At 32.8% G+C, this 115,343-nt stretch carries 102 protein-coding genes (1 of these 102 cut by a window edge); 81 read left to right on the top strand and 21 right to left on the bottom strand.

From position 1 onward, the window contains the following. From A4F88_RS04570 to A4F88_RS04555, 4 genes are all read right to left on the bottom strand, one after another. A protein-coding gene (locus A4F88_RS04570; RefSeq protein ID WP_068841320.1) for a hypothetical protein crosses the window boundary here: on the bottom strand, positions 1–288 show its 5' portion. 276 nt of this gene lie to the left of the window's left edge; the window shows 288 of its 564 coding nt (coding positions 1–288); it begins with the start codon at positions 286–288; the stop codon falls past the left edge of the window. A 102-nt stretch (positions 289–390) separates the two neighbouring features. After that, the gene (locus tag A4F88_RS04565; protein WP_068841319.1) at positions 391–1,341 is read right to left on the bottom strand and encodes a D-2-hydroxyacid dehydrogenase; all 951 of its coding nucleotides are present in this window, start codon (positions 1,339–1,341) and stop codon (positions 391–393) included. Between the two features lie 165 nt (positions 1,342–1,506). Then, on the bottom strand, positions 1,507–2,577 hold the full coding sequence (serC, locus tag A4F88_RS04560; RefSeq protein WP_068841318.1) for a 3-phosphoserine/phosphohydroxythreonine transaminase: 1,071 nt from the start codon (positions 2,575–2,577) through the stop codon (positions 1,507–1,509). A 93-nt stretch (positions 2,578–2,670) separates the two neighbouring features. After that, entirely contained in the window at positions 2,671–3,735 is a 1,065-nt protein-coding gene (locus A4F88_RS04555; protein ID WP_068841317.1) for an acyl-CoA reductase, read from the bottom strand. A 136-nt stretch (positions 3,736–3,871) separates the two neighbouring features. Here A4F88_RS04555 and A4F88_RS04550 point away from each other — a divergent pair, with 136 nt between their 5' ends. Together A4F88_RS04550 and A4F88_RS04545 are read left to right on the top strand one after the other, a co-directional pair. Continuing rightward, complete coding sequence (locus A4F88_RS04550; RefSeq protein ID WP_068841316.1) at positions 3,872–4,222, top strand: 4Fe-4S dicluster domain-containing protein; 351 nt, start codon at positions 3,872–3,874, stop codon at positions 4,220–4,222. A gap of 166 nt (positions 4,223–4,388) precedes the next feature. Continuing rightward, the gene (locus tag A4F88_RS04545; RefSeq protein ID WP_068841315.1) at positions 4,389–5,552 is read left to right on the top strand and encodes a hypothetical protein; all 1,164 of its coding nucleotides are present in this window, start codon (positions 4,389–4,391) and stop codon (positions 5,550–5,552) included. A gap of 116 nt (positions 5,553–5,668) precedes the next feature. Here the strand turns inward: A4F88_RS04545 and A4F88_RS04540 are convergent, their stop codons facing one another. After that, positions 5,669–8,335: a TonB-dependent receptor gene (locus A4F88_RS04540; protein ID WP_068841314.1), complete on the bottom strand. Its 2,667-nt coding sequence runs from the start codon at positions 8,333–8,335 to the stop codon at positions 5,669–5,671. 317 nt (positions 8,336–8,652) lie between these two features. Between A4F88_RS04540 and ychF the strand changes: the two genes are divergently transcribed. The 8 genes from ychF (at position 8,653) to A4F88_RS04500 (ending at position 19,869) form a co-directional block, all read left to right on the top strand. Continuing rightward, the gene (gene ychF, locus A4F88_RS04535) at positions 8,653–9,747 is read left to right on the top strand and encodes a redox-regulated ATPase YchF (RefSeq protein ID WP_068841313.1); all 1,095 of its coding nucleotides are present in this window, start codon (positions 8,653–8,655) and stop codon (positions 9,745–9,747) included. Between the two features lie 406 nt (positions 9,748–10,153). Beyond that, positions 10,154–11,071: a YihY/virulence factor BrkB family protein gene (locus A4F88_RS04530; protein WP_068841312.1), complete on the top strand. Its 918-nt coding sequence runs from the start codon at positions 10,154–10,156 to the stop codon at positions 11,069–11,071. Between the two features lie 153 nt (positions 11,072–11,224). After that, positions 11,225–11,749: an NADPH-dependent FMN reductase gene (locus tag A4F88_RS04525; RefSeq protein WP_068841311.1), complete on the top strand. Its 525-nt coding sequence runs from the start codon at positions 11,225–11,227 to the stop codon at positions 11,747–11,749. A gap of 4 nt (positions 11,750–11,753) precedes the next feature. Further along, positions 11,754–12,734 (top strand): transglutaminase domain-containing protein, encoded by a 981-nt coding sequence (locus A4F88_RS04520; protein ID WP_068841310.1) that lies wholly within the window; start codon positions 11,754–11,756, stop codon positions 12,732–12,734. 89 nt (positions 12,735–12,823) lie between these two features. Further along, positions 12,824–13,999, top strand: coding sequence for a nicotinate phosphoribosyltransferase (gene pncB, locus A4F88_RS04515; RefSeq protein WP_068841309.1), 1,176 nt, complete (start codon positions 12,824–12,826; stop codon positions 13,997–13,999). A 163-nt stretch (positions 14,000–14,162) separates the two neighbouring features. Next, on the top strand, positions 14,163–16,031 hold the full coding sequence (locus A4F88_RS04510) for a DNA topoisomerase IV subunit B (RefSeq protein WP_068841308.1): 1,869 nt from the start codon (positions 14,163–14,165) through the stop codon (positions 16,029–16,031). Between the two features lie 19 nt (positions 16,032–16,050). Continuing rightward, positions 16,051–17,118: a PDDEXK nuclease domain-containing protein gene (locus tag A4F88_RS04505; protein WP_068841307.1), complete on the top strand. Its 1,068-nt coding sequence runs from the start codon at positions 16,051–16,053 to the stop codon at positions 17,116–17,118. A 30-nt stretch (positions 17,119–17,148) separates the two neighbouring features. Then, positions 17,149–19,869 (top strand): DNA gyrase/topoisomerase IV subunit A, encoded by a 2,721-nt coding sequence (locus A4F88_RS04500; RefSeq protein WP_068841306.1) that lies wholly within the window; start codon positions 17,149–17,151, stop codon positions 19,867–19,869. 146 nt (positions 19,870–20,015) lie between these two features. Here A4F88_RS04500 and A4F88_RS04495 read toward each other — a convergent pair whose 3' ends face one another. Both A4F88_RS04495 and A4F88_RS04490 read right to left on the bottom strand, forming a co-directional pair. Beyond that, positions 20,016–21,383 carry a DUF5458 family protein gene (locus tag A4F88_RS04495; protein WP_068841305.1) on the bottom strand — a complete coding sequence of 456 codons (1,368 nt, stop codon included), beginning with the start codon at positions 21,381–21,383 and terminating at the stop codon, positions 20,016–20,018. 2 nt (positions 21,384–21,385) lie between these two features. After that, entirely contained in the window at positions 21,386–21,838 is a 453-nt protein-coding gene (locus tag A4F88_RS04490) for a type VI secretion system contractile sheath small subunit (protein ID WP_068841304.1), read from the bottom strand. Between the two features lie 157 nt (positions 21,839–21,995). On the opposite strand from A4F88_RS04490, the gene A4F88_RS04485 reads away from it, so the two are divergent. From A4F88_RS04485 to A4F88_RS04320, 38 genes are all read left to right on the top strand, one after another. Next, positions 21,996–22,415 (top strand): GPW/gp25 family protein, encoded by a 420-nt coding sequence (locus A4F88_RS04485; RefSeq protein ID WP_068841303.1) that lies wholly within the window; start codon positions 21,996–21,998, stop codon positions 22,413–22,415. Positions 22,416–22,423: 8 nt separating this feature from the next. Continuing rightward, the gene (locus tag A4F88_RS04480; protein ID WP_068841302.1) at positions 22,424–24,181 is read left to right on the top strand and encodes a hypothetical protein; all 1,758 of its coding nucleotides are present in this window, start codon (positions 22,424–22,426) and stop codon (positions 24,179–24,181) included. A 4-nt stretch (positions 24,182–24,185) separates the two neighbouring features. Then, positions 24,186–26,618 (top strand): AAA family ATPase, encoded by a 2,433-nt coding sequence (locus A4F88_RS04475; RefSeq protein WP_068841301.1) that lies wholly within the window; start codon positions 24,186–24,188, stop codon positions 26,616–26,618. Positions 26,619–26,621: 3 nt separating this feature from the next. After that, positions 26,622–27,527: a hypothetical protein gene (locus tag A4F88_RS04470; protein ID WP_068841300.1), complete on the top strand. Its 906-nt coding sequence runs from the start codon at positions 26,622–26,624 to the stop codon at positions 27,525–27,527. A 33-nt stretch (positions 27,528–27,560) separates the two neighbouring features. Beyond that, a complete protein-coding gene (locus tag A4F88_RS04465) occupies positions 27,561–28,445 on the top strand; it encodes a TssN family type VI secretion system protein (RefSeq protein WP_068841299.1) in 885 nt (294 codons plus the stop codon). A gap of 79 nt (positions 28,446–28,524) precedes the next feature. Further along, a complete protein-coding gene (locus A4F88_RS04460) occupies positions 28,525–29,661 on the top strand; it encodes a hypothetical protein (RefSeq protein WP_068841298.1) in 1,137 nt (378 codons plus the stop codon). A gap of 10 nt (positions 29,662–29,671) precedes the next feature. Further along, positions 29,672–30,163, top strand: coding sequence for a hypothetical protein (locus A4F88_RS04455; protein WP_068841297.1), 492 nt, complete (start codon positions 29,672–29,674; stop codon positions 30,161–30,163). A 10-nt stretch (positions 30,164–30,173) separates the two neighbouring features. Beyond that, complete coding sequence (gene tssO / locus A4F88_RS04450; protein WP_068841477.1) at positions 30,174–30,644, top strand: type VI secretion system TssO; 471 nt, start codon at positions 30,174–30,176, stop codon at positions 30,642–30,644. Then, positions 30,634–31,569, top strand: coding sequence for a PKD domain-containing protein (locus tag A4F88_RS04445; RefSeq protein ID WP_068841296.1), 936 nt, complete (start codon positions 30,634–30,636; stop codon positions 31,567–31,569). Before tssO ends, A4F88_RS04445 begins: the two co-directional genes overlap by 11 nt. 3 nt (positions 31,570–31,572) lie before the next feature. Further along, positions 31,573–33,897 (top strand): type VI secretion system protein TssR domain-containing protein, encoded by a 2,325-nt coding sequence (gene tssR, locus A4F88_RS04440; RefSeq protein WP_143154979.1) that lies wholly within the window; start codon positions 31,573–31,575, stop codon positions 33,895–33,897. A gap of 10 nt (positions 33,898–33,907) precedes the next feature. Then, positions 33,908–34,684, top strand: coding sequence for a DUF5457 domain-containing protein (locus A4F88_RS04435; RefSeq protein ID WP_073075407.1), 777 nt, complete (start codon positions 33,908–33,910; stop codon positions 34,682–34,684). Between the two features lie 212 nt (positions 34,685–34,896). Beyond that, a complete protein-coding gene (tssD, locus tag A4F88_RS04430) occupies positions 34,897–35,292 on the top strand; it encodes a type VI secretion system tube protein TssD (RefSeq protein WP_068841293.1) in 396 nt (131 codons plus the stop codon). Between the two features lie 183 nt (positions 35,293–35,475). Further along, entirely contained in the window at positions 35,476–37,353 is a 1,878-nt protein-coding gene (locus tag A4F88_RS04425) for a type VI secretion system Vgr family protein (protein WP_068841292.1), read from the top strand. A gap of 136 nt (positions 37,354–37,489) precedes the next feature. Next, positions 37,490–37,696, top strand: coding sequence for a hypothetical protein (locus tag A4F88_RS25350; protein WP_143154980.1), 207 nt, complete (start codon positions 37,490–37,492; stop codon positions 37,694–37,696). 143 nt (positions 37,697–37,839) lie between these two features. Then, positions 37,840–39,372 carry a DUF2931 family protein gene (locus tag A4F88_RS04420; protein ID WP_068841291.1) on the top strand — a complete coding sequence of 511 codons (1,533 nt, stop codon included), beginning with the start codon at positions 37,840–37,842 and terminating at the stop codon, positions 39,370–39,372. Between the two features lie 34 nt (positions 39,373–39,406). Beyond that, positions 39,407–41,491, top strand: a complete 2,085-nt coding sequence (locus A4F88_RS04415; RefSeq protein WP_068841290.1) for a phospholipase effector Tle1 domain-containing protein — start codon at positions 39,407–39,409, stop codon at positions 41,489–41,491. Positions 41,492–41,494: 3 nt separating this feature from the next. Next, entirely contained in the window at positions 41,495–42,241 is a 747-nt protein-coding gene (locus A4F88_RS04410; protein ID WP_068841289.1) for a hypothetical protein, read from the top strand. Then, positions 42,241–44,346, top strand: a complete 2,106-nt coding sequence (locus A4F88_RS04405; RefSeq protein ID WP_068841288.1) for a DUF4280 domain-containing protein — start codon at positions 42,241–42,243, stop codon at positions 44,344–44,346. Before A4F88_RS04410 ends, A4F88_RS04405 begins: the two co-directional genes overlap by 1 nt. Beyond that, a complete protein-coding gene (locus A4F88_RS04400; RefSeq protein ID WP_143154981.1) occupies positions 44,321–45,307 on the top strand; it encodes a toxin-antitoxin system YwqK family antitoxin in 987 nt (328 codons plus the stop codon). The genes A4F88_RS04405 and A4F88_RS04400 overlap by 26 nt, the downstream gene beginning before the upstream one ends. 53 nt (positions 45,308–45,360) lie before the next feature. Next, positions 45,361–45,762 carry a hypothetical protein gene (locus A4F88_RS04395; RefSeq protein WP_143154982.1) on the top strand — a complete coding sequence of 134 codons (402 nt, stop codon included), beginning with the start codon at positions 45,361–45,363 and terminating at the stop codon, positions 45,760–45,762. A gap of 370 nt (positions 45,763–46,132) precedes the next feature. After that, entirely contained in the window at positions 46,133–46,528 is a 396-nt protein-coding gene (gene tssD / locus A4F88_RS04390; protein ID WP_068841285.1) for a type VI secretion system tube protein TssD, read from the top strand. 112 nt (positions 46,529–46,640) lie between these two features. After that, entirely contained in the window at positions 46,641–47,558 is a 918-nt protein-coding gene (locus A4F88_RS04385; RefSeq protein ID WP_068841284.1) for a hypothetical protein, read from the top strand. Between the two features lie 2 nt (positions 47,559–47,560). After that, positions 47,561–47,929, top strand: coding sequence for a hypothetical protein (locus tag A4F88_RS25600; protein ID WP_068841283.1), 369 nt, complete (start codon positions 47,561–47,563; stop codon positions 47,927–47,929). Positions 47,930–48,065: 136 nt separating this feature from the next. After that, positions 48,066–48,422 (top strand): hypothetical protein, encoded by a 357-nt coding sequence (locus A4F88_RS04375; RefSeq protein ID WP_068841282.1) that lies wholly within the window; start codon positions 48,066–48,068, stop codon positions 48,420–48,422. A 110-nt stretch (positions 48,423–48,532) separates the two neighbouring features. After that, the gene (locus tag A4F88_RS04370; RefSeq protein WP_068841281.1) at positions 48,533–48,892 is read left to right on the top strand and encodes a hypothetical protein; all 360 of its coding nucleotides are present in this window, start codon (positions 48,533–48,535) and stop codon (positions 48,890–48,892) included. 109 nt (positions 48,893–49,001) lie between these two features. Then, positions 49,002–49,586, top strand: a complete 585-nt coding sequence (locus A4F88_RS04365; RefSeq protein ID WP_068841280.1) for a hypothetical protein — start codon at positions 49,002–49,004, stop codon at positions 49,584–49,586. A 227-nt stretch (positions 49,587–49,813) separates the two neighbouring features. Continuing rightward, on the top strand, positions 49,814–50,173 hold the full coding sequence (locus A4F88_RS25715) for a hypothetical protein (protein ID WP_245179026.1): 360 nt from the start codon (positions 49,814–49,816) through the stop codon (positions 50,171–50,173). An 8-nt stretch (positions 50,174–50,181) separates the two neighbouring features. Next, a complete protein-coding gene (locus A4F88_RS04360; protein WP_245179025.1) occupies positions 50,182–51,582 on the top strand; it encodes a phage baseplate assembly protein V in 1,401 nt (466 codons plus the stop codon). 8 nt (positions 51,583–51,590) lie between these two features. Continuing rightward, the gene (locus A4F88_RS04355; protein ID WP_068841279.1) at positions 51,591–52,940 is read left to right on the top strand and encodes a hypothetical protein; all 1,350 of its coding nucleotides are present in this window, start codon (positions 51,591–51,593) and stop codon (positions 52,938–52,940) included. A gap of 3 nt (positions 52,941–52,943) precedes the next feature. After that, positions 52,944–57,134, top strand: a complete 4,191-nt coding sequence (locus A4F88_RS04350) for an RHS repeat-associated core domain-containing protein (protein ID WP_245179024.1) — start codon at positions 52,944–52,946, stop codon at positions 57,132–57,134. A gap of 3 nt (positions 57,135–57,137) precedes the next feature. After that, positions 57,138–57,623, top strand: a complete 486-nt coding sequence (locus A4F88_RS04345; RefSeq protein ID WP_068841278.1) for an Imm26 family immunity protein — start codon at positions 57,138–57,140, stop codon at positions 57,621–57,623. Between the two features lie 278 nt (positions 57,624–57,901). After that, positions 57,902–58,471: an RHS repeat-associated core domain-containing protein gene (locus A4F88_RS25830; protein WP_342446797.1), complete on the top strand. Its 570-nt coding sequence runs from the start codon at positions 57,902–57,904 to the stop codon at positions 58,469–58,471. A gap of 15 nt (positions 58,472–58,486) precedes the next feature. Continuing rightward, entirely contained in the window at positions 58,487–58,963 is a 477-nt protein-coding gene (locus A4F88_RS04335; RefSeq protein ID WP_068841276.1) for an SMI1/KNR4 family protein, read from the top strand. Positions 58,964–59,306: 343 nt separating this feature from the next. After that, positions 59,307–60,050: a hypothetical protein gene (locus A4F88_RS04330; protein WP_082815693.1), complete on the top strand. Its 744-nt coding sequence runs from the start codon at positions 59,307–59,309 to the stop codon at positions 60,048–60,050. Positions 60,051–60,257: 207 nt separating this feature from the next. Continuing rightward, complete coding sequence (locus A4F88_RS04325) at positions 60,258–60,614, top strand: hypothetical protein (RefSeq protein WP_068841475.1); 357 nt, start codon at positions 60,258–60,260, stop codon at positions 60,612–60,614. Positions 60,615–60,749: 135 nt separating this feature from the next. Continuing rightward, positions 60,750–60,902 carry a hypothetical protein gene (locus tag A4F88_RS25340; RefSeq protein WP_156062652.1) on the top strand — a complete coding sequence of 51 codons (153 nt, stop codon included), beginning with the start codon at positions 60,750–60,752 and terminating at the stop codon, positions 60,900–60,902. A gap of 130 nt (positions 60,903–61,032) precedes the next feature. Next, positions 61,033–61,203: a hypothetical protein gene (locus A4F88_RS25335; protein ID WP_156062651.1), complete on the top strand. Its 171-nt coding sequence runs from the start codon at positions 61,033–61,035 to the stop codon at positions 61,201–61,203. 55 nt (positions 61,204–61,258) lie between these two features. Beyond that, positions 61,259–61,813: a DUF6939 family protein gene (locus A4F88_RS04320; RefSeq protein WP_068841275.1), complete on the top strand. Its 555-nt coding sequence runs from the start codon at positions 61,259–61,261 to the stop codon at positions 61,811–61,813. Between the two features lie 117 nt (positions 61,814–61,930). On the opposite strand, the gene A4F88_RS04315 is transcribed toward A4F88_RS04320, so the two are convergent. Beyond that, positions 61,931–63,199 carry an OmpA family protein gene (locus tag A4F88_RS04315; RefSeq protein WP_068841274.1) on the bottom strand — a complete coding sequence of 423 codons (1,269 nt, stop codon included), beginning with the start codon at positions 63,197–63,199 and terminating at the stop codon, positions 61,931–61,933. A gap of 219 nt (positions 63,200–63,418) precedes the next feature. Continuing rightward, positions 63,419–64,939 (bottom strand): choice-of-anchor I family protein, encoded by a 1,521-nt coding sequence (locus A4F88_RS04310; protein WP_068841273.1) that lies wholly within the window; start codon positions 64,937–64,939, stop codon positions 63,419–63,421. A gap of 186 nt (positions 64,940–65,125) precedes the next feature. On the opposite strand from A4F88_RS04310, the gene A4F88_RS04305 reads away from it, so the two are divergent. Together A4F88_RS04305 and A4F88_RS04300 are read left to right on the top strand one after the other, a co-directional pair. After that, positions 65,126–66,166: an agmatine deiminase family protein gene (locus A4F88_RS04305; RefSeq protein ID WP_068841272.1), complete on the top strand. Its 1,041-nt coding sequence runs from the start codon at positions 65,126–65,128 to the stop codon at positions 66,164–66,166. A gap of 258 nt (positions 66,167–66,424) precedes the next feature. Then, positions 66,425–67,609, top strand: a complete 1,185-nt coding sequence (locus A4F88_RS04300; protein ID WP_068841271.1) for an endonuclease/exonuclease/phosphatase family protein — start codon at positions 66,425–66,427, stop codon at positions 67,607–67,609. Positions 67,610–67,796: 187 nt separating this feature from the next. Here the strand turns inward: A4F88_RS04300 and fahA are convergent, their stop codons facing one another. After that, entirely contained in the window at positions 67,797–69,080 is a 1,284-nt protein-coding gene (gene fahA / locus A4F88_RS04295) for a fumarylacetoacetase (RefSeq protein WP_068841270.1), read from the bottom strand. 109 nt (positions 69,081–69,189) lie between these two features. On the opposite strand from fahA, the gene glyA reads away from it, so the two are divergent. The 6 genes from glyA (at position 69,190) to A4F88_RS04265 (ending at position 75,051) form a co-directional block, all read left to right on the top strand. Then, positions 69,190–70,464, top strand: coding sequence for a serine hydroxymethyltransferase (gene glyA, locus A4F88_RS04290; protein WP_068841269.1), 1,275 nt, complete (start codon positions 69,190–69,192; stop codon positions 70,462–70,464). 111 nt (positions 70,465–70,575) lie between these two features. Continuing rightward, positions 70,576–71,169, top strand: coding sequence for a MiaE family protein (locus A4F88_RS04285; protein ID WP_068841268.1), 594 nt, complete (start codon positions 70,576–70,578; stop codon positions 71,167–71,169). Between the two features lie 170 nt (positions 71,170–71,339). Then, positions 71,340–72,380 carry a GMP reductase gene (locus tag A4F88_RS04280; RefSeq protein WP_068841267.1) on the top strand — a complete coding sequence of 347 codons (1,041 nt, stop codon included), beginning with the start codon at positions 71,340–71,342 and terminating at the stop codon, positions 72,378–72,380. 20 nt (positions 72,381–72,400) lie between these two features. Further along, positions 72,401–72,898 (top strand): GNAT family N-acetyltransferase, encoded by a 498-nt coding sequence (locus tag A4F88_RS04275; protein ID WP_068841266.1) that lies wholly within the window; start codon positions 72,401–72,403, stop codon positions 72,896–72,898. 133 nt (positions 72,899–73,031) lie between these two features. Continuing rightward, a complete protein-coding gene (locus A4F88_RS04270) occupies positions 73,032–73,598 on the top strand; it encodes a TetR/AcrR family transcriptional regulator (RefSeq protein ID WP_068841265.1) in 567 nt (188 codons plus the stop codon). Between the two features lie 40 nt (positions 73,599–73,638). Further along, a complete protein-coding gene (locus A4F88_RS04265; RefSeq protein WP_068841264.1) occupies positions 73,639–75,051 on the top strand; it encodes an MFS transporter in 1,413 nt (470 codons plus the stop codon). A gap of 3 nt (positions 75,052–75,054) precedes the next feature. Here A4F88_RS04265 and A4F88_RS04260 read toward each other — a convergent pair whose 3' ends face one another. Continuing rightward, positions 75,055–75,633, bottom strand: coding sequence for a pentapeptide repeat-containing protein (locus A4F88_RS04260; RefSeq protein WP_068841263.1), 579 nt, complete (start codon positions 75,631–75,633; stop codon positions 75,055–75,057). Between the two features lie 332 nt (positions 75,634–75,965). Here A4F88_RS04260 and aspA point away from each other — a divergent pair, with 332 nt between their 5' ends. The 7 genes from aspA to A4F88_RS04225 all read left to right on the top strand — a co-directional run bounded on the left by aspA (position 75,966) and on the right by A4F88_RS04225 (position 83,554). Next, a complete protein-coding gene (gene aspA / locus A4F88_RS04255) occupies positions 75,966–77,375 on the top strand; it encodes an aspartate ammonia-lyase (RefSeq protein ID WP_068841262.1) in 1,410 nt (469 codons plus the stop codon). A 157-nt stretch (positions 77,376–77,532) separates the two neighbouring features. After that, positions 77,533–78,801 carry a BamA/TamA family outer membrane protein gene (locus A4F88_RS04250; RefSeq protein ID WP_068841261.1) on the top strand — a complete coding sequence of 423 codons (1,269 nt, stop codon included), beginning with the start codon at positions 77,533–77,535 and terminating at the stop codon, positions 78,799–78,801. A gap of 89 nt (positions 78,802–78,890) precedes the next feature. Continuing rightward, positions 78,891–79,508 carry an outer membrane beta-barrel protein gene (locus tag A4F88_RS04245; protein WP_068841260.1) on the top strand — a complete coding sequence of 206 codons (618 nt, stop codon included), beginning with the start codon at positions 78,891–78,893 and terminating at the stop codon, positions 79,506–79,508. 169 nt (positions 79,509–79,677) lie between these two features. Further along, complete coding sequence (locus A4F88_RS04240) at positions 79,678–80,352, top strand: response regulator transcription factor (protein ID WP_068841259.1); 675 nt, start codon at positions 79,678–79,680, stop codon at positions 80,350–80,352. Position 80,353: 1 nt separating this feature from the next. Further along, positions 80,354–81,757, top strand: coding sequence for a sensor histidine kinase (locus A4F88_RS04235; protein WP_068841258.1), 1,404 nt, complete (start codon positions 80,354–80,356; stop codon positions 81,755–81,757). Positions 81,758–81,834: 77 nt separating this feature from the next. After that, positions 81,835–82,557 carry an adenine nucleotide alpha hydrolase family protein gene (locus A4F88_RS04230; protein WP_068841257.1) on the top strand — a complete coding sequence of 241 codons (723 nt, stop codon included), beginning with the start codon at positions 81,835–81,837 and terminating at the stop codon, positions 82,555–82,557. Positions 82,558–82,606: 49 nt separating this feature from the next. Continuing rightward, on the top strand, positions 82,607–83,554 hold the full coding sequence (locus tag A4F88_RS04225; RefSeq protein WP_068841256.1) for a bestrophin family protein: 948 nt from the start codon (positions 82,607–82,609) through the stop codon (positions 83,552–83,554). Positions 83,555–83,644: 90 nt separating this feature from the next. Here the strand turns inward: A4F88_RS04225 and A4F88_RS04220 are convergent, their stop codons facing one another. After that, positions 83,645–85,063, bottom strand: coding sequence for an aminotransferase-like domain-containing protein (locus tag A4F88_RS04220; protein WP_068841255.1), 1,419 nt, complete (start codon positions 85,061–85,063; stop codon positions 83,645–83,647). A gap of 187 nt (positions 85,064–85,250) precedes the next feature. Between A4F88_RS04220 and A4F88_RS04215 the strand changes: the two genes are divergently transcribed. The 4 genes from A4F88_RS04215 to A4F88_RS04200 all read left to right on the top strand — a co-directional run bounded on the left by A4F88_RS04215 (position 85,251) and on the right by A4F88_RS04200 (position 90,207). After that, positions 85,251–86,168, top strand: coding sequence for an EamA family transporter (locus tag A4F88_RS04215; RefSeq protein ID WP_068841254.1), 918 nt, complete (start codon positions 85,251–85,253; stop codon positions 86,166–86,168). A gap of 240 nt (positions 86,169–86,408) precedes the next feature. Further along, complete coding sequence (locus tag A4F88_RS04210) at positions 86,409–86,981, top strand: Crp/Fnr family transcriptional regulator (protein WP_068841253.1); 573 nt, start codon at positions 86,409–86,411, stop codon at positions 86,979–86,981. Positions 86,982–87,041: 60 nt separating this feature from the next. Further along, on the top strand, positions 87,042–87,830 hold the full coding sequence (locus A4F88_RS04205; protein WP_068841252.1) for an SDR family NAD(P)-dependent oxidoreductase: 789 nt from the start codon (positions 87,042–87,044) through the stop codon (positions 87,828–87,830). A gap of 115 nt (positions 87,831–87,945) precedes the next feature. Further along, entirely contained in the window at positions 87,946–90,207 is a 2,262-nt protein-coding gene (locus A4F88_RS04200; RefSeq protein WP_068841251.1) for an acyl-CoA dehydrogenase family protein, read from the top strand. A gap of 335 nt (positions 90,208–90,542) precedes the next feature. Here the strand turns inward: A4F88_RS04200 and A4F88_RS04195 are convergent, their stop codons facing one another. Continuing rightward, the gene (locus A4F88_RS04195; protein ID WP_068841250.1) at positions 90,543–90,887 is read right to left on the bottom strand and encodes a 5-carboxymethyl-2-hydroxymuconate Delta-isomerase; all 345 of its coding nucleotides are present in this window, start codon (positions 90,885–90,887) and stop codon (positions 90,543–90,545) included. Between the two features lie 169 nt (positions 90,888–91,056). Here A4F88_RS04195 and A4F88_RS04190 point away from each other — a divergent pair, with 169 nt between their 5' ends. The 4 genes from A4F88_RS04190 to A4F88_RS04175 all read left to right on the top strand — a co-directional run bounded on the left by A4F88_RS04190 (position 91,057) and on the right by A4F88_RS04175 (position 97,194). Beyond that, a complete protein-coding gene (locus A4F88_RS04190; RefSeq protein WP_068841249.1) occupies positions 91,057–92,700 on the top strand; it encodes a DUF6377 domain-containing protein in 1,644 nt (547 codons plus the stop codon). A 209-nt stretch (positions 92,701–92,909) separates the two neighbouring features. Next, complete coding sequence (locus A4F88_RS04185) at positions 92,910–95,126, top strand: glycoside hydrolase family 3 C-terminal domain-containing protein (RefSeq protein ID WP_068841248.1); 2,217 nt, start codon at positions 92,910–92,912, stop codon at positions 95,124–95,126. Between the two features lie 174 nt (positions 95,127–95,300). Next, entirely contained in the window at positions 95,301–95,948 is a 648-nt protein-coding gene (locus A4F88_RS04180; protein WP_068841247.1) for a DUF1349 domain-containing protein, read from the top strand. Between the two features lie 109 nt (positions 95,949–96,057). Next, on the top strand, positions 96,058–97,194 hold the full coding sequence (locus A4F88_RS04175) for an acyltransferase family protein (protein WP_068841246.1): 1,137 nt from the start codon (positions 96,058–96,060) through the stop codon (positions 97,192–97,194). Between the two features lie 162 nt (positions 97,195–97,356). Here the strand turns inward: A4F88_RS04175 and tyrS are convergent, their stop codons facing one another. From tyrS to A4F88_RS04160, 3 genes are all read right to left on the bottom strand, one after another. After that, positions 97,357–98,559, bottom strand: a complete 1,203-nt coding sequence (tyrS, locus tag A4F88_RS04170) for a tyrosine--tRNA ligase (protein WP_068841245.1) — start codon at positions 98,557–98,559, stop codon at positions 97,357–97,359. Between the two features lie 266 nt (positions 98,560–98,825). Further along, complete coding sequence (locus A4F88_RS04165) at positions 98,826–99,932, bottom strand: NADH:flavin oxidoreductase (protein ID WP_068841244.1); 1,107 nt, start codon at positions 99,930–99,932, stop codon at positions 98,826–98,828. 6 nt (positions 99,933–99,938) lie between these two features. Beyond that, the gene (locus tag A4F88_RS04160; RefSeq protein ID WP_068841243.1) at positions 99,939–100,241 is read right to left on the bottom strand and encodes an ArsR/SmtB family transcription factor; all 303 of its coding nucleotides are present in this window, start codon (positions 100,239–100,241) and stop codon (positions 99,939–99,941) included. A gap of 174 nt (positions 100,242–100,415) precedes the next feature. On the opposite strand from A4F88_RS04160, the gene A4F88_RS04155 reads away from it, so the two are divergent. From A4F88_RS04155 to A4F88_RS04145, 3 genes are all read left to right on the top strand, one after another. Continuing rightward, entirely contained in the window at positions 100,416–100,910 is a 495-nt protein-coding gene (locus A4F88_RS04155; protein WP_068841242.1) for a TlpA family protein disulfide reductase, read from the top strand. Positions 100,911–101,113: 203 nt separating this feature from the next. After that, entirely contained in the window at positions 101,114–101,395 is a 282-nt protein-coding gene (locus A4F88_RS04150) for a lysozyme inhibitor LprI family protein (RefSeq protein WP_162268781.1), read from the top strand. A 10-nt stretch (positions 101,396–101,405) separates the two neighbouring features. Further along, on the top strand, positions 101,406–101,876 hold the full coding sequence (locus A4F88_RS04145) for a hypothetical protein (RefSeq protein WP_068841240.1): 471 nt from the start codon (positions 101,406–101,408) through the stop codon (positions 101,874–101,876). A 62-nt stretch (positions 101,877–101,938) separates the two neighbouring features. Here the strand turns inward: A4F88_RS04145 and A4F88_RS04140 are convergent, their stop codons facing one another. Continuing rightward, positions 101,939–102,322 (bottom strand): hypothetical protein, encoded by a 384-nt coding sequence (locus A4F88_RS04140; protein ID WP_068841239.1) that lies wholly within the window; start codon positions 102,320–102,322, stop codon positions 101,939–101,941. A 296-nt stretch (positions 102,323–102,618) separates the two neighbouring features. Here A4F88_RS04140 and galA point away from each other — a divergent pair, with 296 nt between their 5' ends. After that, a complete protein-coding gene (gene galA / locus A4F88_RS04135) occupies positions 102,619–105,453 on the top strand; it encodes a beta-galactosidase GalA (RefSeq protein ID WP_068841238.1) in 2,835 nt (944 codons plus the stop codon). Between the two features lie 131 nt (positions 105,454–105,584). On the opposite strand, the gene A4F88_RS04130 is transcribed toward galA, so the two are convergent. From A4F88_RS04130 to A4F88_RS04120, 3 genes are all read right to left on the bottom strand, one after another. After that, positions 105,585–107,135 carry a DHA2 family efflux MFS transporter permease subunit gene (locus tag A4F88_RS04130; RefSeq protein WP_068841237.1) on the bottom strand — a complete coding sequence of 517 codons (1,551 nt, stop codon included), beginning with the start codon at positions 107,133–107,135 and terminating at the stop codon, positions 105,585–105,587. Positions 107,136–107,298: 163 nt separating this feature from the next. Continuing rightward, the gene (locus A4F88_RS04125; RefSeq protein WP_068841236.1) at positions 107,299–107,748 is read right to left on the bottom strand and encodes a PaaI family thioesterase; all 450 of its coding nucleotides are present in this window, start codon (positions 107,746–107,748) and stop codon (positions 107,299–107,301) included. A 60-nt stretch (positions 107,749–107,808) separates the two neighbouring features. Continuing rightward, positions 107,809–108,399 carry a TetR/AcrR family transcriptional regulator gene (locus tag A4F88_RS04120; protein ID WP_068841235.1) on the bottom strand — a complete coding sequence of 197 codons (591 nt, stop codon included), beginning with the start codon at positions 108,397–108,399 and terminating at the stop codon, positions 107,809–107,811. A gap of 362 nt (positions 108,400–108,761) precedes the next feature. Between A4F88_RS04120 and A4F88_RS04115 the strand changes: the two genes are divergently transcribed. The 6 genes from A4F88_RS04115 to A4F88_RS04090 all read left to right on the top strand — a co-directional run bounded on the left by A4F88_RS04115 (position 108,762) and on the right by A4F88_RS04090 (position 114,462). Next, positions 108,762–109,634 (top strand): helix-turn-helix domain-containing protein, encoded by an 873-nt coding sequence (locus A4F88_RS04115; protein ID WP_068841234.1) that lies wholly within the window; start codon positions 108,762–108,764, stop codon positions 109,632–109,634. Between the two features lie 188 nt (positions 109,635–109,822). Then, entirely contained in the window at positions 109,823–110,239 is a 417-nt protein-coding gene (locus A4F88_RS04110; RefSeq protein WP_068841233.1) for a (R)-mandelonitrile lyase, read from the top strand. A 96-nt stretch (positions 110,240–110,335) separates the two neighbouring features. Next, a complete protein-coding gene (locus A4F88_RS04105; protein WP_068841232.1) occupies positions 110,336–110,740 on the top strand; it encodes a cupin domain-containing protein in 405 nt (134 codons plus the stop codon). 136 nt (positions 110,741–110,876) lie between these two features. Next, on the top strand, positions 110,877–111,929 hold the full coding sequence (locus A4F88_RS04100) for an NAD(P)-dependent alcohol dehydrogenase (protein ID WP_068841231.1): 1,053 nt from the start codon (positions 110,877–110,879) through the stop codon (positions 111,927–111,929). A gap of 182 nt (positions 111,930–112,111) precedes the next feature. Further along, the gene (locus tag A4F88_RS04095) at positions 112,112–112,984 is read left to right on the top strand and encodes a helix-turn-helix domain-containing protein (RefSeq protein ID WP_068841230.1); all 873 of its coding nucleotides are present in this window, start codon (positions 112,112–112,114) and stop codon (positions 112,982–112,984) included. Positions 112,985–113,100: 116 nt separating this feature from the next. Further along, positions 113,101–114,462: an amidohydrolase gene (locus A4F88_RS04090; RefSeq protein ID WP_178368476.1), complete on the top strand. Its 1,362-nt coding sequence runs from the start codon at positions 113,101–113,103 to the stop codon at positions 114,460–114,462. 201 nt (positions 114,463–114,663) lie between these two features. On the opposite strand, the gene A4F88_RS04085 is transcribed toward A4F88_RS04090, so the two are convergent. After that, positions 114,664–115,254: a DUF4142 domain-containing protein gene (locus A4F88_RS04085; protein ID WP_068841228.1), complete on the bottom strand. Its 591-nt coding sequence runs from the start codon at positions 115,252–115,254 to the stop codon at positions 114,664–114,666. Between the last annotated feature and the right edge of the window lie 89 nt (positions 115,255–115,343).

Genomic DNA, 115,343 nt, shown 5'->3' with positions numbered 1-115,343 from the left:
ACCAGAAGAATCCGAGCTGCTCAGACCAAATTTTTCACCAAGATTTCCTGATAATTGCTGCGTTAGCTGTTGCACAACAGGATTAGAGCTGTCAATAGGAGTATTTCCGTTAAATAAACCCGCCAATTGTTCTCCTTTGCCCTCTGAAACTAATTTTTGCAACCCTGAAAAGATAGTGCTGCTAGCTTCGTTAATCACGCCCTCATTATGCTCATTCGGTACGGCACTATTATTTACAACAGCGTCTCCTCCGTATTGCTTTACTAATTGTGTTAATTGTTCAAACATAATTTAAAGAATTTAGATTAGAACTCAAATTTAGTCAAAAAAAGAAAGGGATTTATTAAACAATGTTAATAAATCCCTTTTAAATGATTTAGTTATAATTAATTAGCTCAGCAAAGTAATAATTTGTGAGGCTAATTCAGTACCAATTCTGTCTTGTGCTTCTCCGGTTGCAGCTCCAATATGCGGAGTTAACGAGATTTTAGAGTGCATTAAAATAGCCATTTCCGGTTTTGGTTCGCTTTCAAAAACATCTAAACCGGCAAAAGCAACTTTACCTGAATCTAAAGCTTTTACTAAAGCTACTTCATCAATAACACCACCACGGGCACAGTTTACGATTCCAACACCATCTTTCATAATTGCAAGTTCTTTTTCTCCAATGATGTAACCATCCTGAGCGGGAACGTGCAGCGTAATGAAATCAGCTTCTTTAAACAATGATTCTAATGATTGAGAAACAATTGTAGTTGTAATAGATTGTCCGTCGAAAAATTCAACTTTTACATCTACCTGCGGAATAAAACTATCAGCAGCGATAACTTTCATACCTAAACCAAGCGCCATTTTTGCAGTAGCTTGTCCAATACGTCCAATACCTACAATTCCAAGAGTTTTTCCTCTCAATTCAACTCCGTTTGCATAAGCTTTTTTCAAACCATCAAAGTTTGAATCTCCTTCAAGAGGCATATTTCTGTTTGAATCATGTAAAAAACGAACACCAGAAAATAAGTGTCCAAATACCAATTCAGCAACAGATTCTGATGATGAAGCAGGAGTGTTAATTACGTGAATCCCTTTACTTTTTGCATAATCAACATCGATATTATCCATACCAACACCACCACGACCAATAATTTTAAGTCCAGGGCAAGCATCAATAATATCTTTACGTACTTTAGTTGCAGAACGAACTAAAACTACATCTACATTATTTTCGTTTACAAAATTAGCAACTTGTTCCTGAGCTACTTTTGTAGTTATAACTTCAAATCCGCCTTTTTCTAAGGCTAGAATTCCACTTTTAGAAATTCCGTCATTGGCTAATACTTTCATTGTGTGTTTATTGTTTATTTGGTTAATCGTGTAAACGTTTAACTGTGTATTCGTTTAATTGTTTAATCGATCAACCAACTATTTGATTTTTCTTTTTTGATATTTTAAAGGAAACATTTTTGCGATTAAACAGTTAAACAAATTAACGATTAAACGCATTAACGATTAAACTTTCGACTCAAGCGCTTTCATTACATCAACTAAAACCTGAACACTTTCGATAGGCATAGCGTTGTAAATAGAAGCTCTGTAACCACCTACAGAACGGTGTCCCGGCAATCCAGAAATTCCTGCAGCTTTCCATAAAGCATCAAAAGTTTCTGTATGATCAGCGTTGTTTAATAAGAAAGTAACATTCATTTTAGAACGATCTTCAACTGCTGCAGCACCTTTGAATAATGGGTTTCTGTCGATTTCAGCATAAAGTAATTCAGCTTTTGCGTTGTTTAGTTTTTCAACAGCAGCAATTCCGCCTTTTTCTTTAATCCATTGTAAAGTTAACAACGAAACGTAAACAGCAAAAACAGGAGGAGTATTATACATACTTTCTGCTTTAATATGTTTAGCATAGTCTAACATACTTGGTATAGTTCTTCCGCTTTTCTCTAAGATTTCTTCTTTAACCACTACCAAAGTAGTTCCGGCAGGTCCCATGTTTTTTTGAGCTCCGGCATAGATCAAATCAAATTTAGAGAAATCCAATTCGCGTGAAAAAATATCAGAACTCATATCACAAACAACTGGTATGTTAGTTGATGGAAAATCTTTCATTTGAGTTCCAAAAATGGTATTGTTGCTGGTACAGTGAAAATAATCAGCATCACTTGGTATAGTGTATCCTTTTGGAATATGGTTGTAATTTTCTTCTTTTGAAGAAGCTACCACAACAGTTTCTCCAAAATATTTTGCTTCTTTTATTGCGGCAGTAGCCCAGGTTCCTGAGTCTAAATAAGCTGCTTTTCCGTTTTCTTTCATCAGGTTGTACGGAGCCATTAAGAAAGCTGTACTTGCACCACCTTGTAAAAATAAGGCTTGATATCCTTTTCCCTGAAGTCCTAATAATTCTAAAGCAAGGGATCGTGCTTCTTCCATAACAGCAACGAAATCTTTGCTTCGGTGCGAAATTTCAAGAATCGAAAGTCCTGAATCATTAAAATTTAAAATTGCTTTTGATGCCTTCTCAAAAACTTCCTGAGGTAAAATACTTGGTCCTGCGCTGTAGTTGTGTTTTTTCATGGTTGTTGTTAATAGTCGAAAATTTTAAAGACGCAAATTTCGGCAATAGGAGCTGAAAAAGCGATAAATAATTCGAAATAATTAAACATATTTTTACTTTGTTGTTAACAAAAACGTTATAGTATCAACGTTATCTGCGTAATCCCACAATTGCGGATTTTGGGTTTGCCCGAACGGGATGCTATTTGGGATCAAATCATTGCTAACAATACATTGAATTTGTTCAGCATCAGCTTCAAGACGGCTTTGTAAATCTTCAATATTTTCGTAAAATTCATAAAAAACACTCGAAATAGGAGAGGCGTAGCTTGGATCTTCTTTTAAAGTCAAAAATCCATTATCCAGTAATTTGAAATTACTCATTAAAAATACCGCTTTGTTGTAATCGTAATTGTTTGCGTATTTTTCATAATGAATAACATCCTGATATTTAAAAATGGCCTGAAAAAAAGCATCAAACGAATAACCTTTCGGAACAAAAAGCTTCGAAACATTACGGCATCCCAAACCAAAATATCTAAAAATATCTTCACCCAAAGCCTCTAATTCTTCATGGGTTTCTTTTCCGTTTAAAACGGCTACCGAATTTCTGTTTTTGCGGATTATTGAAGGTTTGTCTTTAAAGTAATATTCAAAATAGCGGGAAGTGTTATTACTTCCGGTAGCAATTACAGTATCAAAATTCTCCAGTTTACCTTCTGCAAAAGTGATTTTTTCCTGCAGGCTTTCCTCAACAGCTACTAAATATTTAGCTAAAAACGGAAGTAAATGCTGATCATTAGATGACGTTTTAATCAAAGCTTTGTTTCCGGTAATTAAAACTGATAAAAAATCATGAAAACCAACTAACGGAATATTTCCGGCCAAAATTAAGGCAACTGTTTTTTCATTTTGGGCGTCATCAAAATTATATTGAGAAATCCATTGAGCAATGTTTTCTTCTGTTAAGGCTTCTGCCCAGGATTGTATGGCAAAACGAACCTGATCTGGTGTATACCAGCCATTATGAGATTGTGATAAATGGATTAGTTTTTCAAAATCTTCAAAAAAGATTTCATTGTGTAAAACGTTAGATTTTTTTACAGATTCCTCTTGAGAAAACTGACTTAAAAATTTTCCTAATTCAACAAAAACACTTTTTTTTGTTTCTAATGTCATAATGTTTGCTTATGAATTGTTTTGATTGTAATTTTGCACAAAAATAAGCTATATTAAGTTATAAGGCAAAGCAGATTAAAATCTTTGATATTTTAAACTCAGATCCTGTAACTTTTAACACGTAACTAAGAACAAAATGGCAATAATTATAACTGACGAATGCATAAACTGTGGGGCTTGTGAACCAGAGTGCCCAAATACAGCAATTTATGAAGGAGCTGATGACTGGAGATATAAAGACGGAACTAGTCTTTCCGGAAAAATAATTTTACCTGACGGAACAGAAGTTGATGCAGATGATGCTCAAACTCCAATTTCTGATGAAGTATATTATATTGTTCCTGGAAAATGTACAGAATGTAAAGGTTTCCACGATGAGCCTCAATGTGCTGCAGTTTGTCCTGTTGATTGTTGTGTGCCAGACGACAATCACGTAGAAGATGAAGAAACCTTGTTGAACAGACAAGCATTTTTGCACGGTGAATAATAAAATTTATTTAAATGATATAAAAAATCCTGAGTTAGTGCTCAGGATTTTTTTTTGAAAGGCTTTTTAGATAAAGCTTAGTTTGTTGATTTTTAATGTTTTGTTTTGTAGGAGTTTTATTTATTAACAAAAATTTAATACTTTAGTTGAAAATTTAACAACGCCTATGAAGAAATTACTACTTTTATTTGTCGTTTTATTCACTATAAATGTTTTTGCACAAAAAGAGGAATACTCTATAGTTGTAAAAGATATAGAAACTCAACTGCCAGTAGAAGATGCTATGGTTGTTATTTTAAAAACAAAACAAATTCTATCCAGTAATAAAGATGGCAAAGTTACCTTTTTGTTAACCGGAGCTTCGAATGTTCAGGTTTCTGAGGCAAATTATGAAAGTTTAACCATAAGATGGGCTTCTTTAAAAGAGAATAATTTTGTTGTTTACCTGAGTAATAAAAATACCAAACTCGACGAAATTGTGTTGTCAAAACAATCTCCGCAAAAAGTACTTCAAAAAGTGGTTTCCAATTCAGTACATAAATTAGCATCGTCACACAGGTTAAAGGTATATGTGAGAGAATTTTTTATGCTCGACAATAAGTATTCTTATTATAATGACGGTCTTGTAAATTTTCAGTTTACCGGCAATGACAGAAAAACGTCTACAACACTTCTGGTTGAACAAAACAGATCCTATGGATTATTAGAAACAGATGTAAGTACAGATTTAAGAGGATATAATTTGAATAATATCATGCAAAATTATTATGATTTGAAGTATTTTGATCCCGTTTTAAATCCAAAAGCCAAAAAAGAATATGACTTTATTATACGAGGACATCCTAATAACAAGAATTATTATGTAATGTATATTACACCTTTGGATAAAGCCAAAGAAGCATTTGATAATTTTGAAATTGTATATGATCCGGAAAATAAACTTATAATTGAATTCAAAATCGATATAACACCAGCAAATCTGGACAAGATTGTCGAAAAAACAAAGGTTAATTCTAAAAACATTACAAAGTCATTTGTAGATGTAAATTACAGGAAAGACGGACAAGATTATTATTTGCTGAGTTCAAACGAAGAAATAGCGTATAATCTTATCTTAAAAGAACAGGTGAAAAATATTCATGTTCGCAACAGTTTTATCACAACAAATTTTAACCGACAAAACTTTACGTATAAAGAAGCAGATGTTTTTAAAGAGAAATCTCTTTTTAATAAAAAGAACAAAATCCTGACTCATTACTGGGATATTTCGGGATTTACCGCAACAGATGAAGAAAAAGCAATTGTAAGTTCCTTAGAATTTAAAATGTAATCGGCGTTTATAAAACATAAAAAAATCCTGAATTCAGATTCAGGATTTTTTTTATTTGTCAAACTGAACGAAGTCGAAGTTTAAACTCTATATTTTCTATTTTTCCTAAACAAGAATTAAAAGTTAAATCCAAGTCTGGCATAATAATAAGCTCCGCTGAAACCCATTTGTACAGCATCCCAATATCCACCGGCTTCTGTGTTACCTTGTTCGTCTTGTTTGGTTGGGTAAACATTAAATAAGTTGTTGCTTCCAATACTTAATTTAAAATTCTTGCTTAGTTTATAACCTAATGTTAAATCTGTAATTAATCGGGCATTGTAAACATCATCTTCATCTGCATAATCTACCAGAACTACTTTGCTGAAACGGGTAAAAGCCAAACCAGCGTCGAATTTATTTTTGGAATAATTTAAATTTAAACCAAATTTGTTCTTTGGTGCAGATGCCAGTAAAAAGGCTTTTTCACGTTTTCCGAAAAAAGTATCAGCATCCAAAGATCCGTTTTTTACCTGATCTATTTTCATATCATTAATATTACCTACTAAAGTAGCGCCAAGTTGTCCGAAGTCAAATGTTTTTTTCCATGAAAAAACCAGATCTAAACCATGAGTGCTGGTATCAACACCATTAGCAAAAAACTGAGCTTCAGAAACGCCAAGATTTAAAGCACTGGCATCAAAATATCCTGTTAAAACAATACGATCTTTTACCTTAATATAATAACCATCAACGGTTGCAGTAAAATCTCCAAACGTTGCCGTGAATCCCAATGAAGCATTTACTGCTTTCTCTTCGTTTAATTTATCAATTCCAAAAGCCTTTGTAACCGGACTATCGTTTGGAGCCAGTAAAACCTCAGTTGCACCACTTGCATTGAAATTGGTGAAACGTAAGTTATAGTAAATTTGAGCCAATGATGGCGCACGGAACCCTGTGCTTATCGATCCTCTTAAGTTGATATGGTCTGTAAGTTTTAATCTTGAAGCTAATTTACCGTTTACTGTACTGCCAAAATCACTGTAATTTTCAAAACGAACCGCTCCACTAATCATTAAAGCTTCTGTAACATCAAGTTCTGCATCTGTATACAGAGAGAAATTGGTACGGCTCTTATTTACTTCGTTTGCCGGGCTATATCCGGGAAAACCCTGAGAACTTCCAGGTCTTGCAATAGTTGGAGAAGAATTAGGATCTGACGGATCATAATCAGGATTAGGAATCGTAGGTGCACTTTGAGTTGTTGGATCTGTGATTGGTTTTCCGTTAGTGTCATAAGTAGTGTAAGAGCCTTCTTCACCAGCGAAAATTTGAAATTTTTCGACTCTAAATTCAGTTCCAAAAGCAATATTTAAGCCTTTTAAAACTTCGCCATAGTTTTTAGAAACATCAAAATTAGTTGTGTTTTGCAATAAACTATGTCCGCCCGCATCAAATTCTCTTGGCGATTTATCTACCAAAGAGGCGTTTAGTGTTCCTTTAATATTGTAATGGAATTTATTTTTTCCAAAAGTATTGCTTAAATCCATTTTCCAGCCGCCAGAAGTTTCAGTTCTAATTCCGGCAACAATCGAGTTGTCATTAATTTTAGAAGTAATTCTTGGTGTGTATCCGCCGGGATAAATAGATTCAACAACTCTTTCGCCGTCATTTCTGGTAAAAGCATAAGCATCAGTATTTCTGTAGCTGCTTCCTCCAAAAGCATAAAATTCTGTTTTATCAGCGATTGGAATGGCAAGGTTTCCAAAGAAATTTAAGCCTTTAATTTGAGCATCGCCAAAACCTTTTCTAAAATCATAAGCAGGTCTCAATGTTTTATCTTTATTAATAAATTCACCCGTAAAATTGGCAAAACCACCTTTTGAACCCAATGCAACTCCGTAATTGGCAGCCACTTTTACAGATTGTCCATCAAGAGATTTATCTTTACCATAAGAATTTCCATTGCCCTTTTGATCCAGTCTGAAGCCCTTTGTGTTAGGAGTCCCCGGTAAAAAATCCCCTTTTGCATCCGTATTGTAAGCGCCATAAGTTACAGCTCCGGTAAGTTCATTAACATTGTCGTTTGTTACAATATTAATAACTCCAGCAATTGCATCAGAACCGTATTGAGCCGCAGCACCATCACGCAAAATTTCGATTCTTTTGATAGATGCAGCAGGAATTGCGTTTAGGTCAGTTCCGGTATTTCCGCGTCCGCGAGTTCCAAATAAATTAATAAGTGACGACTGATGTCTTCTTTTTCCGTTAATTAAAACCAACGTCTGGTCAGGTCCCATACCTCTTAAAGAAGCAGGATCGACGTGGTCAGCACCATCAGATCCGGACTGTTTGTTGGCATTAAAAGATGGCGCAACATATTGCAGTAACTGATTGATTTCTATTTTTCCGCTTTGAGTCGTAACATCTTTTACATTGATGACATCAATAGGAACTGCCGAATTTACAACGGTTCTTTTTGCATTTCTTGAACCTACTACGACAACATCATTTAAAACCTGACCGCCACTTTCGTCTAAAATTACTTCGATTTTATCGCCTGTAACCTTTCTTTCGATGTTGGAAAAACCAACATAACTAAAAATTAATGTAGCACCTTCTTTAACTTTTATGCGATAACTTCCTTCAAAATCAGTTGATACGCCATTATTAGTTCCTTTTTCCAGAACGTTGACTCCCGGTAAAGGCGCACCCGATTTGTCTTTTACAACCCCTGAAGTTTCTTTTTGAGCAAAAAGAAACATCGTATTTAATAGAAATAAAAATAATGCAATTTTCTTCATGGTTAATTAAGTTTTGGTTTGTTATTTTGTTTTGATGTTTGATAAAAGTACTGTTTTTTAACAAAATCATAACAAAAAGTTTAAATTTTTTAAAGAAGGTGTTTTAAAATGCATTAATCGTCATTTTTACTTCGGTTAAGAGCTATTAAATCTTATATTTGCAAAATTTTAAAGCCAAAAAATATCATTTTGGCAGAAATAAAATTGCAAGACATAATATTACATATCATTAAGCCAGGCTTTTAATAGTTAAAGCAGTAGTATTAATGAAGACCTGAAAAGAATCAGGATCAAATAAAAACAAACAGAAACAACAGATGAAAGCAGGAATTGTAGGATTACCAAATGTTGGAAAATCAACATTATTTAATTGTTTATCTAATGCAAAAGCGCAAAGTGCCAACTTTCCATTTTGTACAATTGAGCCTAATATTGGAGTTGTAAACGTTCCGGACCCAAGAATCAATAAGTTAGAAGAATTGGTAAAACCAGAGCGTGTACAAATGGCAACCGTTGATATTGTTGATATCGCAGGTTTAGTAAAAGGTGCAAGCAAGGGTGAAGGTCTTGGAAACCAGTTTTTAGGAAACATTAGAGAGTGTAATGCTATTATTCACGTTTTACGTTGTTTTGATAACGATAACATTGTTCACGTTGACGGAAACGTAAACCCAATTCGTGATAAAGAAACGATTGATATCGAGTTACAATTGAAAGACTTAGAAACTGTTGAAAAACGTTTAGAAAAAGTAAACCGTGCCGCTAAAACCGGAAACAAAGAAGCGCAAACTGAAAAAGCACTTTTAGACAGAATCAGAGAATCATTATTACAGGCTAAATCAGCTCGTACTATTTTTCCTCAAGGTAATGATGAAGAAGTTTTAATGGAATCTTTTCAGTTAATTACGGCAAAACCAGTGTTATACGTTTGTAATGTTGACGAAAATTCAGCGGTAAACGGAAATAAATATGTTGATCAGGTTCGTGAATTAGTAAAAGATGAAGATGCTGAGGTAATTATTCTTTCAGTAGGGGCAGAGGCAGATATTACTGAATTAGAAAGCTACGAAGAGCGTCAGGTTTTCCTTGAAGATATGGGATTAACTGAGCCGGGAGCATCAGTTTTAATTCGTGCAGCTTACAAATTATTAAAACAACAAACTTACTTTACTGCTGGTGTAAAAGAAGTGCGTGCCTGGACCATCAATATTGGGGCAACAGCACCACAAGCAGCAGGAGTTATCCATACTGATTTTGAAAAAGGATTTATTCGTGCAGAGGTAATTTCATACGAAGATTACGTTCAGTACGGTTCTGAAGCAAAAGCTAAAGAAGCAGGAAAATTTAAAGTCGAAGGAAAAGAATATGTTGTAAAGGATGGTGATGTAATGCACTTCCGTTTCAACGTTTAATCTTTTTTAGAAAATAGAATTAAGAACAAAGAAAATAGAGAGAACTGCTGGAGGAATCCAGCAGTTTTTTTTATCTAAATCTTAAGTTATGGATTGTTAGGCTAAGTAGAAACATTGTCAGGCTGAGCAGAGTCGAAGCCTTCTGAATATTATTTTTTAGTACCTAATCCAGCTTTACACTCCAGGATTTTTCCTGAATTTATTTTTTTGCAGGGCATAAAAAGAGCTTCTTTCAGTCGCTTTTTTATCGCCACAAAAAATATAAATTCATAAAAAATGCTTTCCGTTTCAATCTGGGGTATTTAGGGCAAACATGGTAAAAATGTAAAATTTGACAAAAAAACGAGAATTCTAAATTTTTCATAAATTCTTAAATTTGAGAGAATATCTAAAAATCAGAACTATCGTGAAAATAAAAAATATACTCTCCAAAACATGGTTTCTGCTCAAGAATACCTTTTTAGAATTTAATGATGACAATGCCATTAAACTCAGTGCTGCATTATCCTATTATACCATATTTGCCTTGCCGCCTTTATTGATTATTATTATAACCATTTGTGGGGTCTTTTTTGGGGAAGATGCTGTAACAGGACAATTGTACGGACAAATTAACGGATTAGTGGGTAACGGAGCTGCAAGTCAGATTCAGGAAGCGATAAAAAATGTACAATTATCAGGAGATAATGTCTTTGCTACTGTATTTGGAATCGCGATGTTGTTAATTGGAGCATCGGGAGTTTTTGCTGAAATTCAAAGTTCAATTAACTTTATTTGGGGTTTGAGAGCAAAGCCGGATAAAGGAATTAAGAAATTCATTCAAAACCGGTTAATGTCGTTTTCTATGATTGCTTCAGTTGGTTTTTTAATGCTCGTCAGTCTTTTTATAAGTACTACATTAGATTTACTAAGTGCCCGTTTAAAAGTTTATTTTCCTGAAAGTACCGTTTATTTATTTTACGTAGTCAATATTGTTATTGTACTGGCTAGTATTACACTTCTTTTTGCTATCATTTTCAGAACATTACCCGATGGAAAAATAAGATGGAAAGATGCTTTTATCGGATCAACAGTAACGGCGATATTATTTATGATTGGTAAGTTTGCCATAGGTTTTTATTTAGGAAGTTCAACAGTTGCCTCAGTATACGGTGCAGCGGGTTCTGTAATTATTATTCTGGTTTGGGTATATTATTCAGCTATAATTCTGTATTTTGGAGCAGAATTTACCAAAGTATATGCTAAATCTTATGGAGGTAAAATTTATCCGAATGAATACTCGGTAGAAATACAAAAAGAAATTTTTGAAATCGAAACGAAATAAAATTTTAACCCTATAAGTAATTTAAGGTAATAAAAGTTTTACCTGAATAAAGGAACAGAATTGTATCTTTGTAATGAAATAAGGAAGTTTAAAAAAGTATTTTTAAATGAACTTATATAGCTTACATAGTTTGAAATATTAAAAAGCACCTTTATGAAAATTATAGCCTTTGGAGGAAGTAATAGTACACAATCTATCAACAAACATTTAGCAACTTATGCCGCCAGTTTATTCGAAAATGCAGAAGTTGAGGTTTTGGATCTAAATGATTTTGCGATGCCTTTGTTTAGTGTTGACTTAGAAAAAGAAATCGGTCAGCATGAACTTGCAAAAGCATTTCTGGCTAAAATTGCAAGTGCAGATATTTTGGTCATTTCTCTGGCTGAAAATAACGGAAACTATTCAGCTGCCTTCAAGAATCTTTTTGATTGGAGTTCAAGGATCATGAAAGAAGTATTTCAGCAAAAACCGACCTTATTATTAGCTACTTCACCAGGAGCAAGAGGCGGGGCATCAGTTTTAGAAATTGCCAATAATGCTTTACCAAGATATGGTGCTCAAATCAAAGCTACTTTCTCACTACCGGTTTTTAATGCAAATTTTAATTTAGAAGAAAATAAAATTTCAAATAAAGAGTTAGATAAAGAATTGCAAGACATTATTAAAGCTTCTTTCTAATTCAATGAAAAGACAAAATTTCGTAATCCTATTTCTTTTCCTAAATACCGTTTTCCTGTCTTCATCTTATGCTCAAAAATACAATGAAGTTGACAGGACTGTTGCCAAATATCCAAAAAGTTTTAGCAGTCCGGAAAAATTAGCAGACAAAATCAAAAGTGACTTTTCTTCTGATTATGACAGAGCAAGAGCGATTTATGACTGGATTGCTTTTAATATAAAATATGATTATGCTACTTTTTTAAATCCGCCAAGAACACAAGGTTTTAGTTATTCGACAGAGGCAGAAAAACAAAGAAAGATTCAGCAGCTTAATAATAAACTTATTCAAAAAACATTCAATTCTCAAAAAGCAGTTTGTGAAGGTTTTACAGCTTTATATCAGTATTTAGCAGAATTAACAGGCTTGAAATCAGAAATAATTCGTGGAGACTCTAAAATAAGATTAGCTGATATTGGCAGAAAAAACACCTATTCTAATCATGCCTGGAATATAGTTTTGATTGATAAAAAGTGGATATTAATAGATGTTACCTGGGGACAAGGATATTATGATAGCAGTAAAGGCAGAATGGTAAATGACTTTACACCGGTTTATTTTGATACTGATCCGGATTATTTTTTTGCCAAACATTTTCCTGATTCCGGTTCTTATTTAGGTAACAGATTAAGCAAAGAAGATTTTCTCAACGGACCTTTAATTTATAATAAAACAATTGAAGGCGATTACAAGATAAAATCTCCTGATAGCGGAATTGTTGAAGCAAAATACGGAGATAAAATAAACGTTGAAATTAAAAATGTTTCAAAGTCAGATGTGATTTTCTATCTCAATAGAAAAAATCAGGCTGTCAAAATTCAAAATGCAAAAGAAAAACGCGGAGGTCTTGAGTTTCAGATTACTTATGATAAGAGTATAGGCGATTATGTCACTATTTATCTGGATACGGCTAGTATTGTTTCTTTTAAAATTGTTTCAAAATAAATTAATCAGGATCTTTATTTAAAAGCTTTTTCTTCTTTTACTGATTTGCCGTATCTTTAACCATTAAGAATATTATAGGAAACCTGAATATGGAAACAACTTTTCTGAAATCAATTTTAGATAATGATTTCTATAAATTTACGATGCAACATGCCGTAATAAAGCTTTTTCCAAAAGCAAAAGTGCATTACGGTTTTATAAATAGAGGAAAACATATTTTCCCTCCCGGTTTTGCTGATTTGCTTCGACAAGCAGTAGACGCTATGGCTGATTTACGACTCACCAAAAACGAAAAACAATATTTGGCGAAATATTGTCCTTATCTTGATCCTACCTATTTAGATTTTTTACAAGGATATAATTTTGATCCGTCTGAAGTTGAAATTACACAGCAAGGTTCAGAAATAAAAGTTACCATCGAAGGTTTCTGGTATAGAACAATTTTGTGGGAAGTGCCGTTAATGGCTTTAATCTCGGAGCTTTTTTATAAGTCAAATCATTTAATTCGTTTAAACGATGAGGCGATAAAAACGTTGACCAAAAATAAAATCGACAATTATAATACATTAGGAGTTTCGATTCTGGAATTTGGCACAAGACGTCGTCATTCTTACGATGTGCATGTTCTGATAAACGAAACATTGCACACTTTTGGTTCAGAAAGTTTTATAGGAACCAGTAATGTGCATTTTGCAATGGTCAATAATATTCGTCCGTTAGGTACACATGCGCATGAATGGTTTATGTTTCATGCTGCGCAATACGGGTTTAAAATGGCAAACCTAATTAGCCTGGAACACTGGACACAGGTTTATGGCGGCGATCTCGGAATTGCCTTGACAGATACTTATACAACAGATGTTTTTTTCGAACAATTCGATAAAAAATACTCCAAACTTTTTGATGGTGTTCGTCATGACAGCGGTGATCCAATTGAGTTTGCACAAAAAGTAATTTCGCATTACACCAAAATGGGAATCGACCCAAAATCGAAAGTTATTGTTTTTTCTGATTCATTAAATTACGATAAGGTAAAAGCGATAACAGATTTTTGTAAAGACAAGATCAAAATGTCATTTGGTATTGGTACTAATTTTACCAATGATGTAGGGTTGCCTTCAATGAATATGGTTATAAAACTAACAGAAGTCAAACTTGATAACACACATTGGCAGGGAGTTGTGAAGCTTTCAGACGAAAAAAATAAAAATACAGGAACACCTGAAATGATTGCTTTAGCAAAAGAGGTATTGGGAATTCAATAGTATTTTTTTGTTTCAAGACTGATTTTTTATATTTTTAGCACCCGTATTATTTTAAAATCAATTTAAATAGAATTTAAACCTGTTATTATTCATAACAAAAGAAATAATACGCTTTCATTTTTTACCGATAAATGGTACATTAGCCAAAAATCCAATTTACTTTATGCTAGAGCAAAATCAATATACCGAAGATAATATTCGATCACTCGATTGGAAAGAACATATCCGTATGCGTCCCGGAATGTATATCGGGAAATTGGGAGACGGATCTTCGCCGGATGACGGTATCTATATCCTTTTAAAAGAGGTTTTAGACAACTGTATCGATGAGTTTGTAATGGGCTCAGGAAAAACTATTGAAGTAACGATAAAAGATAAAACGGTTTCTGTTCGTGATTACGGACGTGGAATTCCGTTAGGAAAAGTAGTTGATGTAGTTTCGAAAATGAATACCGGAGGAAAGTATGATTCTAAAGCTTTCCAGAAATCAGTAGGTCTGAACGGTGTCGGAACAAAAGCAGTAAATGCACTTTCAAATTATTTCAGAGTAGAATCTGTTCGTGATGAGAAACAGAAAGCAGCTGAATTTTCTGCGGGAAATTTAGTTTTAGAAGAAGATATAATCGAAACCACAAAACGTAAAGGAACAAAAGTAACTTTTACGCCGGATGAATCGATCTTTAAAAATTACAAATTCCGTTTAGAATATGTAATCAAAATGGTTAAAAACTATTGTTACCTAAACAATGGTTTGACGATTATTTTTAACGGTGAAAAATACTATTCAGAAAATGGACTTCGTGATTTATTAGAAGAAACCATTAACGAAGATGATTTAGAATATCCAATTATCCATTTAAAAGAGCATGATATCGAAGTAGCGTTAACACACAGTAAAACGCAATACAGCGAAGAATATCACTCTTTTGTAAACGGTCAGAATACTACACAGGGAGGAACGCACTTAGCTGCTTACAGAGAAGCAATTGTAAAAACGATCCGTGAGTTTTACAATAAAAACTTTGAAGCCTCTGATGTTCGTAAATCCATTGTAAGTGCGATTAGCATTAAGGTAATGGAACCGGTTTTTGAATCGCAAACCAAAACCAAATTAGGATCGACAGATATGGGGTCTGATGACGGAACACCACCAGTTTCAGTACGTACCTTTGTAAACGACTTTATCAAAACCAAACTAGATAATTATTTACACAAGAATCCTACAACAGCAGAAGCGTTATTGCGTAAAATTTTGCAGGCTGAACGTGAGCGTAAAGAGTTATCAGGAATTAGAAAATTAGCAACAGATCGTGCTAAAAAGGCCAATCTGCACAATAAGAAATTAAGGGATTGCCGTGCGCACCTTCCAGATACTAAAAATCCCAGAAACTTAGAAAGTACCCTTTTTATTACCGAGGGAGATTCGGCTTCCGGGTCGATTACCAAATCGCGTGATGTAAATACACAAGCGGTTTTTAGTTTACGTGGTAAGCCTTTGAATTCATACGGAATGACAAAGAAAATTGTGTATGAAAATGAAGAATTCAATTTATTACAAGCGGCTTTGGATATCGAAGACGGATTGGAAAAATTGCGTTACAATAACATTGTAATTGCAACCGATGCCGATGTCGACGGAATGCACATTCGTTTGTTGTTAATTACATTTTTCCTTCAGTTTTTCCCGGAATTAATCAAAGAAGGACATTTGTACATTTTGCAGACACCACTTTTCAGGGTTCGAAACAAAAAAGAAACCATTTATTGTTATTCTGAAGAAGAAAGAAAAGATGCTATCGAAAAACTAAAACCAAAACCGGAAATCACCCGATTTAAAGGTTTAGGAGAGATTTCGCCAGATGAGTTTAAAAACTTTATTGGAGAGACCATTCGTCTGGACCCGATTATGATGGACAAAAATACTTCGATAGAGCAGTTATTATCTTTCTATATGGGTAAAAATACTCCGGACAGACAAGAGTTTATTATCAAGAACCTGAAAGTTGAGATTGATGAGCTTGAGGAGGTTTAGAATTTAAAAGTAGAATATATTGTCAGACGGTCTTCAAAATAAAGTTATTTTTCAACAAGTTGCCGAGTTATTACAAAATGCCCGACAACAGGTTTTACGTACCGTAAATTCAACAATGACAATTACTTATTTTGAAATTGGAAGAATAATCGTTGAAGAAGAACAAAACGGAAAAAATAGAGCTGAATATGGAAAACAACTTTTAAAAGGGCTTTCTAAGCAGTTAACAGAAGAATTTGGGAAGGGGTTTTCGATTCGGAATTTGGAACAAATAAGACAATTCTATATGACTTATTCAAGATCCGAGTCATTGACTAGGATTTTACAAATTCAAAAAGCGCAGTCACTGACTGCGGAATTTAATAAAGTAGATTATCATACATTATCGTCATTTTTTAAATTGACTTTTACCCATTATGTTTTTTTAATGAAAATTGATGATGAAAAAGAAAGACGTTTTTACAAAATAGAATCTGAAAAAAACAATTGGAGTGTTCGGGAATTAAAACGCCAATATGACACAGCGCTTTATACACGATTAGCTTTAAGCAGAGATAAAGAAGGAATCTTAAAGCTCTCAGAGCAAGGTCAGATCATCGAGAAACCGAAAGATATTATCAAAGATCCTTATATTCTTGAGTTTTTAGGATTACCTGAATTAAATCAATATTCAGAATCTCAATTAGAAGAAGAAATCATTAATAAACTGGAGCAATTTTTATTAGAATTAGGTCACGGTTTTACCTTTGTTGCCAGACAGGAAAGAATTACTTTTGATGATAAACATTTTAGAATTGATTTAGTTTTTTACAATAGAATCCTGAGATGTTTTGTTCTTATTGATTTGAAAATTGGAGAATTAAAACATCAGGATTTAGGGCAGATGCAAATGTATGTCAATTATTATGACAGAGAAATGCGACTGGAAGATGAAAACAAAACTATTGGGATTGTACTTTGCCAAAATAAAAGCGAATCTGTAGTAAAATATACTTTGCCAGAAAACAATGAGCAAATTTTTGCCAGTAAATATAAAACCGTTTTACCAAGTGTAGAAGTTTTGAAAAAACTTCTTGAAAACAAATAAGATTAAAATTATAATTTCGAATATAATTAAATGAAAGACGAAGAAGACGATAACATAATTCCAAACGACGACGAGAATAATTCAGATGAAAACCTGATGGATGACAATCTGGATGGCGATGATGAGGATATTATCAATGTAGATGCGAAGAATTTCGAAGGACAGCATTTTTACGAAAATCAGGAAGAAGAAGGAGAAGACGTTATTACAAAAGTAACGGGAATGTACAAAGACTGGTTTCTGGATTATGCTTCGTACGTAATTCTGGAACGTGCAGTTCCTGCTATCGAGGACGGATTTAAACCAGTTCAGCGTCGTATTATGCACTCTCTAAAAGAGTTGGATGATGGTCGTTATAATAAAGTTGCCAATGTAGTAGGGCACACCATGCAGTATCACCCACACGGAGATGCGAGTATTGGTGATGCTATGGTACAAATTGGTCAAAAAGATTTATTGATTGACTGCCAGGGAAACTGGGGTAACATTTTGACCGGAGACGGAGCAGCAGCTTCGCGTTATATTGAGGCACGTTTATCTAAATTTGCTTTGGAGGTTTTATATTCTCCAAAAATTACCGATTGGGGAGTTTCGTATGATGGTCGTCGTGCAGAGCCAAACAATCTTCCGGTAAAGTTTCCGTTGCTTTTGGCACAGGGTGCAGAAGGTATTGCGGTTGGACTTTCGACAAAAGTATTACCTCATAACTTCAATGAGTTAATTGATGCGTCAATCAAAATCTTAAAAGGAAAAGCTTTTACATTATATCCTGATTTCATGACACAAGGTATTGCCGATGTGTCAAATTATAATGATGGTCTTCGTGGTGGACGTGTGCGTGTACGTGCTAAAATTGCTCAATTAGACAAAAATACATTGGTGATAACGCAAATACCGTTTTCGACCAATACTACGACCTTGATTGACAGTATTTTGAAAGCCAATGAAAAAGGTAAAATCAAAATCAAAAAAATTGAAGACAATACAGCAGCAGATGTTGAGATTTTAATTCACCTTTTCCCGGGCGTTTCTCCAGATAAAACAATTGATGCTTTATTTGCATTTACAGCCTGCGAAACTTCTGTAGCGCCTTTAGGTTGTGTTATTGAAGACAACAAACCATTATTTATTGGTGTTTCTGAAATGTTGAAAATTTCAACACACAGAACAGTTGATTTATTACGTCAGGAATTAGAAATTCAGTTAGAAGAGTTAAAAAACAAATGGCATTTCTCTACTTTAGAAAAAATATTCATTCGTGAAGAAATGTATATTGACTTCAAATTATACGGAGACAGAGAATCACTTTACAAATATTTATACGATCGTTTTGAGCCTTTCAAAAAATCATTCGTTAGAGAAATCAATGATGACGATTTACAGAGATTGACTCAGATTCCGATGATTCGTATTACGCGCTTCGATTCTGATAAAGCTGATGACTTGATTTCAAGGTTAGAAGAAGAAATGAAAGAGGTGGAGCATAATTTGGAGCATCTTACTGATTTTGCCATTTTGTATTTTACTAAATTAAAAGAGAAATACGGAAAAGGCCGTGAGCGTCAGACTGAACTTCGTGTCTTTGATAATGTTGAAGCTACAAAAGTAGTTTTACGTAACACAAAACTTTATGTAAACCGCGAGGAAGGTTTTGTTGGAACGAGTTTAAAGAAAGACGAATACGTAGGTGATTGTTCTGATATTGATGATGTTATTGTGTTCTTAAGAGACGGAACATTAATGATAACAAAAGTAGACGCCAAAACTTTTATTGGAAAAGACATTATACACGCTGCAGTTTTTGATAAAAACGATAAACGTACCATTTATAATATGATGTACCGTGATGGTAAATCAGGCCCATCTTATATAAAACGTTTTAATGTTACCGGTGTAACAAGGGATAAAGCCTATGATTTAACGAATGGTACAAACGGCTCTCAGGTGGTTTATTTTTCACACAATCCAAATGGAGAAGCTGAGGTAGTGACTATTTTACTTCGTCAGGTTGGAACTATCAAGAAATTGAAATTCGATATTGATTTTGCTAAGTTAGCGATTAAAGGACGTGGTTCTAAAGGGAATCTGGTTACTAAATACCCAATTAAGAAAATCGAATTAAAAGAGAAAGGAATTTCGACTTTATTACCAAGAAAAGTCTGGTTTGATGATACTGTAAAACGTTTAAATGTTGATGCCAGAGGAGAATTGTTAGGAGAATTTAAACCAAGTGATAAAATCCTGATAATTAGTCAGGCAGGTAAATTGAAAGTGATTATTCCTGAATTATCTACTCACTTTGAGGAAGATATGATTGTTTTGGAAAAATGGAAACCTAAGAAACCAATTTCTGCTATTTATTATGATGGTGAAAAAGAGCGTTATTTCCTGAAACGTTTCCTTGTCGAAAATGAAGGTAAAGAAGAAAGCTTCATTACAGATCATCCAAATTCGCAATTAGAAATTGTATCAACAGATTATCGTCCGGTGGCGCAATTGGTTTTTGCTAAAGTAAAAGGAGTGCAAAAAGAAGATTTGCATATTGATGTAGAAGATTTTATAGCCGTAAAAGGTTTTAAAGCCTTAGGTAATCAATTAACAACAGATAAATTAAAACAGGTTAATTTATTAGATCCGTTGCCATACGAAGAACCTGTGGAAGAAGTTCCGGAAAAACCAGAATTATCAGAAGATGATTCGGTTGAAACAGAGTTAGATGATGATGGTCAGATAGGTCTGGTTTTAGATTAAAAATATAAAAAACGCTAAGAGTATTTCTTAGCGTTTTTTTATAGTAGTACTAAATAGTTTAGTTCTGTAGTATAGGTTGTTTAAGACGTAAATTATACATCGTTTACGGCTTAATTAAAAATATCTTTTTGGTAAAGAGAAATTAATTATACCTGTTTATAATCACTATGCCAAACTGCTTCTTCCGGACCATCTCCTTTGTGTCCGTCCAACTGGATTACAAAGCTTTTTGCAGGGAAATAAGGAGTGATATGAATGTCCAGTAAAATTCTGTCCTTTTGAGTTTTATCCTGCTCAATTTTCATTACTGTAAATTTTTCGATTAAGTTAGTTGGGCCTTTAATACCATCTAAAAACTTAATAATCTGGCTTCTTAAATCAGCTTCTGTTCTGGTAGTCCAATTCTCAAAAGCTCTTCTGTTTAAGAAATCGAAAAGTACTTTTGTAATATGGTCAAATACTCTAACTACTGAATAGGTTTGCAAGCCTAAATTGTCTCCGTTAAATAATGTTTTAGCAGAGAAAGCCATTATTTTGCTATATTCGTTAACCATCGGTACTAATCCCATTTTTTCGATTTCGGAAATTTCGCTTTTTTTCAAATCAAAACGAACACTTTCGACTTCATTAAGGCCTCCAAATTTTTTACCGGCAACTACCTGAGACATTAGAGTTTTATATATTTTACCAGCTAATGAAGTTGATGGTGGTACATATAAATTATCTTCTTCTCCAACTTCATCATATTTGCTTCTTCCCAGCAAATAGTTACAAGTCATAATTGTGTTTGATTTATAGACGTCACCACCTGTATGATTGGCATTAAAGAAAATATCTATAACATCATCTGGAGTTTCAAGATCTTGAAAATCAGTTAATAATACGGTTTTGTTTTCGTGTGCTATTTTAGACCATTTGTCTAAGACTGCATTAGAACCTAAATAACCAGGTACAGAAAGAATAGAATAGTTTTTTCTTAAATCTAATCTGTCAAAATTTTGTTTTAGTTCATTTGAAACATAATCAATAAACAAAGTATTATCTAAATCTTTCAATTGAGAGATATCAGCATTTACAATTGTTACGTTTTTAATTTTGTCACTTTCCGCATTTTTATAGAATAAAGCGACACTTCTATAGGATGTTTCAAGCTCTCTTGAAGTATTTAAAGCATATTTTAAATTCTTATTTAAAGTTGCATCTGCAGATGTAGCTTTTGCATTTGCTACTTCGATCATAGATTCAACAGAATTGTTGCCTTTTAGTAAATCTAACCATAAATCAAGTCTGTTGTTAAGAGTTGTTCTCTCACTTTCCCACTGAGCATCATTCAGGAAAATATTTTTTCTGGCTTTTCTTGTAGGGTTTAAGTTTGATAATCCGTCGATTACGTTTTCTAAAAAGGCAAAACCTCCGTATTCATTTAATAAGTTTATTTTGCTGCTTGGAGCTTCTTGTAGCAATTGTTCGGTTGAAGAACCGTGACTTTTTTGTTCTTTAGTTTGAGTTGCCATATTTATTGTTTGTTGTTAATTTCATTCTTAGCGTTTTCAAGTAATTCTATTATTGCTTCTTTGACAGCAGGATCCTGAATGGCTTTTATTAAACCTCTGTTACTGGATAATTGGCGTACAATTTTATAAGCTTGTTCTTTTTCTGTGTTTAATTTATTCAGAAAAGGACTGTTTTCTTTTATTGATTTTGCTCCAAAATCACCCAGGTTTTGAAACACCATTGACTCGCTTAAATCAGATCCTTCTTCAGTAATAAAATCAAAATCTACGCTAGGTTTGTACTTCTCAAAAACAGCTTCTACAGTTTGCAAATCATACACAGCTTCGGGGCCGACCGGTTGCTCATTTGTAAGTTTTTGAATCAGTAATGTTCTGTTTGAAGGAATTTCTAAAATTGATTCATTGGCATCAACCTTTACTTCATTGCCACCAATACCATAATTGAACATGCTCATAATTTTATAAGATTTTTAGTTAATTTTGTAAAACTAATAAAAAAAAACTTTAAAATAATGTTGATTTGTAAGTATTTTATTTAGATTTTTGTGACGGTGTGTTAAAAAAAAATTAAAGTTGATAATCTGTTAAAAAAACAATAATTGCTGTCTAAAGATGAAATACCTAAAATACCCAGTAAATTTTAAGTCTTTATTGAGAGGTTCGCAGGATAATTTTTGTAAGATCGAAGAATCGATTGCTTATAATATTATGATGATAATTACAACATCTTTTGGAGAGATCCCAGAGACACCAAGCTATGGATCTATTATCTGGGATTTGGAATTTAATCAGCATATCAAGAAAAGAGACTGGGAAGATTTAGTTAGAAAATCCTTGTTAAAGTCAATTGCTGAATTTGAGAAAAGATTATCGCTAAGTGAGGTTAGTATTTCCCTCGACGAAATTGATGATAAGGAACTAAGTTCAAGTATTAGAAGAAAAGCAAACATAGTCGTAAAAGGTTCCATTATTGAAAGTCTAATCCCATTTAGTTTTCACACAAAATTGAATATAAGCCCAATTTCACAATAGAATAAGTTATGAAAGACGTCAAGTTTATTGAAATAAAAAACAGAATACAAAAGAAGTGCTTAGAAATTTGGGGAATTGAAGATATCAATATGGCAGATCCTTTGGTGATGTTGTTATTAGATGTTTTTGTTCATGAACTTTATTATTTATATCATGAAGGAATTGAATCTGATAATAAAATTATTGAACGTATTGCTCAGGAGATTGTGCCAAGTCAATGGAATTTACCCATGCCTGCTCATGCTCTGGCAAGTACAACTGCAACAAATGGTGTTGTTATATTGAATGATGATAATGAATTTGTGGTAAAATCAAGTGCAGCCAATAATGTTGATTACGATATTCATTTTACTCCATTTGCCAACGAGAATATTATAGAAGGTGAGGTTAGTTTTCAAATGTATGACTCGTTTTTGATTGATTCTTTAAAAAATGTGAAACATTTACCACTGCAATATAAAATTTCAGACCATCGTATATGGGTTGGATTAGATATTTCAAAAGAAAATCTGGAAAAACTAAATTCCTTAAAATTTACATTTCTAACTGAAAATTCATCGCTGGATGCTTTTCTGCAATTTGTTACTGTAAAAGATACTTTAGGAAATTTTATTGAAATAGAAAATGAAACTTTTGATGAGGTTCAGGACAACAAACATTATACAGAGGCTGTAAAATCATTTTATAAAAATTTTATTTATAAATTGAAACTAAACCCTGATAATCTGATTTACGAATCGATATTAGACAAATTTCAAATTGAAAAAGAAGAACTGAAATCAGGCAAAAAAAATACAGGATTGATTTGGTTAGAGTTTATATTTCCTGAAATCTTTTCTAAAAAAGAGCTTGATAAAATTCAGATAAAAATAAACACATTCCCAATAGTCAACAGAAAGTTAAATAACAGAGTTCATAATGCACAGATAGAAGGACGTTTATTTCCTATGAAAGCAGAGAGAAATACCCATTTTCTTGATGTAATGAAAATTTTTAACGAAAAGAATACTGAATTTACGAATGGTATTAAACAGGCTAATTCTATAACTGCAAACACATTTACCATCTTTTACGGAGGATTAGAAAATTATGATTCAAGAACTGCAAAATTCTTTCTTAAAAAATTAGCACGTGCATTAAGAGAAGATATTAGTTCATTTTCTAATATCAATGCGGATTATATTGATGCTACGATGACTAAAATCAATGAAGAGATTAATTCCATAGAAAGCAAAATTAATAGCAGTTACAGTCATGTGAGCGAAGAAGAGGTATATGCTTTGATTCATGAAACGGATAAATCTAAAATTCTTTATTGCTCATATTGGACTTCAAACGGACATGCTGCTAACAACTTAAAAAAAGGTACCATTTTAAAACAAACCATTTTATCTGAATTAGCTCAGGATTCGACCATTTTTGAGACAAGTTCAATTGGTGGTATTTATAGAAATAACAAAGTAGAAAAACTAATCAACCTTCGATATGGTTTTTTATCAAAAGAACGATTAGTAACCAAACAAGATATAAAATCAGCGGTACAATATCATTTAAGAGATATTACAAAAGAAGTATTAATTACAGATGGAGTAGGGATTAGTAACCAAAGAAAACAAGGAGTGTTTAGAACCATTGATGTTGAAGTTGTTTTGCAGGATAAATATGCTTTACAGATAGAAAATAAGCAAAAAATAGGATTGTTTTTAAAAGAAACCTTAGAAAAACAATCTGTTATGAACATACCATTTCAAATTACAATAAACTAAATTTATGAACGAACTAGATTATAGTCCAAGCTTATTATCTGCAATTAAATCTGCTAAATCATTAGCCATTCAGGATGGGCATAGTACGTATGGTGTTGCTCATTTAGCTTACGCATTATTATTTGAACCAACAGGATTAGTAGAAGTATTAAAAAGTCTGTCAAAAGATATTGAATATATAAAAGAATGGTTTGATGTAAGAAAGGAAGTCTATACTTCGTCTCAAAACAATGATAATATTGTTACGAGTGATACTGAAGTTGAGCATGTTTTTACAGAATCGAATTTCAACAAAATTAGGTTAGGATCAGATTCTATCGACGCTTTTTGTGTTTTTATAGCGATTATCAAACCGGGATTAGTTTATAGTGATAAGCAAATAGATGGTTTAAACTTAAGTGATAAAGAGCTTTTAAAACATTTCGGACTCCGAAATAATCAAAAAAGTTTTAGCCTCGCAGACCCTGATGATGAACAGGAAACGATCGATATTAACTATTGTGATACTTTATACAAAAAAGATATTGTTGAAGAAGGAAGCGGAATTATTGGCAGAAACAAAGAAGTTCGACTAATACTTGAAAATATTGAGCGATATGAAAATCATGGTATTTTATTAATTGGAGAATCTGGTGTTGGAAAAACAAGTATTATAAAAAATCTTATTTATTCTTTGCATGAAACAGATCCTAACTTTTTTGAAGAAACACTTGTCTTGTCTTTAAATGTATCGAAACTCGTTGCAAACTGCAGTAGTGAAAATGAAATTTCGAAAAAGCTGATTGAAATTTTTGAAAAATTAGCCAAAAATGTAAAAAGTATACTCTTTATTGATGATATACAGGTATTATTAAATTCATCTAACTCAAAATCAAATGCTGTAATTAATATAATTAATACACAGTTAACTCAGGGCAGTATTAATATTATCGCTTCAATTGATGCTGACTCTTATAGAAAGTCTATTGAAGGAACGACAATAAATGGAAAATTTGAAAATATTTTCATCGAAGAATTAGATTATACTTTACTAATTGAATGCCTGAACATTTATAAAAATAAACTGGAAAAACATTATAAAATAGCGATCAATGAAGAGGTTGTACAAGAAGCTATTCATTTGTCGAAACGATTTTATAAAGAAAAAAAACTGCCTTACGGAGCCATAGATTTATTAGACAGAACAGCTTCTTCTGTAATTGTTTCTAATGCAAATTCACTAGTTGAAATTGTAAAAATAAAAGAGCAAATAAAAGAATCGGACCCTAATGATGAGTCAAGAATGAGTTTGCTGGAAAAAGAAATTTACAATAGGATAAGCTGTATTGTAACCAGTAAAATTGATCTGTCTGAAAATTCAAAAAAAGCAAAAAACGAAGCGGTATCTTTTGAAGATATAGAAAAATTAGCTGCTGACATTGAAACAATAGCAAAAGAAAAACTTACTGTGGTTACAAAATCTGAGCTTTTAGCAGTTGTTTCTAATGCAACCGGAATACCATTAGGAAAAATAAGTGCCGGAGAAAAAGAGAAGCTTTTAACCATTGAAGATAAACTGCAGGAAAGAGTAAAAGGTCAGGCGCATGCTATAAAAACATTATCAGAAGCTATTATTGAATCCCGAAGTGGTTTGAGTAATCCAAAGCAGCCTATAGGGTCATTTTTCTTTTTAGGACCAACAGGAACAGGAAAGACGGAATTAACCAAAACACTTGCTGAATTATTGTTTGATGACGAAAATGCGATGATTCGATTTGACATGTCAGAATTTAAGGAAGAACATTCCGCAGCTTTATTATATGGTGCCCCTCCGGGATATGTGGGTTACGAAGAAGGAGGCATGCTGGTAAATAAAATTAGACAAAAGCCGTATTCAGTTGTGCTTTTTGACGAGATCGAAAAAGCACACAGCTCTGTTTATGATGTATTTTTGCAAATTATGGATGAAGGAAAAGTTCATGATAAATTAGGACGTGAAGGTGATTTTTCGAATGCGATTATCATTTTTACATCCAATATAGGCAGCCAATGGATTCAGGAACAAATCGAAAGCGGTCATTTGCCTACTTCTAATCAGTTAATTGAGATTATGAGCCAGCACTTCAGACCTGAATTTTTAGGACGTCTTACTGAGGTTGTTCCTTTTGCTCCTATAAACATAGAAATTGCCAAAGCTATTTTCAGATTGCACCTTAACCGTTTGCAGGAACAATTAAGAACGATCAAAAATATTTCATTTGATTTATCAGAAAGTGCTTTAGAATATCTGACAAATAAAGGATTTTCTAAAAAATATGGAGCCAGACCTATTGCCGGAATAGTAAGAACATATCTAAAAAAAACAATTTCAAAATTAATTATATCCGAGGCTATTCTTGAAAATGAAAGTATAGTCCTGGATATAAAAGATGATGAATTTATCTGGGAAAAGAAATAAGATATGGAGCAAGATATTACAGTTTTAAAACAACAACTTAATTTTAATTTAAGGGCTGAAATTCTTTTTTATGAATTGCAAAGTGTTCTTAAAAATGAAACTGAGGTTTTTGTGAGACATAAAGGGCTTTCAAAAAGAAATAACTCCAGAGATGCTATAGATCTTTCTTCGATGTTGTATCAGGAAGATTCAAGATATACCAAAGAAGCACTTGTCTTGCATTTGGCCAAAAACAGTATCTATCATAATTTACCTGAATTACTTTTTCATCCCTTATCAGTTAGTAATTCTACAATGTCTAACAAAGAAATTGTAGAGGCTGTAAAAGAGAATAAAGAAGCAGAAAATGATGCTTTAGATTTTTTTATGCCTTTTGATAATGAGCTTTTTTCTGCAAATTCAAATTTTGCCATAAGAAGTCTTCACTTGTTTAATGATAAGATTGAATTGTTCCTAAGCATAGTTGATGAATTAGTAGCTATAGAATTCGATTTGTCTAAAATACAAAAAAAGAATCTGTTCATTTATTTATGTGAAGCTGATAAACTAAAAGAAAACCTTCCGGAACTGGAAAAAGTTTTAGAAATGTTATTGGGTAATGTAGTAAAATTAAAATACAAGAAACATGTTTTTACAGCATCTCCATTTTTAAAACTAAATGAAGGAATACTGGGATTTGATTTAGGACTTTGCGGATCTGTAGAAAGTGAAATAGATGATGTAGAAGTAGCATTATACTTTGAAGGAAATATTGACTATTCAATTTTAGAACGCAAGATGAACCTTACCCGTAAAGTATTGGAGTATTTTATTATTAGTAATCGAAAAATTGATATTGTTTTTTTCAATAACTATCAATTAGGCATAAAACTAAACGAAAACTATTTAGGAATAAATACCATTTTATAATTTTTAATCATAATAAAGAGATAACATTTGGCTATGAATACAATACTGCCCTTTTTTCTAAAATATCTGCTAGCGCCTTTTTTGATACTCATTATAACGCTTATCATGAGTCAGTTTTCGAGCATAAAACTCAAAACAAAAGGGGCTATAATATTTGTTTTATGTTTTTCGCTTATAGCCTCTTTGCCTTGTCTTTTTGCTTTTTTTAACAATGAGTTTGTTTGGTTTGGATTGTTATTTTCAGTCTTTTACTATTTGATACTTGGTGTTGCATTAGTGTATTTCATGAACACTGCCTTATTTCAAAAAATAGGAATACACAATAGCGCTCCTGCGAAAATTTTTGTTTTTTTAATTGTAGCAATTCTCTCTTCCTGGATCTACTATCTCGTATTTAATTATATCGCTATCTCGAGTTATGCACACATTAGCATGCTTAATATTCTCTGGTTATTTGCACCAATCTTCTTTCAGGAATCAAAGAAAAAATATTTACAAATTCCAGAACCATTTTATGAATACTGGAGAGTAGGTAAAGAACGAAAGGATATAGAATATTGGGATAATATCGATAAGTTTCGTTTAATGCAGGTATCGATACATATAAGAAAAAAATCAAATTCTGAATTCTTTTCAAAATTTGATGTAAAAATTGCTCAGGATGTTAATTTGGGTAATTGGTTTGATAAGTTTATTGAAGACCAAAACTATAGATTTCCAAATGATGCTATCGAATCCAGCGCTCAGAATGAAGACACAGGTTGGACTTTTTATACCGCAAAATATTTCAGTTTTCCTTTGTTTATCAGGAATCTGAGTCCACATCAGACAATCTCTGAAAGCAAATTAAAAAATAAGCAAACCATTTTTGCTAAAAGAGTTGCTTTAAACAGACAGCAAAATGAAATAGAGGAATAATTAAGGATTAATCTTTTCCTTTTAATCCTTATTTAAAATATAAAACTAACTAATACTAGAATAAAACAACTTAGCAATTATGAAATCAAACATACATTTACCAATTAACTGGACAGATGGTGTAAAATTAACCAAAGACCATTTTATCAATAATTATTTCAATTTTATTACAATTGTCAGCGATTACAATAAAGTTCAGTTAAACAATTTTAATTATGGATGCATCCAGCCAGCAGGCAATAAATCTATAGATATTGAAATAAAAATTGAAGGAGGACAATTAGTTGCCTATTTAAAAAAATGCGAAGTAATTGCTAAAAACGGACATGTAATTTCTTTTAACCAGGATATTTATGGTACAAAACTTCCCGAAGTAAGTATTAATGCAAATGACTTAGACCGAAATTCATTTGAGCATTATTATGTCATTGTTTCTATAAACCCTTACGACTTAATTCCTGTAGGGATTCCTGATCCGGAGATAATTCCATTACATCACCCACATGTGCTTCCGGAAATAAAATTACATATTGTAAATAAAAAAGAAGTGAATGATAATTTTTTATCAGGCTATTTTTTAATTGTAAAAAAAATAACATTCCAAAACGGAACTTTCATTGAAGACAGCAGGTATATAGCACCGGTAGTAAAAACAAAAAACAATGAAATTTTAAATCAATTTATAGCAAAGGTAAATACCGAATTATACCAGTTAAATGATTTTTCGATAAAAATTCATAAAAAAAATGTACAAAGTTCAGCAAATAACAGATTGGTATCTAACACGTTTAGTTTGTGCACTAAAATAATTGATTATTATGCAGAACAGTGTTTTTATCTTAAAAACATTGCTCCTGAAGAATCTCCGGTATATATGTTTGATAAAATAATTGTTTTAGCCAATCATCTTATCTCTACATTAACATTGATGGATGATAAAGAGAAAGAAGTCCTATTGCAATATTATTATGAATGGATTGATGTAAAACCATCAGAATTATTAAGCGTATTGTTCGAAGTAAAAAGTGCTGTTTACGATCATAATGATATTGCACAAACACTTGAAAAACTAAATCAGTTCCTGGGAATTTTAAAACGCTTATGGCAAAAGTTAAGTGAATTAGAATACATCGGAATCAGAAAAGAAAACATTGTAATTAGCGAAGAAACCAAAGTGGCAGCACCAAAAAGCAGTACGTGGTCAATACTAGATTAAACTTACAACTATGAAACCACTTAATTCTCCTAAAATATCCGCTAAAAAGCGTAAGTTTTTCATCATGTTTTTTATAACGTTCGCTTTTATTTTTGGTTGTCTTTATATTACGCTGGTAACTGCAAACAGAGGTGTTGCCGAGTTAGAGCAAAAACACAAATACTACAATGATATTGCAGTAAAACAAGGCGAGATGAACTTGCTCTTTGATGAAATCCTGATAGAAATCAATGATTTAAGATTTAAAGACAGAACCTTAAATGAACGAAAGAATCTACAGTCTCTAATTAATGAAAAAAGATTTACAATCAATAATGAGATTAGAAAATCAAAAACTAATATGACAAATTCTTTTGGTTTATATGAAGAGTTTCTAGTCGAACTGCAGCGAATACAAACCAAAATTGATGTTCTAAAAGAAGCAGAGACAAGTTACGATATTAATAAAACGCAACTTAAAAAGTGTATTGATAAACACAATCAGGAAAATAAAAAAAAATAATCCCATAATCATGAAGAAGGCGATAGAATTTGATGAAACGTATTGGAAAAAAGTAAAATTCAATTTAATATTTATCATAAGTGCTTGTGTTATATTTATTGGTGTTACCAAGTTTTTACTAAAAACTCCCAATTTCAATAATACTGATATGCTTAACAGAATCAATGATTATGAAAAAATGCAGAAAATTAAAGTCGATTATGCGAATAAATCCAGACTCATTTTTAAGAACATTGATACTATAAAGTATGACATTAATCAGGTACAGCGTATAGATGAAGTAAAAAGAAATATATCAGAGTATAAACAATTGTATAAGGATAATGAATTTCATTCGTCATATAACTTTTGCTTAATTGGCGGAAACTTATTAAATGTTTTTTTAGAGATAAATCTTGAAGAAAGTACCGTTAAAAAGAACGATACTCTTGTACAAACAAGTCTTAACGAATGTAAAGCAAATTTTAAAAATGAACATTAAAAATAAAACAGTAGTTATCCTTTTGTTCTGCATTGCGGTAATTTTAGTGATAGTAGCATTACTATTTCCTTATAATAAGAGATTAAGTAATCTTGATTTTTCGATATTAGATGATAACGATAATCATCAATATGAACTAAATGAGAAATTATCTTTTAAAGTAAATGACAGTACTCTGATAGCAGATAAAAAAGCCGTTTGGTATTTTGGTAATGGCGATTCAATTGTGAGTAAAGGAAATGTGAGTTATACTTATGAGAGAGCCGGTAAATATTTAGTAACGCTAAAAATTGATAACAAATTCGATTTTTCAAAACAAATCAATATTGTCAACGGCAGAACTTTGACAGCAAAAGATTCTATTCCAAAAATATTTTGTCCGGAGTTTGGCTATGTAGGAGAAGAAATTGTTTTTACAGGATATTCACCAAGTTCAAATAATTGGTATTGGGAATTTGGAGAAACGGGAACGATCGATTCTTATGAAAAACAAGCGATCTATATTTTTACCAAACCAGGAATTTATACTGTAAAACTTGAGACAGATAAAACCAGATATCCAATAACAAAAGAAATAGAAGTGCTTCAATTATATGAACCATTCAAAGAACCTGAGGTTGTAGATTCTGCCGGTATTGTATTGAACGATATTAAAAAACGACTGCAAATTATTGCTAATCTGGGAGCAAGAGACACCAAATCGTATAAAGAACAGGTTAATTATTTGAAAAATAAATACATCTGTAATGATTTGTCAGATGTTGTAGTAGTGGTTAATGAAGAAAAATACAATGATTTTTTAAGTTACTGCCAGGGACTTCACTATTTAGATGGCAATGCTACTATAATTCAGGAAGTAAAATTAGATACCATTAAGTGCTTTAAGCAAATGAATATTACCCAAAAAACTAAAAAAACAAAGTAATAAATGAAAATTAGCATTTTATTTCGGTATGCCTCTTTGATTTGCTTTTTGATTACAAGTACTGTTTTCTCGCAGGTAAAAAACAGCACAAGTGTTATCAGAAAAACAGAAAAAATAGTGAATACTTATGATAACGAACCACAAAAAGAAAATGAAAAATCAGAGCTTAAATTAGTTTTTTCAGATCGAAATGAGAATAATATTTATGAAGAACCATATGGAGCAAAAGTAAAAAACAAAGCAAATATTTTGGCACCAATGTATGTAATCGATGAGGATAAAAACTATTACGAAGTTGTGGTTGCCGATAAAAAACTAATTGGAAAGCCAAAAGGAACATTTGCTATGTTGCGAAGTAAAAAAAATCACTTTTCGAATGCAAAAGAAGTACAATATCTGGGCTGGATTAAAAAAGAAAATGTATTAGAATACAGTAGGGCAATGCAAAATCAGGTTAATTTAAAGTATGTAAAATATTTTGTGGCCTGTAATAATTTAGAAAACCTGTTTTCGAGTAATAAAAATGTCAAAAAAAATGCCCTTTTATTAAAAAACGACCCAAATTTAGAATCAGTAGCAAAGAAAAATATTAAACTAAATGATTTTGTATATGTCTATAAGATAAACAAAACCACTAATTCAGCCTTTGTATCCAATTTTGATGATGTGATGCCAAAGGATACAACTAATTTTAAATATGGATGGGTTCCTTTGCAATATTTGAATCCCATAGAAGATAATATGGTTGTAAAACTGAATCCGGCTGATACGTTAAAATTTTCGTCGGATAAAATTAATTTTCATGCTAATGAACTATACAAGAATACTTTTTTTGTAAATGAAAACCAATCAAGTTTTCCAATCAGGTTCGACAATGCAAGTAAGATTTCGTTACCAATAAATGTATGGAATCACGACAAAAATAAAATTACAAACTTAAAAGGTGATGATATTTCGATAAAAACGATCGAACAAATTGCTTTGCAAAGTAAGACAATTAATTTTTATTATGTTTTTGAGAACAATAATGCTACAAAGCAGTATTTAAAGAAAACACTTTCGGCACTACAAAATCTTAAACTAACAACTAGTAGTGAGTTATATGAGAATTATACTTTTACTTATTCCTTTATTGCAAAAGGAAAATCTAAAAGTTATTACCTGATAAAATCACAATCTTTTTCGAAATGGTTTGATTTGATCGAAAAAAGCATAAAGACACCTGAAGAAATTTCGAAAGAAAATATTTTAGCCAACAACAATACAAGTATTAGTCAGTTCCTGAGTCCGGAAGCCAATTTCGAAAATAATTTTTTTATCCTCACAGGTTTAGACGGATCTATAAATACCGTTTTACCGGATAGTTTCAGCATATTAGCCAAAAACAATGCTAAGCTGTTATTTATTCTTTTTGGAAATGAAAACAATGCCGATAATCAGGATTTTATTCTGCAAAGCAAAATGTATTTAAGCGAAGCAAGCAGTGCAAACAAAAAAAATATCCAAAACTATTATGTAGACCCAAAACTCATTACAAAAAATGACGAGTTTACTTATAACGGCGAAACGGATAATGATTATATCTATAATGCTCCCTTAAAAAGTAATTTTAATGGAGGAATTATATTTCCTAAATTAAATAGTGAACTTACTCCTGAAACTATAAATAAAGCTATTGATAGTGTTATTAGTAAAACTATCAAAACAAATAATGCATTGTTAAAATCATTGATACAATATAAAAATGAATTTAGCTTCTTGCGAAGTCAGCCTAGCGCAACAATAAATAGTCTTACTCAGAATTTCTCACGAAAAGATAGTATCAGTACAGATATACCAAAGAATTATAAAAGTGAAACATTTATAATAAATGCAAAAGATACGCTTAAGAGTAATTTAGAAAATAAAGTTTGCATTTTACTTACTGAAAACGAAATCAGGCAGCTTCTCGAAAACTATAGAGAGTTAATTAGTAAAGATTACACCAACGAAAATATTGACAAAGTCGAGATTTTAAACTTTAAAGATAGATGTAAAACGTTTGCCAGAAATATTAAAAAAACAGAGTCAATTAAAAATAGAAGTTCTCTGGCAGATTTACTTTATTACAAGACAAGAGTATTTGTAAATAGCCCGGAATTACATGAAATAAGAATTAAAGATGTTAGAAAGTTTAAGAAAAAACGAGATGAATTCAGAGCACTTTTTATAGCCTTAAATGCTAAAGTTGAGGTTTTAGAAAAAATGCAGCGAAATAATACTTTTGAGGTTTTTGATGATGAGTCTCAGGTGAAATATTACTATATATCAAAAAAACTGCTATTATAAAATAACAATTATGGAAATTATCAAGACGATAGAAATGGCAAAACCTTTGCATGAAATAATTTTAGAGTTATTTTATTTTGAAAGCAAAGGAAAACCTTGTGAACTTACAAAAAAAGAAATTTTGTGGAGACTTAAAGATCCCAGTATAACTGAATACCAAATGGAAGAGGTACTGAATTGGATGGTGCATCATAAAAAATTAAATGAAACTCTTGGACTTTATAGCTTGGACCGCTTTGAACTTATTGATTTAGAAGAAAAATTTAAAACCGAAAGACTGAATAAAGAGAAAAAACAGGAGCCTATTTTTTTTACTAATTATAGTACTATAAATAATATACACAATGCAGTAAAACCAAAGGCACTTGATATATTTGTTCAATATATTCTGCCTACATTTTTACTCTCTTACATTGTATTTATCTTTTTTTTGGTAAATAAATTAAACGATAGTTTTGCTATAAACAACAATAAAATTGAAGATGTAAATGAGTTAACTCTTAAAGAGCCTAAAACGGGAGTAATCAGAAAAAAAACAGCCCTGTCTGATAAAGAGGTAAAGCGTTTGTTTTCTAATCAGCATCAAAATATTTTATATCTAAATAAAACAATTGATTCGTTACAGAAACAAGTAAATAAAATAAACGAAATTCATACAGCTGCTACTTTAGATTTAAAAACACAGATAAATTCCTTGCAACCCCAGGTTAATACTATCATTTTACATATTACAATTGTGCTTTTAGGATTTATTTTGTTATTTTTTATGAAAAATATTATTAATTAATGTTTAATGTTTATTTTTTATTTGTATATTCGTACAATAAATGATTGCGAATCACCCTCATCTTCCTACAAGAAGCAATTAAAAAAGTACACTAGTACAAAAAGAGGTATTCTAAAATCATGTAGAATACCTCTTTTTTTTGTTAATACTAGTCAGACAAAAATGGAGAGGATTCTAAAAAAACAATTTTTAACAACTTAATTATTTTTATTATGGCATTTAAGTCAATTTTAGAATTCGAAGGAAACGAGTACCAGGTATTATTCTCAAAAGTCGAAATGTTAAGACATACTGACGGTAAAGGAGCAGTTTCATCTGAAATTAAAGGAGGGAGATTAAACCTGAGAGTAAAATCTACAGATAATACAACTGTTATTGAGCAGGCAGTAAACAGCCAGCACAAACCGGTAAGCGGAAAAGTAAAATTTTTCAAAGCAGATTCTGAACAAGTAATGAAAGAGCTTTCTTTTGAAAACGCTTTTATTGTATTCTTCAGTGAGCAATTAGACGCTTTGGCAGAAACTCCAATGACAACAGAAATTACTTTTTCTGCAGAAAAAATTACATTGGGTAATGCAACATTAGACAACAATTGGGCTAAAATTTAATTTTTTTCCTTATTAACAAGAAGCGGTAATTTACCGCTTCTTGTTTTTTTATTTTTCGAACATGATATCTTTTAGCTTAAAATCGAATTCGTCATAAAGAATCTTTTTAAAGAAAAAACTTTAGACCATAATCTATTTAAGTTAAAATTTTAAAAAAGAATAAAACTTAAAACCAGATACATTATGGTCATTCCTAAAATAATCTTCGGTATAGACGGCAAGGAAATTTCCCATTTTACTAAAATCGATTTAAAACAAAGTATCAATACTCATCACGAGTTTTCTATAAGTATTCCGCATTCTGTCATAGAACGTTCCAGAGCTTATACGATGGAAAGTGCACAAGAATCTCTTGGAAAAGTGTTGCACATCAGGCTAAGTGCTAATAATAATTTTTTAGGCATTATAACAAACGTACGCTATCAGCAGGAATTAGGCCATGTAGGCAGCCAAATTATTATTTCCGGATATTCTAAAACCATTTTATTAGATTCAGGCCAAAAGCTGTATTCCTGGGAAAATTTTAATTTAAAAGATATGGTGCGGGATGTCATACAAAACGCAGCTGGTGAACAATTGCAGTGCGAAATTGATCCCGAATTTACTTCCAAAATAGAATATCAAACGCAATATCTGGAATCGGATTTTAAATACATTCAGCGATTAGCGAAACAATATAATGAGTGGTTATTTTATGATGGAGAAAAATTATTTTTGGGTAAACCAAAACAAGAAAGTTCTCCTATAAAATTAATCTACAACAAAGACCTCTATAATTTAAGTATATCTGTAGAAGCAAAGCCTAATCAATACAGTGGTTATACCTACAACGAAAATAGCGATCAGCTGTATCAGGCGCAAACAGACGACAGCATTGTAGAAGGATTACCAAAATTAGGTAAAGATGCGTTTGAAGCTTCCAGAAAATTATATAGCACTGCTTCTTATGAATATGGCCAGTTTAGTACTGGAGATGACGTATATTTTGAAAGTATCTTAAAAAAGAAACAAGAAAGCATAGCGGCAGATGGCAATTATATCCTGGCAACAAGCGCAAATCCAAAATTAAGAATAGGTTCAATTATTAATATTGAATCTCAGCAAATATTAGACAGACCGGATGTTCTTCAAAAAGGACTGGACAGTAGTAAAACACATTACGATTCTAATGAAATTGGTACTTATATTATAACCGAAATCACACATAAAGCCACTGAAATTGGAGAGTATGAAAATAGTTTTAAAGCACTTCCGGCTAAAATAAAAAAACTTCCGGAACCTAAAGTGAACATGCCTGTGGCACAGGAGCAAAGAGCTGTGGTAGTGGCAAATGATGATCCTAGTGGTAATGGCAGGGTTCGTGTAGAATTACTATGGCAAAAAAAACAACAATCCCGTACTCCATGGTTGTATGTGTTAACACCAAATGCAGGAACAAGTGATATTGTAAACAAAAATCGTGGCTGGGTTACTATACCAGAAGTAGGAGATCATGTTATGGTAAGTTTTCGTTACAATGACCCAAACAGACCATATGTAATAGGAAGTATCTTTAACGGGAAAACAGGAGAAGGCGGTAAGTTAGACAATCATATCAAAAGCTTTTTTACACGTTGTGGCAGTACCATCACTTTTGATGATAAACAGAAAAGTATCCTGATAAAAGACCCATCAGGAAATAGTATTTATTTGGATGGTGAAGGAAATATTACCGTAAACGCACCTAAAAATATGACCATAAATGTTGGTGATAACCTTGATATTACGGTTGGTAAAAATATGACTGTAGGAGTAGGAGGTAACAAGAAAACGACTATAGATGGTAATAACAGTTTAAAAGTTGGAAAAAGCAGCACCGTAGACATAACAGAACTTTATAAACTTATTACTCACATGTATGAGCAAAAAGTATCTGGAGATAAAACCGTAAAAATAAATGGTGATTTGAATAAAACCACATCTACCACTACTTACAAAGCCATAGGAGGAGATATTTTGATAAAGAGTTCAGGGATTTCAAAAGTATTAGGTGCTATCGATGCTAAAGTAAATAAAGGATAAGATATTTTGGGTATAATGTGATGTTAGTGAACAATAATATGAATGTAATATTTAAATGAAGTAGTTATTAAAATGCTCACAAAATAACAAGGATAATATAAAAGGAGTAACAAATACTCCAAACAATAAATAAAAAATGGAAAACAAAAAATCTGCTTTAGAACATATACTAAAAGCTATTTTAATTGCTTTATGCATTAGTCTGCTTTATGCTATGGTCGCATTTAATTTAATAACAGGAATGTACGCAGAGCTTTTTAATTTTTTCGTTACGATTGGTCTCTTTATTGGCATCATTATTTTTTATTTTATTGTTTTATTTTTTAAATCAATAAAAAGATAAGCCATTTCATTGGTTTGCATTACAATTTATCTTTTGTTGTATTTCTGTAAATTACGACATTTAAAAGAAAATTGAAATAAACAATTAAATTCAGTTTTTATAAAGTGTTATATATTAGTTATAAGCACAAAAACTAAAAAAGCATGAAAAAAATAGCCCTTTATTTACTACTTTTTCTGATAACAAGCACGCTGACAAGTTCTTGCCAGGAAAAAAAAGAAACTAACAAATACGCCAATAAACTTAGCGTACAAGATAACCTCACCAATATGCAAACAAACTTTAAATGGCAGGAAGGTTTAAGCTGCCCGGAAGGATACCCAATACAAGTATACAGAGGCTGGCTTGAAGGCCCTCTAGTATCAAATGGAGCAACAGAAGAACCTAACAGTACTACCAGTATATATGGTTTTGGTACGACTACTGGTATAGGAAATTGGGGAGATAATTCCTCTGGAATGAGCCAGGGAGAAAAGCCTATTCCACAAAGACTTAACTGTACTTGGTATTCTTATGTGGAAGATGTTATGTACCATATAAATACTGAACTTGACTATCCCAAAATGGTCAAACTATTCAATGAAGGATTTCAGAGTAGCCTTAGAAAAAGAGGAAAAGTAATGACAACTTATGACAAAGTTACTGTAGGTTTTGCGCCGGGTGGAGTAGTAGTTGTCTGGTTACAGGGAGGAGGTCAAAAAATTGTAGAAATTGGACGTTATCAGGGTAATAAAGTAGTAATATCGGATAAAGAAATAGCTTCGCTGGACAGTCACGAACGATTATTGTTTGATCCTGCAGACAGAGCAAGAACCTTAAAAAATCCAAAAATTATAGCTCCGGAGGTTCAGGAAGCAAATAAAAATAAACCAATCCCTTTCGGACTTTGGGACAGTTACCGCATAAAATACAATTGGAAACCTACTTTTGTATTTGTAAGAGAAGGAAAGATGTCAGATGATGTATCATTTAGTCTGTTTAATGGAGAGCGAGAAACGCTGTTGGATGAAGAATTTACTAAGAATGATTATAAAGACAGAGCAATTCCAAGAATACTAAGTTTTGCCTGGTGGGATAAAAACGGACAAGGTTATGGTGGGTATATTCGTTTTGATGAAAAAGAAATTTTTGCAGCATACAAAGAACTGCATGCAATGAACCCTGAGGCAAATATTGATTTAGAGGTTAAAATAAATCCAGGAAGTACATATTTGGCCGTAGCAATAAAAAATGGAATTAATATAATACCATTAAAGAAAAGTAATACGAAAGTTTATGAATCACGTTCATTAACAGAAGAATACAAATACAATTGGCGTCCTGTTTTTGTGTTTACTGAAGGGGCAAAAATACCAGATAATATTGATATCAGGCGTAATACATTACAAGAGATTCTTAAAGACAAAACGTTTATCAATTTACCATTTCAACAAAATTCACCTCCCTATATGATAGTTTTTAATTATTATGAACGGGACAGTTTCATAGGTGCTACAAATCTAATATTTGAGGAAGATGATATTTCCCAAACCTTTAAAAGCCTTGATAAACTAAAGCAGGGTGCTCCCCTCGAAATGGAAGTTAAAATAGGCATAGCTCCTCATTCTTTCAGCATTACTCTCAAGGGTAATGGAAAAGAAGTCCCCGTAAAATTTAAAACGTACGATTGGAAGTAATGTCTTATAGTAAAAATTGTAAAGCAGAAAAACAATGGGAAAAACATTTGTATACAATACAGGAACAGGCAAAGATGAAGAAAAACAGGATGAACTTCGTCTTACTTTCGGGATATTTATTGATGGTACGTTAAACAATAAGAACAATACGGATATGCGTAATAAACATAGTCGTGGTATGGATGCACAGGGTAAAATCGATTATTCTAAAGGAAATTCAGAACTGGAAACAGAAGACTATAAGCAATATAAAAAAATAAAAAATAAAGGGCGAATAGAAGACCTGCTCTCAAAGAAAGATAAAACGCCTGCTGAACAAGAAGAGTTTAGGGTTATTCCTGAAAAAGACAAATATCTTGTAGCCTCTTACAGAGTACCGTTAAATGAGTTTGGTCTGGACCGTATGGGTACAGATAACAGCTATAGTAACGATTATACCAATGTGGCACGTATGTGGCAATGCTGTGAGCAAAAAAAGTACGCCATTTATGTACCGGGTATGGGTACTGATAACTTAATGCGCGATAGTCAGGACGGTTTTGCCTTTGGTTCGGGACAAACGGGTATACGTGCCAGAGTACGTAACGCTTGTCAGCAAATGGCGGATAAAGTATTGGAAGAAATAAATTCAAACCCTAAAAAAGAAATTAAGCTAACCCAAATCACACTCGATGTTTTTGGTTTTAGTCGTGGTGCTGCTACAGCAAGAAATCTGGTATATGAGGTAAACCTGGATTCCGGTTATGCTAATGCAGTACAAAAAGAAATTCCATGTGGGGTAGAATATATACAGACGCAAGGTTCTGTAACTGCTGGTACTCCTGGCAGCATACGCATCCAGAAAAAGCGAAAGGCTTTTGTAGATGTTGATAATTATGAGATAGATAATAGTTATTTGATACAGAACCAATTACCTAAAATGGGACATTTAGGCTATAGCTTACTTCAAAAAACTCATCTTGAATTTGATGATTTAAAAAATGTAGAGATAATTGTGCGATTTGTAGGTATTTATGATACTGTTTCGTCTTATTTCGAACAAAATGGTGTTCGCGATCATTATGACGATTATGGAAATCTAAAAGACGAAGGAGGGAAACTGATAAAAGAAGCCTGGTCAACACATTTTAATGATGATGTGGGCGAACTGCATCTTAATAATTTATATTGTCAAAAAGTAGTTCATTTTACAGCCAAAGACGAGCACCGTCAGAATTTTGCACTCACGAGAATCAATCAAATTCCGGGCAGATATATTGAGAAAAATTTTCCCGGAGTGCATTGCGATATAGGAGGAGCTTATATGACCGAAAAAGAAGAGGTAGATGAAATAGGTACCCAGATGAAAGATCGCAATTATGTTTCGGTTTTTCCGGAAAATAGGGCTTATGACAGAATAGGATTAGGTGCTCTTCGAGACGATTTGATAAGACAATATTGGTATCATAAAGAACAAATCAAAATAAAAACACAATGGCTAAGTTTGCCCCCTTATAGTAAACTCACAGGAATCCGTGGTAAAAAAATAGAAGGAACAGATGATCAGTATGAGGGAGTAAAAAAAGAGTACAGCTATATTCCGTTGCATTTTATGGAAATCTATGCTAAAAGTACTGAAATGAAAGAGTATTTTGTAGAAGAGACAGGAGTGAAATTTCCGTTGGATGATTTCTTAACACATGTAGAAAGTTATTTAACACCTTATGCCCTTGACGAAACCAATGAAGTTAAAGAATGGGATTTTATAAGTGATGAAGAAATTGAACAAAAAAGACTTGAAAGAATCCAAAAAGAGAAAATAGAAGCTGAAATAGAAAGCATAAAACAAAAACTAAAAGATCATACTTATGAATATGAAAGTATGAAAAGAGGTATAGATAATGTAAGGGTAGTAAAAATTAAACCTATTATAGATTTTAATACACCAAAAATACCGCTGGAAGTTGTTGCAGAAGAACCTGAAAAAATAAGAACTACCAATTTACCTGAAGTTACAGTTATTGGATACAATTCTCAAACAATGTTAAGAAAATTAAGAAACGAGTACCTGCATTGGTCCTCAACAAGAGACTGGTTTGGTATGCAGCCTGATGAAGGCAGAAAAAGGAAAATACATTAAAGCATGAATTATTTAGATTACGAGATTATATTACCTGAGCTTGATAAAATAAATGATTTTGTATTTGAAACTGTCACAACAGATTTTTCTAATCCTAAAAAGATAAAGAAAGTAACTTATATAAGAAAAGTTGCTATTACGAGATACAAACACGACGAAAATGATATGTTGTTTCAGTTATTTCTTTCTGAGATCGAAATCACAAGTAATATCTCTATAGAAAATATTATTTTTCTGAAAAGAATAGGAGCCGCATTTGACGAAATTGAATTAGAAATAAATGAGTATGGCAAAATAATCAAAATATTAAATTTTGAAGAACTGTCAAAACGTTGGGAAATTATTCGTGTAAAACTTGCCATAGATAATGTAGGACTTGTTGCAGAATCCTATATGCAGGACATTAGTAATTTATTAAAAGAAGAAAAAAAGCTGATATCCTTTTTTTCTGATTATAAAATGTTTGGTTTATATTTTACAAGTTTATACAGAAACTCGTTTGCTGTCGAACGACAAAGAAAAATAATAGACTGCGGGAGTATTGTAATGACAGAACACTTTTATCCAAGAGATGAAAAATCAGATACTTATTTAATAACAGGTAAAGCTGTTGAGAATACTAAAGAAACCAATTTTATAAAATATAATGGCACTATCGAATATAGAGAAAATCAAATAGAATTGGCAACATTAGAAATAGAAAAAGAAAAATCGACCATTTTGTATAACATTAATAAAACATCACTTTAATGGCAAAACCAGATAATACTTTAAAACGAAAAGAACGCGAGGAAAAAGAAGAGGCAGAAGATGGTTTAAAATTTGTAATTGATGGAGCCAAGCTTAAATGCGATTTATGTACAGTTCCGGCAGGTGATCTAAAGGTAAATTATGATACGCCAAGTACACAGGATAAACGAACAGCTACCGTAGTAGAGAAAGATAAAACAAGTCTGGTTTTCAAAGGTAACTGTAAAAAAAGCCCTCAGAGTTCCAGCCCTTGTGCTTCAGTAATGAAACTTGCCGATTGGAAAGACGTGGGAACCGTATATTTTCAGGATGAGTTTCCGTTGCTTCTTAAAAGTACCATAAAATGTAATTATGGAGGTGTTGATATTAAAATTACAGATTCTGCACAACGCAACGAGATTGAAAAAATTGATACTACTGGTGCGCCAGTACCGCCACAGGAAGAAGTTGACGTTGATTTAATTGTAGAATTTGAGCTATTGTCTACCTATGATGGTGAATTTGGTTTCGATTGGTTAAAATGTGACGATTCTGATAATATTTTAAAGATTCAAACAGATGATATTAGTAATTTAGAATATGTTTTTGATGATACAAAATTAGAATATATATCCGTAGTTACTGTTCCGGATATTAAGAATAAAATAAAAAAGGATTATAAAAAAACGGCATTAAATATACCTTACTATGCATATTGGTTAAGTTTAATGCAAATAAATCAAGAGATCAAGCTGAATATGATTTGCAAACCTGTAAAAACAGGCGAAGATATAACGAAAGGTGAAATTTCTTTTATGAAAAACGATTTTTATGAAGTTGTAATAGATGGTCAAAAAAATGAAAACATTAAATATACGCCAGATGGAATGCCAAAAGAAATTACTATAAAATGTATAAAAACATCTAAACAGGTTGATATCACACCAATTAACAAAAATAAAAAGGAAGTTGGGAAAATTATAGCAGTAGATAACACGAATATTTTTGATTTGTCTGTTAGGTTAGTTTGTGTAGTAAAAGATACTCCTAATAAAGAAGCTGAAATTTCAAAATTAATTTCTGACTTCAAAACTGATAAAATAGAAGATTATCTAAATAAAAATTCGCTTAATCAAGCTTTAATAAAAACCACAATAGAAGTTGATAATAAATACCGTATTGCCTTCGACGAAACATCCTGGGATGGAATATTCTATAATAAAACTGGAAATTATTTTACCAATAGAAAAGATCCGGCTGGTGGAAAAGTATCTTATATTGATGATGATGGAGAGGAGCAAAAAAATGTTGAGTATGAACATATCCTGGATAAATTTCTAAGAGAGTATAAAAATACTTTTGAGACAGATGGAAAAAAATTTAGAGGTATTTTATTATTTATTACCAATATTAATAAAGACTCCAATGATAAGGAAGGAGGAGTAAGCAGAACACAGCCTGTAAATTTTAGAGAAGCAATTGTTTTTGCTTCCAACCTTACAAATAAATCTACTTATGCTCATGAGATTGCTCATGCTTTAGGATTGGAACATACTTTTTGGAGCGATGTTAATGATGTTACTGAATTGACAAAAAATGAAACATATTTGAATGATTTAAAAAATGGTATTAAGTCTAATGAAAATACTAAAGAAACAAATATAAATGCTAAAAAATCCAATGACGAAAATATTAAAAAGAATGCCGCAGCAAAAAAATCCAATGAAGAAGCTATAAGAATAAGAAAGTTGGAAATAGATAAATGGACTATGGAAATGAAAAAGCCAACCTATCCATATAAAAAAGAAGCACAAGTAAGAATTGATGATTTAAAAGATCAAAATAAAAAAACGAAAGCTATCAACGATGAAATAGATGAAATTACAAAAAGAAATAATAAAAACAATGATGATATAAAATTATATAATGAAAAGATTGATAAATCATTAAAAAGACAAAAAGATAATTTGAATGTATATAAAAATAATAAATACAAATTCATCAAAAAATCGACTCTAAACATTATGGATTATTCATCCAAGATAAACATCTTGACGCACTGGCAATGGGAGATAATACAAAATGATGTAAAAAGTTATTATGGAAGTACAACAGAAAATAAATAGTTTTATGAGATTGATGTTTTTTTTAATAATATTTTTTTTAAATTTTTGTAATGCTCAGCAGAAGTTTGAAAAACCGTCAAAACCTAAGGAGGAATTGAAGGATGTAAAACCAATTCACAATACACAAAAAGGATATCTCATAATAAGTTTAGGAGAGTTAAAACAAAACTCTGACAGCTTGTATTGCTGGGTAATCGATGATAGATGTAATATAATCGATGGAAAAATAAAGCTTTTTACGCATTATTCACAAATAGGAGATAATCAAAGTTTAATTCAATATACATGTGCGGAAGGAGAGTTTTTAGAAGGTAAATATCAGGGAATCTGGATCTACTATGATAAGAATGGGAAAATTATAAAAAAAGAAAAATGGAGCAGAGGTAAACTTATTTATAGAAAAGAATATAATTTTAATACCTGTGATAATTTAGAAGATTATAAATTTTCTAATATAAACCTGGCAGAGTATCATTCGATAGAGCAGTTTAAAAAAGATTTTTTCTTAAAATCAGGAAAACTTGCTTGTAAAAACGGTGTCATTAAAAATATGAGATTAGTATTCCGCGATGAAACAACGATTCATTTTATACGTATAAATAACGGGCTTATTGAAGGACATGAAATTCAAATTATTAATGATCCTATTCCATCAGGGAAAAGTTATTATTATGACAAAGAAGGAAATATAAAAGCAATATCTGAAGTAAAAAATGAGCTTCTAAAAGGGAATGGACATTATATAGAGTACAATTATCCAAAAAATGAAAAGAGCATGGGGGTTAGAACAACACCCATTTTAAAATCTGAAGGTGAAATAAAAAACAATTTCAAATTTGGAGAATGGAAATATTATAATAAAAATGGCTCAATAGACAGTACAAAAACATATAATTTAAAAGACTTGGTAGATGTCCGTTTTCCATACTGTATATTTAATAAGAATGAACCGTGTTACTAAACATATCATCCTGTTAAGAAAAAATTATGTTATATAAACAGGTGAGTAAAAGTATGGGAACTAAAATAATAAAATCATTTTTTTACATAAATATTATTTTACTTACTACTATGAGTTCTGCTCAAACAGTTGATATTAAAGTAAAATTTATAAAGAGATATGCCTATTGTAATTGTATTTATGTTAACAATGTCAGATTTGATGAAAAATACTTAAATGATAAATTTCAGATAAGTGATAAATCAATCAAAGAATTTATTGAATTAGGTAAAATTACAGAACATGATAGAGAAAAGATTCGAAGTTTTACAGAAAAAATGGCTGGAGGTTTTTATCTGATTGAAAGTCCTTATTATTCTGAAAGTGGCAGTAGTAATACAATTACTAGTATGTGTCTTGACTTTTATGAATCCAAAGAATTGGATAAATTCATAAAAAAAATATTAAAAAAATAAAAACCAGGCAGATCGGATATTTTTTAAACTAATATTTAATGTTTAAGAAATTACTTAAATTTCCGGCACCCCCAGTAAATACAGTATTCTTACATATTTAAACTGTTCTCGAGTAAATTATTTTGCTTTTTTTTGTGAAAAATATTACTAATTGACTTGTTTTTTTAATTTGTATTTGTATATTCGTACAAATTATTGATTGCGAATCACCCTCATCTTCCTACAAGAAGCAATTAAAAAAAAGTACATCAGTACAAAAAAGAGGTATTCTAAAATCATGTAGAATACCTCTTTTTTTTTGTTAATACTAGTCATACAAAATAAAGAGGGTTCTAAAAAACATTTTTTTAACAACTTAATTATTTTTATTATGGCATTTAAAGCAATTTTAGAATTCGAAGGAAACGAGTATCAGGTATTATTTTCAAAAGTTGATATGTTAAGACATACTGATGGTAAAGGAGCTGTTTCATCAGAAATTAAAGGAGGCAGATTAAACCTAAGGTTAAAATCTACAGACAACACTACTGTTATTGAACAGGCAGTAAACAGTCAGCACAAACCAGTAAACGGAAAAGTAAAATTTTTCAAAGCAGATTCTGAACAAGTAATGAAAGAACTTTCTTTTGAAAATGCTTTTATTGTATTCTTCAGCGAACAACTTGACGCTTTGGCTGAAACTCCAATGACTACTGAGATTACTTTCTCAGCAGAGAAAATTACATTAGGAAATGCAACTTTAGATAACAATTGGGCTAAAATCTAATTACCTCAATTTGCAAGGAGCGGTCATGCACCGCTTCTTGTTTTTATACATGTAATTTATCATAAGTGTCCAAACTGTTGATTTTAAACTAAAGTAAAACTAAGTTGTTGTTATGTTTAGAAAGGTAGAATGTGGAAAAGAAAAAAAAAGAGATCCTTTTGATAAAAGTGATTTTTTAAAAGAAAATATTTGGGAAAGAAAGGATACATTATCTGTAAAGTTGAAAAAAAGAGAAACAAAAGATCATCATGATAATTTTTTCTCTACTGTGCCACATAGGGTAGCTTTAGAAGGTGAAATTTATTTTAGTAGTGCCGATAATAAAATTTATCGAGGAAACAAAGATGGCACCTGGACCCAAAGTTCTGTTCTCGACGAAGTAATAGTTTTAAACAGAGAGGAAGCAAAAAGCAATGCGCAATCGGCATTTGTTACTAGTGTAATATTTACTGGAATTGGCGTGGGCTTAGATGAATATATAGGGGGTGTAAAAGGCAGCGCAAGATTAAAAGGTTTTGAGATAACAAGTTTTCATCCGCAGGGGAGTTATGAGTTTAATAAAATTGCAGATGCAATTACGCATGAATCTATCATAGATAAAGTTAAGTCTACGTTCACTATGGAAAAAGACTTTAAGTTTGATAAAATAGGGAATGGTACTGTTGGAGCTATTAGCGATGGTAAAATATATGTAAAAGGGACAGCAGAAAGTGTCAGTGCATTAAAAAGCGTTGCAAGAGTTGCAAAAGGACTTGGTGTAAGTGCTGGTTTAATTGGTATTTATTTATCTTATAAAGAATACGAAGCTAAAAAAATTTCTGGAGAAATACTTGCTTTAGATATTGCTATGACAATACTATCATTTACTGGTCCAGGCGCATTTGTTGCTGGAGTTTATTTTATATTAATTAGGACTGACACTAAAGATAAATATTTTAGTCCTAAACCGGAAAATATTTATGAGTCGGCAAAAGTAAAAATTGATAAAACCCAAGTGTATAAACAAGGGGTTAAATTTGTAAGTAAGTGATTATGAGAAAAATAACAGAACCAGTATTTATTTATTTTTCTAAAATGTATATCCATTTTTATGAGGATAAAAAAGATTATTGGGCAATATTTCCATCTGTGATTTTAGCTACTCTATTTACTCTTAATTTACAGACAATATTTTTTTATTTGAATAAAATTGAAGGAGTTAATATAGATTTCGGTCTTTGGTTCCCTATTTCTATAGCTGTTTTTTTTCTTCTTTTATATAGAAACATAAAATATGAGTATGTGAAAAATTATAAAATGTCTATTAAAACAAAGTGGGTAATTAGTATACTTATTTTAATTGATCTTGTTATGGTTTTTGTTTTTGCCAATATTTCACGAAATGGAAAATTTATGTGGTAGAGATATGGGTAGGAAAGATCGTTTAAAGAAGTAAGCTTGTAAATAATAAAAAGAAAAATATTTATGAAGAAGCAAAAGTAAAAATTGATAATACGCGAATAGATTCAAAAGAGTACAAAATAAAAGTTAAATAATCATGACAAAAATAACAGAACCTGTATTTGTTTGTTTTTCTAAAATATATATACATTTTTATGAAGATAAAAAGGAGTATTGGCGTATGTTTCCATCATTAATTTTAGCAACTATATTTAGTCTAAATGAAGCAACAATATCCTTTTATTTAAAAAAAGTGTACGGCTTTAAAACGGATTTTGGTATTTTAGTCCCTGCTTTTTTTATCATTTTTTTTTTTATATTATTTAGAAATATAAAATATGACTATGTGAAGAATTATGAGATGTCAAAAAAAACAAAGGTCATTATTTGTTTATCAATTGTTATAAATTTAATTGCTAATTTACTTGTTACTAATATTTTAAAAAAAATATAATTTATGAAGGAAATGGTTCTTTATTAAAATTTATCTTTAAAAAAGACATATTAAAATAGATAAAACGCGAGTCAATATAACACATAAAATAATAATTAATTGATTTGTTTATGAAAAAAATACTGGAACCGATGTTTATCTTTTTTTCTAAAATGTATATTTATTTTCATGAAGATAGAAAGGATTATTGGCGTATGTTTCCAATATTGGTTTTATCATTCATTTTTATAACCAATTTAGAAATAATATCTTTTTATTTTATAGATGTTAGTGCCTATTATTATGTGGGGGTATTTGCTTTTTGTGTGATTATGTTTTCTTTTTCTTATGCAAATATTAAGTATGAGTATGTTAAAAATTATAGTATGCCAATAAAAACTAAATTTTTAATTGCTTCAGTGATAATAATCGATTTGGCAGTAAACTTTGTTTGTCTCAATATTTTAAGAAATGGAAAATTTATGTGGTAATATAGATTTGTATGGAGATAATATAATGACTCGTTCATTTATCTTTTAAAAACTTAGAATTGCAGCTTATGGTAATTACAAGAAACAAACTTCTTTAAATTCTAACAATATGGAATATAAAAAATACAGTGTTAAACAACATGAAACTTGTAGACAGACTATTTTGAATAAAAAAATAGATATAACTCCATTTCTACCATATTTACTAACTATTACAAGTATTATTGCGATATATCTTGTGGCATTACTTAGTTATTATATACGTCCTTGTAATTTTAATTTTTTTTCATTTTTAGTTGGTCTGTTTTCATGGTCTTGGTTTTATACCAATTCGCAAAAAATATTAAACCTAAATGCCTTTGTTTTATATGCAATCATAGGTTTTTTGATTGTTTTTCTACATCTCATATTGATGTTGATAACCAATAATAGTCTTTATAATTGTTTAACGGTCAGTTTTTCTTTTTTTTATATTATTTACTTTCGTTTATTGACGTATTTATTTTTTAAAGACTTTGCGCGATCATATTTAAAGCCTACAATCTTTTTTGCTGAAAAATGGCGAAAATGGTCACATGAAAATATTGACCGTAACTACATACCAACCAAAAAAGAATTAATATTTTCCAATTTACTTTTTTTAGGACCTTGGGGCATTGGGCTTTGTGTTTTTTATGCTGTGATAAAATTATAAACTGTTTTGTAATAAATAGTTTCTTTTAGGTAAGAGTGGGTAAGATAACTATAACCTTTCATATATACATTTTCTGTGTATTTATATTTTTTACTTCTCTATTTCTAGATAAGGACTTTTGATTCTAAAAATTAATCATTTTAAAAGAAATTGAAATTTAATCATTTGGATAAAATTCTTGAACTCAAAAAAACATCATTTACTATAAAATAAATCGTAAATAAATTATGAAACCACCAACAATAATATTCGGAATAGACAGTAAAAAAATATCTCATTTTACAGACATTAGATTAAAGCAAATAATCAACTCTCACCATCAATTCGAAATCCGTGTCCCACATGCAGTTGTAGAGAGTCCATTGGCATATACTCTTGAAAATGCACAGGCATGGCTAGGAAAAGTAGTTCATATTATACTCGAAGAAAAAAATAATTTTTTAGGAGTAGTGACCAATATCGATTTTGATCAGGAAATGGGACATTCCGGAAATCACATTATAGTGTCTGGCTATTCTAAAACAATATTACTGGAATCTGGTGAAAAGTTACATTCCTGGGAAGAATTATCTTTAAAAGATATGTAAAAGAGGTCGTGAAAAATGGGGCAGGAGAACAATTACAAAATGATATAAATCCTGAATATACCAGCAAGATGGAATATCAGAATCAATATCTTGAAACCGATTTTCAATTTATTCAGCGATTAGCAAAACAATACAATGAATGGTTGTATTATGATGGAGAAAAATTAATTTTCGGCAAACCTAAAAGCTTTGATAGTCCTATACCGTTAATCTATAATAGTGACATCTCAAAATTAAAAATCTCCGTACAGGCAGTGCCTAATAAATTTAGTGCTTTTACCTACAACGAAAGTGCTGATAAACGCTATACGGCAAAGTCTAAAGACACAGTAGCAGGTTTACCAAAATTAGGTAACGAAGCATTTTCGAGTTCAAAGGAAGTGTTTGCAACACCTGCCTTTACACACGGAATAGTAAGTACAGGAGATGATTTAGTTTTAGAGTCCTTCTTAAAAAAGAAACAGGAAAGTGCTGCTGCTGATACCAATTATGTTTCAGCGACCACAAAAAACTCAAAACTAAAAATAGGAAGTATAGTCAATATACAATCAAGTGTTTTAGAAAACACCAATACGATTACCCAGGAAGTTGGGTCTTACATCATCACCGAAATTACGCATTATGCGACACATTTGGGCGAATACGAAAATAACTTCAGAGCCATACCTTCAAAAGTATTAAGCTTGCCGGAACCTGATGTAGCGTATCCAATTGCACAAACACAACAAGCCGTTGTAGAAAGCAATACCGATCCAAAAAATAAAGGAAGAATCAGAGTGCAAATGCTTTGGCAGCAAGGCACATCAATGAAAACTGCCTGGCTTCGTGTTATGACTCCGGATGCAGGGAGCAGTGATAAAGTAGGAACAAATAGAGGAATGGTTTTTATACCCGATGTTGGAGACCACGTCATGGTACACTTTCGTTATGGTGATCCTAACAGACCTTTTATTTTAGGTAGTGTTTTTCACGGTAAAAGCGGCGGCGGAGGTGGAAAAGATAACAATAAAAGAAGCTTTGCAACCCGTGGCGGGACCTCACTTGTTCTCGACGAAGAAAAAAATACGTTTACTGCAACAGATCCAAGTGGTAATATGGTAATGCTTAACGGAGATGGAACAATGACGTTGTTTGCACCAAACAAAATAGACATACAGTCTAAAGAAATAAACCTCATTGCAGATGAAAAGGTAAATATAAGCGGAACAAATGAAGTAAATGTCGATAGCAAGAAAATAGTAGCTGAAGGTACAGATGAGGTTACTATAAAAAGTGATACGCAAATTACTGATGAAGCACCAAGTATTAATATAAAAGGTAAAAATACAATTTTGGCAGAAGGAAAAGTTGTAGACATAGATGGTAAAACAATGACTAATGTGAAAGGCGGAGTTGTAAATTTAAATTAAAACCAAAAATGAATAATGCTCACAACCCTATAGCCATAAGAGTCGAAAATATTCAAAAAATCTGGAATAAAACCAGAAAAGACCAACCAAAAGCAAAAATATTCAGTATGGTTTGTTCTACGGATGATTTTCCTTTACTGCATGCTTTTATTCGATTAGAATCATCTGCTTATGGAAAATCAGATGATTCGTTTGTAGCCTTTGTTATTGATTTTGAGGATAAAAAAGATTTTTACATCACAATCATCGAACAATGGATATTGACCTTTGAAGAAGACCTGAAAAAAAATCCAGATTGGAACTGGGAAGACTTTACCACTTTCAAAGAAATATTACCCGAAATAGAGAAGTTAAGCATCGAAAATCTTAAAGATTTTTACATCAGGATGCTTATAAGTTTTAAAAAATTTGAAGCAAAAAACGGCAACCTGCTCATCGTTAGTTTTTTAATAAAAAAAGTCAGCAATGTAAATTTGCTAAATGAAAGTATAAAAGAACTTATAGCATTATTACCGGAAAACATAGGTTTCTTATTTCTTGATTATCAGCAACGACAGCAGTATAAAGAGCTAATTAACGGAGCAAAAGAAAAAGGAATCATTATAGAAATTCCAAATCAGGAAATTAATAAAGCCTACAAAGAAATTGCTACACAGGGAAATCCAAACGATCCACAGGTGCGCTACAGAAAATGCCTGTTTGAAATAGGAGAAGCTGCAAAAGAAAAAAAACAGGAAAAAGTAAAGAGATTAGGTAATGAACTCATCGACATTAGTAAGAGCACAGGAGAGACCAGTTTTTGGGCTTCATCTTATCTTATTTACGCTAGTTTCTTATTTCAGTTTAAAGACGAGAAAGAACTTATTCATCAATTATTGGATAAAGGGATAAAAATAACAACACCATTTTATAAAGAGAAACAGGATATTGCCGGAATTCTAATACAACTATTAGTCTACAAAGGCTCACATTATAGTATTATAGGAAATACTGATTTGGCCATAAATTACTTTTTACAACAAGTTGTAATCGCCAAAGAAATACAACAGGAAATGCAGGTAATCAATGGCTATAATTATGCATTATTACTGGCTGCTAAAAAGAAAGATGGACAATATACAGAAATTCTAAACGATGCTTTTGAGTATGGATATGCCCTTACAGATGAAGCACTTAAAATTGTCAATTTTACCTTTATAGCCAATAGTTATTTAGAGAATGAACCTAAAATTGATTATTCAGAAAAAGAAGCAGTTTCGAGTAGAATGGTATCAATTTTTGGAGAAAACTGGAGAGACAATCCCAAACAAATTGCAAAACAGATACAAGAAGAATATCAATTAAGCAACACCTATTAAATTATGTTATTAACCGATAATCATTTGACCATTGTAGTAGGTATAGACATTCATTTTACAACCTTACCGCCATTTAATCCCTTTCATCCGTATATAGGTATTGTGATGGATCCTTTTGATTATGTACCCTTTTTAGGTACAAGCGTACATGTAAATGGATTTAAACGTGGAAACTCTGATACCAGTGGAATTATAATTCCGTTAGTGCATATTCCGCTGTTTACACCACCCTGGCTTATGACACCTATTATTGGTCACGAAAGCATGAATTTTTTTGCATCACAAACCGTTTTCTCAGATAGTACCAGAATGAGCCCCAAAGGACATATGCTGATGACCTGTAATGACATTGGCATCCCGTTATCGATGTCCATAGGAAAAACAAAAATAGGCAAGAAAATGTTACCGTTTGCCCCAACCCTTTTTGCCCCAACTTCATTTTCCTTGCCTATTCCTACCGGAAAACCAGTAATGGTTGGTGGGCCTTACCCTCCGGATTGGGGAGGAATGCTTACAGGTTTATTAGCTAGTATTGGTTTTAGTACATTGATGAAACTCGGAAAAAAAGCATTCAATAAATTTCTCAAAGGTGCCATTGGGCCTAACAAGCTCAGTAAATTGCTCTGTAAAGCCGGATTTGAGCCTGTAAACCTGATCAATGGAGCCGTTATTTACGAAGGTAGCGACTTTGATATTGCCAGCCCTGTTACTCTCAATTGGGAACGTAACTGGTATTCAGATTCTCAATATGTGGGATGGCTTGGTCATGGTGTACATTGTATATACGACAGAGCAGTAGAGTTATACCCGGAAGACGATGCTTTGGGACTTCGTATGGACGATGGCAGAATCGTGGCTTTTCCTGCCCTCATGCCCGAAGAAGAATTCTATCTACGTCAGGAAAAAACAACCCTGAAAAGAACCCAGGAAGGTTATCAGGCTTATGATCATAAAAGTAAATTATCTTATGATTTTACTTTGTTTGACGGTAAAAAATACCAGCTTACACAAATTACTAATCCCGACGGACTTTGTATCATTTTTGAATTTACAGGACACCGCTTAAATAAGATCATAGATGCAGTAGGCAGAACCATTAAAGTAAGCACCAAAAACGGATTTATCCAGAAATTAGAACTCGTTACGCCCGAACAGGACGAGCTTTTGGTAGCCTATGAATATGATGAAAACTATAATATGGTGGCTATTATAGATGCGCTGCAAAAAGCAACTATGATAGAGTACCAAAATCACCTGATGATCAATAAAACAGATCGTAACGGACAAACTTTCTATTGGGAATATGATGCTCAAAACCGTTGTGTACATACCTGGGGCGATGGAGGCTGGCAGGAAGGCTGGCTGGAATACCATCCTCAGGAAGGGTATAATCTGGTTACAGATGCCAATGGAGCCGTAACAACTTATTATTACGAACCAAGTCAGCTGGTAACGCAGGTAAAAGATCCAATGGGAAATAGCGTTTTTTATGACTATACCGAGTTTATGGAACTGTATCGTGAGATAGATCAGGAAGGTCGTATCATGGGATTCAGTTATGATGATATGGGGAACAAAACAAATACAATTTATCCGGACGGTACAGAAGAGATGATGCTTTATGATGACGAAAACCGCCCATCGATAGCCATAGATCCCGAAGGAAACAAAACAATCTATTTGTACAAAGAACAAAAGCCCCACCAGCTTAAAACCATTATTGCACCGGATAAAACCAGCACCCATTTTAGCTATTATCACAACGGATTATTAGCAACCGTTGCCAAAAATAATAATGAACTTGAATTAGTATATGACCAGAGTTATAACCTGATCGAATGGCGTGAAAACAACCAAAAACTAAAATCGTGGGAGTACGATTACCGTAGTCGTGTAAAAGCGATTTATACGCCAATGCAAATGGCAGATTACTTTACCTATGATGCACTCGACAGAGTACAGCAAATTGTAGAGAAAGACAGTAATGTTATCGAATTTACTTATGATAATTATGATGAGGTAACCGTTTTAAAAGACAATAAAAACAACATCAGGTTTAGTTATACTCCAATGGGAAGTCTTGCTACACGAGAACAAAACGGAGTAAAAGTTCGTTTTGACTATGATAAGATGGAGCAGCTTACAGGGATTAAAAACGAAGACAACGAAGCCTATTATTTTGTTCGCAACAAAGCCGGACATATTGTAAAAGAAACAGCTTTTGATGGTATCGTAAAAAAATACAGCCGAAATCTGGCAGGAGAAGTTACAAGGATTGATCACGGAAACGGAAAGTTTACAGAATATGAGCAGGATGCATTAGGACGCATTACCAGAGCAGATTATCATGATGGCACCTGGGAAATCTATACCTACAATAAAAACGGACAACTGGTAGAAGCCACCAATCAAAACGTAAGTATTTATCTGGAGCGTGATGCTGTAGGACGAGTTATAAAAGAAACACAAAAACAACAGCTCGATACCAATGAAAATGGTATAACCCTTATATCAACTTACAACGCTTTGGGACAGCGTATTAATTTAAGCAGCAGTCTTGGCGCCAATATAAATACACATTACAACCAAAAAGGGCAACTAGAGCGTATAGAAGCACAAAGTAACGAACTCAAAGAACAGCATCAGGCTTGGGAAACCACTCTAAAGCGAGATGAATTAGGCAGAGAAATAGAGCGTTTTGCTACAGGAGGATTACATATAAAAACCAGCTATAACAACAGCGGTAAGCAAAAAGAACAGGAAGTATTTGCAAACGGCAAACGCACAGGATCCCGTTATTACAACTGGGATACCAACCAACAACTGCGAAGTGCCGTGAACCAGATGACCTCAAGCATGACCTATTTTGATTATGATTACTTTGGAAATCTAGCCAAAGCCAGTTATGATGGAAAAGAAGAATTATATAAAACTCCGGATGCAGTAGGTAATTTATATAAAACTTCGGATCGCAGCGACCGAAAATATGGTAAAGGAGGTAAACTACTGCAAGACGAAAAATATTATTACAAATACGATGAACTGGGTAATGTAATACACAAAAGCCCAAGAAACATAACAGAACCTTTAAAGTTCGAAGCAGCAACCAACTGGATTGATAAACTTGCAGGTAACAAAACCGAAGAAACAAGATTACAGCAGGAACATGAACAATGGCAAAGCGGTGATACGACTTATACCTGGCTGGCAAACGGGATGCTCGAAAGCGTAACCAACCCTGACGGAAAAATAATAAGTTTTGAATATGATGCCTTAGGAAGACGTACCGCAAAAATTGCAAACCAAAAAATAAATCGTTATGTTTGGGATGGCAATGTTCTTATTCATGAATGGAAATACGATCTAAAAGATAGACCAAAACTCATTGTTAATGGTGATGATTTAGTTTATGATAAACCAGAACCAATCGAGAATTTGGTTATTTGGGTATATGAAGCAGGTTCTTTTGTTCCTTCTGCTAAGATTGTAGGGGATAACAAATACAGTATTATTAATGACTATATTGGTCGTCCTGTACAAAGTTATGATGATAAAGGAAATCTCGTTTGGGAAACAGATTATGATATTTATGGAGGTTTACGAGAATTAAAAGGAGATAAATCATTTATTCCTTTTAGACAATTAGGACAATATGAAGATGTAGAGACAGGTTTGTATTATAATAGATATAGATATTACTCGCCTAAGACAGGATTATACTTAAGCCAAGATCCTATAGGTTTGAAAGGAAATAATCCGAATTTCTATGCCTATGTGCATGATATTAATAATTGGGTTGATCTGTTTGGGTTAGATATTTATGGTCCTAATCAAGATGTATATGCTCTCTTTAATAAAACAGATGTTGTTAATGGCGTTCCTATAGAAGGAGCAAAACCCTATTATGTAGGTATAAGTCAAAATTCAGAAGTGCGTTTAGCTCAACATACTTATGATGGAAGATTTAATCCAGCAACTGATGTAAGAGTTGACTTGCATAAAGATATTGATTATGCAAAAGCGAGAGCTTATGAGCAACATTACATAGAAATACATGAAACTAAAACAGGAATCATAGGAGAAGAAATTTCTACTACTAATAAGGGAAATAAAATTAATTCCTTCGATAAAACAAGAACAGATACAAGAGGAAAAGCATTTAAAGCTGAATACGATAAAATAAAATGTCACTAATTTATGAACAAATTTAAAATTACACCTGGAGAAATATTTTGCATACCCTTATTTATGCCAAAAGATGATTGGAAATTAAAAATAAAATTGTCTGACGAAGATTTAGACAAAGATTTTGCATTTGGTAGGGTTATAGAAACTAGTTCTTCTGTATTAGTTGAAATATTCAATAAGATAAGCTCATCTAAAATAGATATAAATGAAATAGTAAACTCTGGTATAATGTTTTCTCCTGTGCAAGTGTTTTGGGACGGCATCATTAAAAAGAGATGGAGGATAATTGCTCAAACGGAAAATTATGATAAATACAAAGATTCAAATTATAATAATCTTAAATTGGCATTTGGATTGGATGGTGATTTTAGATTAAGAGATTTAAGTACAGCAAAAGAAATATCAATTTCAAGGGAAGAACTTACACAATATGAATATTCGACAGTATGGTTTCCTATTGATTTAGAAAATAGAATAATAAAAAATATTCAGTAAAGTAGGAATGTTTCATATTCATTGATATATTTTTTAAAGCTTTTAAATAATTTAAAAGCTATTCCCCGATGTTGGAAGCTTCTAGCTTGTGTACCCAACGTAATAAAACGACAAAACCCGCTAGTTTAGCGGGTTTTGTATAGTAGAAGTAGCGCTTTGAAAAATTCTCCATATATATAACTTCATAGGTTAAAGCGATATAAAATTACATTGATAAAGTAAACCTTATAAGGGAAACAGATTATGATATTTATGGAGGTTTACGAGAATAAAGGGAGATAAATCATTTATTCCTTATTAGGCAGTTAGGACAATATGAAGATGTAGAAACCTCTTTATATTATAATAGATTTAGGTATTATAATTCAGATTTAGGACAGTACTTGAGCCAGGATCCACTCGGATTAAAAGGCGGTATGAGGATTTACGGATATGTTTTTAATTCAAATAGCTTAGTTGACATATTTGGTTTAATGGCAGATTTCCCAACTAATGTTGACTTTACAGGAAGCCCTGATTTATTTCCTGTTACTGGAAATCAAAAAAATATTGTAGAAATTGTTATGACTGGTGATAGGGATGCTGATTTTACCAGAGCATATAAAGAAGCTGGAATTAGTAAATCGGAAATGAAAGGTAAAGGTTATACATGGCATCACGTTCATGATTTTGATTCAACAACAGGTAAAACTACAATGCAATTAGTAACAACTTCCCCACACGAAGCTAAAGGATCAGCTAGTCAGTTTGCAGAACATTTAAAAGTAGAGTACGATACTTTTGAAGCCAAAATGAAAGCATATGAGCAAGGTTGGAGAAAAGAACCTAAAAAAATAAAATGTAAATAAAAAAATATTAATATTATGGCTGATTTATTTATAAATACCGCAAAGTCAATTGATGAGAATGATATAAAAGAATTTGAAAAACAACTAGATATTATTTTACCTGATGAAATTAAAAAACATTATTTAAAATATAATGGTGGTTTTCCTGTCAAAGAAAGGTTTTATATGAAAGATTATGATACTTATACTTCAATAAACGGGTTTATGCCTATAAAATATCATTTTGATAATATAGATGATTGGACAATGGAAGAAGTGTATTTAAACTTTAATATAACAAAAGGTATTCTTCCTAAAAATTTTCTTGCATTCGCTTCAGATTATGGAGGTAATAAATTTTGTATAAATATTGAAAGTAAAAAAATATTTCTTATTTATATGGATTTAGGCAACCCAATGGAAAACCCTAATGCAATTAGGAAGATATGTTCTAACTTTGATAAATTCATTAAAAACTTAGAAGAGGAAGAAGAAGAGGAAGATGACGTATGAAAACACGTATAATGTAATTTTGTAAGTTATGTTACAAAGAAAAAGTGATGTATAAAAATAGTAAAGCCCACTAAATCTTAGTGGGTTTTGTTTAGAAATAGCTCTTTGAAATTTTTTAATTATATATAATTAGATAAGTAAAAGAGACATAGACTTACATTGATAAAGTTAATCTCGTTTGGGAAACAGATTATGATATTTATGGAGGGTTAAGAGAATTAAAGGGAGAGAAATCATTTATTCCTTTTAGACAATTAGGACAATATGAAGATGTAGAAACTTCTTTATATTATAATACTGAATCTGGATTGTAAACTTGCAGACGAAATTAAAAAAGATTTCGATGCAAAAAAAGCAATTAAGTGTAAATAATTATTTTAAAAATATGTCTGAAGAAGTTAAATTTAAACTTGATTATAGTGCTAATGCACATTTTAAAGGAATTACGATATATTCTGAGTATTTGAATGAAGGAGTTGAGTATATTCGGAAAAATATGATAACTGAAGTTTTGGTTAAATCTTTAAATAGTTCAAAAAAGCAAAAAATAAATTTTGAATTTTTAAAAGATGTTCCTTTTATAGAAAAATTTCACTGTATTGTACCATTAGCTAAAACCTCAAACATATCAGGATTGTATTATCTTACAGATCTTAAGGATTTTGCATTTAGTAGTTATAAGGATTTTGATATTGATTTTGAAAAAAATCCTAATATTGAAAAACTTAATATTGGTTATAATTCACGAATAAAAAATTTTAATAAATTGAAACATTTAAAAAATCTTTTTTTACAAGTTGTTGAATCAAATGATTGTAAATTTCTTTCAGATTTGGAAAATTTAGAAGAACTAAGAGTTATAAATGGAAAATTTAATTCATTAAAAGGTTTAGAAGAATGTAAAAAACTTAAAAACTTGTTTTTACAAAAATGCTCTAATTTAGTTGATGTTTATTCAATCTTAAAAGAACTTGATAAACTTGAATCTGCAATTTTTGAATCTAGTAATAAAATTGATTTAATAGAAACTGGAAGAATTGATTTACCAGCTAAATTGAGGATTAATATAAATTTTAAAAATATTTAATATTTATATTTCTGCTCCCGCACAAATCCCCTCCTGGTTCAAGCTTCTAGCTTGTGTAGGTAAAGATTGTCTCATCCTGAAAAAAAAACATATTTATACTTAATCCTAAAGGTAAAAAACCAAAGGCAATTGGCAGTCAATTTGCAATTTTTGCAGATAAGGCAGCTAAGTTATTTGATAAGTTTAAAGTATGTAATTAAAAAAAAAATGGAATATAAAGATAACATCAAATTTGTTGATACGGAAACTAAAGAAGAATTAATTTTTAATTTTAAGACTTGGATTTCTGTTATACAAGGGATTATAATAAAGTATGCTAAAAAAACTGAGCAAGAAGCAAGGAGTCTAGTTGAAGCAAGAAATTTTCTGATTCCTGAAACTTATGAACAAGTTATTTTTTATAGCCATGAAAGTGAATTTCATTGGGCTATGTTAATTACTTATGGAGAAGGGTATTGGCAAAGAGGAATTAGTTCAGATGAACCTTCAGATTATATTACATGGGAATCACAATATAGAATTGACAATTCATTAAAAGAGGAGTCTTTTGAGTTTATTGATTAGAACAACGCTGAAACAAACTTTTAGCTTGTATAATTAAAAGCATATTATAACCGCTTCAGGCACTATTTACCGGAAAGTGGCGGGCATATTTCAGAGACCTCAATTACATGCTAGTGGAAAATAATCTGAATTTTTATGGATACATACTTTGAAATAGATATATTTGGATTAGCAGGAACGCCTTGGATGCCTCATGGAGCAGCACAGCCTTATGTTATATCAAAAGGGCCACACTTCTATGCTGGAGATAATAGACAATGTGTAAGTTTTGCATATTGGGCTTCATAATCAGCAGGCATAAAAAAATGAAAATGACTTGGTATAAGTGTATTACTCCTGCTTCTTTAGCGAAAAAAATTAAATCTTTATGTCATTAGTGCTGTTAACAATGAAACGTATCTTAATAAACTGATTATTTATGTTTTCAATATTTTCTAAACCTATTATAGTTTCTTGTGAACAAATTCAAGGTTCTTTAGTTTTAAATACTCAATTAAAATCAAATAATTGTGAGATGGTAAATATTTCACGAGAACATGTTGTTTTTCAATTTTCTTGGGGTTGGACAAAAATAGGAAAAGATGCATAAAATATTGAAGATGCCGGAATGAAATTATCAGAATTAGCAAATAAATTATTTAAAGATGAACAATCAGGTTATTATTGAAAGTAAAAGGAAAAAGATAGAAAAACTAATCATAAAATATCCAAATTTTGAGATTATTGATATAACTTCAAAAGCTCAAAATTCATGGGTGAAATTCAGCCCATTTTATCCATTGGGAAATATACCTATTCCTTTTACCGAAAATAAATTTTCGAAAAGTGTTGAAGGAATCTGGCAAGGATTAAAAGTATTTGAAAATTTTGATATTGACCCTACTAAATTTGATATAGAAAACATGAAAAATATCAAACGAACAGTTAGAAAGTATGGAAAAGTAAAAGGGCATAGAAAAGGGATTAACGGAAAAGACATTTTAAGTTATTCTGATTCAAAAAAATATATTTATTTACCATCTTATAAATGGATATTAGATAATAAGTTAAAGAATGAAATAACAGAATTAAAAGAAATATTAGTCCATAAACCTTTATTATTACTGGATTATGAAACAAGTGAAGATATTTTTTCTTCCAAGCCAATTTCACATGCTTTTTTAGTTAAATTATTTTTAGAGGATAAATATCCAATATAAAAACTTCCCTTAGTTTGATGAACATCTTGCTTATCAACATAAGAAAATTTAGCAACAATAAACAAAAAACCGCTTCAGGATATCCTGAAGCGGTTTTTTAAAATATATAAATTAAGATTATTTTACCTGGAAAGTAACTCTTCTTACAATTTGACGGGCTTCTTTAGATTTTTTGTTTACAGAAGTGTCTTCACCGTTAGCGATTACATTCAGTCTTGAAGAATCAATTCCGGCATTTTCAGCTACTTTTTTCACAGCCTCAGCTCTTTTTCTTGATAATTCAGTATTGTAGCTTGAACTTCCAATTTCGTCAGCATATCCAATAATGTCAGCAGATTTACCCGGATTATTTTTTAAGTATTTCACTAAGAAATCAACACCAGATAAAGAAGCATTTGTTGGTTTAGAAGAGTTAAAGTCAAAATATACATTTACATAACCTCCGTTGATTAATTCTTCAACAGTATTATTTGTAGCAGTTGTTTCGGCACCTTTTTTAACATAGGTTTTGTCTAAGTAACTTTCTAATTCATCCGGAACACCATTTTGATTGTTATCAATAGATTGTCCTTTAGTATTTACAGCAACACCAGGGATGGTATTTGGTTCTAAATCATACAAATCAGCAACGCCATCTTTGTCTGTATCAATAAGATTAGTTTCAATAGTAGTTACTCTGTCTTCTAATTTATTTAATCTTTCATTTTCTTCAGAATACCAGTCAGCATGTTTTGTATTTTTACCTAAGTAGAAAGTCAAACCAACAGATGCATTAAGTAATACACCATCTAAAGAACCAGTCGTTGTTGTTCCTTGTCCGTCAAAATTATGATTTTGTCTTCCGTTAACAATACCTGTAAGGTCTCCCGTTAAAGCTATTCTGTTACTCAGTCTAATTTGTCCTGTTAAACCGGCAATTCCATGAGCCATGTAATCTTTTCCGTCAAATCCTTTATCAGAACTTAATTGAGAAACACCAAATCCACCATGTGCCAATAAACCAAAAGTATTTGTCCAGGTTTCAAAGTTTAAAGCCCTGCCAAGGTTAATAACCCCTTGTAAACTTGCTCTGTAATACTTACTATCGAATTCAGGAGTGTCTTTACGTTCCTGAAACTGATCATATCCAACATCCAGTTTTAAACCAAATTTAGGATTAAACATGTATCTTACACCTAAATCTGCATGAAACGGACTAAGCGATTCTGTAGCATAACCAGGAGTTATTGCTCTAAGAGGTTTGTTAACCCCGCCATTTAATTCGATAGACCATTTATTGTATGAAGGTGCGTCAATTGAAGGTTGAGCTGAAGTTGTTGCCATATTTTGTGCACCCGCAGCAAATGTTAGTAGTAAAAGTGATACTGAAGCTAATTTCTTTTTCATGATATCCAAGTTTTAATTTAATTGTTATTATGAGTCTTATTTTTTGTAGACTCAGGACAAAATTATACCACGAACTTTAGAAAGTGTTCTATTTGGTCTTACATAATTCCCATCTTTTGGGTTTTAATTATGTAAATACGTTAAAAGAATCAAAAGATTTGAGCAAAAAAAAGAGCTAAATTTAATATTTAGCTCTTTTTGGTTTTGTAAATGTGAAAGTTATTTTAAATCTGGCTGGTATATTTTTATAGATCCATCTCCCTCACTACTAACGACTAACAAACTTCTTTTTGTTGGACTTTTAGAAGCAGGGATAAAAAGAATTCCCTCTGGAGCGTCTCCGGTTTTTACTGTTTGTAAATATTGAGGCGAAGTAGGATTTGTAACATCATAAGTCATAAAAGCATCAGATCTTTCAAGTCCAACAAACAGAATATTCTGACTTCCCATCTTAACTGCAACTACAGCTTCAGGTTCAGAACCTTTATCGTCGCTGCGTTTATCATCATAAGTTCCTAATTCATTTGTTTTTTTATCCACATCATTTTTGCTGTCAAAAACAATTTTTCCGGTGTTTCCATTCCAAATCGAAAAAGAACGGGCTCCAAAAGCGACTATTTCATCAAGATCTCCATCACCGTCAGTATCTCCCATATCAGCAACAAGATTCAGTCTTCCTAAATTAGCATCTAACTTTAAAGTAGCAGCATCAGGAAAAACGGTTGCATCAAGTTTCATACTTTTCATACGCTTAATATCTGAGTAAGCAGTGTATTCTCTGGCATCACCTTCATTAGCGGTAACAAAGTAAGGAACATTATTAGAAGAGAAATGACTAATAGCATCCGGCATAAACATACCTTTTACCTTCCATGGATTAAAAGCTATTTTATCATCACTATCGCTTACATCAATAGCATTTTCAGCTGTATTAAAATCTTTAAAACCTAATGGATAAATTGCTGTGATTGTTTTAGAAACCAAATCTACTTTTGCAACACCATTGTTTTCCTGCAAAGTAACCCAGGCAGTTTTAGAATCATCAGAAATAGTTACATATTCCGGTTCAATATCCTGAGCAAAACTTTTTGCGAATTTTGAAACTCTAAAACCATCTTTCTTTAAAGTTTCAGCCTGACTGCTAAAAGAACTGAAGTCTAAAGTTGTAACAGCATAATTATTAGTTACTTCAATAATAGAAATAGTTCCGTTTGGATCTTGAGAATAATCAGTGTTAGGTTCACCTTCATTAGCAGTCATGATATATTTTCCATCTGGTGAAAAAGTAACCATATCCGGTAATGCACCTACCGTAATTTGTTTGATTAAGCTATAATCAGTAGTGTTAAAAACAACTACTTTTCCGTTAGCTTGTTTATTTATTGTTGATTCTAAGGCAACAGCCAGTTTACCATCAAAAACAGCAACACTATTTGAAGCACCTTCGTATACAGTTAAATCAATTTTACCAATTTTAGTTGGTTTTGTCGGATCAGATAAATCAATTACATCGATTTGATTGGTTCCGCTATTGTTTACAGCAAAAAGTTTTTTTGTTTTTTCATCGTAAGCTGTAATTTCTGCGGCACCTTCACCACCAATAGTAACAGAGCCAATTTCTTTAAAAGTTCCCGGATTTTCGTTTACCAGAACTTCAGATTCATTTTTTGAATTTTCATCATTATTACAACTTACCATTATCGATAAAGCTGCTAATAGTGAGATACTTAATTTTTTCATTTTGTGTGTGTTTTAGTTTTGCCAAATGTAATTAGCCGAATGGGAGCATATATTAAGGTTGTATTATATAATCTTTAACTTAATTTTTATAAGATATTTTATCTAAAACGGTTATGATTTCACTTCTGCTATTTTATAATCCTAACGAATGCTTATCTTTGTACACTTTCAAATTTAGAACCTCTTATGTCAACAAATAATAGAAGATTTCCAGCAGAATGGGAAAAACAACAAGGAATTGTATTGTGTTTTCCGCATAATGGTAACGACTGGCCGGGAAAATACGAAGCCATTCAATGGGCTTTTGTAGAATTTATTAAAAAAGTAGCCACTTTTGAAACCGTTTTTTTGGTTGTAGCCGATGAAAAACTAAAAGAAAAAGTAGCCGAAATGCTGGAAAGAGCACGTGTAAATATTTCAAATGTTTCTTTCATTATCCATAAAACCAACAGAAGCTGGATGCGCGATTCAGGACCAATTATTGTAAAAAATGGTTCAAAAAGAGAAGCGCTGAATTTTAACTTTAATGGTTGGGCAAAATATAAAAACTATCAGTTAGATAAATTTGTTCCGGGCAAAATTGCTGATTTTATTGATGTTCCCTTAACACAGGTTATGTACAAAGGGAAACCGGTTATTGTAGAAGGCGGGGCAATTGATGTAAACGGAAAAGGAACTTTGTTAACATCAGAAGAATGTTTGATGCACCCAACAATTCAGGTTCGAAATGCCGGTTTTACCAAAGAAGACTACGAGGCTGTTTTTAAAGAATATTTAGGAGTTACAAACGTAATCTGGCTCGGAGACGGAATTGAAGGTGACGATACACACGGTCATATCGATGATTTATGCCGATTTGTAAATGAAGATACAATTGTAACTATTGTTGAAACAGATAAAAACGATGCTAACTACAAACCTTTACAGGATAATCTAAAACGTTTGCAAAACGCAAAACTGGAAGATGGAAAATCTCCAACTATTGTTGCTTTACCAATGCCAAAGCGTGTAGATTTTGAAGAATTAAGATTACCTGCAAGTTATGCTAATTTCTTAATTTTGAATAATTGCGTGCTGGTTCCAACATTTAATGATAGTAATGATCGTGTAGCACTGAATATATTAGCAGAATGTTTCCCGGACAGAGAAGTAATCGGAATAAGTTGTATTGACTTTATCTGGGGATTCGGAACATTACATTGTTTAAGTCAGCAGATTCCTGCTTAGTTCATTCTAATTAGAGAAAAATAAAGTCATTATTAAGGGCTTTAGCCAAAACTCGTTTTTGACTAAAGCCTTTTTTAATGTAATAAATAATTCTTCCAATTAAAACTGGAGGTAGCCAAAAAAAATACATCTTTATGAGATTAAAAACATACTGCTTTTTTTGTTGATGTATACTTAACATAACAAATTGCCGGGCGTCCTGACAACATTCTTATATTCGTGCAGTCAACAATGCAGAAATGCAGATTCAATTTTAATATGAATAAAATATTTTTTATCCTCTCCATGCTTGCTGCAGGAGTTCTTTTCTCACAGTCTCATCCGGAAAAAACACACGAACTTACATTTGCGACCTACAACGTAAGTATGGAATCTGAAAATTATTTTCCAAGAGGTACAAAAGGAAATTCGGAGCAGGTATTGATCAATGAGCTTAATTCAGGAAATAATCTTCAAATCAAAAATATCGCTAAAATTATTCAGACTGTAAGACCGGATGTTATTTTGTTAAACGAGTTTGACTACATTAAAAATCCTAAACTTGGTGTAAAGAAATTTGTCAAAAACTATTTAAAAGTGAACCAAGGCGGAGCAAAGGCAATTGATTATCCTTACTATTATTACTCAACCGTGAATACCGGTCAGCCAAGTCCTTATGATTTGAACAATGACGGAAAGCTGGAGAATTTTGGAAATGATGCCTGGGGATTTGGTATGTATCCTGGTCAATATGCGATGGTGCTTTTGTCAAAATATCCTATTGATGTTAAGGCGGTTCGCACTTTTCAAAATTTCAAATGGAAAGATATGCCGGGAGCATTGCTCATCAAAAAACCGGACGGATCGGATTGGTATAGTAAAGAGGCATGGGCTCAATTTCCATTATCTTCCAAATCTCACTGGGACGTTCCTGTTAAGATTGGCAGGAAAACGGTGCATATTTTAGCCAGTCATCCTACGCCTCCTTCTTTTGATGGCGCCGAAGATCGTAATGGAAAAAGAAACCATGATGAAATCCGATTCTGGAGAGACTACATTTCGGATAATTCCGCTTCATATATTTATGATGACAAAGGAGTAAAAGGCGGCTTGCCTACGAATTCTCCGTTTGTCATATTGGGTGATCAAAACGCTTCGCCAGTAGAAGGGAACGCTATCAGAGAAGGTATACAATCATTGCTTGCTGATCCTAAAATTAATAGCGACTTTACACCTGCCAGTAATGGCGGTGCTGAATATAGTCCCCAAAACCCTTTCGGAATTAATCATACTGCCTTTTGGAGAATGCGTGCTGATTATGTATTGCCTTCCAAACTTGGGTTTAAGGTTGTAAATAGTGGTGTGTTCTGGCCTGCCAAAGGAGAACCAATGTCAGAATTGGTTGAAAAACGTGAATCAAGTTCAGATCATCGTTTAGTTTGGGTGAAAGTAATCTTAGAGTAAAATAGTTCTTTTTTATATTTTGTCAAACTGAACCAAGTCGAAGTCTGTAAATATAAAAACTTTACACCTTAAGCCGAGATATAGCATTCAGCATAAGTAAGAATAAAAAACGTAGCGGTATAAAAAAACCTTGGTGGTAACCAAGGTTTTTTTATTTCTAGATCTCTTCAGATGCTGCATCTGCTCTTCATTGTCTCACAAAAGGAGGTAGCAATTGACTTGCAACTTCTCCAAATCCAATTCGAACTTCATTGCTTTCGCAGAAACCTCTGATGATTACTGTATCATTATCTTCAATAAATTTACGCTCACTGCCATCGTTTAGCTTAAGCGGATTTTTTCCGCCCCAGGTTAATTCGAGCATAGAACCAAAACTGTCAGGAGTTGGTCCTGAAATAGTTCCGGATCCCATCATATCGCCAGAATTAATACGACATCCGTTTGATGTATGGTGTGTTAATTGCTGAGCCATTGACCAGTATAAATATTTGAAATTCGATTTTGAAATTACAGTTTCTTCCTTGTCTTCCGGTTTCAGTGAAACTTCTAAATGAATGTCAAAAGCTTTTTTTCCTTTAGTCTGTAAATAAGGAAGCGGTGACGGATCTTGTTTTGGACCTTTAGTTCTAAAAGGCTCCAAAGCATCCATAGTTACAATCCACGGTGAAATTGATGTAGCAAAGTTTTTGGCTAAGAATGGTCCAAGTGGTACATATTCCCATTTTTGAATATCACGTGCACTCCAGTCATTTAGTAAAACCATTCCGAAAATATAATCTTCAGCCTCATAAGTTGGGATATTTTCTCCCATTATGTTTACATCAGTAGTAATAAAAGCGGTTTCTAATTCAAAATCGACCAAACGGGACGGACCAAAAACAGGGTATTTCTCGCCGGCAGGTAAAGTTTGTCCCATTGGTCTGTGAACCGGAATTCCGGACGGAACAATAGTAGAACTTCTTCCATGATATCCTACAGGAATGTGTAACCAGTTTGGTAACAAGGCATTCTCCGGATCACGAAACATTTTACCAACGTTTGTGGCATGTTCTTTACTCGAATAAAAGTCTGTATAATCACCAATTAAAACCGGTAATTGCATCTCGACATCGTCAATTTTAAAAATAACAATATCTCGATCTTTTGTTGAATCTCTAAGCTGTGGATTAGTCTCGTCGAAAATATCAGCGATACGATTTCGAACCAAACGCCATGTTTTTTTTCCGTCAGAAATAAAATCATTTAGCGTGTCCTGCATAAACATATCATCTGTTAAATCTATTCCCTCAAAATAGTTTAATTGTTGTAAAGCCCCTAAATCTATAGCGTAATCGCCAATTCTTGTTCCTACAGTAACGACATTTTCTTTAGTAAGAAATACACCGAAAGGAATATTTTGAATAGGGAAGTCGCTATGTTCTGGTACTTCTAACCATGATTTTCTTTTGGTATCGTTGGCGGTTATTGGCATGTTGGATGTTAATTATTTGTTGAAAAATTCTATGTCAAATATATCATAATCTAACAGTTTGACAAACGTTTTTTTGTATTTTTGCAGGAAATTAACGAAAAACGAAAAAATGCAACGCGACGAACAAATTTTTGACCTTATACTAGAGGAACAAGACAGACAAATTCACGGATTAGAGCTTATTGCTTCAGAGAATTTTGTAAGTGACGAAGTAATGGAAGCAGCTGGTTCTGTTTTAACTAACAAATATGCCGAGGGATATCCTGGCAAAAGATACTACGGCGGTTGCGAGGTAGTTGACGTTATTGAGCAAATTGCAATTGACAGAGCTAAAGAATTATTTGGTGCTGAATATGCAAACGTTCAGCCACACTCAGGATCTCAGGCAAATACAGCAGTTTACCACGCTTGTTTAAACCCTGGTGATACTATTTTAGGTTTTGATTTATCTCATGGAGGTCACTTAACTCACGGTTCTCCGGTAAACTTCTCAGGTCGTTTATACCGTCCAGTATTTTACGGTGTAGATGCAGAAACTGGTCGTTTAGACTATGATAAAATTCAGGAAATTGCAACAAAAGAGCAGCCAAAATTAATCATCGCAGGAGCATCAGCTTATTCTCGTGATATGGATTTTGCACGTTTTAGACAAATCGCTGACAGCGTTGGAGCTATTTTATTTGCTGATATTTCACACCCTGCAGGTCTTATTGCAAAAGGATTATTAAACGATCCAATTCCACATTGTCATATCGTTTCTACAACAACTCACAAAACATTACGCGGACCACGCGGAGGTTTGATCTTAATGGGGAAAGATTTCGAAAACCCACAAGGTATAAAAACTCCAAAAGGAGAAATCAGAATGATGTCTTCATTATTAGACTTAGCTGTTTTTCCTGGAAATCAAGGTGGACCTTTAATGCATATTATCGCTGCAAAAGCTGTAGCTTTTGGTGAAGCGCTAAAAGATGAGTTCTTTACTTATGCAATGCAATTACAAAAAAATGCAAATGCAATGGCAGATGCTTTTGTAAAAAGAGGATACAATATTATTTCTGGCGGAACAGATAACCACATGATGCTTATTGACTTAAGAAATAAAAATATTTCTGGTAAAGAAGCTGAAAATGCATTAGTAAAAGCAGAAATTACAGTAAATAAAAATATGGTTCCATTTGATGATAAATCACCATTTGTAACTTCAGGAATTCGTGTTGGAACAGCTGCAATCACAACTCGTGGTTTAGTAGAAGAAGATATGGAAACTATAGTAGCACTTATTGATAAAGTTTTAACGGATCATACCAACGAAGCAGTTATCGAAGAAGTAGCAAACGAAGTAAATGAAATGATGAGCGAAAGACCAATTTTCGTTTACTAAAAAAGATAAGTCTTAAAGTTTTTAAAGTCGAAAGTCAAAAGTCTTAATTTTGACTTTCGATTTTTGCTTTTATAACTCATAACTTTTAACTCATAACTCATAATTTAAGAAATGGGCGTATTAAGATTACAATTACCAACAGACCCAAGATGGGTAAATATTGTAGAGAAAAACATTGAAGAAATCCTGACAGATCATGCGTGGTGCGAGCAAAAAGCAGCAACCAATGCGATTACTATCATTACTAATAATTCTGAACATCAGGATTTAGTACAGGATTTATTGGCTTTAGCCAAAGAAGAAATCGATCATTTCGAGCAGGTTCATAATATTATCATCAAAAGAGGATTAAAATTAGGACGTGAACGCAAAGACGACTACGTAAACGAGCTTTACTTATACATGAAGAAAAGTGGCGACGGAAGCCGTGTATCAGGTTTAGTAGAAAGATTATTATTCTCTGCCATGATCGAAGCCAGAAGCTGCGAGCGTTTTAAAGTGCTTTCAGAAAATATTAAAGATGAAGAATTAGCTGCTTTTTACAGAGATTTGATGGAAAGTGAAGCAGGACATTATACCACTTTTATTACTTACGCAAGAAAATACGGAGTTGGAATTGATGTTGAAAAACGCTGGAGAGAATGGCTGGCTTTTGAAGAATCAATTATTACCAATTACGGTAAAGGTGAAACGATTCACGGGTAGTTTTTTGTTTTAAGTTTTCTTAAATTTTAGTTTCAGGTTTTCCAAGTTGAACGAAGCTAAAACGCGCTTCAATCGAAAAATTGTTAATAACTGGGTGATTAGTTTTTGAATGAATTATAAGACTTCACTTTCAAAATTGGTATATTTGAGAGTAACGAAAACTTAAAGCCATGAGAATAGAAACTGATCTTAAATTAGGGTTTAAAGATGTGATGATTAGACCAAAACGATCTACATTAAAAAGTAGGTCAGAAGTCTCATTAGAACGTAATTTCAAATTTTTACACAGTACCGCAAGCTGGACAGGGATTCCAATTATGGCGGCCAATATGGACACTGTTGGTACTTTTGAGATGGCAAAAGTTCTGGCCAAAGAAAAACTTTTTACAGCCATTCATAAACATTACACACTTCAGCAGTGGAATGCTTTTCTGAAAAATGTAGCACCGGATTTCTATGATTACATTGCTATAAGTACAGGAACAGGAGCAGAAGACTTTATAAAAATCAGTCAGATTATTAAAGCAAATCCCGGTCTGAAATTTATTTGTATTGATGTTGCTAACGGATATTCAGAGCATTTTGTTCAGTTCTTAAAGCAAATGCGCCGACAATATCCCGATAAAGTCATTATTGCAGGAAATGTAGTAACAGGCGAAATGGTAGAAGAACTACTATTGGTTGGAGCTGATATTGTAAAAGTAGGAATTGGACCAGGTTCAGTTTGTACAACCCGCGTAAAAACGGGTGTTGGATATCCGCAACTTTCAGCTATTATAGAATGTGCCGATGCTGCTCATGGTTTAGGCGGACATATTATAAGTGATGGCGGCTGTAGTACTCCCGGAGATATTGCAAAAGCTTTTGGTGCAGGTTCTGATTTTGTAATGTTGGGCGGAATGCTGGCAGGACATACTGAAAGCGGGGGAGAACTAATTGAAATTGATGGTCAGAGATTCAAACAATTTTACGGAATGAGTTCTACGACCGCCATGGATAAATATGTAGGCAGAGTGGCAGAATACAGGGCAAGCGAAGGAAAAACAGTTCAGGTTCCCTTTAAAGGTCAGGTTATCAATACAGTTTTGGATATTTTGGGTGGTTTGCGAAGTACATGTACGTATGTTGGCGCTTCGAGATTAAAAGAGCTCACCAAACGAACTACTTTTATCAGAGTGAGTGAACAGGAAAATCAAGTTTTTACAAATTAAAATATATTTTAAAATACAATATGATTACGATTTCAGCAGCAGGTTTAAATGATATCAAAACAATTCAGGAAATTACAAATATCACCTGGCCTATTACTTACGGAGAAATATTATCTCAGGAACAATTAGATTATATGTTAGGTTTGTTTTATTCTGATGAAGCACTGACAAAGCAGATTGAAAATAAGGAACAGTTGTTTTATTTAATTTTAGATTCAGAATCGAGTATTGGATTTATTGGAATTGAGCACAATTATAAAGATAAATCCGCAACAAAAATTCATAAAATTTATCTTCTTCCGGAAACACAAGGAAAAGGGTATGGCAAAAAAGTTTTTGAATTTATCGAAAAATTAGCTGCAGAAAACAATTCGAATCATCTTTTATTAAATGTAAATCGTTTTAATCCGGCATTAAATTTCTATAAAAAATTAGGTTTCGATATTAAGGAGACAGTTGATATAGAAATTGGAAACGGATATTTGATGGAAGATTATGTAATGGGTAAAGCTTTGTAGTTTTCTTTTATTGAATTGATTTTACAGAAATTTACTGAATACAAAACCAGCCTCCTGAAACGTGTCAAATTTTTATAAATAAAAAATAGATAGATCTATCTATTTTTAATTATCTTTGCTCAAAAAAAAGAAAATGGACCAGAAAAAAAGCGTAAAAGAACGAATACTGGATACAGCCGCTCGTTTGTTTTACCATCAGGGATTTAACAGTACAGGAATTAATCAGATTATTGCTGAGGCTGATATTGCTATAGGTTCTCTGTATAAACATTTTGAATCCAAAAATGATTTATTGTACAGTTATCTTGAGCAGCAGGAAATAGAATATTTTGAAAATCTTGATGATTATTTAAAAGAAGAGCAACAGCCTGTAAAAAAGCTTCTTAAATTGATTGATTATCGTATCAGACTACAGAATGAGGCAAATCATTCAGGATGTCATTTTATTAAGATAAATGCAGAAATAGGACGTACGGATTTAAAAATAGAGCAATTCGTTATTGCTCATAAACAACGTCATCGTGATTATATTAATGCAATTGTTTCTGAAATTAGCACACAACAAAATCTTTCAATAGAAAAAGATAATTTGGTAAATATTATCTTTTTGATGATAGAAGGTGCCGTAGTATCAGCAAGTATTCAAGGAAATACTAATGATCTGAACGAGGTAAAAAAAGCTATTAATCAATTATTCTAATTTTTTTTTAATTAAAAATAGATAGATCATTCTATATATTATGAAAAATAAAAAACACATTTCATTGCTTATATTATTGTTAGCACATCTGCTGACAATTTTAGATATTTTCGTTGTAAATATTGCTATTCCATCAATTCAGCAGGGACTTGGCTCGACTAATGGAAAAATCCAGTTGGTAGTTGCTATGTACATGGTTGGGTTTGCTTCTTTTTTAATAATTGGAGGAAAAATGGGGGATTATTATGGCAGAAAGAACATTTTTATCTTAGGAATGTTGTTTTTTATGTTTAGCTCTGTAGGATGTGGTGTAGCTATTACTATTGACCAGCTTATTGTTTTGAGGTTTTTTCAGGGAATAAGTGCAGGTTTAATGTCTCCACAAGTATTATCTTACATACAGGTTCTTTTTACAGATCATAAGGAGCGAACTTATGCGATGGGCTGGTACGGAATTGCTATTGGTATTGGTACCATGCTGGGACAGTTTTTAGGAGGATTTTTTGTAGAGCTTAAACCTTTTATTATTGATCAATCCTGGCGATATATCTTTCTTATTAATATTCCTGTTTGTCTAATAGCTGTTGTAATGGCTATGCGTTATCTGGATCAGTCCAGAGATCACTCCGCTTTGCAAATGGATTATAAAAGTGCTTGTATGTTGTGTATTGGACTTATTATGTTGGTATTTTCAATGACTGTTGGAGTTGAACAAAGCGATCTAATGAAATTTTCCTTACCAATAGCTGTATTATTTCTTTTAGTATTTGTTTTCAGGCAAAAAAAGAGAAAATTAAAAATGAAAGAACCATTATTAGATTTAGAACTTTTTAATAACAAGAATTTCAATATGGCGATTTGTGTTTCAGCATTGTTTATGCTTATGCTGGATGCTTATTTTTTTGTGCTTGCTGTTTTTTTACAGGACGGGATTCAATTGTCACCTATGCAGGCAGGATATTTTATCGTATTTCAGGGTAGTGGTTTTATTATTGCTTCATTTTTCTCTGCAAGGCTGGTATTGCGTTTTGGTAAATCGGTATTAATTTTTGGTGTACTGCTTTTAATAGTTGTCTTGATTTTGCAGCTTGTATTTTTTTACTTCCAGATAATTGATTTAGCAGGACATCTGGTAATGCTGTTGCATGGTTTTGGCGTAGCACTGGTTTTACCCTCATTTGCCAATATTGCGCTGAAAGATTTGCCTAAAAACAGAATTGGAAGTGCATCCGGAGTTTATTCTACACTGCAGCAATTGTTTGGAGCTTTAGGTATTACAATGACCGGAAGTGTATTCTACTATTTTTTAAAAGAAAATAGAGATTTTGAACACTTTTATCATGCTTATTTGTACGCGGCATTTATTCATTTCTTTTGCTTAGCAGGAGTATTGTCTATTTTGATTCTTTTACCAAAATCAATACTTCCTAAAAATCAAAAAATAAGTAAATGATAACTAACTCACAATCACATCATGTTTAAACAATAATCCTTTTAATTCCGTTAAGGCAAAAACAGCTTTCTTCAGTTTCGTTTTTGATGGATCAATGGTGTAATTGTAGCTTGTTTTAAAATCGGCTTTGTTGGCAATAGCTTTGTCAAATTCTGAGCGGTATAAGTCACAATTGTCAAAAAGCACATTGGTTAAATCTGCTGCCATAAAATCTACTGCAATCAAACTGCAATTGATAAATGGAGTTGCTTTTATTTTTAAGGTATAAAATTTAGAGAAATCTAAAATGCAATCGTTAAAACGAACTTCAAAAATAAGTTTATCACACATCGCAAAATTCACTTCTTTAATTTCACAACGATTAAAAGTAACAGTTCTAAAAGCGACATAATTGATTTTTGCTTCATTAAAGATGCAATCATTAAAAACACAATCAATAAAGGTAACCGCTAAAAATGTACAGGCAGAAAAATTACAGCTGTTAAAAATACAACATTCAAAATCCTTAAAATTAAGATCATCTTTACCATAAGTTATAGTAGTGTATTCTTTATCAAGGAAATATTCAGACTCTTTTTTCAATCTTGTTTTTACTAATTATTTCAAAGCCGAAAGATAATAATTAAGAGCTTATTAATAGATAGTAAAGAGGCATATTTTTGATACATAAATGTAAAATCCAGCAAACTAAAAAGAGAATTATTACCTAATATTCAAACATTTTGAGATTGTTTTATATGTTATAATTTTATTAATTTGATATTTTTTGAATCTTAAAATGATAAGTGTTTAATTTTTAGGGTTGATTTTTAGAAAAACTTTGTGATATTTTGATTTGAAATGCTTTATTATAATAGTTCTTTGATGTAGCTTTACAGTGATTTTTAAAATTAAAACATAATAATTTATTATATATGGAATCAACAAGAAAAGAACATGATTTTTTAGGAGAATTAGACATTCCGAATCATCTGTATTATGGTATCCAAACTTTCAGAGCTGTAGAAAATTTTAATATTACAGGAATTCCAATATCAAAAGAACCGCTTTTTATCAAAGCATTAGGTTATGTAAAAAAAGCAGCTGCATTAGCTAATAAAGATTGCGGAGCGCTTGACCCAAAAATTGCCGAAGCAATTTGCTACGGAAGCGATCAGGTTATTGCAGGTAAATTTGATCAGGAATTTGTAAGCGATTTAATTCAGGGTGGAGCAGGAACATCTGTAAATATGAATGCTAATGAGGTAATTGCTAATATTGGTCTGGAATTTTTAGGACATAAAAAAGGCGAATACAACTTTTTACATCCTAACAACCATGTTAACTGTTCTCAGTCTACAAATGATGCTTATCCATCTGCTTTTAGAATTGCACTTTACCTGAAAATGGAAAGTTTTATTAAAACATTAGAAGGCTTAGAAGTTGCTTTTGCTGCAAAAGGAGAAGAATTTAAAAGCGTTTTAAAAATGGGAAGAACCCAATTGCAGGACGCCGTTCCGATGACTTTAGGACAGGAATTTAAATCGTATGCAACCACAATAGGCGAAGATGTCCGAAGATTAAAAGAAGCACAAAGCCTTGTTCTGGAAATCAATATGGGAGCCACAGCAATTGGTACAAGAGTAAATGCTCCTGAAGGATATCCTGAAATCTGTGTGAACTATCTAGCAAAAGAAGTCGGAATTCCGTTAACACTTTCTCCTGATTTGATCGAAGCAACTGTTGATACCGGAGCTTATGTTCAGATTATGGGGACTTTAAAAAGAACTGCGGTTAAAATTTCTAAAATTTGTAATGACTTAAGATTATTAAGTTCCGGACCAAGAACAGGTTTTAACGAAATCAATTTACCGGCACGTCAGCCGGGATCTTCTATTATGCCCGGAAAAGTCAATCCGGTAATTCCTGAAGTAGTAAACCAAACTTGTTTTTATGTGATTGGTCAGGATTTAACCGTTACAATGGCTGCCGAAGCCGGACAACTGCAATTGAATGTAATGGAACCTGTGATTGCTTTTGCTATGTTTACGTCGCTGGATTATCTATCAAACGCTATTCAGACTTTAATTGATAAATGTGTAACCGGAATTACAGCAAATGTTGATCATTGCTATAATTTAGTCATGAACAGCATTGGAATTGTAACACAGCTTAACCCAATTTTAGGTTACGAAGAAAGTGCGAGTATTGCTGGTGAAGCTTTGAAAATGAATAAAAGTGTACATGAAATTGTAGTGGTCGAAAGAAAATTAATTACTCAGGAAAAATGGGATGAGATTTATTCATTAGACAACTTAATCCATCCAAAATTCATCACGAAATAAACTAATTCCATAAAATAGATTTCAAAAAACCGTCAATTTTTTATTGTCGGTTTTTTTTGTTGTAGTAAAATTGTATTATGAAATTATGTAAAGTATTGAAAATAAGGTATATATTTACATAACGGTTAAGAGTTATTTCTAAAAATTAGACATTCAAATGGTAAATTTTTTTAAAAATAATTATTTTCATCATCAATATAAAATCTTCGGGTTAGTCTTCTTTATTTCATTTAATGCAATAGCACAAACCGAAAATATAAGTCGGGAAATATGTGAGCCCAAAACAATCTTAGAAATTTTTAAAAAGAAAGATTCCGTTTCAGTCAGTAAACCCTCAAAAAATAATTTTTTCTTAGTTATTCCAGCTATCGGTTCACAGCCGGCAACTGGATTTTTTTTTGGAGGAGTAGCGCAATATACTTTCAAAGGAAAAGAAGCATCAGATAAATATTCTATTGCCAATCTGGGGATAACGTATACCGTCAAAAATCAATGGCTGGTCAATGTCAAGAATAATATATTACTTAAAAACAACAGGATTTTTCTAAGTGGAGATTATCGGTTATACATTTTTTCACAGCCTAATTATGGATTAGGGACCAATATTATTCCGCATCATAGCAAGCAAAATCATTTTGATGTTGATTCGATTGCGCAGCCTATGGATTACGATTACTTTAAATTTCACCAAACTGTATCTTTTGAAGTCGTTAAAAACTTTTATGTAGGTGCAGGAATCAATCTGGATTGGTATTCAAGTATAAAAGATAAGGATCTGGATGTCGAAAACGAAAAATATACATACCATTATAATTACAGTCAGGAACACGGTTTTAATGAATTAGAATATTTTTTAAACGGTATGAGTCTTAATTTGGTTTACGATTCGCGTGATAATCAAATCAATGCAACACATGGATGGTTTGCTAATATCAATTATCGTTTTAATCCTGTTTTATTTAATAATCAGGATTACAGCAATGTTTTGTATGTCGAATATCGCCATTTTATACCTGTTTCGGCTAAAAACGAAAGGTATATTTTAGCCATCTGGACATATGGGCAATTTGTGACACGAGGAAAAGTTCCGTATTTAAATTTGCCAGCAATTGGCTGGGATCAGCGAAGCAGGAGCGGAGAAGGATATACACAGGGATTATTTAGAGGAGATGGTTTAATATATCTCTCAACAGAATTCAGATTCCCTATTACCTGTGACCAGATGTTCAGCGGAACCGTTTTTACCAATTTTGTAACTGCAAGTAATGTCGATACTAAAACGTCTCTTTTTAATTCAGTTCAGCCTGCTGTGGGCGTAGGATTGCGTATTTTGATTGATAAAAAAACGCGTACCAACCTAATTGTAGACTATGCCTGGGGGAATAATTCAAAAGGATTTTATTTAAATGCCGGAGAGACATTTTAAAAAATAGAAGACCAAATATACAGGCTGATTTTTTTTAGCGAAAGCCTGTATTATTTAAATTGAATATTAACCCTTAAACATTAAAAATTATGAAACAGTACGGTTTATTATTGGTTCTCTTCCTGTCGGCGATAGGAATGAAAGCGCAGGATGCAAGATCTTTTTCTCTTAATTTGTATGGAGGTTACAATTTTTCGGATAAAATTGATTACGACGGATATTCTGCTACTATTGAAGACGGCTTTCAATATGGAGCAGGTTTAGAATATTTTTTCTCTACAAACAATTCTGTAGAGCTAAAGTATTTACGAACAGATACTAAAATTCCTTTTTATGATCAGACTGGAAAGCAACTCAATAGCGGAGATGATAAAGGAGCTTTTAATTTTATTCTTCTAGACGCAACCCATTATTTTGATACAGGCTCAAATCTCTTGCCTTATCTGGGCGGGGGATTAGGAGTTGGTATTACAGAACCTCCGCAAAGTGGTGGCGGAACTTACTTTGCATGGAATATAAAAGCCGGAGTAAAAATTAAAACCGCTTCTACAGTATCTGTAAATCTTAATGCTTATTTGCAATCAATGTCTGCGGCAGTTGGTAATAGTTATTATTGGACGTACTATGGTCCAATTGGAGTAGAAGATTATGTGAGTACTTACCAATTTGGACTGGGAGCTGTATTAAGTTTTAACTTTAAAAAATAGTTTTATCCCCATCAAATCATCCCCAAAAATATAAAAGCATTCGTGGTTTTCGGATGCTTTTTTTCATGCCTGGATAAAGCTATTGTTCATAATTAAATCATAATTTATAACTATTGTGATTTATATTTTTAATGGCAATCCTTATTTTTGTTATCCAGACAGATTAAATATGAAATTACTTATAGTCGAAGACGAACCAAATCTTTTATCTATTTTACGAAAAGGGTTTGCAGAAAACAATAATGAAGTGAGTGTAGCCATGGACGGCAGAACAGCACTGGAAATGCTTCATAATTATAATTTTGATGTTGTTGTTTTAGACGTAATGCTGCCTGATATTAACGGAATTGAAATTTGCAGACGCTTGCGAGCCAGCAAGAATTTTGTTCCTGTTTTACTTTTAACAGCTCTTGGAACTTCTGAAAATATTGTAACCGGACTGAATGCCGGAGCCGATGATTATCTGGTAAAACCTTTTAAATTTGGAGAACTTGATGCCAGAGTAAATGCCCTCCATAGAAGAGCGCACCAGGAAACAGAAAGAGTTGACAGCATAACAATTGGCGATTTGGAGATTAACGGACGTGCCAAAACGGTAAAGCGAAATGGAGAATCTATCATCTTAACTGCCAAAGAGTTTAAATTACTGTATTATTTGGCTAAAAACAGCGGCCGAATCGTTTCCAGAGATCAGATCTTGGATAATGTCTGGGATATTAATTTTGATATGAACACTAATGTTGTAGATGTTTATATCACTTATTTAAGAAAAAAAATAGATAAACCTTTTGCAACCAAACTTATTCATACTATGAAAGGTTTGGGATATGTCATAAAGCCATAAAATGGATATAAGAAAAAAAATTACTTTTACTTATGTAGCACTTTCTACCTTTAGTACACTTTTATTGTGTATTATCGTTTTTGTCCTGTTTCGTGAAAACAACAGGTACCATTTCCTGAAACGATTAGAAGACAGGGCTAAAATTGTGGCTTCCATACATTTTCAAAATGATCCTGAAAAAAGTAAATATTATAGTGAATTAAAGAAAAACGGCCTTGAAGAACTTATAGAAGAAGAAGAATTTGTTCTTAAAATAAACAGTGCCAATAGCTTTGATTACAATACTAATTTAAACTTGCCTAACGAGTTTTATACCAATGTGCTCAAAAATGGAGAGGACTATTTTGAAGTAAACAGCAAATATTATTTAGGGCAGGTTTTTAAAGAAAACAACCAAAAATATATTGTAATTGTAGGGGCAAGAGACCGAAGAGGTAAAACAACTACTATATTTATTGCCAAAATTTTAATTTTTGGCGGTATCGGATTTATACTTTTGGCTTTCTTTTTAGGAAGATTTCTGGCAAAAAGAGTCATTAATCCTGTAGCAAGAATTACCAAAGAGGTAAACAGAATTAGCGCCTCTAATCTGCACAACAGATTACCTGCCGTAAAAAATTCAGATGAAATTTCAGATCTGACCGAAACTTTTAATGACATGCTGGATCGCCTCGAAACCTCATTTGAGATTCAGGCAAACTTTATAAATAATGCATCACACGAATTAAAAACACCAATAACCACAATTATTGCCGAGTCTGAAATTATGCTTCTTAAAGAAAGAGAAGTTTCAGAATACATTCAGTCCTTAGAGAACATTTACGGTCAGGCATCCAAATTAGGAAACTTAACCGAAAGCTTATTAAAACTAACACAAACAGGTTACGACGGTAAAAAACAAGTACTCGATATTGCCAGAATCGATGAATTGTTAATGGATGTAAAATCAGATCTGGATAAAATTTATCCTGATAATCGTGTGAGTATGAAATTTAATTTTGCTCCAAAAGATTCAAATCTGCTTTTAATCCCGTGTAATAAACCGCTTTTAGAACTCGCAATCAATAATATCATTACAAACGGAGTGAAATATTCTGATAATAATGAAGTATTTGTGACGCTTTCGGCAAATCAGGATATGATTAAAATTGCCATCAATGATATTGGTATCGGAATTCCGCCAGAAGATATTCCGCATTTATATGAACCATTCTTTAGAGGAAAAATAGCAACCAAATATATTGGATATGGTTTAGGGCTCCCGTTGGCATCCAAAATCATCCGAATGCACGATGGCGAAATACAAGTGCAGTCAGAGCAGAACAAAGGGACTATCGTAACCATTATTTTTAAGAAAGCCAAAATCAAGAAAAACAACATTAAAAATTCTAATGTTGAATCTTAGAAAGATCTAATCTTATATTAAGCCCCTTCTAATACCACGGCAGTTATTTTGTATGTATAAACTAAACGATTATACATATGAAAAATTTCCTAATACCTACGACTTTAAAAGATGATACGATTTGGGCTGTAAAATCGGCTGTTAGTCAGGCAAAATCGTCACACTGTGAGATCATTTTAATGATGGTTTCCGATGCTCCGGATACTTTTTCATCTTCAAATTTTTTACGCGAAATGCGTACAGGACTTACAGCCAGTCAGGAAGAAGTTCTGGAAACTTGCAGATACATTATTGATCACACCCCAAATTGCAAAATAAAAGTACACAATCAATACGGACTTTCGTCTCCTATTTTTAGACGTATTATTGATGTTTTCTCTGTAAAATTAGTCATTTTGACACATTCGTATAAACAAGAAACAAAACGAATCCATCAATATCTGGTTCAATTAGCAGGAAATCAAAAATGCCCTATTTTACATTTGGGCTTAGAAAACTACAAAGACGATTTCAACAAAGCACTTTACATCGAAAATGCTCAGGCGAATATGCATGTAAAAGATGTTCAGCAATTTTTGCAGGATAATTTTTCATTTGAGATTGTAAGCCAGACATCAAACTTTGATGACAATTACGAAAAATTTGCTCCTTATTTATCTGAAGCTATTTCAAAATATGACATCGATTTACTGGTAGAAACCCGTAAAGGAGAAAAAATCAAATTTAAGAAAACGAAAAAAGAAAATATAAACGATAAACTTGGACTTCCGGTACTATCGATTTACGAAGAATTGGTATAAAGACCAATAATTCCAATAAAAACACAAGTTTCATTATAAACGAAAAAATATGTTATTAAAGAAAAGAATTCCAATGAGGTACGTTCTCGGAAAAATTAAAGTGGAATTAGGTCTTGTACTGACTTATACCATATTGTTTGAAATATTTCATCATTATTTCATTAATGTTGGGGTAGATATTCCAATTGCGATACCAACAATGGTGGGTACGATTATCTCCTTATTATTAGCTTTTAAATCAAATCAGGCTTATGACAGATGGTGGGAAGCACGAATTATTTGGGGATCAATTGTAAATGAATCCAGAACCTTAGTCAGACAAATGCTGACTTTTTATAAAGATCCCGGTTTTTCTGTAGAAGCAAATGAGTTCAAGGAAAACTTCACCAAGAGACAAATTGCATGGTGTTATAGTCTGGGGCAGTCTTTACGTAATAAAGATGCCATAAAACCAATTAGAGATCTGATTAGCGAAGAAGAACTGAATTTTGTAAAAAATCATCAGAATATTCCAAATGCAATATTGTTATTGCATGCCAGGGATCTTAGAATTGCGAGAAAAGACAAACGATTAAATACGTATCAACAAGTAGAAATAGACAATACATTATCCAGATTGTGTGATGCAATGGGTAAATGTGAGCGTATTAAAAACACTATTTTTCCAACAACTTATAGTATGTATATCAGAATGACATTGTGTTTGTTTATTCTACTATTGCCTTTTGGATTAATTAGTTTATTAAGCTGGTTTGCAGTACCATTAATTACCATTATTGGCGGAATGTTCTTTCTAATCGAAAAAATGGCAATTCATTTACAGGATCCATTCGAAAACAGACCAACAGATACACCTGTAACTACTATTTCGAACACAATCGAAAAGAATTTAATGCAAATGCTAAACGAGTATCAGAGTGAATTTGATATTATCAAAGAATTTGATCTTAAACCGAGCCCTAAAATAGCGGAAAACAACGCTTATTTTGTTTTATAATTAAATTGATTTTGGTTTCTCAATTTGTTGCCGGACAGCGCGAGTAAGTAAGCGCTGTCTGGCTTTTTTTTATAAAGTAAACCTTTAAAATTACTGATGAAGCAGTCTTCCTAAAGTTTGTATCGATTGCCTAAGTTCATTCGTCCATGGCAGTCCAAAACTCAGTCGCATACAATTCGAAAACTGATCCTGAAAAGAGAAAATTCTTCCCGGTGCAATACTAATCTTGTGCTGCATCGCCTGATGATAGAATACTGCTGTATCAATGCTTTTGTCTAATTCAATCCAAAGAAAAAATCCGCCCTGTGGCTGACTCACTTTGGTGCCTTTCGGGAAAGATTCCAGAACAGTATTGATATAATTATTACAATTGCGATTTAATATCTGGCGTATTTTTCTAAGATGATTTTCGTAACGTCCGTTTTTTAGAAAATCTCCCACAACTTCATGAGTAATAGTAGGAGAGGAGAGTGAATGGTAAATTTTGTTTCGCAGTATTTGTTTTTTGAATTTCCCTGGTGAAACCCAGCCCACACGATAACCTGGTGCCAGTGTTTTAGAAACCGAACTGCAGCAAAGTACAATGCCACTTTCGTCATACGTTTTACAATTGGTTGGCCGGCTTGAGCCAAAGTACAAATCACCATGAATATCGTCTTCAATTAACGGAATATTATAAAACTCCATCAATTTAACCACTTCTATTTTATGTTCAGCCGGCATCATGCTTCCGGACGGATTACTAAAGTTGCTCATCAGCAGGCAAAGTTTTACCTTTTTAGAGGAAAGTGCTTTTTTTAGTGCTTCCAATTCTATTCCTGTAGTCATATTTGTCGGCAATTCCATGATGTACAATCCCAGAGATTTAGCCAATTGCAGGATGCCAAAATAAGCAGGACTTTCAGTAATAATAGTATCTCCCGGTTTAGTCAGCGTCATTAAACAATGCGAAATAGCACTGGTGCATCCCGGCATCGTAATAATATCCTCTTCGGTAAGTGATCCTCCCCAGGTAAAAGACCAACGGGCAATTTCTCTTCTTAAATTAGGATTTCCTTTTACCTCCTCATAACTCGTTCCGCTGTTGGGCAGTTGTCGCATCGCCTGAACCATTCCTTTGTTTAATTTGGCAATAGGAAGCAATTCATTCGACGGAAAACCCAACGAAAGCATTGTAATATTCTTATCCGTCATATTGCCGTAAACCTGATCAATCAGATCCTCACGGTCAATATTGACACATTTTAAAATCGGACTGCTTGGCGAAGGTTCTGTAATTATTCTTGCAGATGTATTACTGACATAATATCCCGATTGAGGTCGGGATTCAATCAGTGATCTGCTCTCAACTTCATAATACGCTTTACTAACCGTGCTCATGCTATAACCTGTTTCGGCGCAGACTTCACGTATCGAAGGTAACTTGTCACCAACGCTTAAAACGCCCGATTTTATTTGCTTTTCAATCCGGTCAGCAAACTGAAGATATAAGTAATTTGAGTTTTTCATATCAGCATGATATTTGTTTTTTTTATGGAATAAGGCATTACCACTCTTTCAATATCAGTTTTTAATCAAGAAATTACAGCGATTTCATAAAATAAACTGTTACGGTGCAATTTACAAAAACTGTATCTGTATTGCTATTTTATTTTTTAGAAATTTGTTTCATAGAAAACCAAAAAACTAAAACCCCGTGAAAACAACAAAATATTATATAGCTGCCATTACCTGTTTTGTAATCTGGGGATTTTTTAGCTTAGTGTTAAAACCCATACACGATTACCCTTCTTTAGATATTTTGTTCTATCGCGTTTTTAGCTGTAGTATTTTGATGTTACTAATCTCTTTTACATTCAGACGAAAAAAAGTAAAAGAAGCGATTCAAACCTTTAAAGCATTGCCAAAAGCCGAGAAAAGAAAAACAACTTTACTAAATATTGGCGGAAGCGTTTTTCTAATGGCCAACTGGTTTACATTTATTTATGTAATGAACCATGTTAGTGTAAAAGCAACATCTTTAGCATATTTGGTTTGTCCAATTTTAACCACTTTGCTGGCTTATTTTATCCTGCACGAAAAATTAAGTAAAACACAATGGTTAGCCGTTGGATTAAGTATTTCGGGGTGTTTGCTTTTATCTTACACCAACATTATGGATATGTTTTTTAGCATCATTATAGGCTCAACTTATGCATCTTATTTAGTAAGTCAGCGTATTAATAAAGGTTTTGATAAATTTATAATCCTTACATTCCACATCACCCTTGCGGCTTTCTTTTTATTGCCTTTTTTTCCGGCTTACAGCGGGCCGGTTCCAACAGAATTTAAATTTTATTTCTGTATCGAAACCATTGCCATTTTATTTACCATTTTTCCGTTATTCCTTAATTTATATGCACTTTCAGGAATTAATTCTTCAACAGTTGGAATGCTTTTAAACATAAATCCCATGATTGCGTTTCTTCTGGCAATGTTCTTTTACAAAGAGCCATTTAACTTCATTCAGATTATCGCATACGGAATTGTTTTTCTGGCAGTTTTAGTATTTAATTCACATCATATTTTTGCCATCAGGCAAAAGTTTGCTACAATATCCAAAGACTCTAAATAACGTGAGGTAGCTTATATTTTTTATTGGTTTAAAATATAAATTACCAGAATCTTAACAGGATATTCGAACAGGAATGAGTATTTTCATTCCTGTTTTTTTTATGGAAAAGATAAAGTTTTTAGCCACGAATTACATTTTGTTACAAAATATAATTCGTGAAAATTAGTGCAATTCGTGTCAAATAAAAAATCCTTTAATTTGTAGCAGAGTTATTCAAATTAATTCAAACCATACTTTAAAATGCACGACAGACTTTTAAATTTAATTCAGGAAATTATAAAAATAGATGAAACAGACAGGATCATGGCTGAAAGTTTTTTCGAACCTGTGTTTTTTGATAAAGGTCAGATTTTAGAAATCGAAAACAAACCCGTTAAGTATCTGTATTTTATAAATTCCGGTTTTATACGCATCTTTTATAATGAAAATGGCGTTCAGATTACCACTCATATCAATTGTCCGTCAGGGTTTATCACTTCTTTTAACAGCTTTATAAACGGTACTGCTTCCCATGATAACGTCGAATGTATAACTCCGTGTCAGGTGCTGCGCATTACGAAAAGCAATTTTGACACCCTTTGCCAAAAAAGCCCAAAATGGGCAGATTTTGCCAGAATTATTTATGAAAAATCGGTTATCTATAATGAGCAGCGAACCAGAGATATCATGAATCTATCAGCAGAAGATCGCTATTTAAACCTATTAAAATACAATCCGGATATCATTAAAAATGTACCGCTTCAATACATTGCCTCTTTTATTGGAATCAAACCTGAAAGTTTAAGCCGAATCAGAAAAAAACTGATTTCCTAACATAGGTCAAGTAGAATGGTTTAGTTATGACTGAATTTTGCTTCAGAAAATAACTAGAAAATGAAAACAATAAAAAACAAAACGGCATTAATTACCGGAGCATCATCCGGCATTGGAGAAGCTTTTGCTTATGAATTGGCAAAACAAGGAACAAATCTTATTTTAACAGCCCGATCAGAAGATAAATTAGATCTTCTGGCTACTAAAATTTCAAAAGAATATCACGTAAAAGTAAATGTTTTTGCTGGTGATCTTTTGCAAAAAGATACGCCATACAAATTGTACAATCAAATAAAACAGGCAGGTTTATCTGTAGACATTCTGATAAACAATGCAGGATTTGGCAAATGGACCAATTTTTTGGATGAAAGTATTCAGGAATATGAAGATATGATCGAAGTAAACATCAATGCACTCGTAAAACTTTGTCATTTGGTACTGCCGGATATGCTGAAAAAAGGTGATGGCGGGATCATTAATGTTGCTTCAACCGGAGCATTACAGCCATGTCCGTATGTAGCTGCTTATTGTGCAAGCAAATCGTTTGTGCTAAATTTTTCGGAAGCACTTTATGGCGAATATCATAAAAAAGGATTGACGATAACGGCGCTTTGTCCGGGGAATACCACAACTGGTTTTCAATCTGTTGCAAGAGCAAACACAAAAGGTATGACAGCAGATACACCCGAAGAAGTTGCTAAACAAGGAATCAAAGCACTTCTAAAAAACAAAAGCTTTAAAATTGTTGGAGCAATGAATTATGTTCAGTCATTTTTGCCGAGATTCTTAGCCAGAAAAGCAATGATTAATGTCGTAAGCGCCATGATGAGCAGTAAAGTAAACGGATAAAAAACGATTATCGTTTTTAGATTACCTGCCTAACATAATGCATATATTAAGAGAATCTTAACGTACTTTAAGTGAAATTTCTTTAATTTAACAGAAGTAAAAATTAAGATTCTCTATGAAAAATATCAAACTTCAAGCCTTTATTCCTTTATTCTATTTAGTGTGGTCCGATGATTTGCTGACTCAGAAAGAGTTTGTCACGATTCAAAAATTTATCAATGATCTGACCTGGCTTTCGCCCGAAGAAAAACAACAACTGCTTTCAAGAGTAGACATCTCAAATCCGCCTTCGCGAAATGAACTCTCACAATGGAAATCAGATATAGAAAACAGTATTCAGAATAAAGAAGATATCAAATCAATCTTTGATATTGCCGAAGCCCTTTCAGAAAAAGACACTGATATTTCGACTTTAAAATCAAGTTTTATAAAGCTGGAAAATGATCTTGGTATTTTAGGCGAAGAAGCACTTCAGAATTTTAAAACAAAAGCCGGTTCTTTTACGGCAAACTTTCAAAACAACTCAGATTTTGATATTCAAAAAATAACAACACTTTTAAATGGTAAAGAAACTGCGATAATCAACAAAGTAAAATCAGTTATTTCAAGACCTGAATTTGCTTACGAAACTTCGACAGATATCAATGTATATCGTCAGACCGTGTACAAATGGTGTAAAATTTTAGCAGAAGAAAATCTCGGAAACATGGCTTATCCAAAACAATATGGAGGAGGAGAAAACATAGCCGATTATTTTGCCATAATGGAAACGCTGAGTTATCACGATTTGAGTTTAGTAATTAAATTTGGTGTTCAGTTTGGGCTTTGGGGCATGAGCGTGCAATCGTTAGGAACAGAGAAACATTATGCCAAATACCTAAAAGATATTGGGACATTAAAAATTCCGGGTTGTTTTGCGATGACCGAAACACATCACGGTTCAAATGTAAAAGGTTTAGAAACCACAGCAACCTACAATCATAACGATCAAACGTTTACCATTCATACCCCAAACAAAAATGCTCAGAAAGAGTATATTGGTAATGTAGCAGTTCACGGGCAAATGGCAACTGTTTTTGCTAAACTTGTTATCGACGATCATGATTATGGTGTAAATGCATTTGTGGTGCCGCTACGGGATACGAACGGAAATACCTTAAATGGCGTTACAATTGGCGATTGTGGACACAAAATGGGATTAAATGGTGTAGATAACGGAACAATCAGCTTTGATCAGGTTGTAATTCCGAAAGAAAATATGCTGGATCGTTTCGCTTCTGTGAATGATAAAGGAGAATTCGAAAGCCCGATTCCGAGCGATAACAGACGATTTTTTACCATGCTGGGAACCTTAGTTGGCGGACGAATCGGGATTCCGCGTTCTGCTTTGGCTGCAGCCAAATCCGGATTGACAATTGCGATTCGCTACAGCGATCAGCGACGACAATTTGGACCAGAAGGCGGATCTGAAGTTCCAATTTTGAATTACAGAATGCACCAGCGCCGATTAATTCCGCCATTGGCTAAAACCTATGCCGTTCATTTTGCATTGCAATATCTTACGAATCGTTTTCTAAACAGAACCGAAGCCGAAATGCAGGAAATCGAAGCTTTGGCAGCCGGAATGAAATCTTATTCGACCTGGAGTACGAGAGATATTCTGCAAGAATGCCGTGAAGCCTGTGGCGGAAAAGGCTATTTGTCTGAAAACCGAATCGATGCTTTAAAAAATGATACTGAAATATACACGACTTTTGAAGGCGATAATACCGTTTTGATGCAATTGGTAGCCAAAAATCGTTTGTCTGAATTTAGAAAAGCATTCGGAGAAATGGGGTCTTTGGGAATTATTAATTATGTATATGAAAACGCCAAAACCGCTATTACAGAAAAAAATCCAATTGCAACCCGCAAAACCGATGATGAACATTTACTGGACGAAGAATTTCATTTGCAGGCTTTTATTCACAGAGAAAAAACAATATTAGCATCTGCCGCAAGACGTATCAAAAAACTAGTAGACGGAGGTTTAGAACCTTATGATGCTTTTAATGTAGTGCAACACCAAATGATCGATGTAGCTCAGGCGTATTTAGAAAGAGTTGTTCTGGAGCAGTTTCAGCTGGCAATAAAAACGGTCGAAGACGAAAAATCAAGACAAATATTAAAAAAACTAAATCAGTTATATGCGCTTTCTCAGATAGAAAAAAACAAAGCGTGGTATCTTGAAGATGGTTATATGGAAGCAGTTAAAACCAAAGCAATCCGTAAAATGGTCAATCAGCTTTGTTGGGATATTAGACCAGATGTTGTTTCGCTAGTCAATGCTTTCGATATTCCGGAGAGTTGTCTGGCGGCACCTATTGCGGTTAAATAATATTTTTGAATGAGGGAGTAAAGATTAAAGAGTAAAGATTAAAGAGTAAAGATTAAAGAGTAAAGAGAATAGATATAATCTTTATGTAAAGCTTTGTCAAAGTCTTTCTTTTACGAAGAAGCATTCAGTAAAAATAGCCACGAATTCACGAATTTTTTCTAATTAGTTTTCCTGAAAATTCGTGAATTCGTGGCTATTTTTTATTACAAAAAAGTAATTTACTTATAAAAGGCGTTTTTGAATCTTAATTTGTTGGCAGTTAGATATTTGTTTTTGTTAGGACAAGAGATCGTTGTTGTTATTTCTGTTATATCACAAAGTATTTAAAACCCTTTTCAGATCATTGTTTTATTGAAATAAGTCGCCCTTTCAAAATCTTTTATATTGATTGAAATTACCGGGACTTCAGGTAAAATAGTATTCAACGATGTAACAATGGCTTTGGATAATCGACTTTTTTGATCGGTATCACGACCTTCCATAATATATCCAAAAACATGGATAAAATCATTTAAGGAATTTCCGTTATTGTAATAACTAAACGGATTGATTCTCACTTTAATTTCAGATTCAACAAAAAGTCCGGTTGACATTGCAGCGTTAAAAACTTCCTGCATAATATCATCGGCAGATTTTAAACGTATTACATTCTCGGAGCAGTCAATAACAAAGTGGGGCATATCTGTTTCGTTTAGATTAAAAAATTGAAGACCATCAAATTTACAAAAGCAAAGTTTTTTTTAGTTGATTTTTTGTTACAAAATGCAAAATTTAAGACTTATAAATAATTCATCTTTTATGTGATCACTTTGTTATATTTGTAAGTCTCATTATATCTTTAAATTCGTTTTGAAAAATTACTTGTTGCTTTGTTTTTTAGTTTTCTTAGGAAGTCCTGTTTATTCATCTGACAGCACTGATACTATTATAGCCAAGCTAAATGACGCCCTTAGAAACAAAGGCCATTACGTTCGGTTAAAAGAAGAACGTATCCTGAATTTTAAAAAGATAAAATCAGCAGATTTAACTAAAGAACAGGAATACAATTACAACAAAACCTTATATACTGAATACCAAAAATTCAATTCAGATTCGGCTATTTTATATGTAAAAAAGAATCTCAAAATTGCCAGTGAACTTCAGAACAAAGAGTTATTAAACCTTGCCAATCTGGAATTAGTTACACTTTATTCTTCTTCAGGAAAATACCGTGAATCTGAGGCTATCTTAAAAAGCATCGATAAAAAAACATTATCAACAGCATTATTGCAAAATTACTACGTTGCCTATCGCGAGTTTTTTGAACATTATGCTGCCAATAGTTATGACATCAAATACATTCAGCAAATACAAAAATATCGTGATTCTTTAGTGACCATTTTAGAGCCTAATACACTCAACTATAGAATTACGCGGATTCAGCAAATCATGTCCAACAAAAAGTTTAAAGTTGCAGAGAAGCAATTGTTAGAGATATTTGGAGATATTAAAGATGATAATCCGCAGTATGCAATGGTTACTTATCTTTTGGGTAAAATTTACGAAGCCACAAAGCAATTAGAACTAAGAAAGAAATATTATGCACTTTCGGCAACTTCAGATATAAAAAATGCCAACAAAGATAATGCTTCACTTCAGGAACTGGCACTTGTTTTTTATGAAATAGGAGATGTTGATATGGCTTATAAATTAACCCAGTCAGCTATCGAAGATGCACTTTACTGTAATGTTCAGTTTCGTACCTTATTAATGTCTGAGGTATATTCGATTATCAATACCGTTTATTTAGAAAGAGAAGCCAAGAGAAAAACCGAATTGCAATTGTATCTTTTATGTATCAGTTTACTTTCGGCATTTTTACTCGTAGCCATTATTTATGTTTACAAACAAATGAAAAAAGTATCCAGAATTAGGGGAGAACTTTTCATTACGAGTCAAAAATTAGCCGAATTAAACAAAGACATTACAGAAACTAACAATCAGTTGCAGGAACGTAATGCACAGTTATCAGAATCAAATCATGTTAAAGAAGAATATATCGCGCACTTTTTCAGCCTTTGTTCTACCTATATCAACAAACTTGAAAACTATCGCATCATTTTAAACAAAAAAGCAACGGCAAAACAGTTCGACGAAATTTATAAAATGCTAAAATCAACTACTTTGGTTGATAACGAACTCGAAGAATTGTACAAGAACTTTGATATTATCTTTCTGAATTTATATCCCACTTTCGTGAAAGATTTCAACGCACTTTTGATCAAAGAAGAACAGATTGTTTTAAAGCAAGGTGAACTGCTCAATACCGAGCTTCGTATTTTTGCTTTGATTCGTTTAGGAATTAACGACAGTGTAAAAATTGCAGCGTTTCTGAGATACTCCTTAAGCACAATTTATAACTATAGAACCAGAGGCCGAAATAAAGCCGCAGTTTCCCGAAATGATTTTGAAGAAATGGTCATGAAAATTGGCTTAATTTCATTGAAAGTCTGAAAAAATATTTTAAAATCACTACTTTTTTTGGCTTATATTTTTTATTAAGTATTTGTTATTCAGTTGTTTAATTTTTTATTTCACTACTTTTTTTCGTTTAAAAATTCAAAACGAACTATAACGTTTTAGCTTTACACTATTATTAAAAAGGTCATATAACCCTATACAACCTTTGATTGTAAATTAAATGCTTTAATAAATTATTAGTTATGTTTAAAAACGTTAAAACAATTGTTGTTTTACTTTTGTTGAGCTCTATTGGTGTAAATGCACAGAATAAAGTTCCGGTTTATCTGGATGATAAAAAGCCAATTAATGAGCGTGTTGAAGATGCTCTTAAAAGAATGACAACCGAAGAAAAAATTGCCATGATTCATGCGCAGTCAAAATTTAGTTCGCCGGGAGTAAAACGTCTGGGGATTCCGGAAAACTGGATGACCGACGGACCACACGGAATTCGTACTGAAGTAAAATGGGACGAATGGGATCAGGCAGGCTGGACAAATGATTCTTGTATTGCATTTCCGGCTCTTACCGCACTTTCTTCAACCTGGAACAAAGAGTTATCTTCTTTATATGGCAAATCAATTGGAGAAGAAGCACGTTACCGTAATAAAAATGTATTGTTAGGACCTGGAGTAAACATCTACAGAACACCATTAAACGGGCGTAACTTCGAATATATGGGAGAAGATCCTTTTCTTGCTGCAAAAATGGTAGTTCCTTATATTAAAGGAGTACAGGCAAACGGAGTTGCTGCCTGTGTAAAACACTTTGCTTTAAATAATCAGGAAACAAAACGTAACTCAGTAAATGTAATTGTTGATGATCGTGCTTTATACGAAATCTATTTGCCTGCTTTTAAAGCTGCCGTTCAGGAAGGTGATGTTTGGGCAATTATGGGTTCATACAACAGATATAAAGGACAGCAATGTTGTCATAACGAATTTTTGCTTAATGATATTCTTCGCGGAGAATGGGGCTTTAAAGGAGTTGTGGTTTCAGACTGGGGCGGTGTTAGTGATACTAAACAATCTATCTACAATGGTTTGGATATGGAATTTGGCTCATGGACAAACGGACTTTCATGGGGAACAAGTAATGCCTATGACAACTATTACCTGGCAAAACCATACTCAGAAATGATTCGTAAAGGCGAAGTGGGAACAAAAGAATTAGATGAAAAAGTACGTCGTATTTTACGTTTATCTTTCTTGACAACAATGGACAGAAACCGTCCGTTTGGATCTTTTGGTACACAAGAACATGCAGATGCTGGTCGTAAGATTGCCGAAGAAGGAATTGTATTACTTCAGAACAACAATAACATTTTACCAATTGATCTTTCTAAAACAAAGAAAATCGCTGTTATTGGTGAAAATGCAATCAAAATGATGACTGTTGGAGGAGGAAGTTCTTCACTAAAAGCAAGATACGAAATTACACCTCTTGAAGGATTAAAGAAAAGAATTGGAAACCAGGCTGAAATCGTTTATGCCCGTGGTTATGTTGGAGATCCAACCAGTAATTATAACGGAGTAGTAGCAAAAGTAAGTTTAGAAGACAAACGTTCTCCAGCAGAGTTAACTGCTGAAGCTCTAAAAGTAGCTAAAGATGCTGATATCGTTCTTTTTATTGGAGGTTTAAATAAAAGCGATAATCAGGATGCAGAAGGACATGACCGTAAAGAATTAGGTTTACCATATGGTCAGGATAAATTAATTGCTGACTTAGTTAAAGTAAATAAAAACATTGTTTTTGTAAATATTTCAGGAAATGCTGTGGCAATGCCGTGGGTAAAAGAAGTTCCGGGAATTGTACAAGGATGGTTTTTAGGTACAGAAGCAGGAAATGCTTTGGCTAATGTTTTAGTTGGAGATGTAAATCCTTCAGGAAAATTATCATTCACTTTCCCGGTTAAATTATCAGATAACGGAGCTCACGCTTTAGGAGAATTTCCTGGTGGAGATGAAGTAAAATATAACGAAGGGATTTTTGTAGGTTACCGTTGGGCTGACAAACAAAAGGTAAAACCATTATTTTCTTTTGGACACGGATTAAGCTACACGACTTTTGCATACGGAAAAGTAACTGCTGACAAAAAACAAATGGCAGCAAGCGACAAGATTACATTTTCTGTTACGGTGAAAAATACAGGATCAAGAGAAGGTTCAGAAGTCGTTCAGCTTTATATCAGCGATTTAAAATCTTCATTACCACGTCCGGTTAAAGAATTAAAAGGATTTGAGAAAATTTCGCTTAAAGCGGGAGAAGAAAAAACAGTAACTTTTACAATCGATAAAACTGCTTTAAGCTTTTTTGATGATAAAAAACACGACTGGGTTGCAGAACCGGGAGCTTTTGAAGCTATCGTTGGAGCATCTTCTACAGATATAAAATCTAAAGTGGGCTTCTCACTACAATAATTTTATTATTTCTAAATTGGTTGGTTTGTAAAGCTGCAAGTGTAAAAAGTTGCAGCTTTGCTTTTATGAGTTTAACCGTTTAAATTTTTTTACCATTAAGATATTAAGTTAATTAAGATTTTGAGCTTAATATCTTAATGGTTCATATAAAAACACCTTAATTGTTTAATTACTATGAAAAAAGTTATACTTGGTGCTATCACTTTGTTTTTAGCGCAAAACCTTTCGGCGCAAAGCCTCAATAAAATGCAATGGTTTAATGAACCTGAAAAATGGGAAATTAAAAACAATGCCTTAATTATGAATGTAACGGCAAACAGTGATTACTGGCGAATTTCGCATTACGGATTCACTGTTGATGATGCTCCGTTTTATTACGCTACTTATGGCGGAGAATTTGAAGCCAAAGTAAAAATTACCGGAAATTATATCGCCCGTTTTGATCAGATGGGATTAATGCTTCGCATCGACGAGAAAAACTATATTAAAACCGGAGTTGAATTTGTAGACGGAAAATTTAATATTAGTACAGTTGTAACGCATGATAAAAGCGATTGGAGCGTAACAACTTTAGACAAAGCACCACCATTTGTATGGATTAAAGTCGTAAGACGTTTAGATGCTGTTGAGGTTTTCTTTTCGTATGATGATAAAAATTACATCCTGACGAGAAATGCACCTTTACAGGATAATACACCGGTTATGGTAGGTTTAATGGCAGCATCACCAGATGGGAAAGGTTTTGAAGCTAAATTTGAGAACTTCAAAGTAACACATTTGCCGGATCAACGCAGATTAGAATGGCTTAAAAATCATCAATAATGTAAGACGCAAAAAGTAAATTGAAAGATGTATATTGCTAATTGAAAAGAGACAAATATTATATTTCACATTTCACCAAAAACTAACCTTTAAACCACCAAAAAACTTTATGAGTTCAACTTCTATTGACATTCAACCTAAAAAACATTATGAAATTCTGGACGGACTACGAGGAGTAGCCGCAGTTCTGGTTGTTATTTTTCACATTTTTGAAGCTTTTAATGAAGGAAGCCGATTTAAACAAATTATGAATCACGGTTATCTTGCTGTTGATTTCTTTTTTCTTTTATCAGGATTTGTTGTAGCCTATGCTTATGATGACCGTTGGGGAAAACTAACCCAATGGGAATTTTACAAACGACGTTTAATTCGTTTGCAGCCCATGGTTATTATGGGAATGGTTTTGGGAGCCATTTTTTATTACTTTCAGGAATCAAGTGTTTTTCCTCAAATCGCTACTATGCCGGTTTGGAAATTACTTTTAACCATGGTAATCGGATTTACATTGCTTCCAATTCCGCCATCAATGGAAATTAGGGGATGGGGCGAAATGCATCCGCTTAACGGACCTGCATGGTCACTTTTCTTTGAATACATTGCTAATATTTTATATGCTTTAATCTTTCGTAAATTCTCGAATAAAGTTTTAGGATTCTTTGTTTTAATATTTGCAGCAATGTTGATTAATTATACTGTTTTTGGACCAAAAGGAGATGTTATTGGCGGCTGGTCTTTAAATCTGGAACAAATGAATGTTGGTTTTACCCGTTTACTATATCCGTTTTTTGCAGGAGTTTTACTTTCGCGTTTAGGAAAACTGATCCACGTAAAAGGCGCTTTCTGGATTTGCAGTATTATGATAATTGTGATCTTTTCGATACCAAGAATTGGTGACGAAAACAGCTTATGGATGAACGGTTTATACGAATCAATTGCTATTATTCTATTATTCCCTTTAATTGTGGCAATTGGAGCAGGAGGAGAGATTAAGAATCCGGTGTCTGTTAAAATATGTAAAGCTCTGGGAGATATTTCATACCCAATTTATATTATTCATTATCCATTAATCTATTGGTATATGGGCTGGGTAATAGAAAATAAAGTTCCATTAAAAGACGGTTATCTTCCGGGAATCGGGGTATTACTTGCAAGTATTACCATCGCTTATCTGTGTTTGAAATTGTACGATGAACCTGTACGCAAATGGCTTCAGAATAAATTTCAAAAAAGAAAAGTTTCTTTGTAAAAGAAGGTTCAAAAGGTGCAGAGAGGCAAAGGTTCAGAGTTGAAAATTATTACTTTGAATCTTTGTAACGCTGAATTTTTCGAAAAATATTGAATTTCTAAATTTTGTTAGTTATAGACATTCAAAAAAGGGATAAACTTAATTGTTTATCCCTTTTATATTTTATAATAGTTCATAGAAATTTCTCTTTCCAATTTTGATTTTTGTTTTCTTTTCTAATGCAATTATTTCGAATGGATTTATGATTTTTTCATTATTAATCTGAACTGCGCCACTTTCAATCAATCTTCTGTTGGCCGATTTCGTAATGTCATTTTTAATTAAAGAACAAAGATTAATTAAGGTCATCTCGTTCTTTTCATTTTTTAAAGAAGATATCATAATCGAGGTAAATGATTTTGACTCCAAATTTTTACTTTGAAATTGATTAGTAAAGAATTCCTCAGCTTGTTCGGCGCTATTTTTATCATGGTACTGAGTGATAATATTCTTCGCAATCAACTTTTTAATTTTCATTGGATTATCATTTTCCAGTCTTTTTTTGATTTCTTGTTTTTCTTCTAATGAAAAATCGGTTGTTAATTCCAGGAACTCTAAAATAAGATCATCAGGAATCGACATTGTTTTCCCAAACATTTCGTTTGGCTCATCGATTAATCCAATTGTATTGTGCAATGATTTGCTCATTTTTTCTTTTCCATCAAGACCTTTTAACAATGGCATGCACATTACAATTTGCCCTGGCATGTTGAAATTTTCCTGTAATTGTCTTCCCATCGTACAATTGAATAACTGGTCTGTGCCACCCATTTCTATATCAGTATTGATTTTAACAGAATCAAAACCCTGTAAAATTGGGTAAACCAACTCGTGCATTGCAATTGGTGTATTCTCTGTAAATCGTTTGTTAAAATCATTTCTATGCATCAGTTGAGCAACTGTAACATTTGACATGATCTGAATTATTTCAGAAAAAGACAGTTCATCCAGCCATTCTGAATTAAAAACGATTTTTGCTTTCTCAACATCAATAATTTTCGACAATTGCGAAATATAAGTTTCGGCATTGTGTTTTACTTCTTCAATACTCAATGGTTTTCGACTTTTGTTTTTTCCAGTAGGATCACCAATTCTGGCAGTAAAACTTCCTACTACGATTACAATTTGATGACCTAGGTCCTGAAATTGTTTTAGTTTTTTCAAAACAACGGCATGTCCCAAATGCAAATCGGGAGCAGTTGGATCAAAACCAAGTTTGATAATTAATTTTCTGTTTTCTTTTTCAGCTAGATTTATTTTTTCCTTCAGACCATTTTCAGGCAGAAAAATTGCTACATTTTCTTTAAGTTTTTGAATTGTTTCCATTTTTTTGAAAATAAAAAAGCCCGGACAAAATGCCCGGGCTTTAAGGTTGATATATAATTTATTCTTTTAATTTACAATCGTGAATACGTTGAATTATATGCATAGCCTTTCCGAGCAAGTATTATTGCATGATAATAAGTGCTGAAAAAAGGAAGGCGTAATATGCTGTTAAGGAATTTCATGACCGCAAAGATAAAATTTTTAATTATGCTATTCAAAAAAACTTTGCCCCTCAGAACCTTAGCCTCTTTGAACCTTTATAAAATTTATTCTAAAACCAATGCTCCTAAAGCCTCTTTACTAAAACCTTTCAATTGATCTGTTTTTCCGGCTTTGATTTTAGCCACCCAGTTTGGATCAGATAAAAGAGGTCTTCCTACAGCAACTAAATCAAAATCGCCTCTGTCGAAACGTCTGTTTAATTCCTCTAAAGAAGTTGGTTGAGAACTTTCTCCTGCAAATGCGCCAAAGAAATCTCCCGAAAGGCCAACAGAACCTACTGTAATAGTTGGAGCTCCGGTTACTTTTTTAGCCCATCCTGCAAAATTCAAATCAGATTCTTCAAATTCAGGTTCCCAGAAACGACGTTGTGAACAGTGTAGAATATCAACTCCGGCATCAACAAGAGGTGTAAGCCAGGTTTCTAACTCCTGTGGATTTTTAGCCAGTTTATAATTGTAATCAGAAGGCTTAAACTGAGAAAATCGCATAATTACAGCAAAATCATTACCCACTTGCTTTCTGATTTCTTTTATCACTTCAATAGCAAAACGATTACGTTCCGGTAATGTTTTTCCGCCGTAAATATCAGTACGTAAATTTGTTTCGGCTCTAAAGAACTGATCGATTAAATAACCGTGCGCACCGTGAATTTCGATCGTATCAAAACCTAATCTTTTAGCATCAGCGGCAGCTTTACCAAAAGCAATAATAGTATCTTCAATATCTTTTTCAGACATTGTATTTCCATTGCTGAAATCAGGTCGGTTTAATCCTGACGGACCTTCAAAAGGTACTGACGGAACCCATCCTGAGTGGTGATTGTCCATAATTCCCATATGCCAGATTTGTGGTCCCATTTGACCTCCGGCAGCATGAACTTCATCAATCACTTTCTTCCAGCCTTTAAGAGATTCATCTCCATAAAAGTGAGGAACATTTGCATCATTTGATGACGAAGGTCTGTCGATAACAGTTCCTTCAGATAATATTAAACCAACTTCACCTTCAGCTCTTTTTTGGTAGTAAGAAGCTACTTCGTCAGTTGGAACTCCGTTTGGAGAAAATGAGCGCGTCATTGGCGCCATTACGATTCGGTTTTTAAGATTTAACGTTTTTAAGTTAAATGGCGAAAACAGGTTGTTTGTACTCATAGTAATTTACAAATTAGATTGAATTAAGTTACTGAGTGCTTCAAAGGCACCTTCGTTGCGTTTATAGTAAGTCCATTGTCCAACACGTTTAGATTCGATGAATCCGGCACGTTGTAAAATAGACAGGTATTCAGAAACTGTTGATTGTGTCAGACCAGCCTTGGCCTGAATTTGTCCCACACAAACCCCATGTTCAAATCCGCCATGTTCCAGCTGACCAGGAAAGTTGATTTCGGGTTCCTTTAGCCATTCCAGCATTTGCAGTCTGGACTTGTTAGAGAGTGCTTTAAAAATTTCTATTGGTTCCATGCTGCAAATATATCGACTTTTCCCGATATACCAATTTAAAGAAATGTTTTTAGCATAATTTTATGATGGAGAAGAGTGAAGTTGAATTAAATACCGGAAGATTTAATAAAGAAAATTTATATTTGCCTTTACGAGATTAAAACGTTAACCCCAAACAAATAAACTTAATCAATTATGAAAAAAACATTACTTATTTTAGGATTCTTATGTTGTGTTATAACCAGTTTAAAAGCACAGGTTGTAGGTACAGATATTGGAGATATTGCACCAGAAATAGACCTTCCGGATACAAAAGGAAATTCAGTAGCACTTTCTTCTTTAAGAGGAGACATTGTTTTGGTCGACTTTTGGGCATCGTGGTGTGGACCATGCATCAAAGAACAACCGGAATTGATAAAACTAAGCAATACTTATGCAGGTAAGTTTTCTATTTACAGCGTTTCGATGGATACCAAAAAGCCACTTTGGCTGGCTGCAATTGCCAAACAAAAACTGACATGGACACAAGTAAGTGATTTAAAATACTGGAGTTCTCCCGTTGTTGGCGATTACAAATTACAATCTGTACCGCTGAACTTTTTGATTGATAAAAACGGAATTATCCTTGCCAAAAACATTCATGGAAATGCTTTGAATGAAAAGCTTAAAAGTTTGTTAACGGCTCAATAAAAAATAAAAACGAATAGAAACTTTGAGTATATTGCCATTTCGAAAATACATGTAATAACAATAAAATCTGAATGTCAATTATGATACAAAAGTCGATACTGGTGTTTGTTGTACTGTTTTCATTTCATTGTAATGCACAAACAATGGAAACAGTGAATCAATTGAAATCCTCTTATCAGCATTGCTTAAACAGTGGAAATGGCATGAAAAATTGCTCAATTGAATATTACAATCAATCCGATAGTCTGCTCAATATTTCGTATAAAAATTTAAAGCTTAAGCTAAGTTCTAAAGAACAATCGAAATTGAAAAAAGAACAGCAGGACTGGATTAAGAAACGGGATCTGTATTTCGAAAAAGTATATTCGGACACCAAAAAAGAAGGTCATTTTACTGAAGGAAGCAGCGATTTTGATATGGTTGTTTTTGATGAAAAAGCAAATTATGTTTTTGCCAGAGTAAAAGAACTTATTAGAAGAATATAAAATTGATTGAATGGAATCAAAATTAAGTATAGCTGAATTCAGAGCAAGATTAAAAAACAATACTGAAATTGGTTCTTTAAAAATAAACTTAAGTCTGTTTAGAATTTTTCCCAGATTTGGCGGATTAAAACCTTTTTATGGGCTTTTTGATGACAAAAGTTTTCGTTTAACTATAAACTCAGCAACATCACCCACATTTTTTATTGTAAGAGGCAGTTATAAAAATATTGATAACAGGCTTCAGGTAAATTATATTGTTGAGCCAAACAGTAAATTACAATCGATCTGGGCAAAATTTTCACCTATAATCCTTCTTATAGTAATTAATCTGTTTTTTATTCTATTTGCAAAAGGACTTAGGAGAGCTTCTACCATTGTGAATTTGTTTTTACTTTTTGTTATTTTCTATTCAAAATGGAAAGAAGAAAGAAGACGGAAAAAATTAGAGAAAAAGTTCATCAGGATTTTTGAAATTAAATAAAAATACCTTTGTCAAAGTTATAGACAAAGGTATTTTTGTTTAGAGGATAAGCTGAAACAAACTCAATTCAATCTGTCGGCATGGTTTCGTACACCGCCAAAACTATTCTTTAATAATTCTCTAATTTGAAATTGTGTTTTATTTCGGGTGATGTTTTTCCATTCGTTAAAATCAAAAATATGGATTTCCTGCGCATTCGGGTTGGTAACAAAAGAAAGTCTGTCAATCGAATACTTATAATATTTTAACTGGTGAGATACATGGCGATCCGGAACTACAATAAGAATTGTTTCCCATTCCAGGAAATTCTTAGGAACATCTTCTCTTTCTGTTAAACCAAGAGCTTCAAAAAAGGCGATGATTTTTTGATCATTAAGTTTATTAATCTTCTGATCAACGCGTTTAATGGTGCTAATAAGTTTACTTTCATCATTAATAACACTCATAATAATAGCTCGTTTTTCTAATTTTATTTTAATTCAATTATAAAATTACATCAAAACAAAATAATTTGATAAAAGAGAGGCAATAGAATGATTCTAAATTTTAACATTCGGTGTTATTGAGTTGTATATCAAATAGTAATATTGGTTTTTGGCAGCTTTCTGAAATCGTAAATATCAACTTTTATGTTTACAAAAACGAACTAATATTGTTGTCAGCGATCATATTTTGATAAAATACTATTAATTCTGTTCGTTTAAAATCTATATTTTTATCGCACTGGCTAACCACATTATCTATGAAAACTATTTCCCTGAAAGCATTACTCCTGTATTTTGTCTGTTTAATTTCGATCCATTCGTTTGCTCAGGATAAACAGGAAAGGCAATTAATCCTGATAGATAAAGACTGGCGCTTTTCATTAGGTCATTCTTATGAAACACAAAAAGATTTTGGTCATGCCGAAGGTTATTTTTCCTACTTATCGAAAACAGGTTTTGGCGATGGCCCGGCAGCACCGGGATTTGATGACAGGGCTTGGAGAAAACTAGATCTTCCGCACGATTGGGCTGTTGAACAGGATTTTAGCGAAAAAGGAAGTTTTAGCCATGGTTTTAAAGCTGCCGGAAAAGGCTTTCCTGAAAAAAGTATAGGCTGGTACCGAAAAAAAATAACCATTCCTGAAAGTGATCTTGGGAAGATTATCTCGCTAAAATTTGATGGTGTTTTTAGAAATTCAAAAGTATTTTTCAATGGTCATTTTCTTGGAACAGAAGAAAGTGGTTACAATGGTTTTGAATACGATGTAACAGCTTATGTAAATTATGGCGGAGAAAATACAATTGTTGTTCGTGCCGATGCTTCTATGGAAGAAGGCTGGTTTTATGAAGGCGCTGGAATTTACAGACATGTTTATCTTCAAAAAACAAATCCTTTGCATATAATCTCAAACGGAACTTATGTAATTGCTGAAATCAAAAATTCAAATGCCGGGGTTACAGCCGAAGTTACCATAGAGAATAAAGGAAATTATAAAGGTTCAATTGAAATAGTACAAACAATTTTAGATCCTTCCGGTAAGCAAGTTTCCAGTATTTCTGAAAACACATTGGCGCCGGATTTTTATAAAACAGCAAAAATCACTTCAAAATTACAAGTTTTAAATCCGTTATTATGGGATATTGATACGCCCAATTTGTATCTTTTACAGACTCAGATCAAACAAGAAGGTAAAATTATTGATAGTTATGAGACTAATTTCGGAATACGAACGATCCGTTTTGATGCTGAAAAAGGTTTTTTCTTAAACGGGAAACCTTTAAAACTAAAAGGAACCAACAATCATCAGGACCATGCAGGAATTGGTACTGCTTTGCCCGATGAATTACAATATTACCGAATAAAAAAGCTTAAAGAAATGGGCTGTAATGGGTATCGTTGTTCGCATAATCCGCCAACTCCGGAATTGCTCGATGCCTGTGATAAATTAGGAATGCTGGTGATTGATGAAACACGTTTGATGGGAATTAACGATTATCATTTGAACGATTTAAAGCGAATGATTGAACGGGATCGCAATCATCCAAGTGTTTTTTGCTGGTCTGTTGGAAATGAGGAATGGAATATTGAAGGCGGAATTGTTGGGGAACGTATTACTAATATAATGCAGGGATTTAGCAAAAGTATTGACCCAACAAGACCAGTAACAATAGGAATAAGCAGTGGTTTTAAAAGCGGAATCTCATCTGTAGTCGAAATTATGGGCTACAATTATATGGGAAATGGTGATATCGATGCGCATCGAAATGAGTTTAAAAATCAATCCGGAATGGGAACGGAAGAAGGTTCGACTTTTGCGACGCGGGGGATTTATTTTACTGATGATGCCAACCATTATCAAAGTGCTTATGATAAAAAGCCACGACCAACTTTTTACAGTATTGAAGAAGGCTGGAAGTTTTATGCGGCAAGACCTTATCTGGCTGGAATGTTTATCTGGACCGGTTTTGATTATCGTGGTGAACCAACACCTTATGGCTGGCCTTCGGTTACGTCGTATTTCGGAATGATGGATCTTTGTGGTTTCCCAAAAGACAATGTGTTTTATTTGAAATCCTGGTGGCAAAATGAACCCGTTTTACACCTCATGCCACATTGGAACTGGAAAGGAATGGAAGGAAAAGAAATTGATGTTTGGGTATATTCTAATTGTGATGAAGTGGAACTTTTCCTGAACCAAAAGAGTTTAGGAAAAAAGAAAATGGAGCAATACGGACATTTAGAATGGAAGGTAAAATATGCACCCGGAACATTGCAGGCTATTGGATATAAAAACGACAGGAAAATCCTAACTGAAATTCAGAAGACAACTGAAGATCCGGAATCGATTAAACTTTTAGTTGATGCACAAAATCCTTTAAAAGCTAATGTTGCTGTAGTAACAGTTGAAGTTTTGGATAAAAAAGGGTTGCAGGTACCAACAGCAAATAACGAAATTACATTTTCGATAAAAGGAGGAAAGATTCTGGGAGTTGGAAATGGTGATCCAACATCCTTAGAAAAAGATACTTTTATTGATGATATCACTTTGGTTTCTATAACTAATTTAAAAGAACAGCGATTATCAGAAACCAATTTGCCGCAGGAACAGCCTTCTTATTCACAAAATAATTGGGTAACAGCTTTTAAAGACCGGGATTATAAAAATCAGGCTTTGTCTTATGCTTATCAGGGTGAATTTGATTTGAAAAACAATTCTAAAAACAATAGTGTCAATTTTTTTTATAAGAAAATAGGAGTAGAGGCTGTAATTTTTGTTAACGGAAATAAAGTCACAGCAAGTGCAGAAGATGCTCAAAAATACATTTTAAAGACTGATATATTAAAAGAAGGGAAAAACATAATTTATATCATTGTAAAACCGCTTCAAAAAATAAAAGACTGGGATGTTATGAATACAGATCCGGGAATTATTCAGGTGATTACGCCATCAGATCCGTGGAAACGTAAATTGTTTAACGGTTATGCTCAGATTATTATTCAAAAAGATGAAAGTGATAGTGATGTTATTTTATCGGCTTCCGCCAAAGGACTAAAGGCAGATGTTTTAAACATTAATTTAAAGAATAAATAGCATTTAAAACAGATGTCGTTCTGTTGAGCTTAGAATAGAAATGTTTGCAGATTTTTATAAATATATCGTTCCGCTGGAGCTTTCCTTAAACCCCGGCGGGTGACATATAATTTAATGGATGAATTTAAATTTTAATGATCTGAAATAATCATGTTCGTTTTTGTTTTCTTTGATTTATTCATCACAAATAAAAGAAGCGGCAAAGTCAGGACAAAAAACAATCCAACAAGAAAAAAAGCATCTCTGTAACTTAATAGTGACGATTGTCTCATAATGACATTTTCTGTGAGTTTTAATGCTTTAAATTTGGCTTCATTATAAGCAAAACCTCTACTTTGAAAATATTTGATATAGGCATTTATTCGATCCATAGCGATTACATTATATTGCGTTACATTCGATACCAATTCGTTTCGATGAGCAGCAAATCGGTGTGCGATATAAGTATTAATGATTGATACACCGAAAGATCCGCCCAGTTGACGCATCATATTGTTGAGTGCTGCGCCTTGTCCGACATCTTTATCATCCAAAGAAGAAACGGCCAGCATTGTAAGCGGAACGGTAAGTAAAGCCATTCCCAGGGCTCGAAAAATAAGCGATGTGGCAACTTCGGCAGCACTTGTGTTTAAAGTCATTCCGGACATTCGCCAATTGAAATAAATAAACAAAAGAAATCCTGCTGCAATAATGATAACGGGAGAAACTCCTTTTTGTAAAAGTGTTCCGCATGTTTTTAAGGCAAGCAAAGCAAACAAAGCTCCCGGAAGTAAAAGCAATCCGGTTTGATAAGGAGAAAAACTTAAAAGACGTTGTGCCACAACGGGAGTTATATAGATCGAAATAAACATACCAAATCCTGTTACAAAAGTTAGAATCGCTGCTATACTCAGCGATTTACTTTTTAAAACCCTGAGGTTTACCACTGGATTTTCGATCGTTAACTCCCAATAAATAAAAGTAAGTAACGTACTAAGAGCAATTACGGTTAGCACCACAATATAGCGGGTTTCAAACCAGTCTTCGACTTCACCTCTTTCCAAAACCGTTTGCAAGGCACCAACGCCAATTGCTAATAAAGCAATTCCTGTCCAGTCGACTTTGGTAATTTCCGGTTTTACGCTTGGTTCACGCAATAGGAAATAACAGGAAATCGTTACTAAAATCCCAATGGGAATGTTGATTAAAAAGATCCACGGCCAATCGTAGTTTTCGGTAATATAACCGCCCAATGTTGGTCCAATCGTTGGACCAATGAAGATTCCTGCTCCAAACAAAGCACCTGCTGTGGATTGTTTGTCTTTTGGGAAAAGTTCAAAAACCACTACCTGCGAGATAGATAATAAAGCACCACCGCCAATTCCCTGAAAAAACCTAAAAAATACCAGCATCCAGATATTAGAAGAATGTCCGCACATAAAAGAACAAAACGTAAACAAAATAACCGAACCAATATAATAGTTTCGTCTGCCAAGATTAGCACTTAAAAAACTCGTTATAGGTATAATAATTACATTGGCAATAGCATAAGCAGTAATAACCCAGGAAGTATCTTCGAGTGTAGCGCCCAGGTTTCCGCTCATATGAGAAAGTGCAACGTTTACAATCGAAATATCAATTAATTCCATAATCGCAGCCAGAATAACGGTAAAAATGAGCAGTTTTCGGTTTAATGGTGTCATAAAATTATTTTATACCAATCGGTATATTTTTGGTTAAAAAAAAGTGTTGTTTTGTAAAATGTAAAATGTAAAATGTAAGTTGTAATAAATAACTAATACATAGAAACACAGTTCTTATGCTTAAAAAAGGCTGAAAATCTGTGTTTCTATGGATTTAAAATATTTACAATTCCTTTTTTACAATATTAGTTTTAAGAAGATTAGAAGTGGCTCTGGCTATTAATCTTGTTTGGTTGCTGTTCCAGATTTCGCATTGTGCGTTTACAATTTGTTTCCCTTTTCTGATAATGGCAGTCTTGGCAATAATAGTATCTCCAACAAAAGCAGGAGCAAAGTAGTCTACAACAAGATTTATGGTTGTATAAAAAGTTTCTTCATCAAGAGAGAACATCGTGGCGCCAATACAATCATCAGCAATTGCAGCGGTTACACCTCCGTGCAAACTCTTAACCGGATTCGACATTTCCTCACGAACTGTATATTTGAATGTAACGGTACCTGCTTCGGCAGCGACTACTATAGGTTTCATCCAAAGCATGAAAGGTGATGGCGATGCTGTAAATTCTCCGTCAATATGATTTTGTAATACTTGTAATCTTGTTTGTTTTTTCATTAAGTTGTGTAATTTAATTATAATACCAATTGGTATATTTTTAGTCAAAAAAATATATAATTATTCTAAGTCTTCGATGATTTTATTCAGCGAAAGCATGATAGTAGATAAGTGAGATAGATTTCCTGTAATTTTAGTAATCATAACAGCGCCTTCAATAATAGCAATAATGGTTAAGGCTGTTTTTTCAGGATCGATAGACTGGGATTTAAATTCACCGGCAGCAATTCCCTGTTCGATAATAGAAACTAATTTGTCTTTCCAGGAAAGAATTACATTTTCTACTTTCTTTTTTAAAATAGGATGTGTGTCGTCGGCTTCTGTGGCAGTATTAATGATAGGGCAGCCACCTTGTGTAAGCCTTAAATCATAATAGTCAGAATACAATCTTGGATATACCAGCAATTTGTCTTTAAAGCTGGTTTGCTTTTCGATTTCATTGGTAAAAGTATCCTGAAGTTTTTTTACATTAAATTTAAAAGCAGCAATCGCAACTTCGTCTTTATTTTCGAAATTACCATAAATGCTCCCTTTTGTAAGTCCGGTAGCAGTGGTAATATCACTCATAGAAGTTCCGCTGTACCCTTTCATGTTAAAAAGGGGAGCAGTTTTTTCTATAATAAATTGTTTCGTTTTCTCGGCTTTACTCATAATGGTAAAAAATAAGAGCACAAATATATACCGATTGGTATAATTATCCAATTTTTTGATGGTTTATTTTGTTTCAGGTTTCAGGTTTGAAGTTTCAGGTTTGAAATGAGAATAAAAATTAACCACAAAGTGCGCAGGTTTCTTTTTAATCTCGCAAAGCCTCAAAGCCTAAAAGTTTTTGTTTCATTGTGGCAATTTCAAAATACTAAGTGCGTAAAGCTAATTGACAAAGCTTTGCGCTCTTGGCGTTTGTCAAGACAATCTACTATAAAAAAGCTTTGCGCACATTGCGGTTAAATTCTAAACAATTCATTTTAAACCCGAAATCGTTTTTTTATGTTTGATTTTCATAACTTTGCCGCATGAAAGATCAATTAGAATTTCAAGCTTCTGAACTTGGTATAAACGATTTAAAGCTAAAAGGCTTTAAAGTCTATGAGGTAAACGGTGATGTGAGTAAAATTCCGACTTATAACCGCAGGGATTTTTACAAAATTTGTATCAATACCAGTAAGAGTCTTATTCATTATGCTGATCGCGGAATTGAAACGGACGGAACGATATTGTTTTTCGGAAATCCGATTATTCCGTATTCGTGGGAAATTATTTCGCCTGTTTATGAAGGATATGCCTGCGTTTTTACTGAAGAGTTTTTAAGGGCAAATGATCGTTCTGAAAGTCTCCATGAATCGCCTTTGTTTAAAATTGGCGGAACTCCTATTTTTACCTTATCTCCTGAACAAAAAGTGTTTATAGATTCACTGTTTCGAAAAATGATCGAAGAACAGGAAACGGATTATGTTTTTAAAGATGACTTAATCCGTAATTATATCAATCTGATTTTGCATGAATCGATGAAAATGCAGCCTACAGAAAATTTCTTTAAACATAAAAATGCGTCTTCGAGAATTACTTCCTTATTTCTGGAATTATTAGAAAGACAATTTCCTATTGAAACAAAAAATGAACCTTTGGCATTAAAAACACCTCAGGATTATGCACAGAGCCTGGCGGTTCACGTGAATCATTTAAACCGTTCTGTAAAAGAAGTAACCGGAAAACCCACTACGGCGCATATTACGGAGAGAATCATTGGCGAAGCCAAAGCATTACTGCAACACACAGATTGGAGTATTTCGGATATTGGATATTCGCTTGGATTTGAATATCCGAGTTATTTTAATAATTACTTTAAAAGACTCACCGGAACGATTCCAAAATCGTTACGATCCTAAATTGTTTCAAATTCTTAATTTTTTGTTTGATTATTGTTATTTCGGGTTGGCATTACTAAGCTAATTTTGCCCTGAAATAATTAGTATTAACCTCTATCGGTTTTTCGCTGACTAAATATAACTTCTATAAAGCGCATTCTAGCTTTCTAATTTAGTTTCCAGCACTGATATACAAAAACAAAATAATTATGAAAGAACCAGAAAATCAATTAAATGAAACTATTTTCCCAAAAGGAGATTTAGCTTCTGCGGATTATTTTACAGGAAAAGCATGGGTGAAGATGTTGGTTCCAAATGATCCGGTTTTAAATACTGCTGTGGGTAATGTAGTTTTCGAAGCAGGTGCGAGAAACAATTGGCATACACATCCCGGCGGACAAATCTTAATAGTTACAAAAGGAACAGGATATTATCAGGAAGAAGGAAAACCAATTCAGTTGCTTCAGGAAGGTGATGTAGTCAATATTCAGCCCGAAATTAAACATTGGCACGGAGCTTCACCAGATAACGAATTTACCCACATTGCTATTAGCACTAATACCGAAAAAGGTATAGTAGACTGGCTGGAACCAGTAACCGATGAACAATACAATAGCTTTAAATAATAAAAGTAAAAAGTGTTGTTTTTGGTGATCTAACGTTAATTAACGGTTTTGTTAGGTCTTATTTAAATAAAAAATCAATCTCAAAAAATCAATTTTATGTCAACACTTTATACTTCTGCTATTGAAGAGGGAAAAATCCCGAATACTTTTATGACTGGTGATGTTTCATATAAAAAACAAACCAGCAACATTCATCCGGATAATACGGTTATAAAAGAAGTGTCTTTTGAACCGGGTTCCAGATGTAATTGGCATATCAACGCAAGTTTACAATTATTTATCGCAACAGACGGAATTGGCTATTTTCAGGAAAAAGGTTCAGCCATTCGTTTGCTTCATAAAGATGAGGTAATTACAATTTTACCAGGCATAGAACACTGGTATGGCGCAACACCTTTTAGCCGTTTTTCACACATTAGTATTATTACAGAAATAGATAAAGGAAAAGGAATCTGGCTGGAAAGCGTTACAGACGAAGAGTATTTTAGTTTTGGAAAATAGTCTAAGTTGCTGAGTCGCTAAGGTTCTAAGAAAAAAAACTTATAACCTTAGTGTATCAGTACCTTAATAAAAACAAAAAAGCTTTGTGATATTGAAATCTGAAACAAAAAACAAACAATAAAAACAAATATTTTACATGGAAACAAAAAACATAAAAGCTTTTGGTACAGAAGCTGCCGAAGCGCCTTTACAAACATTAGACATTCAGCGTAGGGCGGTATTGTCTCATGATGTAGAAATTGAGATTTTATACTGCGGAATTTGTCATTCTGATTTACACTCTGCAAGAAACGAATGGCACGGAACTATTTATCCAATCGTTCCGGGGCACGAAATTGTGGGAAGAGTAGTAAAAGTGGGAGATCATGTTAAGAACTTTAAAGTTGGTCAACTGGCAGGAGTAGGATGTATGGTCGATTCCTGCAGAGAATGTGAGCATTGTAAAAATGATTTGGAGCAATTTTGTGATGAAGGAAGTACATTAACTTTCAATTCACCGGACAAACATTTAGGCGGACAGACTTTTGGAGGATATTCTCAAAGTATTGTTGTTGATGAAAATTATGTATTACACATTTCAGACAAATTAGATCTTGCGGGAGTTGCACCTTTACTTTGTGCCGGAATTACAACATATTCTCCTTTAAAACACTGGAAAGTTGGTCCCGGACAAAAAGTAGGAATCGTAGGTATTGGTGGTTTAGGGCATATGGGAATCAAATTGGCAAAAGCTATGGGGGCTCATGTGGTGGTTTTTACTACTTCATTATCAAAAACAGAAGATGCAAAACGTTTGGGTGCAGACGAAGTAGTTTTGTCTACAGATCCGGAACAAATGGCAAAACATGCCAAAAGCCTGAATTTTATTCTGGATTGCGTTTCGGCAGAACACAATATCGATTCTTACCTGAATTTACTAAAAGTAGACGGAACATTAGCTTTGGTTGGAGCTCCAATGGATCCGCTTCCTGTAACTTCATTTAGCCTTATTTTAGGAAGAAGAAGTTTTGCTGGTTCTGCTATTGGCGGAATTGCCGAAACTCAGGAAATGCTTGATTTCTGCGCTGAGCATAATATCACTGCTGATATTGAAGTGATTGGTGTAAATGAAGTAAATGATGCTTACGAAAGATTATTAAAAGGTGATATTAAATATCGTTTTGTAATTGATATGGCTTCTCTTAAGTAACAAAGGTTCAAAGTAACAAAGGTTCAGAGGTTTATAAACTGTAAGCTTTTGCGCGAACTAAAAAGTTACACAGAATAAAAAAAGGTCTGACTCTATTTGAGTCAGGCCTTTTTTTATTCTTTTGGAAAACTTATACCATTTAATTATTAATTTTGAAAGTGAACCATTAATCCAGTTTTCCCTTGCAAAAATATCCGATTCCCGTTTTATCTGTTGGTAATATACTTGGAGAAGAAACTTTGGGTATTACCTTATTTCGCCATAGTGTTAAGGGAAGAAACGAATTTGAACAACCACATAAACATGATTTTTATCTCGTGTTTTTCGTTGAGAAAGGATCGGGAGTTCACTATGTCGATTTTACACAATATACAGTAAAGGATTATCAGGTGTATTTTATCAGGCCCGGACAAGTCCATAACTGGTCGCTTGATGTAGATACTACAGGATTTCAACTCATGCTTTCGGCAGATGTAATAACTATTTTCTCGAATTTAGGAGTGTTTCCTTTTTTTGAGCAAAGTGTACCGTCTTGTCTTTCTTTAACTCAGATAAAATTTGAGGAATTTAAAAATCAGTTACATGAAATCGAACTGGTATTGTCTGACAATGAAATGCTTACCAAAGAAATAGTACTGCTTCGTTTGCATTTAATGCTTAAGTTATTGCAAAAGGATTATTTGAATCAATTTCCGGAGCATGATTCTTCGACCAAACCCGAAAAAATGATCAGGAGGTTTAACGCCTTGATTGATGAGCATTTTAATCAGGAATCTTCGGTGAATTTTTATGCTAATAGATTAAATATTACTCCCAATTACCTTAATATTCTATCTCAGAAATATCTAAAAATTCCCGCAGGCGATGTAATAAAAGAAAGGACAATTCTCGAAGCAAAACGTTTGCTTACCAGTACTGATTTGTCTATCAAAGAAATAGCATATCAGTTGGGGTCTAATGATAATACCTATTTCAGCAAAGTATTTAAAAAATATACAGGCAAAACTCCGGGCGATTTTAAGCAAAGTTATAATTTTTACCATCCTTATCCGTAATATTACCGTTCTCGTTTTTAGTTTATCACGATTTTTGCAAAGCAATACATTCTATTTGTCGTCAGAGTGTTATTGCAAAATCGTATAACAAACTCAAAGAAGATAAAATATAATTTATGGAAGAGCATAAAATGAGCAGAAAAAAATTCTTAGGATTAGGAGCCGCAGCCACCGGTGCAGCCTTGTTTTCAGGAATTGGAGGCAATGCAGTAGCACAAGTATTGCCAGAAGAAAATAAAACAGCTTTGAACGAATATCTTTTAATGAATGTACGATTAGAAGATGGTTTTGAATACAATGAAAAGAATGAAGTAATTGCCACCAAAACAGCTTTATATAATTTGCACATTGCCGATGGTAAAATTAAAAGCATCATTACAGGAAAACCTGCTTTGAAATTAAAAACCGTTGATGGCAAAGGACTTTTAATGCTTCCGGGATTGCGAGATATGCACATCCATATTGATAAAACCTATTATGGCAGCGGAACCTGGAATGCTGCACCAAGAAAAGGTTATACGGTAAAAGATATGATTACGCTGGAGCAAAAGTTAATTCCGCAATTGTTACCGGATTCTCAGCATAAAGCGGAAGAGGCGATCAAACTAATGCAAAGTCAGGGAAGTTATTTTGCGCGTTGTCAATGTAATATCGATCCTGTAAGCGGATTAAAAAGTTTAGAACATTTGCAGGCAGCATTAGAGAAAAATAAAGATAGTTTTGGTTGGGAAATTGTTGCTTTCCCACAACACGGAATCTTATATTCGCAATCGGAATCTTTGTTAAGAGAATCGGCCAGTATGGGAATTGATTTCATAGGCGGACTAGATCCTACAAACGTTGATGGAAATATGGAAAAATCATTAGATACCATGTTTCAGATTGCAATTGATACGAATAAAGGTATTGACATACATTTGCATGAATCGCCTCCAGCCGGCAAATCTGCGATTGAATATATTATTAAAAGAACAGAGGAAAATAAACAACTACAAGGAAAAACCTATATCAGTCACGGATTTGCTTTAGCAAGAATGGATCCAAAAGACATGGAAAAAATAGCTGAGCAAATGGGAAATCTAGGAATAGGAGTAGTGTCTACGATTCCGATTGGGAAAACCATAATGCCAATTCCGACTTTGAAAAAATACGGTGTAAAATTAATGACCGGAACCGATAGTATTGTAGATCACTGGCAGCCTTTCGGGACTTGTGATATGCTCGAAAAAGCAAAACTCTGCGCACAGTTGTATGGCTGGACGGATGAGTATAGTTTAAGCCGCGCTTTGCATATTGCAACAAAAGATGAAATTTTACCACTTAACGATTCAGGAAAACGTGTTTGGCCTGCAGCAAATGACGAAGCCAATTTTATTTTGGTAAAAGCAACCTGCTCCGCCGAAGCCGTAGCACGTTTACCTAAAAGAGAAGGCGTTTTTTATAAAGGTAAAATGATTGCCGGCTCGCTAGGAGCCTAGGTTCAAAAAGGTATATTTTCAAAGCAACAAAGGCTTAATTTGTTATAGTATATCTTAAACGAATTAAATGTACATGTGGTGTGTCTTTATAAAACCTTTTAACCTTTGTAAATCAATACCTTTGTGCCTAAAAACAAAGAAACCCCTTAAGCAATTCAACTCTTAAGGGGTTTTTTGAAAATAAATAATAACCAATTAAATTTATTTCTTTTTGTCTAAGTCTTGTTTAAGCAATTTCGCATGCTCCAAATGAGCGGTAAGCGGTGCTATATTATTTGATGCCCAAAGTTTAACATCTTGATCTTTTGCGTCTTCAGTTGCTTTTTTCAATTTGTCAATTGCTTTTTCGTGTCCGTCGATCATCATATCGGCGAATTTTTTATCAAAGTCAAGACCTGATTTTTCATTTAGTTTTTTATATTCATCCTGACCTTCTTCAGTTAACGAAGTTGGTAAAGTGAAGTTTTTTGCTTTAGCTAAAGCGCTAACTTCAGAAGCTGATTTGGTATGCTCATCAACAAGCATTTTTCCAAATTTCTTCACTTCAGCATTGGTACTTTTGGTTTGAGCCAGTTTTCCAATTTCGATTTCAGCAAGATTTACTTCTGCGATATCTACTAAAAATTCCGAATCATCTTTTTTATCTGCAACAGAGTCAAATTTGGCTTCGTTGCTATCTTCTGCTACTTCTTTTGGATCTTCTTGTTTGGTTTCGTTTTTACAGGAATTCAAAAATATAATCAATAATCCTGCTCCTAAAATTGCTTTTCCGGCTAATACTATTTTTTTCATGATTTCATAGTTTAAATGTTATGATGTAAAATTATCCAGATTGTGTGAAGAATGTCTTACAGCATTTTTGAATAATGTTATATGATTTG

Origin of the sequence: Flavobacterium chilense (assembly GCF_001602525.1) — a bacterium.
Classification (GTDB): Bacteria; Bacteroidota; Bacteroidia; order Flavobacteriales; family Flavobacteriaceae; genus Flavobacterium; species Flavobacterium chilense.
The sequence above is the reverse complement of the archived record's forward strand: the minus strand, read 5'-3'. Positions and strand labels throughout refer to the sequence as shown.

Coding starts and splice junctions, on each gene's coding strand:
- A4F88_RS04565 (WP_068841319.1), bottom strand. CDS start 1,341: ATGAAAGTATTAGCCAATGACGGAATTTCTAAAAGTGGAATTCTAGCC.
- serC (WP_068841318.1), bottom strand. CDS start 2,577: ATGAAAAAACACAACTACAGCGCAGGACCAAGTATTTTACCTCAGGAA.
- A4F88_RS04555 (WP_068841317.1), bottom strand. CDS start 3,735: ATGACATTAGAAACAAAAAAAAGTGTTTTTGTTGAATTAGGAAAATTT.
- A4F88_RS04550 (WP_068841316.1), top strand. CDS start 3,872: ATGGCAATAATTATAACTGACGAATGCATAAACTGTGGGGCTTGTGAA.
- A4F88_RS04545 (WP_068841315.1), top strand. CDS start 4,389: ATGAAGAAATTACTACTTTTATTTGTCGTTTTATTCACTATAAATGTT.
- A4F88_RS04540 (WP_068841314.1), bottom strand. CDS start 8,335: ATGAAGAAAATTGCATTATTTTTATTTCTATTAAATACGATGTTTCTT.
- ychF (WP_068841313.1), top strand. CDS start 8,653: ATGAAAGCAGGAATTGTAGGATTACCAAATGTTGGAAAATCAACATTA.
- A4F88_RS04525 (WP_068841311.1), top strand. CDS start 11,225: ATGAAAATTATAGCCTTTGGAGGAAGTAATAGTACACAATCTATCAAC.
- A4F88_RS04520 (WP_068841310.1), top strand. CDS start 11,754: ATGAAAAGACAAAATTTCGTAATCCTATTTCTTTTCCTAAATACCGTT.
- pncB (WP_068841309.1), top strand. CDS start 12,824: ATGGAAACAACTTTTCTGAAATCAATTTTAGATAATGATTTCTATAAA.
- A4F88_RS04510 (WP_068841308.1), top strand. CDS start 14,163: ATGCTAGAGCAAAATCAATATACCGAAGATAATATTCGATCACTCGAT.
- A4F88_RS04500 (WP_068841306.1), top strand. CDS start 17,149: ATGAAAGACGAAGAAGACGATAACATAATTCCAAACGACGACGAGAAT.
- A4F88_RS04495 (WP_068841305.1), bottom strand. CDS start 21,383: ATGGCAACTCAAACTAAAGAACAAAAAAGTCACGGTTCTTCAACCGAA.
- A4F88_RS04490 (WP_068841304.1), bottom strand. CDS start 21,838: ATGAGCATGTTCAATTATGGTATTGGTGGCAATGAAGTAAAGGTTGAT.
- A4F88_RS04485 (WP_068841303.1), top strand. CDS start 21,996: ATGAAATACCTAAAATACCCAGTAAATTTTAAGTCTTTATTGAGAGGT.
- A4F88_RS04480 (WP_068841302.1), top strand. CDS start 22,424: ATGAAAGACGTCAAGTTTATTGAAATAAAAAACAGAATACAAAAGAAG.
- A4F88_RS04475 (WP_068841301.1), top strand. CDS start 24,186: ATGAACGAACTAGATTATAGTCCAAGCTTATTATCTGCAATTAAATCT.
- A4F88_RS04470 (WP_068841300.1), top strand. CDS start 26,622: ATGGAGCAAGATATTACAGTTTTAAAACAACAACTTAATTTTAATTTA.
- A4F88_RS04465 (WP_068841299.1), top strand. CDS start 27,561: ATGAATACAATACTGCCCTTTTTTCTAAAATATCTGCTAGCGCCTTTT.
- A4F88_RS04460 (WP_068841298.1), top strand. CDS start 28,525: ATGAAATCAAACATACATTTACCAATTAACTGGACAGATGGTGTAAAA.
- A4F88_RS04455 (WP_068841297.1), top strand. CDS start 29,672: ATGAAACCACTTAATTCTCCTAAAATATCCGCTAAAAAGCGTAAGTTT.
- tssO (WP_068841477.1), top strand. CDS start 30,174: ATGAAGAAGGCGATAGAATTTGATGAAACGTATTGGAAAAAAGTAAAA.
- A4F88_RS04445 (WP_068841296.1), top strand. CDS start 30,634: ATGAACATTAAAAATAAAACAGTAGTTATCCTTTTGTTCTGCATTGCG.
- tssR (WP_143154979.1), top strand. CDS start 31,573: ATGAAAATTAGCATTTTATTTCGGTATGCCTCTTTGATTTGCTTTTTG.
- A4F88_RS04435 (WP_073075407.1), top strand. CDS start 33,908: ATGGAAATTATCAAGACGATAGAAATGGCAAAACCTTTGCATGAAATA.
- tssD (WP_068841293.1), top strand. CDS start 34,897: ATGGCATTTAAGTCAATTTTAGAATTCGAAGGAAACGAGTACCAGGTA.
- A4F88_RS04425 (WP_068841292.1), top strand. CDS start 35,476: ATGGTCATTCCTAAAATAATCTTCGGTATAGACGGCAAGGAAATTTCC.
- A4F88_RS25350 (WP_143154980.1), top strand. CDS start 37,490: ATGGAAAACAAAAAATCTGCTTTAGAACATATACTAAAAGCTATTTTA.
- A4F88_RS04420 (WP_068841291.1), top strand. CDS start 37,840: ATGAAAAAAATAGCCCTTTATTTACTACTTTTTCTGATAACAAGCACG.
- A4F88_RS04415 (WP_068841290.1), top strand. CDS start 39,407: ATGGGAAAAACATTTGTATACAATACAGGAACAGGCAAAGATGAAGAA.
- A4F88_RS04410 (WP_068841289.1), top strand. CDS start 41,495: ATGAATTATTTAGATTACGAGATTATATTACCTGAGCTTGATAAAATA.
- A4F88_RS04405 (WP_068841288.1), top strand. CDS start 42,241: ATGGCAAAACCAGATAATACTTTAAAACGAAAAGAACGCGAGGAAAAA.
- A4F88_RS04400 (WP_143154981.1), top strand. CDS start 44,321: ATGGAAGTACAACAGAAAATAAATAGTTTTATGAGATTGATGTTTTTT.
- A4F88_RS04395 (WP_143154982.1), top strand. CDS start 45,361: ATGGGAACTAAAATAATAAAATCATTTTTTTACATAAATATTATTTTA.
- tssD (WP_068841285.1), top strand. CDS start 46,133: ATGGCATTTAAAGCAATTTTAGAATTCGAAGGAAACGAGTATCAGGTA.
- A4F88_RS04385 (WP_068841284.1), top strand. CDS start 46,641: ATGTTTAGAAAGGTAGAATGTGGAAAAGAAAAAAAAAGAGATCCTTTT.
- A4F88_RS25600 (WP_068841283.1), top strand. CDS start 47,561: ATGAGAAAAATAACAGAACCAGTATTTATTTATTTTTCTAAAATGTAT.
- A4F88_RS04375 (WP_068841282.1), top strand. CDS start 48,066: ATGACAAAAATAACAGAACCTGTATTTGTTTGTTTTTCTAAAATATAT.
- A4F88_RS04370 (WP_068841281.1), top strand. CDS start 48,533: ATGAAAAAAATACTGGAACCGATGTTTATCTTTTTTTCTAAAATGTAT.
- A4F88_RS04365 (WP_068841280.1), top strand. CDS start 49,002: ATGGAATATAAAAAATACAGTGTTAAACAACATGAAACTTGTAGACAG.
- A4F88_RS25715 (WP_245179026.1), top strand. CDS start 49,814: ATGAAACCACCAACAATAATATTCGGAATAGACAGTAAAAAAATATCT.
- A4F88_RS04355 (WP_068841279.1), top strand. CDS start 51,591: ATGAATAATGCTCACAACCCTATAGCCATAAGAGTCGAAAATATTCAA.
- A4F88_RS04350 (WP_245179024.1), top strand. CDS start 52,944: ATGTTATTAACCGATAATCATTTGACCATTGTAGTAGGTATAGACATT.
- A4F88_RS04345 (WP_068841278.1), top strand. CDS start 57,138: ATGAACAAATTTAAAATTACACCTGGAGAAATATTTTGCATACCCTTA.
- A4F88_RS04335 (WP_068841276.1), top strand. CDS start 58,487: ATGGCTGATTTATTTATAAATACCGCAAAGTCAATTGATGAGAATGAT.
- A4F88_RS04330 (WP_082815693.1), top strand. CDS start 59,307: ATGCAAAAAAAGCAATTAAGTGTAAATAATTATTTTAAAAATATGTCT.
- A4F88_RS04325 (WP_068841475.1), top strand. CDS start 60,258: ATGGAATATAAAGATAACATCAAATTTGTTGATACGGAAACTAAAGAA.
- A4F88_RS25340 (WP_156062652.1), top strand. CDS start 60,750: ATGGATACATACTTTGAAATAGATATATTTGGATTAGCAGGAACGCCT.
- A4F88_RS25335 (WP_156062651.1), top strand. CDS start 61,033: ATGTTTTCAATATTTTCTAAACCTATTATAGTTTCTTGTGAACAAATT.
- A4F88_RS04320 (WP_068841275.1), top strand. CDS start 61,259: ATGAACAATCAGGTTATTATTGAAAGTAAAAGGAAAAAGATAGAAAAA.
- A4F88_RS04315 (WP_068841274.1), bottom strand. CDS start 63,199: ATGAAAAAGAAATTAGCTTCAGTATCACTTTTACTACTAACATTTGCT.
- A4F88_RS04310 (WP_068841273.1), bottom strand. CDS start 64,939: ATGAAAAAATTAAGTATCTCACTATTAGCAGCTTTATCGATAATGGTA.
- A4F88_RS04305 (WP_068841272.1), top strand. CDS start 65,126: ATGTCAACAAATAATAGAAGATTTCCAGCAGAATGGGAAAAACAACAA.
- A4F88_RS04300 (WP_068841271.1), top strand. CDS start 66,425: ATGAATAAAATATTTTTTATCCTCTCCATGCTTGCTGCAGGAGTTCTT.
- fahA (WP_068841270.1), bottom strand. CDS start 69,080: ATGCCAATAACCGCCAACGATACCAAAAGAAAATCATGGTTAGAAGTA.
- glyA (WP_068841269.1), top strand. CDS start 69,190: ATGCAACGCGACGAACAAATTTTTGACCTTATACTAGAGGAACAAGAC.
- A4F88_RS04285 (WP_068841268.1), top strand. CDS start 70,576: ATGGGCGTATTAAGATTACAATTACCAACAGACCCAAGATGGGTAAAT.
- A4F88_RS04280 (WP_068841267.1), top strand. CDS start 71,340: ATGAGAATAGAAACTGATCTTAAATTAGGGTTTAAAGATGTGATGATT.
- A4F88_RS04275 (WP_068841266.1), top strand. CDS start 72,401: ATGATTACGATTTCAGCAGCAGGTTTAAATGATATCAAAACAATTCAG.
- A4F88_RS04270 (WP_068841265.1), top strand. CDS start 73,032: ATGGACCAGAAAAAAAGCGTAAAAGAACGAATACTGGATACAGCCGCT.
- A4F88_RS04265 (WP_068841264.1), top strand. CDS start 73,639: ATGAAAAATAAAAAACACATTTCATTGCTTATATTATTGTTAGCACAT.
- aspA (WP_068841262.1), top strand. CDS start 75,966: ATGGAATCAACAAGAAAAGAACATGATTTTTTAGGAGAATTAGACATT.
- A4F88_RS04250 (WP_068841261.1), top strand. CDS start 77,533: ATGGTAAATTTTTTTAAAAATAATTATTTTCATCATCAATATAAAATC.
- A4F88_RS04245 (WP_068841260.1), top strand. CDS start 78,891: ATGAAACAGTACGGTTTATTATTGGTTCTCTTCCTGTCGGCGATAGGA.
- A4F88_RS04240 (WP_068841259.1), top strand. CDS start 79,678: ATGAAATTACTTATAGTCGAAGACGAACCAAATCTTTTATCTATTTTA.
- A4F88_RS04235 (WP_068841258.1), top strand. CDS start 80,354: ATGGATATAAGAAAAAAAATTACTTTTACTTATGTAGCACTTTCTACC.
- A4F88_RS04230 (WP_068841257.1), top strand. CDS start 81,835: ATGAAAAATTTCCTAATACCTACGACTTTAAAAGATGATACGATTTGG.
- A4F88_RS04225 (WP_068841256.1), top strand. CDS start 82,607: ATGTTATTAAAGAAAAGAATTCCAATGAGGTACGTTCTCGGAAAAATT.
- A4F88_RS04220 (WP_068841255.1), bottom strand. CDS start 85,063: ATGAAAAACTCAAATTACTTATATCTTCAGTTTGCTGACCGGATTGAA.
- A4F88_RS04210 (WP_068841253.1), top strand. CDS start 86,409: ATGCACGACAGACTTTTAAATTTAATTCAGGAAATTATAAAAATAGAT.
- A4F88_RS04205 (WP_068841252.1), top strand. CDS start 87,042: ATGAAAACAATAAAAAACAAAACGGCATTAATTACCGGAGCATCATCC.
- A4F88_RS04200 (WP_068841251.1), top strand. CDS start 87,946: ATGAAAAATATCAAACTTCAAGCCTTTATTCCTTTATTCTATTTAGTG.
- A4F88_RS04195 (WP_068841250.1), bottom strand. CDS start 90,887: ATGCCCCACTTTGTTATTGACTGCTCCGAGAATGTAATACGTTTAAAA.
- A4F88_RS04185 (WP_068841248.1), top strand. CDS start 92,910: ATGTTTAAAAACGTTAAAACAATTGTTGTTTTACTTTTGTTGAGCTCT.
- A4F88_RS04180 (WP_068841247.1), top strand. CDS start 95,301: ATGAAAAAAGTTATACTTGGTGCTATCACTTTGTTTTTAGCGCAAAAC.
- A4F88_RS04175 (WP_068841246.1), top strand. CDS start 96,058: ATGAGTTCAACTTCTATTGACATTCAACCTAAAAAACATTATGAAATT.
- tyrS (WP_068841245.1), bottom strand. CDS start 98,559: ATGGAAACAATTCAAAAACTTAAAGAAAATGTAGCAATTTTTCTGCCT.
- A4F88_RS04165 (WP_068841244.1), bottom strand. CDS start 99,932: ATGAGTACAAACAACCTGTTTTCGCCATTTAACTTAAAAACGTTAAAT.
- A4F88_RS04160 (WP_068841243.1), bottom strand. CDS start 100,241: ATGGAACCAATAGAAATTTTTAAAGCACTCTCTAACAAGTCCAGACTG.
- A4F88_RS04155 (WP_068841242.1), top strand. CDS start 100,416: ATGAAAAAAACATTACTTATTTTAGGATTCTTATGTTGTGTTATAACC.
- A4F88_RS04150 (WP_162268781.1), top strand. CDS start 101,114: ATGAAAAATTGCTCAATTGAATATTACAATCAATCCGATAGTCTGCTC.
- A4F88_RS04145 (WP_068841240.1), top strand. CDS start 101,406: ATGGAATCAAAATTAAGTATAGCTGAATTCAGAGCAAGATTAAAAAAC.
- A4F88_RS04140 (WP_068841239.1), bottom strand. CDS start 102,322: ATGAGTGTTATTAATGATGAAAGTAAACTTATTAGCACCATTAAACGC.
- galA (WP_068841238.1), top strand. CDS start 102,619: ATGAAAACTATTTCCCTGAAAGCATTACTCCTGTATTTTGTCTGTTTA.
- A4F88_RS04130 (WP_068841237.1), bottom strand. CDS start 107,135: ATGACACCATTAAACCGAAAACTGCTCATTTTTACCGTTATTCTGGCT.
- A4F88_RS04125 (WP_068841236.1), bottom strand. CDS start 107,748: ATGAAAAAACAAACAAGATTACAAGTATTACAAAATCATATTGACGGA.
- A4F88_RS04120 (WP_068841235.1), bottom strand. CDS start 108,399: ATGAGTAAAGCCGAGAAAACGAAACAATTTATTATAGAAAAAACTGCT.
- A4F88_RS04115 (WP_068841234.1), top strand. CDS start 108,762: ATGAAAGATCAATTAGAATTTCAAGCTTCTGAACTTGGTATAAACGAT.
- A4F88_RS04110 (WP_068841233.1), top strand. CDS start 109,823: ATGAAAGAACCAGAAAATCAATTAAATGAAACTATTTTCCCAAAAGGA.
- A4F88_RS04105 (WP_068841232.1), top strand. CDS start 110,336: ATGTCAACACTTTATACTTCTGCTATTGAAGAGGGAAAAATCCCGAAT.
- A4F88_RS04100 (WP_068841231.1), top strand. CDS start 110,877: ATGGAAACAAAAAACATAAAAGCTTTTGGTACAGAAGCTGCCGAAGCG.
- A4F88_RS04090 (WP_178368476.1), top strand. CDS start 113,101: ATGGAAGAGCATAAAATGAGCAGAAAAAAATTCTTAGGATTAGGAGCC.
- A4F88_RS04085 (WP_068841228.1), bottom strand. CDS start 115,254: ATGAAAAAAATAGTATTAGCCGGAAAAGCAATTTTAGGAGCAGGATTA.